The following is a 109,144-nucleotide window of genomic DNA, read 5'->3' as shown; positions in this document are numbered from 1 at the left end:
TTGACAGTCAGAAACCTAGACAGGAAGCGGCGTGCGGCCGTTAAGGCGCTCCGAAACACCCACGGATACAGCAGGGGAGCCGAAATCTCCGTCGAATTCGTTCGGGGGTGTGGGCGGAACGTGTCGCCGCCTACCCGGCCGGCTACCTCGCCGGCTACCTCGCCGGCTACCCGGTCGCGAGATCGGGTGAATCGTCGCCGTGCAGCCCTGAAACCGACGTTTCACCCGCTTTCGCGGTCTGCGGCGCCGCTAGGTTGAGGGTGTGCATTCAGAGAGCGAAGCGGTGGGCGTGGTGCAGAGGCTCATCGGCATCGATTCCGTCAACTCCGACCTGGTGCCGGAGGCTGCAGGCGAACGGATGATCGCAGCTTGGTGCGCAGACTGGCTCACCGCGCGGGGGTTCGAGGTGCACCGCCTCGAGGAGCATCCCGGGCGGCCTACGATCGTCGGCATCCGGCACGGCACCGGGGGAGGGCGCTCCCTGATGCTCAACGGGCACCTCGACACCGTCGGCGTCGGCGGTTACGCCGGGGATCCGTTCGCGGGCGAGCTCCGGGACGGTCGCGTCATCGGCCGGGGAGCCTTCGATATGAAGGGCGGCGTCGCGGCGATCCTGGTCGCGGCGGCGCGGGCGACGGGAGTCGGGGGAACCGGGGCCCATGCGGCCGGGCCGGCCGGGGCATCCGTTCTCGCCGGAGACGTCATCGTCACCCTCGTGGCGGACGAGGAGTTCGGCAGCCTCGGCACCATGGAGGTGCTGCGCAGCTTCCGCGCCGACGCGGCGATCGTCGCCGAGCCGAGCGAGCTGTGCCTCACGCTCGCCCATCGCGGTTTCGCCTGGTTCGAGGTGGAGCTCACCGGGCTCGCCGCCCACGGATCCCAGCCGGAGCGCGGCATCGACGCCATCGTGCACGCCGGGCTGGTGCTGCGCGCCCTCGATGAGCTCCGGGCCGACATCGAGGCGGCGCCGGCGCATCCGCTGCTCGGCCACGGGACCGTGCGCGTGTCGACCATCGCCGGGGGTTCGGATGCCGCCACCGTCGCCGCCGCCTGCACGCTCACGATCGAGCGGCGCATGTTGCCCGGCCAGAGCCCCGACCGGGTCGAGGCCGAGCTCCGGGCGCTGCTGGAGCGGCTCGCCGACGTCGTCGCCGGGTTCCGCTTCCGGCTGACGCGGCTCGTGGCGCGTGCGGCGTTCGAGGCCGATCCGGAGTGGCCGATCGTGCGTCTGGTGACCGAACGGGCGACGGAGGTGCTCGGACGCCGGCCGGATGTCCGCGGCGAGCCGTTCTGGACCGACGCCGGGCTGCTGCACGAGGCCGGCATCCCCTGCCTCGTCGTGGGCGTGGACGGTGGCGGAGCGCACGCCGACGCGGAGTGGGCGGACGCGGCATCCGTCGACGCGCTCACCGAGATTCTGACCCGCACGATCGCCGATTTCTGCGGGTAGTCCGCGCGCCCGGCGATCCCGCCCGAACCCTGCCTCGGCCCCATCGCCGTCCCTGCCCCGCTGCACCCCGCCGGCCGGGGGAGTCCATGTGGGCCTCATGGTTGTGCTGATTGTTGAACAATATGTAGGCTGGCTCGACATCAGTGACCGCCGGTGCTGACCTTCCGAGAAGTGAGCGCCCCATGGTTTTCAACGTCGTCCGCGCCAGGATTCGAGCGAAAACCGCAGGCGTGAAGAAGAAGCTGCGCGGCCCGCGCCGGGCGCAGCGTAGCGCGCTCCTCGGCGCCATGTTCCTGATGGCGACCAGCGCCGTCGGACCCGGCTTCATCGTGCAGACCACAAGCTTCACGGTGCAGCTCGGCGCAGCCTTCGCCTTCGCCATCCTGGTCTCGATCCTGGTCGACATCGCGGTGCAGCTGAACGTCTGGCGGGTAATCGGCGTCAGCGGTAAGCGAGCGCAGGTACTGGCCAACACCGTGCTGCCCGGCGCCGGCTGGTTCCTGGCCGCGCTGATCTGCCTCGGCGGGCTCGTGTTCAACATCGGCAACATCGCCGGTTCCGGCCTGGGTGTCAACGTGCTCTTCGGCCTGGACGCCAAGCTCGGCGGCATCCTCTCGGCGGCCGTCGCGATCGCGATCTTCCTCAGCAAACGGGCCGGGCTCGCGCTGGACAAGGTCGTCGTCGTACTCGGGGCCGTGATGATCGTGCTGATCGCCTACGTGGCGATCGTGTCGAATCCGCCCCTCGGCCTCGCGGTCAAGAACGCGGTGCTGCCCGACGACATCGACGTCCTCATCATCACCACCCTGATCGGCGGCACGATCGGCGGCTACATCACCTACGCCGGCGCGCACCGGATGATTGACGCCGGCGTGACCGGACGGGCCCAGATCACCGAGATCACCCGCAGTTCGGTGCTGGGCGTCATCATCACCGGCGTGATCCGGGTGCTCCTGTTCCTCGCCATCCTCGGCGTGGTCGCCGGGGGCGTGGACCTGACCAGCGACAATCAACCCGCGGAGGCCTTCCAGGCCGCGGCCGGCGAGATCGGGTTCAAACTTTTCGGCATCGTGCTCTGGGCCGCGGCCATCACCTCGGTGATCGGGGCGGCGTACACCTCGATCTCGTTCGTGACCACTTCACAGACCTCGCCCCGCACCCGCAGCATCGCCACCGTCGTCTTCATCGCCGTGTCAACGTTGGTCTACACGCTGCTCGGCCAGGCCCCGGCCACGCTTCTGATCATGGCCGGCGCGGTCAACGGGCTGATCCTCCCGTTCGGCTTCGCTGTCATCCTCTGGGTGGCCTGGCGCCGCCGCGACCTGCTCGGCGGCTACGTCTACCCGAAGTGGCTGCTGGGCATCGGCGTGCTGGCCTGGCTGCTGACGCTGTTCCTCGGCTATCAGTCCCTCGGCGGACTCGCGACGCTTTGGGGCTGACGGATGTGCCCNTCGGCTATCAGTCCCTCGGCGGACTCGCGACGCTTTGGGGCTGACGGATGTGCCCGACCCCCACCCTGCACGGCCCGCCGCGCGCCGCCGCTCCGACGGCCCCCGAAGACCCCCGAAGGCCTCCCGAAGGCCCCTTGAGACTCCCGAAGACCCCTTGAGACTCCCGACGGCCCCCGAAGGCCTCCATTTCTCGCTGCTGTCCGCCGACCCGGTGCCCGCTTTCTCCGTCGCCGACATCCACCCCGCTGCCTGCTTGATCGCCCGCCTCTGTGGCTAACTCAGGAGTTTTGTTTGCGTGGTCACCGGCTGGTGCTGGCCGCCGCACTGGTCCGCGGCTGCGGTGCGCGGCCCGGCGGGATCTCCTGAGTTAGCCACAAACCAGCGCAGCGCGGAGGAACAGCGGAGGAACAGCGCGGACGCGCAGCACAGCCGCATGCAGGCAGCTGAGGGGAGCGGGGCCGGGCAGCCGTGCCGGATACCGCCGGCTAGCGGACGGACTCGGCCACGATCGACAGCAGCTGGGCCTCGGCGCGCTGCAGGTAGCCGGTGAGCAGGGCCGCGGCATCCGTCGACCGGTCGGCCGCCAGCAGCTCGACGATGCGGGCGTTGTCGTCGACATAGGGCGCGTGGAAGGTGGCCACCTCGCCCATCGAATGGAAGACCAGGCGCATCTCGGCGAGCACCTGCGCCATCAGCAAATCGAGGCGGTCGCTGCCGGCCAGGGCCACGACGCCGGCGTGGAACTCCTGGTTGGCACCGGCCATGCCCGGGACCGATCCGGCCTCGCGGGCCTTCCGCGCGCTCGCCACGGCCTGGCGCAGTCCATCCAGCCTCGCCGGGGTGAGCTCCGCGGCCGGTGTGAAGGCCAGGGCACCCGGCTCGAGGTAGCGCCGCACCCGGTAGATCTCCCGAATGTCGTCTGCGGTAGGCCGGGCGACGAAGACGCCCTTGTTCGGGATGCGGGTGACCACCCGTTCGGCGCTGAGCGTCGCGAAGGCCTCGCGGAGGGTGTTGCGCGAGACGCCGAGCGCGTCGCAAAGCGGCTCCTCGGGGAGCTTCGTGCCGGGCGGCAGGTGGCCGGCCGCGATCCGCTCGCGAAGCACCCCCGACACCCACTGGCCGGTCTCGGCGTGACGCGCCGACGCGGTGCGGTGACGCAGGTCGGCGAGGGTCTCGGCGAGGGTCATGGTGCCCACGATACCGCCCGGTCGGAGCGGCGGCCCGAGGACGGGCGGGGTGTTCCGGCGGTTCCGGCGGGCAGCCGGAACCGGGCGACGGATACGCTCAGTCCCCGATCGAGGCGACCGCGCTGTCCACCGCCACCGTGTCGCCGGGATGAACCAGCTGCTCCCGCAGGATTCCGCTGCGGTGCGCCACCACGATCGACTCCATCTTCATGGCCTCGAGTACGAGCACCGGGTCGCCTGCGGCCACGAGCGCACCGGATGGGGCCATCCACTTCACGACCGAGCCGCCCATGCTGGCCCGGAGGGTGGCCGGGTCTGCGGCGGGGGCCGAGTGGCCCCCGGTGGGAAGGCCGTCGGCAGCGGTGACAGCGGCCGCACGGGCCGCGCCGCCCAGCCCGCGAAGGAGACTGTCGAGGAGGGTGGCAGGCAGGCCGAGCGCCATCCGTCGCCCGTCGACCTCGATGCTGATGGTGTGGCGGGCGGCCTCCGGCGGCACGGGATTGAACTGGGGGTCGCTGGGCAGTTCTTCGGAGAAGTCGGCCTGGATCCAGCCGGTGTGCACGTCGAGGTGGTCGGGCGCGGTGAATGCCGTCGAAGTGACCACGGCACGGTGGAACGGCAGCACGGTGGGCAGGCCGGTGATCTCGAACTCGGCAAGGGCTCGGCGGGCGCGGCGCAGGGCCTGCTGCCGGTCGGCGCCGGTGACGATCAGCTTGGCGAGCAGGGAGTCGAACCGGTCCGGTACGATGCCGCCTGCCCTGACCCCGGAATCGACCCGGATGCCCGGCCCGGTCGGCACGGTAAAGGTCGCCACGGTCCCGGGGCACGGCAGGAACCCGCGCCCCACGTCTTCGGCGTTGATTCGGAACTCGAACGAGTGCCCCCGCGGTTCGGGGTCGGTGAAGATGGGAACGGGCCCGCCGGCTGCGATCTGCAGCTGCGCCAGTACCAGGTCGATGCCGCTGGTCTCCTCGGTGATCGGATGCTCGACCTGCAGCCGGGTGTTCACCTCGAGGAACGAGATGGTGCCGTCCTGCGCGAGCAGGTACTCCACGGTGCCCGCGCCGGTGTAGCCGGCGGCCCGGCAGATGGCCTTGGCCGAGGAATAGATCTGGTTTTTCTGCGCAGGGGTGAGGAACGGCGCGGGCGCCTCTTCGACGAGCTTCTGGTTGCGGCGCTGCAGCGAGCAGTCGCGGGTGCCCACGACGATCACGTTGCCGTGGGTGTCGGCGAGGATCTGCGCCTCCACGTGGCGGGGTTTGTGCAGGAACCTCTCGACGAAGCACTCGCCGCGGCCGAAGGCGGCCGTCGACTCGCGCACGGCCGAATCAAAGGACTCCTCGATCGCATCCATGTCCCAGACGACCTTGAGGCCGCGGCCGCCGCCGCCGAACGCCGCCTTAATGGCCACCGGCAGGCCGTGCTCCATGGCGAAGGCGCGCACCTCGGCGGCGGTCTCCACGGTGCCCTCGGACCCGGCGACCAGGGGAGCTCCCACCCGGATGGCGATCTCACGGGCGGAGACTTTGTTGCCCAGCACCCGGATCGCGGCGGGCGTCGGACCGATCCAGAGGAGTCCCGCGTCAATCACGGCCTGAGCAAAATCGGCGTTCTCCGAGAGGAAGCCGTAGCCCGGGTGCACGGCGTCGGCGCCGGAATTCTGGGCGATGCGCAGCAGCTTGGGCACGTTGAGGTAGCTGTCGGTCGGGCTGTCGCCGCCAAGTGCCCAGGCCTCCGTGGCGGCCGAGACGTGCAGGCCGTCGGCGTCGACGTCCGCGTAGACGGCCACGGAGTCAAGGCCGGCGTCGTCGCAGGCGCGAGCGATGCGCACGGCGATCTCGCCGCGGTTGGCGATCAGAACTTTCTGCATGGTTCAGCTCTCATTCGGGGCGTGTGTTCGGGGGGTGTTTGGGGCACGCGCGGGGGCTGCGCCGCTCCGCGCGTGGCGTGCCGGCAGCGCAGCGGCGCAGCAACTGCGTAGCGCGTGAGGGCGGGTATCAGGGGGAGGCGGGGACGGGCTCGGCTGGAAGGGGCTCGGCAGGCACGGGCGTGAAACGGATGCGCGCACCCGTCGGCAACTGTGCCGCGAGGTCGAGGTCCTCGGTGAGCACGACGCCGATCACGGGGTAGCCGCCGGTGACCGGGTGGTCCGCGAGGAACAAAACCGGCAAGCCCGACGGCGGCACCTGGATGGCCCCGCGGGCCGTACCCTCGCTGGCCAGCTCGCCCGGCCGCGACCGGGCGAGCGGCTCACCGGCCAGCCGCAGGCCGATCCGGTTCGACTGATGGGTGACGGTCCACTCCGCGTCGCCGAACCGGTCGACGGATGCCGGCTCGAACCAGTCCGCGCGGGGTCCCGGCACGAAGCGCAGCACGGTGACCTCGGCCGGGGCCGGCGGCGGGGTTTCGGGGTGGTGCACGGCGCTGCCGGGGGCGGGCGGCAGCATCCGGAGCACGGTGCCCGAGGTCAGCGGGGCCGGACCGATGCCGCTGAGGGTGTCGGTGGACCGGCTGCCGAGCACCGGGTCCACGTCGATGCCGCCGCGAAAGGCCAGGTAGCTGCGCACGCCCGAGCGGGGGGCTCCGAGCGACAGGGTCTGCCCGGCGAAAAGGGAGACGGCAAAATCCATCGGCAGCTCGCGGTGGCGGCCGGCGGCATCCGTCACCGTGAGCGGCAGAACGGCACCGGTGACGGCGAGCACCTGGTCTGCCAGCGCGGTCAGGGACAGGCCGCCGAGGGCGTTCTCGAGCACGGCGGCCGTGGCCGGATTTCCAACGACCCGGTTGGCGCGCCGCAGGGCGCCACGGTCGAGTGCGCCGGACGCGGTCACGCCTTGGTCGGCGTAACCGGGGCGGCCGAGGTCCTGCACGGTCGTCTGCGCGCCGGGGGAGAGCACGCGGATGCCGGTGGCGGGGGTGGGGGCCGCGGTTGCCGCGACATCGGGAGTGGCCGCCGCTGCCGGAGTCCCAACCGCGACTGCGGTCTCCGGTACGAGGACCCCCGCGGCGGCGACCTGCTCGCGCACCGCGCGGAACCGCACACGGTCACCCGGGCGGATCAGGGCCGGCTGCGAACGCTTCAGGTCCCAGAGCCGGGCGTCCGTGCGGCCGAGCAGCTGCCAGCCGCCGGGGGAGGTGCGGGGGTAGACGGCGGAGTAGTCGCCGGCCACGGCCACGGAGCCGGTAGGCACCGAGCTGCGCGGCGAGCTGCGCCGGGGCACGGTCAGCACGGCGCTCGCGCCGGTGAGGTAGAGGAAGCCGGGGGCGAAGCCGCCGAACGCGGCGGTCCAGTCCTGGCCGGTGTGCGCGGCGATGACGCCCTCGATGCTGAGGCCGGTGTGCGCGGCGACGTCGGCGAGGTCTTCCCCGTCGTAGACGGTGTCGATCTGCAAGAGCGCGGCGTTTGCGGGGGCGGCCGGCAGCACCTGCAGCTGCCGCAGGGCGTCGGCGAATCCCCGTGCGGCGGAGGCGGAGACGCCGGTGATCAGCACGGTTTCCGCGGCGGCGAGCACGTCGAGCTGCCCGGCCAACGGATGCCGCTGCAGGTGTGCCTGCAGGTCGAGCACGTCGGCCAGGCTGTGCAGTCCGACCAGCACGGCGCGGTCGCCGACGGCTCGGATGATGCGAACGGGACCGGACACGGGGCTAGACGAAGCTTCGAATGCGGATTCCGGCATCCTGCAGCGCGGAGCGCACCGCACCGGCCACCGCGACCGCGCCGGGGGTGTCGCCGTGCAGGCAGATGCTCTCGGCCGTCACCGTGAGGAGGCTGCCGTCGACCGTGCGCACCTGGCGGTCACCGGCCAGGCGGAGCGCCTGCTCGGTGACAGCGTCGGGGTGCAGCAGCACGGCGCCGGGCCGGGACCGCGAGACCAAAGAGCCGTCGGAGTTGTAGGCGCGGTCGGCGAAGGCCTCCACGACCGTGCGGAGCCCCGCCGCGTCGGCGAGGCGCTGGATCTCGGAATCGGGCAGCACCATCACGGGCAGGCTCGGGTCGATGGCGCGGATCGCGTCGACGACGGCCTGCGCCTGCACCTCGTCGTGCGCGATGGTGTTGTAGAGGGCGCCGTGCGGTTTGACGTAGCTGACCCGGGTTCCGGCGACCGCGGCCAGGGCCTGCAGCGCGCCGATCTGATAGATCACCTCGTCGGTGAGGTGACCGGGCTCCATGTCGATGAACCGGCGACCGAAGCCGGCCAGGTCCCGGTAGCCCGGGTGCGCGCCGACCGTCACGCCGGCTGTGGCGGCGGCGGTGCAGGTGGCGCGGATCGTACTCGGATCCCCGGCGTGGAAGGCGCAGGCCACGTTCACGCTGGAGACGGAGGAGATGATCGCTGCGTCGTCGCCGAAGGACCAGTTGCCGAAGGATTCCCCGACATCACTGTTTAGATCGATGCTGTCTGAATCGATGCTGGACATCCGGGTCTCCGTCCGTGGAAGTTTGGTTAAGGATGCACCACTTCCGCAGATTGTTCAACAATGTATTGGCGGGTGGAAGCCCGATTCGGCGCCGGAGTCAGTTCGCGGGGCTGTCGATCGAGGGCTCGGAGGGCGGCACGGAACCCTCGAGGGTCTCCTCGAGCCGGGCGTCGTCGTTCTGGGGCAGGGTGATCGCGAAGAACGGGATCGTCCAGTGGCAGAGCGGGCCGACGAGCACGGCGAAGAGCACCGTGCCGATGCCCACGTTGCCGCCGAGCGCCCAGCCGATGCTGAGCACGGTCACCTCGATGCCCGTGCGCACGATCCAAATGCGCCAGCCGGTGCGCTGGTGCAGGCCCGTCATCAGCCCGTCGCGCGGGCCGGGGCCGAAATGCGCGCCGATATAGAGGCCGGTAGCGATCGCCAGCACCAGAAGCCCGGCCGCGAACAGCAGGATGCGCACCCACAAATCCTGCCCCGTCGGGATCAGCCAGAGGCCGACATCCGCCGCCGGCCCGACGAGCAGGGCGTTCAGCACGGTGCCCACGCCCGGCTTCTGGCGCAGCGGGATCCAGAGCAGCAGCACGACGCCGCTGATCAGGATGGTGACCAACCCAAAACCGAGGCCGGTGCGGCCGGATATGCCCTGGGTGAGGACGTCCCACGGGGCCACGCCGATCTCGCCGCGCACAATCAGCGCGATCCCCAAGCCGTAGAGGAAGAGGCCGATGAGGAGCTGGACGAGGCGACGGGTCATGGAAGTCCATCCAATTGCACTATCGGCCCGTTATCAAGTTGCCAGGCCGACCCGGCCCGGCGTCGCGGATGCCGCCTTCCGCGCCGCCGGCGACCTGTCGGGCCGGCCGCTCGTGCGCAGACCGTGCCTAGTCGTCGAGAACGAAGGTGACTTCGATCACGACGTCGTACGAGGTAATCTCACCGTCTGTCACCTCCACCTTCTGTTCCTTGACCCAGGCGCCGGAGACCCCGCGCAGGGTCTTGCTCGCCCGGGCGATGCCGACGGCGACGGCATCCTCGAAGGATCTGTCGGACCGGATGCTGAGTGTTGTTACGCGTGCCACAGACATAATTGCTCCTTGTCGTTCGGGTTGATGGTGCGTCTTGCGGCCGAGGGTACGCCCCTCCGCCTGCCTCGGCCCGACGGATGCCCCGGGCAGGGAAGTCTGCACACCCTGCAATGAGATACTGAACGGGTGCATTTTCTCGCTGTCTTGAGCATGAAGAACCGGGCGCTGATCGCGCTGATCACCATCGTCGTCGCCGTTTTCGGCAGCCTCGCCCTGACCAGCCTCAAGCAGGAGCTGATCCCTTCCCTGCAGCTGCCGCAACTGGTGGTCTCGACGAGCTACCCGGGCGCCTCGCCCGAGGTCGTCAACGACGACGTGTCGACGCCGATCGAGACGGCGATCCAGGGCATCCCCGGGCTCGAATCCACCTCGACGACCAGCAGCACCAACGCGTCGCTGGTCAGCGCCACGTTCACCTACGGCACCGACCTGGTCAAGGCCGAATCGCGCATCAGCCAGGCCATCAACCGCATCAAGTCGACCATGCCTGAGAACCTCGACCCGCAGGTGCTCTCCGGCAGCATCGACGACTTCCCGGTGCTCTCCCTCGCCGTGTCCGGCGGCGACCGCGACACCCTCGCCGACGACCTCAAGCGCAGCGTACTGGGCGACATCCGTGATGTGCAGGGCGTGCGCGAGGCAGCCCTGGTCGGCGACGTTGGCCGCCGCGTGGCCATCACGCCGGATGCCGCGAAGCTGGCCGAACGCGGCCTGACCAGCCAGGGCATCCGCAGTGCGCTGGAACAGAACGGGTCGCTGATCCCGGCCGGTTCGCTGACCGAAGACGACACCACCCTCTCGGTGCAGACCGGCTCGAAGCTCGGCGAGGCCGAGGACATCGCGGCGCTTCCGATCCTCGCCCCGGTGCCCGGCGCGGGTCTGACCACCATCGGCGACGTCGCCAACGTCGCCCTCGGCGAGAACCCGGTCGCGAGCATCTCCCGTGTCGACGGGCAGCCGGCCCTGACCATCGCGGTCACCAAGGTGCCCGCAGCGAACACGGTCGACGTGTCCGAGGCCGTGCGCGCGATCCTGCCCCAGCTGGAGGCGGCGGTCCCCGGCGCGACCTTCACGGTCGTCTTCGACCAGGCTCCGTTCATCCAGGAATCGATCGACGCGCTCACCGAAGAGGGCCTGCTCGGACTGATCTTCGCCGTTCTCGTGATCCTCGTGTTCCTGCTCTCGGTGCGGGCGACCCTGGTCACGGCGATCTCGATCCCGACCTCGGTGCTGATCACCTTCATCGGCCTGCAGGGCGTGGGCTATTCGCTGAACATCCTCACCCTCGGCGCCCTCACCATCGCGATCGGGCGCGTCGTGGACGACTCCATCGTGGTGATCGAGAACATCACCCGCAACCTGGTCGAGGGCGCCGACCGCGCCGCGACCATCGTGCGCGCGGTGCGCGAGGTGGCCGGGGCGATCACGGCATCCACCATCACCACCGTCACCGTGTTCCTGCCGATCGCGTTCGTCGGCGGCTCGACCGGGGAACTGTTCCGGCCGTTCGCGCTAACCGTCTCGATCGCCCTGCTCGCGTCGCTGCTGGTGTCTCTGACCATCGTGCCCGTGCTCGCATACTGGTTCCTGCGGCCGGCCAGGGCGGTCGCGCCCGCCCCGGTGGTTGAGCTCGTCGAAACCCCCCTGGCCCTTACTGCGGAGGTCTCGACAGGCTCGCCCACCGTCAGCGTCGAGCCCACCACCTCGCGCCGCACCCGCCACAACGGCAGCGCGGACGCCCCACCCGAGGAGCGCCCGAGCCGCCTTCAGACCGGCTACCTCCCGGTCATCCGCTGGACCCTGAACCACGCCGTCGCGACACTCCTGGTCGCGGTGCTCGTTCTGGGCGGCACGGTGGCCCTGGTTCCCTATATGAAGATCAACTTCCTCGGCTCGACCGGGCAGACCACCTTCCAAGTCACCCAGACACTGCCGGTGGGCACCAGCCTCGCAGCTCAGGACGACGCCTCCACGGCCGCCGAGAAGTCCCTTCGCGGCACCGACGGCGTCGAAATCGTGCAGGTCTCCATCGGTGGCGGCAACGCCCTGGCCGCATTCGGCGGCGGCGTGTCGTCAAACACCGTGACCTACTCGATCACCACCGACGGGGAGGCCAACCCCGACGAGGTTCAGGATGTCGTGCGAGACCAGCTCACGGCCCTGAACGGAAGCGGAGAATTCTCGATCTCGTCCGGCGGAGGGTTCGGCGGGACATCCGATATCGCCGTGGATGTGACCGCGGCCACGAACGCCGACCTGCAGAGGGCCACCGACGCGGTGCTCGCCTCCGTGGAGGACCTCGACGCGATCAAGGAGAGCTCAAGCAATCTGGCGACCTCACGCCCCTACATCGCGGTGACCGTCGACCGGGATGCCGCGGGTGCCGTGGGCCTGAGCGAGCTCGCCCTGGGCGCACTGGTGTCGCAGGCCATGCAGCCGAGCGTGATCGGATCCATCGTGATCGACGAGACGACCCTGTCGGTCTACCTGCAGTCCGAGGCTCCGCCGACGACGACGGCCGAGCTCGCGGCCCTGAGTATCCCGACCCTGGCCGGACCGGTTGCCCTGGACACCCTGGCCACGGTCGAGCAGGTCGAGGGTCCGTCCACCCTCACCACGACGAAGGGGCTGCGCACGGCGACCGTGTCCGCCACCCCCAGCATCGACGACCTGGGTGCGGCCAACGCGCAGATGACGGCAGCCCTGGCCGACACCGCTTTGCCGGAGGGCGCGACGGCGACCCTCGGCGGGGTCACCGCCGACCAGACCGAGGCGTTCGCGCAGCTCGGGCTCGCGCTGCTGATCGCCATCCTGATCGTCTACATCGTGATGGTGGCGACCTTCCGGTCGCTGCTGCAGCCACTGCTGCTGCTGGTGTCGGTGCCGTTCGCGGCGACCGGCGCGATCGCCCTGCAGGTGATCACCGGCATCCCGCTGGGTGTGCCCTCGCTGATCGGCGTGCTGATGCTGATCGGCATCGTCGTGACCAACGCCATCGTGCTGATCGACCTGGTCAACCAGTACCGGCGTCGCGGGCAGTCGGTGCGGGAGGCGCTGGTCAACGGTGCGTCCCGTCGTCTGCGCCCGATCCTGATGACCGCGCTCGCCACGATATTCGCGCTGCTGCCGATGGCGGTCGGCCTCACCGGAACGGGTGGTTTCATCTCGCAGCCGCTGGCCCTCGTTGTCATCGGCGGGCTGGTCTCCTCGACCGTGCTGACCCTGGTGGTGCTGCCCGTGCTGTACTTCCTGGTCGAGGGCGGCCGGGAGCGCCGGGCCGAGCTGCGCGAGCTGCGCGAGCTGCGCGCATCCGCCGGCGCCATCTCCGACGTGTCCCGTGCCTGACTTCTGCACAGTGTGAGCCGCGCGGCGAACGGCCGTATGTTTCCGCGCATCCGCCGGGCCGAGCGGCGCGCATTCGCCGGGGTTATGCACGCAACGCTGCGGCTAACTCAGGAAAACCTGTGTCGGCTGCAGCCCCTGCCCCCGGAATCAGGCAACGGATGCCGCGGCCTGCCCCGGATCTCCTGAGTTGGCCACCGTGCGGCCGAAGCCGGCCCGGCTCTAGAAGCTGACCGGGGCCGGGGCCAGCGGGCCGGTGCGCACGAGCACGGTGCTGTCGTCGTCACAGCCCTCGATCGGGTTCGGCGTGGCCACCCGGCTCGCGGTGTCCCAGCCGGGCAGCGTCACGTCGAGGGCGCCGACCGGCACGAGGGGACAGCCGTACGCGCCGGCTTGGCCGAGGTGCAGCAGGCTGTACGCGGATGTCCCGGGCGCCAACGCGAGGACCGCCACCGGGTACCAGCGTCCCGGCTCGGTGTCGGAAGCGGACCCGACCGGCACATTCGGGGCCGCGCCGACCAGAGTCGTCACCGGGTAGCCCTCGACCGTGCACGCCGCCGGGCCGGTGTTCGTGAGGCGCAGGTCCCAGTAGAAGTTGCCCATGCCGCTGTCCTGAGGCCTCGACTGCAGCGACAGCGCCAGTTGGTTCGGACCGCAGGTGCCGGCGGAGGCCGAATCGGCGGGAGCGGGTGTCGAGGACTGCGTGGCTGGGGAGGTCGGGGTCGAAGCTGCCGTCGGGGTCGAACCGGGCGGCGAGACATCGCCGGTCGGGGGTGAACCCGGCCCCGCGCATCCGGCCAGCACCAACGCCGCCGCGCACCCCAGTCCGACTGCCATTGACCGCCCTCGACCCCGCATCACCGTCATAGCCCCAGTTTCACACTGCCTGGGCGTTGTCGCCCAGGGACACGGGCGCGGGCCAAAGATGTGTAACATCCCCCGCGAAGCTGACCTAGACTCATTTCCAAAGGGGGGTCTGATGACCACGCAATTTCCGAAGTTCCTGGAGGCACGCTACCGGGTTAAGGACCTGATCGGCCGCGGCGGAATGGCCTCGGTCTACCGGGCCACCGACGAGCGTCTGGGTCGGGACGTGGCGATCAAGATCTTCGAACTTCGCGCCACCGACGTGCCCAATATTCAGCGCCAGCAAGCCGAGATCAACGTGCTGGCAAGCCTGAACCACCACAGCATTGTCACCCTGTTCGACGTCGGTGTGGACCGGACCGAGGCGGACCACCCGCAGATCTTCCTTGTGATGGAGCTCGTGGACGGCGTCAACCTGCGTCAGCGACTCGACCGGGATCCGATGTCGACGCGGCACATCGCCCAGATCGGTTACGACCTGGCGGAGGGGCTCGACTACATCCACGGGCGCGGCGTCATCCACCGTGATATCAAACCGGCGAACATCCTCCTCGCGGAATACAGCTCGGATTCCCGAGCGCGCGCGCGGCTGACCGATTTCGGCATCGCCCTGTTCCCGGACAGCGCGCGGGTGACCACCCAGGGGATGACGACGGGCACGGCCGCCTATCTCAGTCCGGAGCAGGCCCGGGGAGAGAACCTCGGCCCGGCGAGCGACATCTATGCGTTGGGGCTCGTGCTCCTGGAATGCTTCACCGGTGAGACGGCGTTCCCCGGGGAGCCGATCCCGTCGGCCCTGGCCAGACTCCAGCGCGACCCTGCCATCCCGCAGGAACTCGCCCCGGAGTGGCGGCACCTTCTGTCGACCATGCTGGCCCGCAAGCCGGAGCAGCGCCCGCCGACCGCGGAGGTGGTGCTCGCTCTGCACCAGGCTGTTATCGCGGAAACCGGCCGCCATCGTAGTGCCGTGGATCACCTCGTCAGCGACGAACCCGCACGGCTGCACGAGGTCGCGCGCCTCGACATTCTCGACACTCCCGCCGACGGCGCCTTCGACCGGATTGCCGCGCTCGCCGCCCGGTTGTGCGATGTGCCGATCGCGATCGTCAGTATCGTCGACACCGACCGTATCTGGTTCAAATCGCATCACGGCCTCGACCTCGAGGAGATCCCCCGCGATCCGGGCCTCTGTGCCTCGGCCATCATGTCCGAGGGACCCTGGGTGGTAGAGGATGCCCGCACCGACCCGCGCGCGCTCGCAAACCCACTCGTGGCCGAGGAATTCGGCCTGCAGTTTTATGCCGGAGTACCCCTGACGACCCGGAACGGTTACAACCTCGGCACCCTGTGCGTTATCGACTTCCGACCGCGCGCCATCACCGCGCCCGAGCTCCGCACCCTCACCGACCTTGCCGCTCTGGTGATGAGCGAACTCGAACTGCGGCTGGAAAGCCGGCGCGCCGCTCTTTCCTGAAGGAAAGCGGCCCCATGAGCGGTCAGGCGGTGTGGCCAGGCGCAGTGGTCACGCGGAGTCCTCGCTCAGCCGGCACCGACCTCGATGACGCTGACGCGCAGCCCGTCGAGAGCGGCGACCCGCAACTGGTAGTCCCCGGCCGAGACGGTGTCGCCCACCTGGGGCATGCGTCCGAGCCGGTAGGTCACGAAGCCGGCCGCGGTCTCATAGGGGCCGTCCTCGAGTTCGACTCCTGTGGCATCCGTGAAGTCTTCGATATTCAGGCCGCCATCCGCCAGCCGGGCCTGGCCGTTCTCGTCGGAGTGTCCCTCGGGCACAGGCAGGTCGTATTCGTCGTGGATCTCACCCACGAGCTCCTCAACGAGATCCTCGAGAGTCACGATACCGTCGGTGCCGCCGTATTCGTCGACGACGATCGCGATGTGCACGCCGGCACGGCGCAGCTGGGTCATGGCCGGCAGGATGCGATTGGTGCCGGGAAGGAAGACGATGGCCCGCACCACCTCGGCTACGGTCGTCGCGCCGGGGTGGGCGTCGGGGTCCAGGAGATCGCGCACGTGTACGAAGCCCAGCACCTCGTCGATTGAGCGGCCGATCACCGGGTAGCGCGAGTGCGGCAGCGACCGGATCTCCTCCAGGGCGGCGGGAATCGTCTGCGTGCCGACCAGGAAGTCGACGTCTCCGCGATGGCGCATCACCTCCTTGACCAGCCGGTTGGTGGCGTCGAGCACTTCACTCAGGATGTGCCGTTCCTCGACCTCGAGGCCCTCGTGTGCGTCGACGAGGTCGCGCAACTCCTCATCAGACACGAGCTCGCTCCGGGCGTGCGGGTCTCCGCCCAGGAGCCGCACAACGGCGTTCGTCGAGACGGACAGCAGCCAGATCACGGGGCGCATCAGGGTCGCGAAGACCTGGAGCGGTGGCGCGAGCGCGAGCGCGAAGCTGCTGGCCTTCTGCAGCGCGAATCGCTTCGGCACGAGTTCCCCCAACACCAGGGAGAGGTAGGCGACGAGGAGCGTCAGACCGACCAGGGCAAGCGTGTCCGCGGCGCCTTTCGACAGCCCGAGTACCACCAGCAGTGGGGCGAGGTCGGGCGCCAGCGTGGAGGCACCGTAGGCGGCGGACAGGAACCCGGCGACGGTGACGCCGATCTGCACGGCCGCCAGAAACCGGTTCGGGTCCCGGGCCAGGTGGGCGACCGTTTTGCCACGGGTGCTTTCGCGTTCCAGCGCGCGCAGCTGGCTCTCGCGCAGGGACACCAACGCCAACTCGGTCGCTGCGAACACGCCGCCTATGAGCACGAACAGCAGCACGAGCGCCAGGTTGAGCCAGGTATAAACGTCCATGCCGGTCATTCTAAAGCCGTTCGAGGACTCCACCCGGGCCGCGCCGCTGCGTCGGCTCCTCCTGCGTGTGGCTAACTCAGGAGATCCGGCGAGTCGGCTGCTGATCGCGTGGCGGTGCCGCGGAATTGCAGGGGGCGTGGTGACGAAGCCAGCCATTCTCCTGAGTTGGCCACGGGCGGGTGGGCTCCTGGCCGGCCGGCGAGGTGCCTGGACGTCGGCTGGCTGGCTGTCCGGCGACGGAGTGTCCTGGCCCGGGAGGTGGTCTTCGATGCCTCGCGTGCATAACTCCTGCGATTTCTCGGGACCGGCGCCGGACATCCTTGGAATTCCGGGGGTACCCGATGAGTGATTGAGCAATGTGCAGGAGTCATGCGCGACGGGGTGGGTTGGAGGATGACGGCGAGGGAGAGGGGACAGTGAGGGCGCGAGGCGGGAATCCCTCGGTCAGGCCGGGAGCGGTGATGGGCCGCGGCGGCCGGCCCGCACACCCTGCCGCCAGACCGCCCAGGTCAGCGGCACGCCTGGGCGGTAGGCGAGATGAGCGACGGATGGCGCGTCAAGCACCTGCAGGTCGGCCCGCCCGCCCACGCGCAGGGCTCCGACCGCGTCCGTTCCCGTGTCGCGGCCGAGAGCCCGGGCTCCGCCGCGGGTCGCCGCCCACACCGCCTCCTCGATCGTCAGACCCATTTGCAGCACCGCGGTGGCCACGCAGAACGCCATCGACGTCGTGTAGGAGCTGCCCGGATTGCAGTTGGTGGCCAGGGCGATGCTCGCGCCGGCGTCGAGCAGCCGCCGGGCCGGCGGGAACGGCTGCCGCGTGGAGAGGTCGCAGGCGGGCAGGAGGGTGGCCACGGTGGCTGAGGCGGCGAGGGCGTCGAGGTCCGCCGGCTCGAGGTGGTTGCAGTGGTCGACGCTCGCCGCGCCGAGCTCCACCGCGAGGCGCACCCCGCCGCTGAATCCCAGCTGGTTGCCGTGCAGGCGCAGGCCGAGGCCGGCGGCGCGGCCGGCCAGCAGCACCTCCCGGCTCTCCGCCACATCGAACGCCCCGACCTCGCAGAACACGTCGACGAACTGTGCGTGCGGAGCCACCAGGGCGAGCATCGGCCCGGTGACCAGGTCCAGGTAGTCGCGCCGGTCGATGCCCGGCGGCACGATATGCGCGCCGAGGAATGTGACGACATCGGCGACGGATGCCGCCACCCGAGCCGACCGCGCCTCGCTCGCCAGGTCGAGGCCGTAGCCGGTCTTGCTCTCGAGGAACGTGGTGCCCTGCGCCTCCGCCTCTCGCCGCAGCCGGGCCGCCGTGGCCGTGAGCTGCGCCTCGGTTGCGGCGCGAGTGGCAGCCACGGTGGTCAGGATTCCCCCCGCCGCGTAGGGCTGCCCGCCCATCCGGGCCTCGAATTCCGCGGCCCGGTCGCCCGCGAACACCAGGTGGGTGTGGCTGTCGACCCAGCCGGGCAGAGCGGCCCGGCCGCCGGCATCCGTGCGGACATCGGCCGCCGGTGCCGCGGACGCCGGTCCGATCCACGCGATGCGGCCGCCCTCGATCACGAGGGCGGCGTCGGCGAGGCGCGGGGCGCCGTCCGCCTGCGTGGTCAGTTCCCGGATACCGGTGATCAGCTCGGTCGGTTTGGGGGTCATGGTCGTTCTCCTGACGCGAGCGCGGCGGTGCCGTCGAGCGCGGCGAGGGCGTCGCGCAGCAGGATCTCGGGTCGCAGCTCGGGTCGCAGCTCGGGTTGCAACGTGCTCGACGGGCGCCCGCCAGGCCCGCCCGCGCCACCCACCAGCACCCCGGAGTCGGCGACGACGCGTCCGCCCACGATCACCCGGCGCACGTCGGCGGCCGTCGCGGTCAGCGGCAGCTGCTCCGGCAACGATCCGGCTGTGCGGATGCTGTCGCTCGCCACCTCCACGAGGTCGCACAGGTCACCGGGGATGAGGCGCTGCCGGCCGAGTCCGAGCGCGGCATAGCCGTGGTCCGAAGCGGCCACGAGCAGTTCGGCGGGCGTGAACCGGCCGCGCCGGCCCGATGCCAGGCGCTCGCCGGCCTCCAGGCCGCGCATCTCGAGCAGCGGGTCGATGACGGCGTTCTGGTCCGAGCCGAGGGCTATCCGCGCGCCGGCCCGCTGCAACGCCAGGGCCGGCCCGATCCCGTCGCCGAGGTCGGCTTCCGTGGTCGGGCAGATCACAACCGAGGCCCCGGATGTCCCGATCAGCGCCAAATCCTCGTCGGTGAGGTGCGTGGCGTGCACGACGCTCAGCCGCGGAGCGAGCGCCCCGATCCAGGCCAGCACCTCGGTTGGGGTCCGGCCGTAGGCGGCCCGGCAGTCCGCGTTCTCCTGAGGCTGCTCCGACAGGTGGATGTGCAGTGGAACGGCATCGGGCAGCCCGGCGAGCGCCTCCCGGATCGCGGTCGGGGACACCGCCCGCACCGAATGGATCGCGGCGCCCAGGGTGACGCGGGCATCCGTGCCGGCCTGGATGTCGGCCTGGCTGTCAGCAGGGGAGCCGTCGCCGTCATCGGCCGTGGCAGCACGGCCGAGCGCCGCGCGCAGCGAGTGCCACCGGGCCAGCCAGGCGGCCGCCGATCCGTCGCCGAAGGCGCGCTGCGCGGGGGTGAGGGGCATCCCGATCCCGCCGTCGAGGTAGAGCGTGTCGAGCAGCACCAGACGGATGCCCACCTCCCGTGCCGCGGCCGCCAACGCCAGTTCCATGGCGTGTTCGGCGGGGTATCGGGAGCCGCCCGGCCGGTGATGCAGATAGTGGAACTCGCCGACTGCCGTGAAACCGGAGGCCAGCATCTCGGCGAACACCGCCCGTGCCAGCAGGAAGTACCGCTTCGGGTCGAGGCCGGCGGCCACCTGGTACATGGCCTCCCGCCACTGCCAGAAGTCGCCGCCGGCGTCGTGGGTGCGGCCCCGCAATGCCCGGTGGAAGGCGTGCGAGTGCGCGTTGGCCAGCCCCGGCAGCACGGTGCCGAGCCGCACGTCACCGGGCCGCGGCTCGGAGCGCGGTGTGACAGCCTGAAGGCGCCCGTCCGTGCCCACCTCCAGCCGCACGCCGGGCAGGGCAGCCCCGTCGACCAGCGCCAGCTCGCACCAGTAGGTGGCCACCGGTGTCCCCGACTGTCCAGCCCCAGCCTCGACCCCGCGCGCGCTCACAGCAGGCTCCGCAGCAGGGTCTCCAGGGCGTCGATCCCGGCGACGCAGTCGCCCACCTCGGCGAATTCCTCGGGGGAGTGCGAGACGCCGGTGGGATTTCGCACGAAGAGCATGGCGCTCGGCACGCTCGCTGCGAGCACGCCTGCATCGTGCCCGGCGCCCGTCGGCAGGGCCGGAACAAGGGCGTCACCGCCGAGCACCGACCGGAATCGTCCCACGAGCTCGGGGTCGAACGTCACCGTTCCGGTCCAGGACTCCTCGGTGACGGCCACGGAGCATCCGTTCATCAGGGCGGCCTCGCCGACGGCCGCCTCGATTGCGGCGACCAGGTCGCGGGTCTCGGCGTCGGTGGGCGCGCGGGCGTCGAGCCAGGCGTGCACGGATGACGCGATCACGTTGGTCCCGCCCGGCACCACCTCCAAACGGCCGACCGTGGCGCGCGCGCCGGGGTGGAACCCGGCGGCATCCTGCACGGCGACGATCGCGCGGGCAGCGGCCACGAGCGGGTCGCGGCGGTCTTCCATCGGGGTGGCGCCGGCGTGGTTGCCCTGGCCGGTCACGGTGAGGCGCCAGCGCCCGTGCGCGAGGATCGACGACGCCACCGCCACGGGCCGGCCGAGGTCGACCAGGCCGCGGCCCTGCTCCACGTGCAGCTCGATGAAGAGGCCGATTCGGGCCAGGGCGTCCCGGTCGGCGCCGAGGTGCGCAGGGTCGAGCCCGGCGCGGCGGGCAGCCTGGGCCAGGGTGATCCCGTCGGCGTCGATGAGTGCGCGGGCCCGGTCGGCGTCGATGCCGCCGGTCAGCAGCCGGGAGCCCAGGCAGGCGATCCCGAATCGGGAGCCCTCCTCCTCGGCGCAGACGAGCACAGCGCAGGGGCGGGACGGCGTGAACCCGGATGCCCGCAGCCGCGCCACGGCCTCGAGCGCACTGACCACGCCGAGGGGGCCGTCATAGGCGCCGCCGCCGGGAACGGAATCCAGGTGGCTGCCCGTGACCACGGCATCCGGCCCCGGCTCTCCCCACCAGGCCCAGAGGTTGCCGTTACGGTCGGTCTCGACGCTGAGCCCGAGGCGCTCGGCGCGCAGGGCGAACCAGGTCCGCAGCTCGAGGTCGGCACCCTGCCAGAGGTGCCGGGAGTAGCCGCCGCGGCGGGAGTCCCGCCCGGTGTCGGCGATCTCGGCGAGTCCGGCGAGCATTCCGTGGGCGAGCTCGCTCATGCGCACACCCCACTCACTCCGACTCCCACATCGGCACGCGCAGGCCGCGCTCCCGGGCCACCTCCTCGGCCCGCTGATACCCGGCGTCGACGTGCCGCATCACGCCGGTGCCGGGGTCGTTGGTGAGCACCCGGGCGATCTTCTCGGCGGCCAGGGGGGTGCCGTCGGCCACGATCACCTGGCCGGCGTGGATGCTGCGGCCGATCCCGACGCCGCCGCCGTGGTGGATCGACACCCAGGTGGCGCCCGACGCCGTGTTCAGCAGCGCGTTCAGCAGCGGCCAGTCGGCGATCGCATCCGACCCGTCCAGCATGGCCTCGGTCTCCCGGTAGGGCGAGGCGACCGAGCCGGAGTCGAGGTGGTCGCGGCCGATCACGATCGGCGCGCTCAGCTCGCCCGACGCCACCATCTCGTTGAACTTCAGGCCGGCCCGGTGCCGTTCCTGGTAGCCGAGCCAGCAGATCCGGGCGGGCAGGCCCTCGAAGTGCACGGTGTTCTGCGCCTTCGTGATCCAGCGGCGCAGGTGCTCGTCCTCGGGGAACAGCTCCACGATGGCCTGGTCGGTCGCCGCGATGTCGGCCGGGTCGCCCGAGAGCGCCACCCAGCGGAACGGGCCTTTGCCCTCGGCGAACAGCGGGCGGATATATGCGGGCACGAACCCGGGAAAATCGAACGCCCGCGCGCAGCCGCCGAGCTCCGCCTCCGCCCGGATCGAGTTGCCGTAGTCGAAGACCTCGGCACCGGCATCCTGGAAGCCCACCATCGCGGTGACCTGTTTGGCCATGGATGCCCGGGCGCGCTCGGTGAACTCCTCGGGCTTCGCGGCCGCGTAGTCATGCCACTCCTCCGCAGTGACACCCTCCGGCAGGTAGGCCAGCGGGTCGTGCGCGCTGGTCTGGTCGGTGACGATGTCGATCGGCACCCGCCGCTCCAGCAGCTCGGCGAACACGGTCGCCGCGTTGCCGACCACGCCCACGGAGAGGGCGCGCTTCTCGTTCTTCGCCGCGAGTACCCGGGCGATGGCGTCGTCGAGGGTGGGTGCCAGTTCGTCGAGATAGCCATGCTCGACCCGGCGCAGTAGCCGGGACTCGTCCACGTCGACGATCAGCACGGCGCCGCCGTTCATGGTCACGGCCAGCGGTTGCGCGCCGCCCATGCCGCCGGCCCCACCGGTGAGGGTGAGCGTGCCGGCCAGGGTGCCGCCACTGTGTTTGTGAGGCCCGCCCTCACGGGCGGCGATCTTCGCGGCCACGGCGGCGAAGGTCTCATATGTGCCCTGCAGGATGCCCTGGGTGCCGATGTAGATCCACGAACCCGCCGTCATCTGGCCGTACATCGTCAGGCCGAGGGCCTCGAGGCGGCGGAACTCCGGCCAGGTCGCCCAATCGCCGACCAGGTTGGAGTTGGCGATCAGCACCCGCGGCGCCCACTCGTGCGTGCGGAACACGCCGACCGGCTTGCCGGACTGCACCAGCAGCGTCTCGTCCTTTTCCAGCGTGGTGAGCGTGCGAACGATGGCGTCATAGGCCTCCCAGTTGCGGGCGGCCTTGCCCGTGCCGCCGTAGACCACCAGGTTCTCCGGGTGCTCGGCCACCTCGGGGTCGAGATTGTTCATCAGCATCCGCAGCGGGCCCTCGGTCTGCCAGCTCTTCGCGGTCAACTTGGTGCCGCGGGCGGCGCGCACGGGGCGGGATTCGGACATCACTGTCTCCTAGGGGGTTCGGGGGTTCGGGCGATTCGGGGTCGATCAGTCCGTAGGGAGGTTGGGGACGGCACGGCTGAGACCGGCGGACACGTGCCCGGCAGCCTGGGCCAGCAGCGGGCCGTAGCGACGGATGTCCGCGGTCTCCACCCGGTAGCTCGGGATGACCAGGCTCAGGGCGGCGATTGTTCTGGCCTCCGAACGGATCGGCGCGGCCAGGGCCGTGACATCCGTTTCGACGCCGCGTTCGACGACCACGTAGCCGGTCTCCGGGGTATGCCCGGTGAGCACTTGCCCGGCCGCGGAGCGTTCGAGCGGCACGGTGCGGCCGACCCAGCTCGTGTGCCGCACCGAGTGGGTGCCCTCGACGATGGCGATGTAGAGCCCGGTGGCGTTGTGGCCCACGACGCTGAGGTAGACGGACTCGCCGGTCTCGGCGACGAGCCGCTCCATGGCCGGGCGGGAGAGGGTGACCAGCGACTCGCTGCTGAGCGACTGCGCGCCGAGCTGGATGATGCGGCTGCCCGGCAGGTAGGCGCCGTCGTCGGTCTTGTGCACGAAGCCGCGGGTCTCGAGCGTGCGCAGCAGGCGCAGGGCGGTGCTCGGTGCGAGGGCGACGGCGCGTGAGCTCTCCGAGAGCGTGAGCCCGTCGGCGTCGCAGATCACGGCGAGCAGGTCGAGGGCTCGTTCCACGGTTCGGGTGGACGACTCGGCCATGGGTGCTCTCCCGGTTCTCGTGCGGATGCTGATGTCATCCAGTAAAACTCAAGTGCCACTCTATGGCAAGAGGCGGATGGGGGACCCGTTCCCATTCACCGGGTCCAGGGCATGACCGCGAACACCGCCCACGTCCTCGCCGACTCCTCCACCTCTCGCGAACTTGTCTACGCCGCGGCGGGGAGTCGACGAGGGATGCTGCTCAGCCGGTGGGGTCAGTGACCTCCGCCGAGGTTGCCGGCGAGGCGGGCGTGGATATTGGTGCTGGCATCGTTCATACCGACGATCACGGCGCGTTTGCCGAGACGTTCATATTTGTTCGTGATGGAGTCGAGGGCTGCGACGGTGGAGGCGTCCCAGATGTGGGAGGCGGCCATGTCGATGACGATGCGGTCCGGGTCTTCTGCGTACTCGAACTGGGTGGTGAGGTCGTTGCTTGACGCGAAAAAGAGCGCGCCGGTCACGGTGTAGTACGCAGTCGGGACAGACTCATCATTGGACAAGCTGCGTTCAACGTCTACGAGGTGCGCCACCCGGCGGGCGAAGGCGACCATTGCCACGAGAACCCCGACGACTACGCCGATGGCGAGGTTGTGGGTAATTACGACCACGGCGACTGTGGCGACCATGACCGTAGTTTCGCTTTTTGGCATCCTCTGAAGTGTGGACAGACGGATGCTGTGCCAGTCGAAGGTCAGCACCGAGACGATGATCATCACGGCCACCAGGGCGGCCATGGGGATGATGGCGACGACATCGCCGAGAGCGACGACCAGGATCAGCAGGAATACGCCGGCAAGGAACGTGGAGATGCGGGTTCGGGCGCCGGAGGCCTTCACATTGATCATGGTCTGGCCGATCATGGCGCACCCGCCCATGCCGCCGAAGAAGCCGGAGAGCATGTTGGAGACGCCTTGACCCCAGGTTTCGCGGGTCTTGTGGGAGTGGGTGTCGGTGACCTCGTCGACGAGTTTGGCCGTCATTAGGGACTCGAGGATGCCGACCATGGCCATGGCCAGCGCGTAGGGGGCGATGATCGTGAGCGTCTCTGCGTTGAGGGGAACGTTTGGGATGAAGAGTTCGGGGAGGCTCTTGGGCAGTTCGCCCTGGTCGCCGACGGTGGGCACGTTGATTGCGATGGTGACGGTTGCGATGGTCAGCACCACGATGGCGACCAACGGGGCGGGGATAATCTTGGTGAACCGGGGCATGACGACCATGATGATGATCCCGATCGCCACCAGCGGGTACACCATGAACGGCACCCCGAGCAAATGCGGCAACTGTGCGATGAAGATGAGGATGGCCAAGGAGTTCACGAATCCGACCATGACGCTGCGCGGGATGAAACGCATGAGCTTGGCCACGCCCAGCACGCCCAGGATCACCTGCAGGAGCCCGGCCAGGATGACCGTGGCGATGAAATAATCCATGCCGTACTCGCGTGCTACCGGGGCGATCACTAGGGCGATGGCTCCCGTTGCGGCGGTGATCATCGCGGGGCGGCCGCCGAGGAACGCAATGGATACGGCCATCACGAAGGACGAAAACAGTCCAACCCGTGGGTCGACGCCAGCGATGATGGAGAACGAGATCGCTTCCGGGATCAGCGCCATCGCGACGACGAGGCCGGCGAGAGCTTCTCGGGTGAGGAGCCGCGGAGTTCGAAGTGCTGTCATCACCGATGGCTCGGCTTTGTAACGGTCGGGCGTGGGGGATTTTTGAGCGAGTGCCATGGGGCCTCCAGGGACGGGGCTCGCGGTGGCGGGCCAGAATAGGGCGAAGGGGAAGGGGAAGGGGAAGGGGAAGGGGTGCGCCCGGTGCGCACAATCATCCGCCGATACGGCGAGGATGGATGGTGGGCTGTCACACAATGTCAGCCGACGATCACAACTCTACCCTAACGTTAGGGTTATGTTCGAGTCCACGCATGAGAGGTCCCGCCATGTCACCGACTGAGCCAACGGCAACTATGCATATCGGCGAACTGGCCGAACGCACCGGACTGTCATTGCGAACCATCCGCCACTACGACGAAATTGGTTTGCTCAGGGCCTCAGGCCGGACTGATGGCGGCTTCCGTCTCTACACGGACGAAGATCTGGCCCGGTTGATCCTGATCCGGCGCATGAAGCCGCTGGGCTTCTCGCTTGAAGAAATGATGTCGCTCCTCAAGACCATCGACACACTGGATGGCGCCATCGAGGGCGCCGACATTGCCGCCGTGAGGTCAGACTTGGAGTCCTTCATTGCACAGGCCGAGGAGCGGCGCCAGGGGCTGCGGGATCAGCTCGCAATGGCCGACGAATTCCTTGCTCTCCTGCGCCAGCAGTGAGCTAGTGCCCTGCGGTGGACTCAGGTGGCTGAAGGTTTAGAACAGCTCACTTCCGCGAATTCATGGGACTCTGAGTAGTGTGACCCGCTGTCGCCCTGACGACCGCCGCTCGACCGAAAACGGCATCGCTGACGGTGACGACAGCTTTTTCGAAGAATGTCCTTGCCGTCGAATCCGCTGCAACATTTGAAGCCCGCGGACTCGGCAAGGCCGTGTTGTCCGTGAGCCTAAGCGTCTCTGACGACGAGCGGCTCAATGAAGTGCCGGGCGAGTGAGCCCCGCCGATCGAGATCGATGCCCCTCTGGCGCTGGAGCCGGGCACACTCACGATCCCGTTCGACACGGCGGACCTGGCCAGGCATTGTTCTGTCCGGGCGCGAGGTGGAAGCTGACACGTTGTCTTCATGGGTACGGGAACAGTTAGCCGCATTGGTCTGAACTCAGGTGGGACACCATGAGCGCCAGCCGCGTGCGCAGCGTCATCTACGGCGAAGCGTTGAAAGCTTTCCTCTATCGGCGCGAGGTCTCAGTCAAGCAACTCTCCGAACTCGTGCGGACGGCTCTGGCTGTCTGAAGAATTCAGCTGCGCGAGTCCGAGCGTTCGATCAGTCGACGTTGCCTGAACGAGCAGCCACACCCACGCCGAAACCCACGGCCTTGACCCAGCCAGTGTGCTGCGGGACTCGTGGAACGAACGAGAACGCGGCACCGCCGACGACGTCGGCCCCGTCTTCTCCCGCCGAATGGAACGACGTATCGAAACGGCCCCCGCCAACCTGGCGCCAGCAGTGGCCGGGCGTCCGCCGCAGTCGACGTGTTCCGCGACCGGTACGATATGGACCCGGCACAGACCGAGGCCATTCCCGCGGCGTACCGTGAGCGCGCGGTTGGTGCCGAACTCGCGGCGCGCGTAGCTACCCTGCAGAAGAAGCAGGCTCAGAGCACCCCGCCGAACGCTCGCGAAACCGGCCGGCATAGGCCGGACACCGCACTCGACGTGATGCGCGCCGCGAACCGGATTACGGCAGGTAAGCAGCGTAAAGCGCAACGCGCCGCCGGCCTCACCGTAATGCCGCTGCAGGCCACGCGCGGAGACCAGACGACACATTCCGATGACCAGCGTACCCGCGATGACGGCCGCGAACGGTAGAAAATCCGACGCCTCAATGCCGTCGAGCAAGGAAGTCCCGAGCCTCATTTGATCGATTTTCGAAACGACGCGAATTTGAAACTGCTGATCCTTGAGCACCCGGGCGATCGGGCAATCGCGCGACTTTCAGACCGCCCCGCGGTCCGTTCGGAGACATCCCGACCGAGAGCACCCGCCGACAGGAGTGGGTGCGCCTTGCCGCCGAAGTCGACGTGTTCCGTGACCGGTACAAGGTTGAACCGACCCAAACCCAGGCCATCCCTGATGGCGTACCATGAGCGCAGCGTTGGCGCGGAGCTCGCGGTACGAGTGGCGGACCTGCAAGAGAAGCAGGCTCAGAGCGCGCCGCCGAGCAAGTGCGGGGCCGGCCAGCAGATGCCGGCTACCGCGCTCGACGAGGTGCGCGATGCGCGCTGCCGGCCTGACCGTAAAGGCCCGCCCGGCTACCCGCGGCGACGAGTCGAAATCGACCGACGACCCTCGTACCCGTGCCGCCGGCCTCGAACGGTAAGACCGGCGAAACCTCCGCCAAGCTGAGGCGGGAGTCCCGTGTTCGCCCCGGAGCTACAGTCCTTGCGCCAGCCGGTAGTATGCCTGGTTCCATCGCACCTCACGGCCGAAGTCACGCAGTGTTGTGGACTGGTCGATCAGGAGGAGTTCGGTGTGAGCCATCTCGGCGTAGTCCTGGAAGACCTCGATGCCGACGGCAGTCGACATGACCGTGTGGTGGGCGGCGCCGGCGGTGAGCCAGGCGGCGGCGGAGGTGGCGAAGTCGGGCGCGGGGCGCCAGACGGCGCGGCCGACCGGGAGCTTCGGGAGTGCCTCGGTGGGCTCGACGACCTCGACCACGTTGGCGATGAGTCGGAACCGCTCGCGCATGTCACTCATCGCGACCACGACGGCGGGGCCGGGGGCGGCGTTGAAGACCAGGCGCACGGGGTCTTCGCGGTCGCCGATTCCGAGCGGGTGGATTTCGAGTGTGGGCTTCTCGGTTGAGAGCGCCGGGTTTACTTCGAGCATGTGGGCACCGAGGATCAGTTCGTCCCCGGGGGTGAGGTCATAGGTGTAGTCCTCCATCAGGCTCGCACCGCCGGGCAGGCCGGCGCCCATCACGTTGGCCACGCGCACGAGGATGGCCGTCTTCCAGTCGCCCTCCCCGGCGAAGCCGTAGCCCTGTTCCATCAGCCGCTGCACGGCGAGGCCCGGCAGCTGGCGGAGCGCGCCGAGGTCTTCGAAGCTAGTGGTAAAGGCGCTGAAGCCGCCGGCCTCGAGGAAGGACTTGAGTCCGATCTCGATCGCGGCACCGTATCGGAGCGACTCGTGGCGTTCGCCGCCCACGCGCAATTCGGGGGCCACGTCGTAGAGGTCTTCGTACTCCGCGACCAGAGCGGTGATCTCGGCATCCGTCGCCGCGTGCACGGCCTCGGCGAGTTCGTTGACCGGCCAGGTGTTCACCTGCACCCCGAAGCGCAGTTCGGCCTCGGTCTTGTCGCCCTCGGTGACGGCGACGTAGCGCATGTTGTCGCCGAAGCGGGCGAGCTTCATGCTGCGGGACGCGGCCCAACCGGCGGCCGCGCGGGTCCAGGTGCCGATCTGGTTTGTCACGGCCGGGTTGGAGACGTGGCCGACGACAGTCTTGCGGGACACGCCGAGACGGGTCTGGATGTAGCCGAACTCACGGTCGCCGTGCGCGGCCTGGTTGAGGTTCATGAAGTCGAAGTCGATCTCGCTCCAGGGCAGTTCGACGTTGGCTTGGGTGTGCAGGTGCAGCAGCGGCTTGGTCAGGGCGTCGAGCCCGGAGATCCACATCTTCGCGGGTGAGAAGGTGTGCATCCACGCGATCAGGCCGATCACCCGGTCATCCGAGTTCGCGTCGAGCGCCGCGCGGCGAATCGAGTCCGAGTCGGTGAGCACGGGCTTCCAGACGATTTTCACCGGGATGTCGCTGCTTGCGCCGAGCGCGTCGGCGATGGTCCTGGACTGCTCGGCGACCTGACGCAGGGTCTCCTGGCCGTAGAGGTTCTGGCTTCCGGTGAGGAACCAGACTTCGTAGTGATCGAGGGTGGTGGTGAGTGTTGGCATTAGCGCAGTGCTCCTTGCGGTGCTTGTCCGTAGACGTTCTGATAGCGGTTGAAGAGGGAGTCGATCGCGGCTTGCGGGATCGGGATGAGGTCTCCGCCCTGGCGGGCGAGGTGCACGGTGCGGGCGACGTCCTCGACCATCACGGCGGCCTTGACGGCGTCGCGGGCGTCCTTGCCGATCGTGAACGGGCCGTGGTTCTGCATCAGCACCGCGCGGGACCGGTGGCCGGTGAGGGCGTCGACGATGCCGCGGCCGATGGTGTCGTCACCGATGATAGCGAACCGGCCGACGGGCACGGGGCCGCCGAATTCGTCGGCCATCGCCGTGATCACGCACGGGATCTCTTCCCCGCGGGCGGCCCATGCGGTGGCGTAAGTGGAGTGCGTGTGCACGACTCCGCCCACCTCCGGCATGTTGCGATAGACGTAGGCGTGCGCGGCGGTGTCGCTCGATGGCGACCGGTCGGAACCGGGGGAGCCGGGAATGACGGCGCCCGCGAGGTCACACAGGATCATGTTCTCGGGCGTGAGGTCGGCGTAGTCGACGCCGCTGGGCTTGATCACGAAGAGGTCGGCGCCGGGCACCCGGCCGGAGACGTTGCCGCCGGTCCAGACCACGAGCCCGTAGCGGGTGAGCTCGCCGTGTAGGCGGGCGACGTCCTCACGGACACGAATGACAGCGGCGTCGACGGTGGGGCCGAAGCGGCTCATGCCGGCACCGCCGCCGAGTCGAGCGATGCGGCCGCATCGCGCTTCAGCGCCTTCAGTCGGTGCATGACGTCGTTCGCGCCCCGACCGAAGTAGTCGTGCAGGAGCGTGTACTCGGCGAACAGTTGGTCGTAGGCCGACGCAGACTCATCGTTGGGTGTGTACACGTTCTTGTTGAGCTTGCCCATGGCCTGGCCGGCCGCGCGCACATCGGGGTACGCGCCGGCGGCGACCGCCGCGTGGATGGCCGAGCCGAGCGCGGGCCCCTGCTCGCTGTCGATCGTTGAGATCGGCATCCGCAGAATATTGCTGTAGGTCTGCATCAGGAAGGCATTCTTGAGTAGCCCGCCGGCCACGATGAACTCGGTCACCGGCACGCCGCTCGCGTTGAAGGTCTCGACGATCGTGCGCGCGCCGAATGCGGTGGCCTCGAGCAGGGCCCGGTATATCTCCTCGGGCCGGGTGGTGAGGGTCGTGCCCAGCACGAGGCCGGAGAGTTCATGGTCGACGAGCACTGAGCGGTTGCCGCTGTGCCAGTCGAGGGCGATCAGCCCGTGCCCGCCGACGGGCTGGTCCTTGATCAGCTCGGTGAGGTGCTGGTGCACGCTCAGGCCCGCCGCCTCCGCCGCGGCGAAGTAGCGGGCGGGGACCTGGTTGTTGACGTACCAGGCGAAGATGTCGCCCACGCCGGACTGCCCGGCCTCGTAGCCGTAGAGTCCGGAGACGATGCCGCCGTCGACGACCCCGCACATGCCGGGAACCTCCGCGAGCCGGTCCGAGTTCATCACGTGGCAGGTCGAGGTGCCCATGATGGCCACCATCTGGCCCGGCAGCACGGCCTGGGCGGCCGGGCCGGTGACGTGAGCGTCGACGTTGCCGACCGCCACGGCGATGCCCTCCGGCAGTCCGGTCCAGGCGGCGGCCTCCGCGGAAAGAGTGCCGGCGGATGCGCCCAACTGCCCGATCTCATGAGCCACCTTGTCGACGGCGAACCGCGCGAAGCCGGGATTGAGAGCGGCAAGGAAATCCTCGCCGGGGTAAGCGCCGTCCTGCAGGATGCCCTTGTAGCCGGCGGTGCAGGCGTTGCGCACATAGTGGCCGGTCAACTGCCAGACGATCCAGTCTGCCGCCTCGACCCAATGGTCCATCCGGGCGTAAAGTTCCGGGTCTTCCTCCAGCAGCTGGAGGCCCTTCGCGAACTCCCATTCGCTGGAAATCAGGCCACCATAGCGTGGCAGCCAACTCTCGCCGCGCTCGGCCGCGAGCTGGTTGATCCGGTCGGCCTGGGGCTGTGCCGCGTGGTGTCTCCATAGCTTGACGTAGGCGTGCGGGTGCCCGGCGTACTCCGGCAGCTCGTTCAGCGGGGTGCCGTCGGCGACGACGGGAACCATGGTGCAGGCGGTGAAGTCGGTGCCGATGCCGATGACGCGGGCCGGGTCGATGCCCGCGTTGGCGATGGCGGCCGGCACGGCGCTCTTCAGCACGGCGACGTAGTCCTGCGGAACCTGCAACGCCCACTCCGGCGGCAGCGTCGCGCCCGTGGCAGCAAGGGTGGTGTCCATGACTGCGTGGGGATAGTCGAGCACGGCCGAGCCGAGTTCGGCGCCGTCAGAGACTCGCACGACGACCGCCCGGCCGGAAAGGGTGCCGTAGTCAACACCTATGACGTAGGACTCGGGGCTGGCTGGTGTCTGCGCATCTGGTTGTGCTGCGGTCTCACTCATGAATCGACTCCCTTGCCGGAACGCGGATACAGAACGTCAACTTCGTCTGAGATTCACCGTCGATAACTGTTGGCGTTAGTGAATGTTAGCGCACTATCAAGTGCTGTCAATCGATGATGGGCGCCCTGTCTGGTTGACAAGTCTGCCATTGACGGGGCTGATATCCGCTCCCTTCAGGCCTTTATGACACCAGGCATGGTGCGCTAACATGTCTGAATCGGGGATTTTCTTTTCGGGAGGGGGTGCGCATGGGCAGGGAACCTCGACCGGGCGGCCGCAGCGTGCGCATGATCGACGTGGCGAAACTCGCCGGAGTGTCGCAACAGACTGTGTCTCGCGTCGTCAATGAACACAACAATGTCAGTCCGGACGTGCGCGAACGGGTCGAACGGGCCATCACGCAGTTGCGCTACAACCGCAATTCCGCCGCACGCGCCCTCGCCACGAACCGGTCCATGAACCTGGGCGTGGTCTCCTACTCCCTCCCGGTGCACGGTTCAGCCCTGGTCCTCTTCGGGATTGCCGAGGAGGCGCGGCGCAACGGCTACGCCACGAGCCTGGTGAGCATTCCCCAGGTCGATTCGGCCGACATTCGTGCCGCGCTGGACACGCTCGTCGCGGACGCGGTGGATGGGATCATCGTGCTCGCCCCCATGACGGCAGCCGTCGAGGTGCTGCGGGCACTGGACCCCGACGTTGCGATCGTGCGGTTCGAACAGGGCTCACCGGCAAGCTCGACGGCCGTGTCGATGGACGATGTGCTCGGCGCGCGACTGGCAACCCGGCACCTGATCGGGCTGGGTCACGAAACCGTTTGGCACGTGGGAGGCCCACCCGGCTGGATGGCCTCGGAGGCGCGGCGTGCTGGGTGGCTGTCCGAACTCGCTGCGCACCACCGCACGGTCAATCCCGAGTTTCGTACCGACGACTGGACGGCCGATTCCGGCTACCGGGCAGGCTTGGAGATCGCCGATGATTCCTCTATCACCGCGGTTCTGGTGGCCAACGACTCGATGGCCCTCGGCGTGATCAAAGCGCTTTACGAGCGGGGCGTCCAGGTACCCGGCGATGTGAGCGTTGTCGGCTTCGACGACATGAGCGAGGCCCGCTACTTCCAGCCGAGCCTCACGACCGTCCGCCTCGACTTCAACGAGGTCGGCCGGCTGGCGGTTGAGCGGGTGCTTCGCCTGATGGGCGGCGAGCCCGCGGAGCTGATCCCCGTCATTCAACCCGAGCTGATGGTTCGGGGGAGCACTGCGACCCCGCACCCCTGACCTGACCGTGCGGGCGGTAGATGCAACGTTGTAAAATGTGGTCGGATGTCGACGCATTCGTCAATCGCACACTTAAGGAGTCCTCATGGCGGCAACGCTGCACGACGTTGCGAGGATCGCCGGGGTCTCTATCAAGACGGTCTCCAATGTCATCAACGACTACCCACACATCCGGCCGTCGACCAAGCAGCGCGTCGTTGAGGCGATTGCGGAACTCGACTATCAGCCCAACCTGTCGGCCCGCAGTCTGCGCTCCGGGCGCACGGGTGTGATCGGGCTCGCCGTGCCGGAGCTGTCGCTCAGCTACTTCGCGGAACTCGCGGACGCCGTGATCCGCTCCGCCGAGCGCCACCACATGACCGTGCTGATCGAACAGACCGGTGGCGACCGCCGACGGGAGATCGAGCTGCTCTCCAGCCCGCGCCGACAGATGACCGACGGCCTGCTCTTCAGCGCCCTCGGCATGGACAGCGACGACTCCGAGTACCTGCGGGTGGGCTATCCGCTCGTGCTGCTGGGTGAGCGCATCTTCGGTGGCCCGACGGATCACGTCACGATGCGCAACGTGGACGCCGCGAGGGCCGCGACCGAACACCTGATCAGTCAGGGGCGCCGGCGCATCGCCATTATTGGCGCGCACGAGGGGGAAATCATCGGATCGGCCGGTCTGCGTCTTCGGGGCTACCGCGAGGCACTTGAGGCTGCCGGCATCCCGTTCGACCCTGCCCTGGTCGGATATACGACGCTGTGGCACCGATCGAACGGCGCGTCCGCGATGCGCGACCTCCTCGCGTCGGGGGTGCGATTCGATGCCGTCTTCGGGCTCAACGACACCCTGACCCTCGGCGCCATGCGGGTGATGCAGGAGGCAGGTCTGCGCATCCCGGAGGATGTCTCGACGATTGGCTTCGACGACCTCGACGAGGCCCAGTACAGCCTGCCGACCCTCTCCACCGTCGATCCCGGCCGGGAGGAGATTGCCGAGACCGCCGTGCGAATCCTGCTCGAACGCATCGCGGAGACGAACCCGGCCGCCCCGCCCCGGGAGGTGCTGGCCGATTTCCGCGTGGTTGAACGTGAGTCCACGGTGTCCCTCACCGCTTGACCGCCTGTACTCGGAGAAATCTCGGCAATTCGCTTGACAGCAAGCCTCTGGACTCGCAATGATAAATTTACAACGTTTACCTACAACGTTGTAAATTTGCCAGCAACGGCCCGCGCCCCCCGCTGGTGTCTCGGATTGACCGCACCAACTCCTGCACCACTCAGCCGCCTCGCGCGCTGATCACAGTACGAACAACGGTGTTCCACCACCGTGAGAGGAAACCAAAAAACATGAAGGTCAAGTTCATGGCCGCGATCGGCGTCATCGCCGTCGCCGCCGCCGCACTCACCGGATGCTCCGCCGATGGCGCCGCATCGAAGTCGAAGCCGGAAGCCTCCTGCACGAACAAGATCGTGAATAAGGAAGCACCCCAGGTCACGGTCTGGGCCTGGTACCCCGCGTTCGAAGAGGTCGTAGACGTGTTCAACACCAGCCACGACGACGTGCAGGTCTGCTGGACGAACGCCGGCCAGGGCAACGATGAATACACCAAGTTCTCCACCTCGATCGAGTCGAAGTCCGGCGCCCCGGACGTCATCATGCTTGAGTCCGAGGTGCTCTCGAGTTTTACCATCCGCGATGCCCTCGTCGACCTCACGGAATACGGCGCCAACGACGTGAAGGACAAGTACACCGAGGGCTCCTGGAAGGACGCGTCGAGCGGCGACGCCGTCTATGCCATCCCGGTCGACGGCGGCCCGATGGGAATGCTCTACCGACAGGATCTTTTCGACCAGTACGGTATTCCCGTTCCCACCACCTGGGCCGAGTTCGCGACCGCGGCGCAGGCCCTCAAGACCGCCGGCTCCGATGGCGTGCTCGTCAACTTCCCCACCAACGGCCGGGCCTTCAACCAGGCTCTCTTCGCCCAGGCCGGATCTGTGCCGTTCACCTACGACTCGACTAGCCCGATCGACATTGGCATCGCCGTTGACGACCAGGGATCGAAGGACGTGCTGAACTACTGGAACGACCTCGTACAGAAGGGTCTTGTCACAACCGACGACGCCTTCACCGCCGACTACAACACCAGCCTGGTCGACGGCACCTACGCCGTCTACCTCGCCGCGGCGTGGGGACCCGGCTATCTGCAGGGGCTCTCCGACGCCGACACGGGGGCCGTCTGGCGCGTCGCCCCGCTGCCGCAGTGGGACACGGCCAACCCTGTGCAGGTCAACTGGGGTGGTTCGACCTTCGCCGTGACCAGCCAGGCCACGGACAAGGAGCTCGCCGCCCAGGTAGCCATCGAGATCTTCGGCACAGACGAGGCGTGGAAGATCGGCGTCGAAAAGGGCGCACTGTTCCCCTCCTACACGCCGATGCTCGACTCCGAATACTTCGTCAACCTTGAGTACCCGTTCTTCGGTGGACAGCAGATCAACAAGGAGGTCTTCCTGACTGCAGCTGCCGGCTACGGCGGCGCGACGTTCAGCCCGTTCCAGAATTACGCCTACGACCAGCTCACCGAGGAGCTTTACTCCATGGTGCAGGGCGAACAGGACGGTTCGCAGGCGCTCGACGACCTGCAGGCCACCCTCGTGAAGTACGCGGCCGAGCAGGGGTTCACGGTCGCCAAGTAAGGCGGCTCACACCGCACCCGCTGTCGGCCGGTCGCACTGGCTGGCCGACAGCATCCCTCAGCCCATCTGGGCTTCGCTTGGAAAAAGGATGAATTCATGGCACTCACGCCTGCGGCCACCAAGGCGGCCCCGCCGCTGCCGGTTCGGAAGCCGCGAAGAAACAGCATCGATCTGATGGACCGCAAGCGCCAACGCTGGGGCTGGCTGTTCGTAGCCCCGTTCGGTATCGTCTTCCTCACCTTCCTGGTGGCACCGCTCGCTTACGCGTTCTGGATGAGCCTGCACACGAGCACCCTAGCCACCGGCACGACCTTCACCTGGTTCGCGAACTACGTGAAAGCCTTCACCGACCCGATCTTCCTCGGCGGACTCGGACGGGTCGGCCAGTTCGCGCTGATTATGATCCCCGCCCAGATGATCGTCGCCCTCGTGGCTGCGCTCGTGCTCGACAACCTCTCCACCGCCCTGTCGAAGTTTTCCCGACTGATGATCTTCGTGCCCTACGCCATCCCCGTCGTGATCGGGGCGTTGATGTGGGGCTTCCTCTACAGCCCCCGTTTCGGACCGGCCACCGATATCTTCGGCCTCGTCGGCCTCGCCGCGCCCGACTTCCTGTCCCAGGGCAGCATCTTCGCGAGCCTCGTCAACATCGTCACCTGGCAGTGGGCCGGCTACTACATGATCATCATCTACGCAGCCCTCCGCGGTATCGACCCGGCGATCTACGAAGCCGCCCGGCTGGACGGCGCGAATGGCCGGCAGATCGCCCTCCGAGTCAAGGTGCCGATGATCTCCTCCTCGATGGTGATGGTGCTGATCTTCTCCCTGATCGGCACCCTCCAGTTCTTCACCGAACCGCAGGTGCTGCGCGCCGTCGCCCAGGGTGCCATTCCTGTCTCCTACACACCGAACATGTACGCGTACTCGCTTGCCTTCTCCTACAGCCAGTTCAACTACGCCGCGGCGATCTCGTTCGCGCTCGGCATCGTGGTCTTCATCGGTTCCTATCTCTTCCTCTTCCTCACCCGCAAGCAGAGCGGACTCAAATAATGGCGATTCTCACGCCCCGGAGGGATGCCGCCGTGCAGCCCAGCCAGGTCGACTCAGGCTCCCTCATACGCCGCCGTAACACCACGCGCGACGGTGGCAGACGGATTGGGTCGCACGTCCTGTTGCTCATCCTCGTGATCTACTTCATCACCCCGTTGTGGTGGCTCGCCGTGGCCGCGACCAAGGACACCGCTGGGCTCTTCAGTGGTACTGGTGGGCCGCTCTGGTTCGATCAGAACTTCAACCTGTGGAACAACATCGCGGGGCTGTTCGAACACCAGGGCGGCATCTACTGGCGCTGGTTGGGCAACTCATTCTTCTACGCGTTCACCGGCGGAATCGGCGCCACCATCCTCGCGGTGCTCGCCGGCTACGGCTTCGCGAAGTACCGGTTCCGCGGGCGCAACGCCTTCTTCTCGCTGCTGCTGGGCGCCGTGATGGTGCCCATGACGGCGCTTGTGATCCCGACCTTCGTGCTGCTGAGCAACTTCGGCCTGGTCAACACGATCTGGGCCGTCATCCTGCCCTCGCTGCTGAGTCCTTTCGGCGTCTACCTGATGAGGGTTTACACGCAGGATGCCATTCCGGATGAACTGCTCGACGCCGCCCGCGTTGACGGAGCCGGCGAACTGCGCACCTTCTTCCAGGTGGCGCTGCCGCTGCTGCGGCCCGCCATCGTCACGGTACTGCTGCTCTCGGTGGTCGGTACCTGGAATAACTTCTTCCTGCCGCTGGCCGTGCTCAGCGATCCAAACCTGTTGCCTGTGACTGTCGGACTCAACAACTGGCAGGCGCTGTCCAACGCCGGAGCCGGCGGCGAACAGGTCTGGAACCTGATCGTCACGGGGGCCTTCGTCTCGGTGCTCCCGCTCATCATCGCGTTCCTCTCCCTACAGAAGTACTGGCAGGGTGGCCTCTCGCTCGGCGCACTCAAGTAGGCGGCGGCCCGGGCCCCGGACATCCGTCATTCGCACTCTCCCACGTCTTGACCAGCACGAAGAAAGAAACACCATGTCTACCGCCAGCCTCACCCTCGACCCGCACTTCACGGTCGGAGCCATCAACCGCCGCCTGTTCGGATCGTTCGTCGAACACCTCGGCCGGTGCGTCTACGACGGCATCTATGAACCCGGGCACGCCTCGGCCGACGCGGAAGGATTCCGCGAAGACGTGATCGACCTCGTCAAGGAACTCGGCGTGTCGGCGATCCGCTACCCGGGCGGCAACTTCGTTTCCGGCTTCCGCTGGGAGGACAGCGTGGGCCCGCGGGCTGCGCGGCCGACCCGGCTCGACCTGGCCTGGCATTCCACCGAGACCAACCAGATCGGCCTGCATGAGTTCTCGTCGTGGCTGGAGAAGGTCGGCAGCGAGCTCATGCTCGCCGTCAACCTCGGTACCCGGGGTGTGGCGGAAGCGCTTGACCTGCTCGAATACGCCAACCTCGGCAACGGCACGGACCTCGCCGAACGTCGGATCGCCAACGGGAAGCGGGATGCTTTCGGCGTGAAGATGTGGTGCCTCGGTAACGAGATGGACGGCCCGTGGCAGCTCGGCCACCGCTCGGCCGACGACTACGGCAAGATCGCCTCCCGCGCCGCGAAGGGGATGCGCCAGCTCGACCCATCGGTCGAACTGGTGGTCTGCGGCTCCTCAAGCGCGCAGATGCCGACCTTCGGCGAGTGGGAACGCGTTGTGCTCGGCCACACCTATGACGACGTCGATTACATCTCTTGCCACGCCTACTACGAGGAGAAGAACGGCGACCTCGACTCCTTCCTGGCCTCCGGCGTCAACATGGACCGTTTCATCGAATCGGTCGTCGCGACCGCCGACCACGTGAAGGCCGTTCGGGGGAGCGACAAGACCATCAACATCTCCTTCGACGAGTGGAACGTCTGGTATATCGACCGGTTCGAGGGCGTCGACAAGATCACCGGAATCGACAATTGGCCGGTCGCGCCGCGCCTGCTAGAGGACTCCTACACGGTGGCGGATGCCGTGGTGTTCGGCAGCCTGCTGATCTCACTGCTCAAGCATGCCGACCGCGTGACGAGCGCGTCGCTCGCGCAGCTCGTCAACGTGATCGCTCCGATCATGACCGAGCCGAACGGGCCGGCCTGGCGGCAGACGACCTTCTTCCCGTTCGCGGTCACCTCGCGGCTCGCCACAGGGGTCGCCCTCGAGGTCAAGCTCGAGGCAGAGCACTACGACACCGAGGTATACGGCACCGTGCCGCTCGTCGACGCGGTCGCGACCCACGACGCGGCGACCGGGGGGACATCCGTGTTCCTGGTGAACCGTTCGCAGATGGAGGACGCGACGATCACGATCGATGTCGCCGCGCTCGGGCCCGTGGGCATCGTCGAGGTGCAGACCCTAAGCGACACGGATGTCTACGCCGCGAACACGCTCGAGGCCCGCGACCGCGTCGGCCTGGCCACCAACGCGTCGGCGCTGTGCGCGAACGGAGTGGTCACGCTCACTCTTCCGCCGGTCTCCTGGACGGCCCTCGAACTGCGGGCGGAGTGACCGAGTCGTCATGAGCGAAGAGGGTGTGATGGCTGCGGCGCCTTCAGGGGCCCAGTACGAAATCACCGGCCACGGCTACCGTGCCGTCGTGACGGGGACCGGAGCCACCCTGCGAGTGCTGCAGTATGACTCACGGGACCTGATCGTCAGCTTTGCGGAGGATCAGCCGATGGTGAACTTCCGCGGGGTGCTCGCCGCGCCCTGGCCCAACCGGATCGCCGACGGGCGGTACCACCTCGACGGGGTGACCCAACAGCTGCCGATCAACGAGCCCTCGCGCGAGTGCGCCCTGCACGGGCTCGTCTACGACCGTGCCTGGCGACTAGTGCACCACAGTGACAGCGAGGTGGTGCTGGGCCTCCGGCTACCCGTCGGCGACGGCTACCCGTTCCAGCTCGACCTCCTAGCCCGCTACTGGCTCTCACCGGTTGGGCTCACGACGTCAATCGAGGCCACGAACGCCGGCACCGGCACGGCTCCATACGGAGTCTGCCCGCACCCCTACCTGCGCGCAGGCGACTCGCCGCTGCACACCTGGCAGCTCAGCCTGCCAGCCGAGCGATACTTGCGGGTCACACCCGACCGGTTGTTGCCCGACGGCCTCGCCGACGTCGTCGACGGCCCGTTCGACTTCCGCCAGCCGTGCCCGATCGGCTCTGTGCAGATCGACCACGCCTTCACCGGGCTCGTGCGCGACTCCGACGGCGTTGCCACCGTCGAGCTGCGCGATACCGACGGCAGCGGCGTGGCCATGAGTTGGGGAACGGACTGCCCCTGGCTACAGATCCACACCGCGGACTTGCCGACGCCGGGGATGAACCGGCTCGGCCTGGCCGTCGAGCCGATGACCTGCGCGCCGGACGCCTTCAATTCCGGGACCGACCTCATCTGGCTGTCGCCGGGCGCGTCCCACCGGGCGAGCTGGGTCATCGCCGCCCTGGCGTAGCGGCGGTTGGCAGGGAGGATACCCAAGGACCGACGCTGAACACTGCTGCGGCACTGCGCGCCACCTTAACCGGTTTCACGTCCGGAGCACAATCTTGACGACAATCCCCGAGTCCAAGGAGTTATGACATGACAACTACCCCCGCACAGCAACTGTGCGACGCCGGCGTTTCCATCTGACTGGACGATCTCTCCCGCGGCCGCCTCCGGACCGGCAGCCTCCGGAAGCTGATTGAGCAGAAAACCGTTACCGGTGTCACCACCAACCCCAGCATCTTCCATGCCGCCATCACATCGGGTACGGAATATGACGCGGCTATCTCGCAGAAGGCAGCAACTGGCACCAGCGTCGAGGACACCGTCTTCGAGCTCAGCACGGAAGCCGTTGCCAACGCCTGCGACGTCTTCCCCACCATTTATGATTCGACGCATGGGGTCGACGGCCGGGTGTCCATAGAGGCCGAACCCGACCTCGCGAGCTGCAAATACGCGAGCCGGGGAGTCCGAACGAAAAAGCCCCGGCATGTATCGCCAAGGACAGACGAGCATGAGTACCGGGGCTAATCGTTGGAGTGGGAGGACTCCGAGCCATAACGGCACCCGCGTGTCGCCCGTTGATCATTCCGCCGCGCCTAGTGACGGTAAGTTCGTGGCTTGGTCGCGGGTTTCGCACCGGTCAGCTCCGGCGGACCCACTGTTGTTGTGATGGGTCCCAGGCCCCGTCCTCGATTTCGGCGCTCAGGGCTGGCAGCAGCATCGCGTCGACCAGGGAGAGCGCATCTTCATGGTCGAGGAAGTCGCTCTGGCCCTGACCCCGTCGAGTGGACACCTCACAAGAGAGAATGTTCACTTTGGCAAGATCACGTCGGGACTTCACCCCTGAGTACAAAGACGAGGCCGTGAAGCTGGTTTTAACCACCGGCAGGGCTGTCCCAACTGTCGCCCGCGAGCTCGGAGTCAACGAGGCCACTCTGGGCCGCTGGGTGAGCGCGTTCAAGGCTCGGAACGAGACTGGGCAGACCGAGGTGACGGGGTTTGAACGAGCCGAGTTGCTGCGGCTACGCAAGGAAAACGCGGACCTGAAGATGGACAGGGCGTTCTTGAAAAAAGCGTCCATCTTCTTCGCCCAGGAAGCATCGGATACGAGCGTCTTGCGTTCGAACTGATGCTGGCGGAGAAGACCAACTTCACCATCACCCGCATGGTCCGCCTCCTCGAGATCTCCCGCTGGGGCTACTACGCCTGGATCGGCGGAGCGCCGTCGCCGGCGTCGATTCGCCGGGTGCACATCGAGCAGAAAGTCTCCTGCTTCCACGGCGATTCCGACGAGGTCTACGGCGCCCCCGGGATCCTGGCCGATCTACGTGCGGACGGGGAGATCATCTCCCGCAAAACCGTCGCCGCGACCATGCGCCGCCTGGGATTGGCGGGCATCTGTCCGAAGAAGTGGAAGACGACCACCATCATCGACGCTCACAGCCGCCGCGTCATCGGGTGGGCCATCGCGGACCACATGCACACCGACCTCATCCAGGATGCCTCACGGTGGCCATGGTTCCGTGCGGGGACCGCCCGGCGACGGTGATCGTCCACTCGGACCGTGGCACCCAGGGCGTCGGAACAGATCACTCTCTTCGCGGCCAAGAATGGCATCACCCGGTCGATGGGATACACCGGGATCTGCTGCGACAACGCCATGGCCGAGAGCTTCTTCGCGACCCTGAAAACCGAGTTCTACTACCGCCGGGTTTGGCCCACCCGAGCCCGCGCGATCCGCGGCGACGCGGACTGGATCGAGGACCGCTACCGCCGGCACTCCTCGATCGGGCACGTCACGCCAGTGGACTTCGAAATGCAATACTCGTCACAGGCCGCAGAGATCCAACTCGCCGCTCAACCCGTGTCCACTCTCCGGGGTCAAGGCCATGTGTGGCTCGACCCTACTTCGTGAAAGTTGAGATCACACGCAAAGCCTGAACGACCCTTGTTGCCGCGCATCATCACCGCAATGATGGATTTATGGCAGATAAGCAGAACGATGTCGATGAGATCTGGGATGACTGGAAAGACGCGGTCACGATGACCGCCAGTGAGATCAAATCGTGGCTCGACACGGACGAATCCAAGGAGGTCGGACAAAAAATCGATGGCAGCGGAGAGTCCATCGGGCACAAGTCCGGTCGCAGGATCGTGACAATTCTTGGAACGAAGAAAGCCGATCTGACTGCGTCCGATGTCGAACACATGCATAAGGTGGTCAGCTACGTGAAGCGGCACAGGGCACAGGGACCGGATTCTGATATCGAGCACTCACGATGGCGATACTCGCTGATGAACTGGGGAAATGATCCACTGAAGAAGGTATGACGTAATAGAAAGGTGCGGAGTTCACCAAGCGCGCCGCTGCAGGAGCGCCTGTTTCATCATGGGGCGGGTTCGGGAGGTGCGACGATTTCGGTGAATCCGGCTCGGTGGAACATGAAAACGGGGTTCCGACAAATCTCACAAGCAGCGTTTTGGCGCACCTGTATATAGGCGTGTTCAGCGCCGACGCAGCGTGGTTCGTCCTGTGCGTCGTGGCGTTTGGGACTGCCCCGCCGACGCAACGATCGCTGAAAAGGGTCTCGCACGAGCACCACCGCACCGATCCCCCGGAAGCTGGTCAACGTCCCCGCCTGGATCTCCTCCTCCCCGCGGGGCACTACGCTGCACCTGCCCGAGCACTGGCACTGTGAGAAACCCTGGACGGCCCTGTTCGACCAGAACTTCCGCCCACGACAACCCGCCTAATCGGACCAACCAACCAACCAGCCAGCATCGGCATCAACTGGAGTGCCAGGGATCACCCCGGGCCGCGAGACCCAGACCTCACCCGCACTTGAATCTCCCCAAGCCCGCCAAACCGAAATCAGGACTCGCTCAGGGGCACACCGGTGGATTGAGGCTAGGAGTCAGCGGCCCCCACGCCCGATAGACCTCAGAGCCGCGTTCACGCCGAGGGCTGTCCGGGCGCGGGCGCGGGGTGCAGGTGCTGCGTGTTCACGGGCTTCAAGTTCGACCACGTCTGCCTTCTATCGCATTTGCGCGGCGCAGATCCAACTTGTCACGCTTGCGGAGCTCCTGATCACAACGGCGCACGACGTAGAAAACCAAGCTGACGACCATCAAAACAACAACGATCACGGCGACGATCCACAACACATCGGCGGTATCCATTCGTGTTCCGCCCTTGGTAACGCAGGCGTTGGCGGTCTAGATGGCTTTCCTGAAAATGCGCTTCGCATGCTAGCCCCCCGGGTGCACTCCCGCAGGTGTGTACATACGAGTTGATGCATATGATCATTGCGGAAACGAAAGGAATGAAAACTTGAGCGGCACTGACAAATTCAAGAATGACGGAGAAAAAGTCATCGGTATGGCTAAAGAAGCGGCGGGTGATGCCACGGACAACGGCAAACTCCAAGCCGAAGGCAGGGCCGATCAAACAAAAGCCGACCTGAAGCAGGCCGGCGAAGACATCAAAGACGCCTTTCGAGGTTGATCATCATCGCGTCCGAACGGCAGCGCCAGGACCGAGAGACTCCTCGGAGGATCGCGCGGCGCGCCGTCATGCTTATCGTTCGCCGCTACCGACAAAACTCGGAGATTAGAGGATCAGCATGAATGGCAATGGCAGCACCCAGAATGAACCGATTGAGGCCCAGCACTCTCAATCGGATGACTACAAGGTCGCGGGGATTCTCGCACAGGAGGAGGCAGACCTCGCTGGCCACAGCGAGCCCCAAGTTCTCGACGCGTTGCGTGAACGATTCGCAAATACTGGTTACACCCTGAGCGAGGCAGCTCTCCAGGACCATGCACGTCGTATTGCCGGACTGCACCCGAATGATTTCTCAAGCAAGTGACCGTGACTAAGTAGCGGCACGCGGCGGCAAATTTTTTTGGATGCCAATAGGAGCCAGCGAAACCAGGCGGCGATGCAAATGTCTCGTTAACTCAGGACGCGGCCAGTATTTGACTTGAGCGACACTCCGAAGTGCGCTTCGACGCTGCCCGTATTCCCCGGGTGAGCCCACCTTCGTTTCTCTGCCCCGTCGCAGCTATGGCCTGGAGAATCTTGGCCCGGCGTCATCTTGAACTTGAAATGGTACCCACCGGACCTGCCTCTCGCTCGCGCCACTGCGAGCCCGGTAACGGTGTGCTCCGAAATGAGTGGTCGCTCTGATTCGGCCAGGCCGCGAAGATCCCGAATACGATCTTTCCGGGGTGACGTCCGTCTGATCTGACCGGTGTGTACCCGGCGCCTACGACTCGGTCAATGGCAGTGACGGGGACGAAATTATCGAACTTACATGCGACGTTGTCCTCATCACTGATGTGCTGATGAGCCATCCGGGGACCGGGACTCATCCGAGCAGAGTGGTATCCGTTTCTCGGGCCAGGCACTCGGTCTGAGCGTGAAACTCGGCGTGGTGTTCCGCTGTCCTAATAATGATGGACCAAGGCGACCCGTCCAGTCCCGACAACTTCGTCGCATTTTGCCAGACGTACAGCCACAGGCCGAGCATGGCCTCGTCGACCGCGGCCGGGGTCTTTAGATGGTGGTTGCAGATCGCAAACGTCGTGACGCTCAAGTGGTCGTAGATCAGGCCGAACGCGGCCTGATTACCGGAAGCCATGCTGAGCATCAGCGTCTGCTGATCAGATGCCTCAGACTTCGGCGTCACTGCACTGGTCCGCTTCGATAGCTCGCGTCCGTTGACATTGTGCTGCACATAGGATCTCCACTGCTGAAATGCCGAGGCTCGTGACACGTGGTGAAACTTGATTATGACCAAGTGATCTACGTGCGATACAGGTTGAGGTCATCGCGACACTAGCACTCGCTGCCGGTCTGGGGCTGTCTCCTGAACGGTTGAGTCGTGATTCGAGAAGATATCAGTGCCGGACACCGACGCCTCACCGGAATTTACAACGCCGGTGGAAGCGAACACGGACTTTCCACATTTCTGCTGACTACCGCAGAAGTCGCAGGCCATATTGGCCAACTCCTCTCGGCCGACGACGACTGGCCGATCAGTGGCCTCACCCAGCCTCACCCAAGAGGAAGTGGTCCTCCTCCTCGGCGAAATCAGCGGTTGGGGAGCCTACGATGCACGGCTATTGGTCATGCCACCGGACGCCTCGGTTCCGAACACCGTAAGGGGTTCGGCTACCGTATCTCTGCCAGCGCGGGGCTGCGAAGGGGGTTCAACCGACTTACGGTCCAGATGACGGCGGCGAAAATGACGGTGGCAACAGCGATAGCAAGGGCATAGAGCGCGACGATGCCGTATCCCTGTGCCGGGTTCAAGAAGGGGTAAGGCACCCATCCGTCGGTTGCCCCGCGGAGGAGCACGACCATGATCCACACGATGGGGTAGATGAGGGCAATCCATAGTTCGTTCCATCGGAGTGGGCTGCGGTCGTTGAAGATCAGCCAATCGAGGGCTGCGTAGAGGGGCAGGACGACGTGCAGCACGGTGTTGGCCCAGGCCAGAGAGACGCCTCCTTCGAGCCCGGCGAGCAGCAAGTTGTAAACGAATCCGGTGATAACTATGTAGGTTGTGGCACACCCGCGCGCTAATACCAAACGTAGGGATTGGTGTCTCCCGGAGAAGGAAACGAAGGCGGAGACTGCCAGCACAATGACCACAATGATGTTGCTCTGCATCGTGAAAAACCCAAAAAAGTTGAAGGGGTTGATCGTGGCGTGGGTGGCTGTGTCGAAGAATGTCGACACGATCGCCGCTATGCCGAGGAGCACGATGGTCAGGCGAAGTGAAGGAGCAAGGAGTTTCATATTTCGTCTCTGATCGGTGGTGCGGGTGCTGTGCACCTCTGTGTCAAGAATCCTAAGGGCTGCGACTTACACGGCAGATGCCAGTGCTGGGGAACTGATGCCCCTGAATTTGATTTCACGGCCCGGGGTGCATGCGCGAAGGATCGATGGGGCCATTAGCTCCCAGGCCTTTCGGTCGCTGGCGCACGAGCCACGACCGCGGTTCCCTGCGGGACCTGGACGGGTCGGCCAGGCATTCGCCCGGCTCGCGCGGCGTGACTATGTCAGTCGCGAAGCAGCGCATCGCAGCGAACGCATCCGAGAGCGCGCTGCTCCTTTTCCTGCCCAAGGGCGCAGTGGTGTTGACCATGACGCGGACAGCGTTTGAGAACTCCGGCCGTGCAGGCGAGTTCGGGCAGCACTGCTACGCGCCCGACTTCTATAGCTTCGAAAACACCCTCGTCGACAAATGATCGGGCACCTGGCCCGGAATCTCAGGGGTGCAACAACCTAAGTATCGAGACTGTCGCTGCGGTGCGTCCCGCTAGAATTCCACGCCTTAGGCGGCATCAACGCGGGCACGATCCTGGCGGTTGTGCCCTTGCGGCGGTAGAGGTGTCCTTGCTCAGGGTCGCCGTCCATGACGCTGGCGTCGGCTTGAATGATGGCGTGCCAGAGGGCCTTGAACCGGGCGACTTCTCCCGGGTGGAGCCACCAATGGGCGCACCACGGTATGGGTTTAGTTCCGACGACCTCGACAGTGGCGAGGTGGCTGGTGAGCCAGTCGAGGAACATTTGGCGGACGTCGACCATGGCCTCGTCAATGCTCGGTCGAGTCGCAGTCGTCGTGCTCCGCCATGTGCTGCCAAGTTGATCATGTAGTGGTTTGGGTCGGCGTTTATCTGCACGGCACGCGCGGCCGCGTCGGGCGTAAACGACCCCAGTTTGGCGCGCTCACGAGGCACTCAGCCGAACTGCACGCCGCGCTGCACCAGGAACGGCTGCGGGTCGACGGCGGTGCCGTCCGTTCGCACCTCGAAGTGCAGGTGGCAGCCGGTGGAGGCCCCGGTGCTGCCGACGCTCGCGATGACCTGCCCGGCGATGACCGTCTCGCCGACGCTCACGAGGGTCTGGCCTTCGGCAAGATGCGCGTAGCCGGTGGCGATACCGTTGCTGTGGTTGATCAGGATCCAGTTGCCGTAGGTGCCCAGAGGTGCTGCCGTGGCCACGACCCCCGCGCTCGCCGCATAGACGGCCGCCCCGCACGCCGTGCCGATGTCGGTGCCGCCGTGGAAGTCGTTCACCTCAGGCAGCGGTTTATCGTGCCGGGGACCGAAGGCATCCGTCAGGGAGCCGACCGCCGGCGCGGCCCAGCCCGCACTGCTCGGCTGGCCTCGGAGCCGGCCGCCGAAGTCGTCGGTGCCGGCCGCGGGAACCAGGTTGGGCAGCGGTGTCAGAACCAGGGCGACCGGCGTGCTCGCCGCGAGATCGGCCACCTTAGCGGAGGCCGCATCGAGCTCCTGCTGGGCGCCCTCCATAGCGAGGCGGGTGTCGGCGAGCGGGATGGCCTCGATCGCTGCCCGAAGTGCGGCGTCCTGGTCCTGCAGCGCATTCTCACGTTTCGTGTCGGCGTCGACCTGGGCCTGCACCTCTTCGAGGCTGTTCGTGAGCCGGTCCAGGCTTTCGAGCGTGGCGAGCCGGGTGAGCAAATCATTACCGTCGCTGCTGCCCGCGAGCAGCACGTCCACGGCCTCGGGCCCCGATCGCTGCAGGGTGGCGCGAACGAGCGTCGCCAGCGCCCGCCGGGATGCCTCGGCCCTGGCGGCGGCGTCGGCGCCGTGGTCGCGCACCAGATCGGCCTGAACGACAGTGGCGTCATAGTCGGCCTTTGCCCCGGCGTAGGCCAGTTTCGCTGCGTCGTAGGCGGCCTGAGTGGCGGCGGCGGCCGTTCGGGCGTCTGCTGCTGCTGCCCGGGCGGCGGATGCCTGGGCCTCGGCCGTGCGGGCGGCCGCGGCCGCTTGCTGGGCTGAGAAGGCGGCGGCCTGCGCTACTTCTACTGCTGCTGCAGCTCGATCGGCTGAGGCGGATCCGGCATCCGCGGTCAGCTCTGCCGGTGCCGGTACCTGTGCAGTCGGCTCGGCGGACGGTTCAGGCTTCGTGGGTGCGGACGGCTCTTCGCCGGACGCTGGGGGAGTGGTGGGTGTTGGTGTCGGGGTCGGCTCACCCGTCGGCTCCGTGGTGGGGGCTGGAGCCGGTGCCGGTTCGAGCGTGGGGGTAGGGGTGATTGTTGGTTTGGGCTTGGGCTCGGGCTCGGGCTCGGGCTCGGGCTCGGGGACGGGTGTCGGGGTGAGCGTCGGCACCGAGGAAGAAGTCGGCGCATTGATGGGGCAGGGCGCGGCGACCGAGTCGACCGGATCCGCGGCCGGCGGGGCATTCGTCGAGAGGAGCGTGGGACATGTCTCAGGGACAGCGGGCACCGCGGCAGCCGGATCCTCCGTTGCAGCAATAGGGGCGTCGTCGGCGAGGGACCGTGTGGGTGTCCCGAAAATCGCGAGGGCGACGATGACGGCGGCGGCGAGCGGCGTCGCCAGGTACCGCGGCGGGACCGGGGGCAGGGAAAGGCGGAGACGAAATCGGGGGGAGAGGTTCATGAGTCTCCGCAGTTCACTGTTTCAGGGCATCGATTCAGGGTATCGACGGGCAATCCCGGGGCGGTTGCAACGGGTTAGCGGGTCACATCATGACATGGGCCCGAGGGGCCGACAAGCGATTGACGCAGCCCGGATGCCGTGCTGCCCTGCGACGCCTGCGGGGCCTCAGGCCAGCGGCCCGACCACGCCCGCCGCGGCATCCCGCACCGCGCCCGACGCCACGAGGCCCACGATCGCCTCGATCTCGGGGGAGAGAAACCGGTCGTGGCCGGGGCCGTCGGCCACCGTGCGTACGAGGGCCCGCACCGCGCCGGTGGCCGCGCCGGGAGTGAGCGGCGCGCGCAGGTCGAGCGACCGCGACGCCGTCATCACCTCGATCGCGAGCACCCGGCCGAGGCCGTCGATCGAGTGCCGCAGCTTGCGGGCGGCCGCCCAGCCCATCGACACATGGTCCTCCTGCATGGCCGACGACGGGATCGAGTCGACGGATGCCGGCACCGCCAGCCGCTTCAAAACCGACACGATCCCGGCGGCGGTGTACTGGGCGATCATCAGCCCCGAGTCGACGCCGACCTCGTGCGCCAGGAACGGCGGCAGTCCCTTGTTGCGGTTCGCGTCGAGGTGGCGGTCGGTGCGCCGCTCACTCATGCTCGCGACGTCCGCGGCGGCGATCGCGAGGAAGTCGAGCACGTAGCCCACCGGGGCGCCGTGGAAGTTGCCGTTGGACTGCACCCGGCCGTCAAGGGTGACCACGGGATTGTCAACCGCGCTGGCCAACTCGCGGCCGGCGATCAGGGCGGCGTGGTCCATCGTGTCCCGGGCGGCGCCGTGCACCTGCGGGGCGCAGCGGATGGAGTAGGCGTCCTGCACGGTGGGGTCGTCGGGACCGGAGTGGCTGGCGAGCAGCGGGGAACCGGCCAGCAGCGCGCGCAGATTGGCCGCGCTCGTGGCCTGGCCGAGCTGGGGGCGGAGGGCCTGCAGGTCGGCGGCGAAGGCGGCATCCGTGCCGAGGAGGGCCTCGACACTCATGGCCGCAGCGATGTCGGCGGTCGTGAGCAGGCGGGACAGGTCGGCGAGGGCGAGCACGAGCATCCCGAGCATGCCGTCGGTGCCGTTGATCAGGGCGAGCCCCTCCTTCTCGGCCAGCACGACCGGGGTGATGCCGGCCGCGGCCAGGGCCAGACCGCCGTCCATCAGGGTGCCGGACGCATCCCGCACCAGCCCCTCGCCCATCACCGCGAGCGCGCAGTGCGCGAGCGGTGCGAGGTCGCCCGAGCAGCCGAGCGAGCCGTATTCGTGTACGACGGGGGTGATCCCGGCGTTGAGCAGGGCCGCGTAGGTCTCGGCGACCACGGGCCGCACGCCGGTGCGCCCGGTCATCAGAGTCGACAGGCGTAGCAGCATCAGCGCGCGCACGACCTCGCGCTCGACTTCGGGACCGCTGCCCGCGGCGTGCGAGCGCACCAGGCTCGCCTGCAGCTGGGCGCGGCGGTCGCTCTCGATGAACGTCGTCGCAAGAGCCCCGAAGCCGGTAGAAATCCCGTAGTGCGGGTGCACGTCCTGCGCGAGTCCCTCGATGATGCGGCGGGTCGAGGCGACGCCCTCACGCGCCGCCGCGGGCAGCAGGACGGGCGCATCGTGGCGGGCCACCGCGGTGACGTCGGCGAACGAGATCGGGCCGGTACCCACGGTGACGGATGCGCTAGCGAGGTTCATACTCCGATTCGACACCAGCCGGACCGCCTGCACGACGGGATTAGAGTGGATGCTGTCCGGGATACCGGACATTCAGCGGTGCCGTTCACGCACACCGTTCACGGGAGGCAGGCGCATGACCCCGTCGAAGGTTCCGGCGGCGCAAAGCACGCTGCGCATCCTCTCCCATCTGGCCACGCAGCGTGGCCCGGTGCCGGCGTCCCAGATCGCCACGGCCCTCGGCCTGCCCCGCTCGAGCGTTTACGACCTGCTCGCGGTGCTCGCCGATCAGGGCTTCGTGGTGCACCTGCCCGAGGAACAGCGATACGGCCTCGGCCTGGCCGCCTTCGAGCTGAGCTCGGGCTTCTCCCGGCAGCAGCCCCTCTCACACCTTGGCCGTCCGCTCGTCGCTGCGCTGGTCGACCGGCTCGGTGAGAGCGCCCACCTCGTCGTGCTGCACGGGCGCGACGTGATCTACCTCGTCGAGGAGCGCGCCCCCCGTCGCCCGTCGCTGGTGACGGATGTCGGCGTGCGCCTCCCGAGCCACCTCACCGCGAGCGGGCGTGCGCTCCTCGCCGCGCTGCCGGCAGCCCAGCTGCGGGCGCTGTACCCCAACGCCGCCGCCTTCGCCACGCGCCACGGCCGGGGACCACGCACCACGGCGGAGCTGCGCACCCTGCTTGAACAGGTGCGCCGAGACGGGTATGCCCTGGAGGACGGGGAGATCACGGAGGGGATGGCATCCGTCGCCGTCGCCGTGCGCGACCACGCGGGCTGGCCCGCCGCGGGCATCGCCGTCACCTTCCCACGCGAGCGCATCGCCGAGGTGGACTGGCCGGCGCTCGCCGCGCAGCTCGGCGGCACCGCCGCGCAGCTCTCCCGGCGCATCCGCGGCACGTAGTCCTGCGGCACATGTGTTGCCTGCCCTCGGCTCCCCGCCTCCGCGCTGCCTGCCGTGGCTCGCGGCCTCCACAACGCTCGCGGCGCACCCTGTGGAGGCGGGCGCACGTTAGAACATGTGCCCGCTTCCCTACCCTGCGCCGCGAGGACGCGCCGCATCGCCGGCCCGCCGCCGCCAGACGGCCTCGCGGCTACTCACCGAGCGTCGTGTGCAGGAAGGCAGCCACCTTCTCGCGCATGGTTGCGTCGAGGATGCCGATCGAGTGCAGCGTTCCCGGCACCGTCACGAGCTCGTGGGCGACGCCCGAGCGTTCGAGTGCCGCCGCATACCCGGTGGCCTGCGACAGCGGAATGTACTCGTCGGTCGACGAGCCGAGGAATACGGGCGGATCGCTGCGGTCAAGGGTGCTCGCCGGCGACGCGGCTGTGGCATTGGCGCAGTCGCGCAGGGTTTCGCAGCCGACGTAGTCGCGCACAATGTTCTGCAGCCCCGCGGGGGCCCGGCCCGTGACGAGCGCCTTGTGGCTGAGGTCGAGCGGCGCGGAGAGTTCGGCGACCGCGGCGACCCGGGCCCCCGTGGTCAGCGACCCGGAACCGCGGGTGCCGAGCAGTGCGGCGAGGTTGCCGCCGGCCGAGCCGCCGAACACGCCGATCCGGTCCGGGTCGATGCCGTGGGTCTGCGCATTGACGGGGTCGCGGACCCACTCCACGGCCAGGGCGACGTCGTCGAGCGCGGCGGGGAACACGGCATCCGGTACCATCCGGTAGTTCACCGAGTAGGCGACGAATCCCTCGGAGGCGAGCCAGGCGCAGACTGCGCGCCAGTCGCTGTTGCCCTTGTCGCCTCGAGCCCAACTGCCGCCGTGGATGGAGATGACGGCCGGACGCAGCGCGGCCGCCGCGTCCTCCGAGGACAGCACGACCGGCGGCGCCGCCTCGAGGGTCGTTTCCGCAGCGGGGGTGATCGCCGGCGAGCACACGTCGAGAGTGAGCACGGCACCGTCCGCCTGGGTGCCGTACTCAACATTTTCGTCGACCGTGATGCCACCTGGCCGCTCGAATGTTCGGATGCCGACGATCTGGGTCGTGACGAGCTCGCTGCGCTGGTCGCCGGGTTCGTCGGGCGTCACGGAATACAGCTGGGGGCGGAAGCCGCCGAGGAGGGCCGTCGCAGCCACGGCGATGCTCACCGCGCCGGCAATCGTCAGAAAACGGATGCGATGCGAGCCGAATCGGGGATGGCGTGGGCCGGTGTTCACGTGTGCTCCGAGCTGCGGGGTAGTGCAACGAGACTAATTCGTTTCTCGCGCCGCACCGAATCCCGTCCGGGAACGGGGCGGGGCGTCCTCGCCTGGATTAGCGCGTCGGCGTCGGGTCCGGGGCGGCGTTTGCCTCGTCGGCCTGGTCGCCCTCGTCGGCCTCCGGCAGGATATGCGGCCGAAGGGCGGTGAGAATGCGGGTGACGTCCATCGCGACCGTCGCCGCGACCCCCAGCGACATCACCGGGGCAGAGTTTCGCCGCTCGTCCAGCTCGGTCATCAGGTCCGTCAGAGCGGCACCCGCCTCGGCGAATGCCGCCTGCTCGTCATCATCCGTGTCCCAGTCCCGCAGCACGGCGGCCGCGGCGTGTAAGGTCCGGCCGAGCGCCGGCCGCAACTCGGGGTGCAACTCGAGCTGGACCGGCTGCCCCCAGACCGCCGCGGCCAGCACCTCCGTCAAGTCGCGCACGTGGAAGGTCACGTCCTCAAGGGCCGACAGCTCGTCGTAGTCCGAGCGAAGATCCCGCTGATGCACGCGGGCGCGCGGGTTGCCCTTGCGACTGTCATCGGCGTGACTGACCGCCACGCGCACCGCGCGGCCGACCGCCACGAGTTCCTGACTGCGGAAGGCCCAACCGTCCCGTTCAGGCGGCCAGCTGTCGGCCAGGGCGTCGGCCACCTCCGAGAGCTGATCGGCCAGCGTGCGGCGAAAGCGGATCAGCTGCTGGCCGACGGCTTCGAAGGCCAACGGCGGAAAGAAGAGGAGGTTCACGGCGAGGCCGATCGCGATTCCCAGCGTCATCTGCACCAGATACCCGATGGAATAACCGTCGGCATTCGGCCCGCCGACGATCAGCACGAACAGCGCCGTCACCGGAATGTACTCCCGGCTGGCGCCGAACCAGCCGGTGGCCGAGATCGCGGCGCCGACGCCGACCGCGAGCGAGATTGTGAGAACGTTCGGCTCGCTCAAAACGATGACCGCCCCCGCGAGCAGGATTCCGACGGTGAGGCCGCCCAGGGTCTGCAGGGCGTTCCGCACCGAACTCATCAGCGTCGGGTACATGCTCACTAGCGCGCCCAGCGGGGCGTAGTAGGGGTAGTCATCCGCCACACCAGGCAGCAACGGCGCGATCGACCAGGCGATGGCGACGGCGATGGCGGCCTTGACCGCCTGCACGATTCTCGGGCTGGTCGCGGCCACTCCCAGCCAGGACACCGTCCTCCGTGCGCGATGCACACTCACCTGCGCCAAAGTGCCGGCGGCTGCCCGATCCCGGGTCATGGCCGGGTTCCCGGGATCGTCTTGGCAAAGCAGACGCTGAAGGCTTCGCCCACGTACTGACCGAATAGGGGAACCTCCCGGTAGCCGACGCTCCGATAGAAGGAGAGCGCGGCATAGCTCTCCGGTCCGGTCTCCAGCACGATTTCTCGGATGCCGCGGGCCGCGGCATCCGTCTCGATCCCCGCCAGCAGGCGGGCGGCCACGCCGCGGCCCCGGGCGTCGGGGTGCACGAACATGCGCTTCAGCTCCGCCGCGCTGGTCGTGCCGGCCCCACCAACCAGCGCGGCGATCCCCACGGCGCGGGCCGTCGCATCCCGCACGACGTACACGGCGACACCCGGCTGCTCGAGCTCGTCGACGTCGAGCAGAAAGTTGCTCTCCGGTGGGTACAGCGAGTGGGCGTAATCGCCGCTCAGTCGCAGCAACGCGGCGATCTCCGGCTGCCGCGGGGACTCAATGTTGATGGTCGTCAGCATGTGAACAGAGTAAGCGGTGAAGGTGATCCGTGACATTGCGGCATCGATCAGGTAACGTAGACAGGTCGGCTCTTGACACCGTGCGTTTTTTTGTGTGCGCGGATGGGTTTGTAAGTCAGGATGGGCCGGTTTCCCAGTAATCCGCTGGTGAAAAATCACTGTATGTGAACGGCCCCGGCCATAGACTGCCCGGGTTCTCAGGTTGCGTCGCGTGTGCGGCGTTGTTCTGCCATGTACCCAATACAACCCAGGAACATTTTTCATGCCTAAGAACTTCGATCCCAAGTACTCCGCCAAGGGTGGACCGTCCAAGGGCGGCAGCAAGAGCCCCGGACACCGCGGCCACAACGCCGCCGAGGGTGCGCCCAAGAAAGCCCGGTGGAACGCCGGCGAGCGGGCCGACCGTGCCGCCGGCCGCCCCGCAGGCAATGACCGTCCGGCCTCCGGCAACGGCCGCCCCGCCGGCAACGACCGCCCGACCTACGGCCAGCGCTCCGAGCGCCCCGCCTACGGCGACCGCCCGAACCGCAGCGACCGTCCCTCTTCTGGTGGTGCCCCGCGCGGAGACCGTCCCTCGTACAACAGCGACCGTCCCCGCAGCGACCGTCCCGCGTACAACACTGACCGACCCTCCTACGGCGACCGTGCCCCGCGCACGGATCGTCCGGCGTACAACAACGACCGTCCGCGCACGGACCGTCCGTCCTACGGCAACGACCGACCCTCCTACGGCGACCGTGCCCCGCGCACGGATCGTCCGGCGTACAACAACGACCGTCCGCGCACGGACCGTCCGTCCTACGGCAACGACCGACCCTCCTACGGCGACCGAGCCCCGCGCACGGATCGTCCGGCGTACAACAACAACGACCGTTCGTCCTACGGCGACCGTCCGGCCCGCACCGAGCGTGGCGGCTACGACCGTTCCGAGCGTTCGAACTCCGACCGTCCGGCGCGTCCGGCCCGCTCGGCGTCCGATGGCGGCCACTCCAGCAACTTCTACCCCGACCGCGACACCAAGGCGCACTTCGCCGCTGGTGACGACGTCGTGCTTGAGCGCCTCGAAGCCATCGCGACGACGGCTGCCGAAGTCGTCGGCGTGACCTTCGGCGACTTGGGCCTCGGTGAGAACATCGTGCGCGAGCTCGCCACCCTCGGTGCCGCAGCGCCGTTCCCGATCCAGGCCGCGACCATCCCGGACGTACTCGCCGGGCGCGACGTGCTCGGCCGTGGCAAGACCGGTTCCGGCAAGACCATCGCCTTCGGCGCTCCCCTCGTGGAGAAGCTGCTGGAGAACAACGGCGCCAAGGACCGCAAGATGGCCCGCAAGCCCCGCGCGCTCATTCTGGCCCCGACCCGTGAGCTGGCCCTGCAGATCGACCGCACCATCCAGCCCATAGCCCGCAGCGTCGGCCTCTTCACCACCCAGATCTACGGCGGCGTTCCGCAGTACCGCCAGGTCAGCGCCCTCCAGCGCGGCGTGGACATCATCATCGGCACCGCCGGTCGCATCGAAGACCTCATCGAGCAGGGTCGCCTCGACCTCAGCGAGGTCGTCGTCACCGTCCTTGACGAGGCCGACTACATGTGCGACCTGGGCTTTCTCGAGCCGGTTCAGCGCATCCTGCGTCAGACCAAGAAGGGCGGCCAGAAGCTGCTCTTCTCGGCCACCCTCGACAAGGGCGTCGCCTCGCTGGTCAAGGAATTCCTGGTCAACCCGGCCGTGCACGAGGTTGCCGGCGAAGATCAGGCCTCCTCCACCATCGACCACCGTGTGCTCGTCATCGAGCACCGCGACAAGAGCGCCATCATCGGCCAGCTCGTCGACCGCCAGGGCAAGACGCTGATCTTCTCGCGCACCCGTGCCTACGCCGAACAGCTCGCCGAGCAGCTCGAAGACGCCGGCGTGAAGGCCACGAGCCTGCACGGCGACCTGAACCAGGCTCGCCGCACCCGCAACCTGCAGATGCTGACCAGCGGTCGCGTCAACGTGCTGGTGGCAACGGATGTCGCGGCTCGCGGCATCCACGTGGACGACATCGACCTGGTCATCCAGGCCGACGCTCCCGACGAGTACAAGACCTACCTGCACCGCTCCGGTCGTACCGGGCGCGCCGGCAAGTCCGGTACCGTCGTCACGCTCATCCCGAAGCAGCGTCGCCGCCGCATGGATGAGCTGCTGGGCCGCGCCGAGATCGAGGCCTCCTTCACGAACGCGGCCCCCGGCGACACGTCGGTGCGCGACCTCGCCGGAATGTAGTCGGCAGCAACTCCAGCACCTCCTGAAATAACGCGAGAAGGGGCATCCGCCGTCACGGTGGATGCCCCTTCTCGCGTTGCGGGTCGGGCAGGTCTCAGCGGCGAGCTGCGCGATGCCCGGCTGCCCGCACGATGGCTTTTCGGACCTCCTCGATCCAGAGCACCGACGACCCGACCAGCACGCACAGACCCCATTGGCCCGACGTGAGGGAGGTCGTGTCGAAGAGTCCTTGGAGCACGTCCATCTGCACCACGAGGACCTGCAGGATGATCACGGCGGTGAGTGCCAGCCAGATGCTGCGGTTGGTGAACGTCTGGAGTGAGAAGACGGAGTGGGTGTCCGAGCGCACGTTGAGCAGGTTGAACACCTGGTAGAAGACGAAGGTCGTGAACGCGAGGGTGGTGGCGAAGGCCGCGTTGCCCGCACTGTCCGGGAACAGGGCGGACGCCTGGGTCAACACGGTCAGGGTTCCCGCGGCCATGACGAGGCCGAGCCCGAGAATACGCAGCATCCTGTCCCGAGTGAGCAGAGGTTCGTTGGACGGGCGCGGAGGCCAGCTCATCGTTCCGGGTTCGGCCGGATCCAAGCCGAGCGCCAGTGCGGGTGGGCCGTCCATGATGATGTTGACCCAGAGGATCTGAAGCGCCGTGAACGGCGCGCCCGCGGCCCACCCGGTGACGCCCGCGATCAGGAAGATGAGCACGAATCCCCACGCCGTGGTCAGCTGGAACCTGACGAACTTCAGGATGTTGGCGTAGATGCCGCGTCCCTCCTGCACCGCGGCGACGATCGTGGAGAAGTTGTCGTCGGTGAGGATCATGTTTGCGGCGCCTTTGGAGACATCCGTGCCGGTGATACCCATGGCGATGCCGATGTCGGCCTGCTTCAGGGCCGGCGCGTCGTTGACGCCGTCACCGGTCATTGCAACGACATTGCCGCCGGCCTGCAACGCCCTGACCACCCGGATCTTGTGGGCCGGGGTGACCCGGGCGAGTACCCCGTAGTCAGCGGCCCGCGCGGCGAGCGCGTGATCGTCGAGGTCGTCCAGCGTAGGACCGGCAGCAGCCTCTCCGGGCAGGCCCAGGTTGCGGGCGATGGCCGAGGCCGTCACGAGATGGTCGCCCGTGATCATGTGCACGCGGATGCCGGCGCCGAGCGCCACCGCGATGGCCTTGGCCGCCTCAACCCTGGGTGGATCGACGATTCCGACGATGGCGTAGAGGGTCAGACCGGTGACCAGGGAGCGACCCGAGTCGTCGCCCGGAACGGTGCCGGCGTCGAGGGTGCGTCCGGCGACCATGATCGTGCGCAGGCCCTCACCGGCCAGTTCCTGGATGGTGTCGTGGATTCGTTGCTGCATGGTGGCATCGAGAGGGCGGATGCCGTCGTCGGTGAGCACCGAGTCGGTCAGGGGCAGCAGTGCGCCCGGTGCGCCCTTGGCGAAGCAGCGGTGTCCGGGCGGTCGCGGCAGTCCGGTCGTCGGCTCTGCCGGCCGGTGGAATGTGGCCATGAATTTGTAGTCGGAGTCGAAGGGCACTTCGGCTACCCGGGGGTGGGTCCGCCTCGCAGCTGCGACGTCGATGCCGCCCTTCTCGGCGAGAACGGCCAGGGCTCCTTCGGTGGGGTCGCCGACCAGCACGCCGTCGTTCAGTACGGCGTCATTGCACAGGGCCATGGTTAGGAACGCCTCGGTGAGGTCAGGCAGGGGCCGGTCATCACCGGTGAGGATCCGGCCGTCGGTGGAGTAGCCCTCGCCGGTGATGCGGAAATCGCGGCCATGGGTGTGCAGTCGGCGGGCCGTCATCTCGTTCATGGTCAGCGTGCCGGTCTTATCGGTGGCGATATGGCTGACGCTGCCGAGGGTTTCCACCGCCGAGAGCTGCTTGATGATGGCGCCTCGGGCGGCCAGCCGGGAGGCGCCCATCGCCAGGGTGAACGCGACGACCGCGGTGAGACCCTCAGGAATGGTCGCCACGGCCAGCGAGACGGCGGTGATCAGCAGCTCGGTCCAGGAGTCCCCGCGCAGGAGGCCCAGCACGAAGACGATCGCCACCACGACCAGCGCCGCCACGGTGAGCAGCTGGGCCAGCTGGTCGATCCTCCGCTGCAACGGTGTTTTGTCGTTCTTCACCTCGTTCAACAGCACCGCGATGCCGCCGACGGCCGTGCCCATGCCGGTGTCGGTGACCACCATGGTGGCGCGGCCGCGAGTGACCAGGGTGTTCATGAAAAGCATGTTGGTGCGGTCTGTGAGCGGCAGTTCCGCATCGTCCAGAGCGGGAATCGTCTTCCCGACCGGCTCGGATTCCCCGGTCAGGGTCGCCTCGGCCACCTGCAAGCCGGCATTCTCGATGATGCGACCGTCCGCCGGAACGGAGTCCCCGGCATCGAGGAGCACGATGTCGCCCGGCACAAGATCGGAGAATTGCACCTCGAGTTCGGTTCCGTCCCGCCGAGCGACGGCCTTGCCTTCCGACAGCTGCTGCAGCGCCTGGAGGCTGCTCTCGGCCCTCCGCTCCTGCACATAATTCAGAACGGTGTTGAGGATGATCACGACCAGGATTACGATCGGTGTCTCGAGTTCTTGCGAGACGACGGCGCTGACGACCGCGGCCACCAGGAGCACGATCGTCATCTTCTCGCCGAGAAGGCGCACGATCTTGCGCCAGGTCGGCACGCGTTTCGGCTTACGCAGCAAGTTCGGTCCGTATCGCCGACGGCGGTCGTCGACCTCGGATGCGGCGAGCCCGGCGCGGGCGTCGACGTCCTGGGCCGCCGTGGTTTCAGCGGCCGAGAGGGTGTGCCAGGCGGCGTGCTCGGTGGCCGCCGCTGCGGGAGAGGTGGTGGGCATCCGTCTGGGTCAGCGATTCGGTCGTTTGCGCGTCACCAGCACCGGGCAGACCGAGAGCCGGGTGCACTGGTCGCTGACCGAGCCCAACAACAGTCCGGCCAGGTTGCCGCGCCCGCGGGAACCGACCACGAGCATCCGCGCCTCACGCGACACCTCGATCAGGCTGCGGGCAGGCCCCGCATGCACGGCCCGGTAGTCGACGGTCACGTTCGGGAAGGCATGCACCAGCGCAGCGGTGTCCTCGATCAGTGCGGCCCGAACCGCCTCCGAGTATTCGGCGAACGTCGACACGTAGCCGAACTCCCAGTTCGCGGGCCTGGGGGCGGTGTCGATTGACCAGGCGCGCACGATCACGACCGGGGCGTGCAACTGATCGGCGAGCCCGAGCGCCGTGCTGAGCGCGTGGTCTGCGAAGGCCGAGCCGTCGTGGCCGACGACGATGCTGCCGGCTGGCGACGGCGCCGGCGTGGACGCCTCGGCGGTTTCCGGTGTGCCTGCAGGGGTGGTGCCTTCGGTGCTCACGGCGGACTCTCCAAACTGGGGGATGAATGAGGAAGAACGATCAGAACACTCCCAGATTAGCGAACTGCCGTTCAGGTGTCCAACTTGGGGGGTGGGACCGGCACGAGCACGGCGAGCAGCTCGTCGAGTTCGTGTCCTTCGGACACCGGATGCCGGAACGGTCGCCCGGGGGCGATCTGGTAGCTGTTGCGCCGCCCGACCCGGGTTCTCGTGATGTAACCGCTCGCCACGAGATCGGCGATGATCTTCTGGGCCCCGCGCTCGGTGACGCCCACCCGGGAGGCCACTTCGCGCATCCGGCACTGCGGATCCCGCGCGATCGTGACGAGAACGTGTGCGTGGTTGGTCAGGAACGTCCAGCGGGCGTCGCTCCCGGGGGTGGGCCGGGGCTCCTGGTCAGGGTCCGATGCGTTCATGTAAGTGAGATTAGTCCACCGGTGTCGCGCCGTCTTGCGCCCGGGGCACGAACGGCGGCCGGTCGGGCGCGTCGACGATCAGGTTCGTGATGCGCGCGGTGCACAACCGACGGCCCTGGTCGTCGCTGATCACGATCTCGTGGCAGGCGATCGTGCGCCCGAGCCGGATGGCCGTCGCCACCCCGGTCACGATTCCCGACCGCGCCGCGAGGTGGTGGGTCGCGTTGATGTCGAGGCCCACCGCGCTTCGCCCCGGGCCCGCATGGATCACGGCAGCCCACGAGCCGAGAGCCTCGGCGAAGGCGACGGATGCCCCGCCGTGCAGCAGCCCGAAGGACTGCCGGTTGCCCTCCACCGGCATCGTCGCGACGACCCGCTCCGCGGACTGCTCGAGGATGGTCACGCCCATCTTCTCGTCAAGTTCGCCGAGCGTGATCTTCCAGTTCTCGTTCACGTGTCTCCTCTATTCGGTGGTCGAGCTCGCCGAGACCCGCGAGCCCGGCGCCACCCGCAGCCCGTCGAGCGCCACCGCGAGCACATCGTTGGCGAGTTGACCGGCATCTTCCGGCCCCTCCGGCCGGTACCACTCCACGATCGAGTTCACCATGCCGAACAGCAGCCGGGTCACGATCCGAGGGTCGATGTCGCCGCGCAGGGACCCCTCATCGCGGGCCTCCACCACGAGGGCGGATACGGCCCGGTCGAATAAGCGCCGGCGGGCGAGCGCGGCGCGCTCGACATCCGTGTTTCCGCGCACCCGTAGCAGCAGCGTCACGTAGGGCAGCCGGGAGGTGAGCACCTCCACGGCTCCGCGCAGCACCGCGGCGAGCCGGTCGATGGCCGGGCCGCACTGGGCGCTCTGCTTGAGCAGCACCCCTTCGAGTCCGTCGAGGGCCTCGCCGAGAGCCTGTTCCAGCAGCTCCTCCTTCGAGGTGAAGTGGTGGTAGATCGCCGATTTCGACAGGCCGAGGCGGGTCGCGAGCACGCCCATCGAGGTGGCGTCGTAACCGAACTCGTTGAAGGCGGCGACCGCCACCTCGAGAATGGCGGGCTGGTCGTATCCGGGGCGGCCACGCTTGGCCAGGGCTGGTTCAGACATAATCGAGAAGTCTGTCACGAGCCGGGTTTCCGGAGGAACGACCGGCCCGTGACTGCGCGGGTTGTGCGGCAGACTCAGCGCAGGTCGTAGACACGCTTGTGCTTGCCGGTGCTGCGCTCGAGCGTGCCGGGTTCGACGATCAACACGTTGACGCTGGACCCGATCAGGTCCTTGATCTTATGGATCAGCAGCGCTGAGGCGATGTCGGAGGCGACATCGCTGGCGTGCTCGTGCCGTTCGATCCGAACGGTCAGTTCGTCCATCCGGTTCGGCCGGGTCAGCTCGATCACGAAGTGCGGGGAGAGGCTCGGGATGCTGAGCACGATCTCCTCGATCTGGGTCGGGAACAGGTTGACGCCGCGCAGGATGATCATGTCGTCGTTGCGACCCGTGATCTTCTCCATCCGGCGCATGCCGGGGCGCGCCGATCCGGGCAGCAGGCGGGTCAGGTCGCGGGTTCGGTAACGGATGACCGGGAAAGCTTCCTTGGTCAGCGACGTGAACACGAGCTCACCCTGGGTGCCGTCAGGCAGCACGAGTCCGCTGTCGCCGTCGATGACCTCGGGCAGGAAGTTGTCCTCCCAGAGGTGCGGTCCGTCTTTCGTCTCGATGCACTCGTTGCCCACGCCCGGGCCCATCACCTCGCTGAGCCCGTAGATGTCGAGCGCGTCGAAGTCGAGGCGGTCTTCCAGCTCGAGCCGCATCTGATTGGTCCACGGCTCTGCGCCGAGCACGCCCGCCTTCAGGCTGGACGAGCGAGGGTCCATGCCGGCCGCGACCATCGCATCCGTGATCGTCAGCAGGTAGCTGGGCGTGGCCATGATGACGTCCGGTTCGAAGTCCTGGATCATCTTGACCTGCTTGTTGGTCTGGCCGCCGGACATCGGGATGGCGGTGGCGCCCAGCGCTTCGATGCCCGCGTGCGCGCCGAGGCCGCCGGTGAAGAGGCCGTAACCGTACGCGTTGTGCACGCGCATGCCGGGCCGCACGCCGGAGGCGCGAAGGCTGCGCGCCACCAGGCCCGCCCACATCCTGAGGTCCTTCTTCGTGTAGCCGACGACGGTCGGCAGCCCGGTGGTCCCGGAGGAGGTGTGGATGCGCGCGACCTGGTCCAACGGCACCGCGAACATGCCGAACGGGTAGGAGACGCGCAGGTCGTCCTTGGTCGTGAAGGGCAGCAGGGCCACATCGTCCAGGGTGCGGATGTCGTCCGGGTGCACTCCGGCCTCGTTGAACTTGCGGGTATAGAGAGGAACGTTCTGGTAGGCGAGCCGTACGGTCTTCTGCAGCCGGGTCAGCTGTAACGCCTGCAGTTCGTCACGGGACATCCGCTCCTCGGGATCGAGTTCATCCTGGGCCGGGGCGTGCAAGCGGGTCTTGGTCATCGTTGACATGAGGCCTCCTGGTGGAATGCGGATTTAAAGTAGAGGAGCGACGGAACCAGGCACGGGAAAGTTGGTGGTGCGGCTGCGCCCGCGAAACTCCGCCACCGGTACGTTGTGCTCGTTGGCAACGCGCACGTCATAAAGTCCGGAGCGACCGCTCTTGGTGCGCAACACGGCGGTCGCGGTGAGGGTCTGCCCGGCGGCGGTGGGCTTCAGAAAGGTGATGTCGGCGCCCGACGCGAGCGTGACGTGGTGGTCGTCGTTGCAGGCGATCGCGAACGCCGTGTCGGCCAGAGCGAAGACGATCCCGCCGTGCGTCACGTCGAAGCCGTTCATCATGTCGTCCCGCAGGAGCATGGAGACGACCGCGCGGCCGGGCTCTGAGGCGTGCACGACCATGCCGAGTGCGGCCGATGCCCGGTCGTTCTCCATCATGGCCCCGTTGGAGGGCGGTAAAACTTCCGTCATGTGGTTCTCCTCATTGAGTTCCGCGGGCCGCAACGCATGGTTGTGGGGGTCGTAGGGAAACCATATACTAACTGAACGATCGGTTGGTAAAAGTTCGCCAAACCCAGGAGTCAACGATGACAATCCCGCCAGTTCCCTACGCTATCGCCCCGGACAGCGCCGCCACGGTGTCTGCCGAGGAGCAGCAGTTCAACGACCTGATTGCCGCCGATTCGCGAATCGAGCCGCGTGATTGGATGCCGGACGGCTACCGCAAGACCCTCATCCGCCAGATTTCCCAGCACGCGCACTCCGAGATCATCGGGATGCAGCCGGAGGGCAATTGGATCACCCGGGCGCCCAGCCTGAAGCGCAAGGCGATCCTACTGGCCAAGGTGCAGGACGAGGCCGGCCACGGTCTCTACCTCTACTCCGCCGCGCAGACTCTCGGCATCAGCCGCGACCTGATGACGGACCAGCTCATCGCGGGCAAGGCGCGCTACTCCTCCATCTTCAACTACCCGAGTCCCACCTGGGCCGACATGGGCGCCATCGGCTGGCTCGTCGACGGCGCCGCGATCTGCAACCAGGTGCCGCTCTGCCGCGCGTCCTACGGTCCGTACGGGCGCGCCATGGTGCGCATCTGTAAGGAGGAGTCTTTCCACCAGCGGCAGGGCTTCGAGATCCTGCTCGAGCTGATGAAAGGCACGCCCGCCCAGCGCGAGATGGCCCAGGAATCGGTCAACCGCTGGTACTGGCCGGCCCTGCAGATGTTCGGGCCGCCCGATGACGACTCGCCCAACTCTGCGCAGTCGATGGCCTGGAACATCAAGCGGTTCTCCAACGACGACCTGCGCCAGCGCTTCGTCGGAATGCTCGTGCCGCAGGCCGAGGTGCTCGGTGTGACGCTGCCGGACCCGGACCTGCGCTGGAACGAAGAAAAGGGTGCGTACGACATGGGCGAAATTGACTGGACCGAATTCCACGAGGTGCTCGCGGGCCGCGGACCGGCGAACGCCAGGCGCCTCCAGCGCCGCCGCGACGCGCACGACGAGGGTCAGTGGGTGCGTGAGGCTGCTGCCGCGTACGCCGCCAAGCAGGGCGTGAAGGCGGTCGCATAATGAGCGCTCCCGGTGCATCCGAGAAGGAGATCTGGCCCCTTTGGGAGGTTTTTGTGCGCTCCAGCCGCGGAATCAGCCACACCCACGTGGGTTCCCTGCACGCCCCCGACGCCACCCTCGCGGTGCGCAACGCGCGTGACCTCTACACCCGCCGCAATGAGGGCGTCTCGATCTGGGTCGTGCCTGCCGACGCGATCACCACGAGCGATCCGGATGCGAAGGGTGCCTTCTTCGAATCGCCCGCCGGCAAGAACTACCGCCACGCGAGCTACTACACGAAGAGCGAAGGGGTGAAGCACCTGTGAGCGACACCATCGAGCAGGACGGCCACGGCCACGTCGACGTCGACACGGTCCAGCTCTCCGCGGAACTGGTCGAAGCGGCATCCGTCGCCTCGCACGACGTGGCGGAATACGCGCTTTGGCTCGGCGACGACTCGCTCGTGCTGGCCCAGAACCTGGGCTGGTGGATCTCCCGCGCCCCGGAGCTGGAAGAGGACATCGCTCTCGGCAACATCGCCCTCGACCTGATCGGGCACGCCCGTTCCCTGTTGCACTACGCCGGGGCCGAATCCGGCCGAACCGAGGACGACCTGGCGTACTGGCGTGACGAACCCCAGTGGCGCTCGGCGCACCTGTTCGAGCAGCCCAACGGTGACTTCGCGCACACGATCGCCCGTCAGTTCATCGCGGCGCACTACCTGTTCGAGCTCTACAGCGCGCTGATGCAGTCGACGGATGCGACGCTCGCCGCGATAGCGGCCAAGGCCGTCAAGGAGGTCGACTACCACCGCGACCATTCCATCCAGTGGGTGCTGCGCCTCGCTCAGGGCACCGAGGAATCCCGCCGGCGCATGATCACCGGTCTCTCCGACCTATGGCCGTTCGTGGAGGAGCTCTTCGTCGACGAGCCGCTGATCGACCGGCTCGAGGGCGTCGCCGTGCGGCCGTCCTCTCTCCAGGCCTCAGTCCTGAGCGCCATGTTCCCCGTGCTCGCCGAAGCCGAGCTCGAGGTTCCCCGCGGCTTCATCTCCTCCGGGGGCGGGCGCCGCGGCGACCACTCCGAGAACCTCGGGCCGCTGCTCGCCGAGATGCAGGTGCTGGCGCGGGCGCACCCCGGCGCGAAATGGTGACCGTGGCCTCCCTTGCCCGTCCGCGTCCGGGCGACGCGGCGTCGCAGAAGGCCTGGGACATCGCCGCCGAGGTCTGCGACCCGGAGGTCCCCGTGCTCACGATTGAAGATCTGGGAGTGCTTCGGTCGGTCGCCGTTTCGGCCGACGGAACCCACGTCATCCTAACGCCGACCTACAGCGGATGCCCCGCGATGGAGGCCATGCGCGACGACGTCCGGGCGGCCCTCACCAATGCCCACTACCAGAACGTCACCGTCGAACTCGTGCTCGCCCCGGCCTGGACCACCGACTGGATGAGCGAGGAGGGCAAGGCGAAGCTGGTCAGTTATGGCATCGCTGCCCCGACCGGCCACTCCGGCGTGCGCCCGACCGGCGCCGTCCGGCTCCAACTCGTGGTCAAGTGCCCGCGCTGCTCCTCACTGAATACGCGGGAACTCGCCCGCTTCGGTTCGACGTCGTGCAAAGCACTCTACGAGTGCCGGGACTGCCTCGAACCGTTCGACTACTTCAAGGTGTTGTAACCATGGCCGCACTCAATCTGCGCAGTACCGATTCAGCCGTTCTCGACCCTGCCACCGAGCCTAAAAAGCGCCGCGCCCGGTTCCACACCCTCGCCGTCGGCGAGGTGCGTCAGCTCACCCAGGACAGCGTCGAGGTGACCTTCCTGGTTCCCGAGGCGCTGCAGGGGGAGTTCGACTACGACCCCGGGCAGCACCTGGCGTTGCGCGCCACGATCGGCGGCCGGGAGCTGCGCCGCAGCTACTCGATCTGTCGTCCGCACGCGCTCGGCTCGGTCAGCGTCGCGATCAAGCGCGACCTCGGCGGGGTCTTCTCCAGTTGGGCGAACACCGAACTCCGGGCCGGGGACCGCCTTGACGTGATGAGCCCGCAGGGCACGTTCACCACCGCGCTGGACACTCTGGACGACAAGCACATCGTCGGCATCGCCGCCGGCAGCGGCATCACGCCGCTGATGTCGCTCGCACACACCGTGCTCGAACGCTCGGAGACCTCCCGCTTCACGCTCGTCTACACAAACCGCACCGCGCTCGACGTGATGTTCCTCGACGAGCTCGCCGACCTGAAAGACCGGTACCCGGCCCGGCTGGCACTGCACCACGTGCTCTCGCGCCAGTCTCGTTCCTCCGCCCTGCTCTCCGGCCGGATCGACGAGGAGAAGCTGCGCCTGATGCTGGCCAGCATCATCCGTCCCAACGCCGTCGACGAGTGGTTCCTCTGCGGGCCGTTCGAACTGGTGCAGTTGTGCCGCGACACGCTGGAGAGCGTGGACGTCGAGCCGGGCCACATCCGGTTCGAACTGTTCACGACGGGGGAGCCGACGCACGCGGTCGGCGACACCGGGCGGCCGGTGGTCGTCGGAATCGGTGACAAGACCTTCGAGATCGAGTTCACGCTCGACGGCGAGAGCGCCACGGTGACCACGCCCGTCAACGCGAAGGAGAGCATCCTGAACGCCGCCCTGCGTGTGCGGCCGGATGTTCCGTTTGCCTGCGCTGGGGGAGTGTGTGGCACCTGCCGCGCCAAGCTCGTCAGCGGTGACGTCACGATGACCGAGAACTACGCCCTCGAACCGGACGAACTGGCCCGCGGCTATGTGCTCACCTGCCAGTCGCACCCAACGACCGACCGGGTCGTCGTCGACTACGACGTGTAGCGCCACTCGCCCATCAGGTATGGCGCGCAAGCGCAGAAAGCGGTTCCCGTGATCGAGCTGTCCATCCGGGACGACGTGGCCTACGTCGTCCTGAACGCCCCCGACAAGCTGAACGCGCTCGACGAGGCCGGCCTGGCCGAGCTCGCGGCCGCATACGAGACCGCGGAGGCGGCCGGCGTGCGCGCCCTCGCGCTGCGCGGCGAGGGCCGCGCATTCTGCGCGGGCCGTGACATCTCGGGCGTCGACCCGCGCGACGACGATGTGATGGGTTTCCTGGGGGGACTCGTCACGCCGTTGTTGCAGCGGATGAGCGCCTTCCCGGCGCCCACCTTCGCCGCCGCGACTGGGGCCTGCCTCGGGGTTGGCCTCGGCCTGCTGATCGCCACGGATGTCGTCTACGTCGCCGACACCGCGAAGATCGGGTCCCCGTTCGCGAACCTCGGTGCCACGCTCGACTCCGGCGGCCATGCCCTGTTCGTCGACCGGCTCGGCGCGCACCGCACTCTCGACCTGATCTATTCCGGCCGGCTCATGTCGGGCGCGGAGGCCGTGGCCGCCGGCCTGTTCAGCCAGGCATTCCCGGCCGACGAAGTGACGGATGCCACGTTGACGGCCGCCCAACGGGCCGCACAAGGGGCGACTCAGGCGTTCCTCGCCAGCAAGGAGCTCGTGCGCGCCCTCCGGGACGACCGGCTCGGCCTCTGGCAGAGCGTCGCCGCCGAGAACCGGGCGCAGGCGGCCCTCTGCGACACCGCTGACTACCGCGAGGGCTTCGCCGCCTTCCAGCAGAAGCGCAAGCCCGCGTTCACCGGCCGCGACTGACCCGTCGCGTCCCTGGCCTGGCCCGTCCCTGCCGCCCGCGTCGAACCAATTCGACGGAGATTCTGGGAAAAAGGCGGTTCCCGAAGGTTCTGGGGCCGTTTCGGGCAAAATCTCCGTCGAATTCGTTAGGGCCGGTCGCCGCAGTCGCCCGCAGCGACCACATCCGCAGCATTTGCCGACCAGGTCCGCGGCGCGGGTTCTACGCCGCTGCGCGGCTGGCACGCCACGCGCTTAGCGGCGCAACACCTGCGTGCCGCTCCTGGAGCGGGCAACGGATGCCGCTACGCGGCTGCGCCACCCAGGTAGGCGTTGTGCACCTCGGGGAGTTCCACGAGTTCGGCCGGGGTTCCCGTGAGTGCCACCCGTCCGCGGTGCATGACCACTGCCCGGTGCGCGATCTTGAACGAGGCGCGCACATTCTGTTCCACGAGGAGAACCGCGAGCTGCTTCTCGACGCAGAGCCGGGAGAGCACGTCCATGATCTCCGCGACCACCTTCGGCGCGAGGCCGATGGACGGCTCGTCCAGCATGATCGCCGTCGGGTTCGCCATCAGGCCGCGCCCGATGGCCACCATCTGCTGCTCGCCACCCGAGAGGGTTCCGGCGGCCTGACCCATCCGGGTGCGCAGCCGGGGGAACAGCTTGAGGATCGAGTCGACGTCGCCGTGGCCCTTCTTCGTCCAGGCACCCAGCATGAGGTTGTCACGCACCGAGAGGGTCGGGAAGCACAGCCGGTTCTCGGGCACATGGGTCAGGCCGAATCCGGCCATCTTCTCCGTGGGCTTCCCGGTGATCGTGCGACCCTCGAGGGTCACGCTGCCCCCGGTGGGCCGGATGAGGCCGCTGACGGCTCGCAGCAGGGTCGTCTTACCGGCCCCGTTCGAGCCCACCACAGCCACGATCTCCCCACGCGCCACCTCGAAGCTGACCTCGTGCAGCACCGCGAGCTTGCCATAGCCGGCGTCCAGTCCGGAAACGATCAGCGTCATGCGTGCTCCTCCAATTCGTTCAGTTCCGCTTCGGCCTCGTCGAGGTCCGTGCCCAGGTAGGCAACGACCACGGCGGGGTCATTGCGCACGGACTCCGGGTCGCCGTAGGCGATGAGCACACCGTCGTCGAGCACCGCGACATGGTCGGCGAGGGACATGACCTGCGCCACATCGTGTTCGACGAGCACGATCGTGAGCCCGGCGGTCCGCAGCCGCCGCAGCAGCTCGGCCATCACCTCGCGCTCAGCGCCGGATAGGCCGGCCATCGGCTCGTCGAGGAGGAGCAGGGCCGGCTCGGCGGCCAGAGCCCGGCAGACCTCCATGATTCGCTGCTTGCCGAACGACAGATCCGAGGCTGAGTCGTCCGCGGCATCCGAGAGTTTCATCGACTGCAGGATCTCGTAGGACGCGGCGCGGTGGGTGCTCTGCTCACCCGACTGCAGCCCCAGCATTCCGCGGAGGACGCCCGCGCTTCCCTTGCGGTACCTGCCCATGTACACGTTGCCGACGACATCCGTCGAGGTGAAGACCTGCAGGTTCTGGAACGTGCGGGTCAGCCCGTGCGCGGCGGCGACGTGCGGTTTGCGGCCGGAGATCACCTGGTCGAGGAACGTGACGGTGCCCTCGCTTGGGGTCAGTGCTCCGGAGATCATGTTGAAGCAGGTCGTCTTGCCAGCACCGTTGGGGCCGATCAGACCCAGGATGCTGCCGGCCGGCACGGTGAGGTTTACATCGTTGACGGCGACGACGCCGCCATATCGTTTGCTCAGTCCCTCGAGGACGAGGATCGGCTCACCGGCCGCGACCGGGGTGCTGACCGCCGGGAGCTGCGGGATCGTCGTGTCGTCCTCCGGGACGTGCGCATGCGCGTCGCCGGGTGGGCGCTTCCCGGCGAACGGCAACTTCTGCCACAGCGTGGTCGCCGCCTGGTGGAGGCCGCCGGGCAGGAGCAGGATCACCAGGATCAGGACGATACCGTAACCGAGCAACTGCACCTCTCCGGTGGCGCCGGGGAAGATGGCCGGGATGACGTCGCGCATGCCCTCGCCGAGGAATTGCACGAGGAAGGCGCCCGCGACGGCGCCCCAGACCGATCCCAGGCCCCCGATGACGACCATCAGCAGGATCGAGACCGACAGGTGGAATTCGGCGGTGGCGGGGCTCACGATCGCGACCTGGTAGGCGTAGAACACTCCGCCGAGGCCCGCGAAGCCGGCGGAGAGCACGAAGACTTTCAGCCGCAGCGCATAGGTGTTGACGCCAAGGCTCTCGGCGGCGAGTTCGGAGTCGTTGACGGCCGAGAGGGCGCGACCGGCGCGGCTGTGGGTGAGGTTGAGGGCCAGGATGAGCCCGATCACCACGAACGGCGTCACGAACCAGAGGAAGAAGCCGCTGTTGTCGATCGGGATCCCGAGCACCGTGGGTCGCGAGATGCCGTAGATGCCCGTGGTTCGTCCGGTGACATCCCATTCGCGCACGCCGATCATCACGATGAAGCCGAGCCCCAGCGTCGCCAGCGCGAGGTAGTGGCCGCGCAGGCGCATCAGCGGAAGGCCCACGAGCAGGGCGACCAGCATCGCGGCGAGAACACCGACGGTGGCCGCGACCGGGCCGGGCAGATCGAGCTTGGTCAGCAGGATTGCGTGGGTGTACGCGCCGATCGCGAAAAACGCGGCCTGCCCGAGGCTGACCTGCCCGGCCAGACCCATCAGCAGGTTGAGCCCGATGGCCGGCAGGGCGAAGATCATGGCGAACACGACGATGTTCATGACCGAGGAACTGGCCGTGAAAGGGACCACGATCATCAGCGCGACGAGCACGCCGCAGCCGATCAGCGTGCTCTTGTTGTTCGCCCAGAAACGCGTGCGGAGGGAGCGCGTCCCGGCGAGGGTAGGTGTGGTTGCATGTGTCATTTCGCTACACCCTGACCGCTGTGGGCTTGAGAACGAGGCCCTGGGGGCGAACGACGAGCACAAGGATGAGGATGAGGAAGGCGGCGCCGTCCCTCAGGCCGGACGAGACGTACCCGGCCACGTAGGCCTCGATCACGCCGAGCAGGAGAGCCCCGACGATCGCGGCACGAAAGGAGACGAAGCCGCCGAGGACGGCGGCGACGAAGCCCTTGAGGCCGAGCAGTACGCCGCCCGACCAGAGTGAGAGGTAGATCGGGGAAGCCACCACGCCGGCGACACCCCCGACGAAACCCGCAATCGCGAAGGCCAGCACTGACGCGGTGACCGGTGAGATCCCCACGATGCGCGCCGCAACGGGCTGCTCCGCACACGCCCGCAGGGCCTTGCCCCAGCGTGACTTCTCGTAGAAGAGCACAATTCCACCGCCGACCACGACGAGGGCGCCGATCATCCAGAATTCTTGAGAACGGATGCTCACCCCGCCGATCAGGATGTTGGTCCCCGGGAACAGGGGCACCCCCTTGGCCTCGGGCCCCCAGGCCAGCAGCATGATCGCCTGCAGCAGAGTCGAGACGCCGAGGGTCAGGATGATGGACGTGAGCGGGGTCAGCTTCTTCACCCGTGCGATGATCAGCCGTTCCATCGCAATGGCCACCAGGGTCACCGAGAGGATGGCGACCAGGATCGCGAGAAGGAGCGGCATCCCGGCCGCGGCGAGCCAGGCACTCCCCAGTCCGGCCAGCATCGCGAACTCGCCCTGGGCGATGTTGATGACGTGGCGAACCGTGTAGACGGCGATCAGGCCGACGGCGAGCAGGGCGTACACAGAGCCCTGTGAAAGCCCTGCCACCGTCAACTGCAGGAAATCAGTGAGCACGATCAGTCCTTGAGGAGGTTCCAGCGACCATCCTCGGCCTCAGCCAGGATGAGGGCGGTGGCGTCGAGGCCGGAGTGGTTCTTCGCGGTCATCTGGAAGACTCCGGAGATCCCAGTCCACTGGGCGCTCTCGAGTTCGCCGCGCAGGGCATCCGCGTCGGTGCCGGCGGCCTCGATCGCGTTGACGGCGATGTGCCAGGCGTCGAACGCGTGGCCCGCGAAACCGGACGGCTGCTCGCCGTAGGCCGCGTTGTAGTCCGCCTGGAACTGCTCGATGACCTCGCGCTGGGTGTTGTCGGCCGCCAGCTGGTCGGCGACGAGCAGGCGGCCCATCGGGGCGATGACGCCGTTGGCGGCGTCACCGGCGGCGTCGAAGAATGCCTGGTTCGAGATGCCGTGCGAGTGGTAGACCGGCTTGTTCACGCTGAGCTGCACATAGGCCTTCTGGGCCAGGCCGGCCGAGGGGTTGATGCCCCAGATGATGACGGCGTCAGAGTCCGAGCCGCGCACGTTAGTCATCTGCGGGGTGAAGTCGGTCGCGCTCGGCTCGAAGGCCTCCGTCATGACCAGGGTGATGCCGCGCTCGGCGCCGAGGTCTGTGATGTACTCCGCGACCCCTTCGCCGAAACCGCTCGCGTCGCGCACGAGGGCCAGCTTGGTGTATCCCTTCGCCTCGGCGTCGTCGAGGATGCGCTCGAGCACGACCACGTCGTTCTGCGCGGTCTTGAAGACCCACTTCGAGCCCTCGACGATGGCCACGTTGGCCGCGACGGAGATCATCGGGATCTTCGCGGCTTCCGCGATGGGGCGCATGGCCAGGCTGGGCCCGGTGCGTGAGGCACCGATGATGATGTCGACCTTGTCGCTCTCGATCAGCTTGCTCGTGGCCTTGGCCGCGCCGTCCTCGGTCGACTGATTGTCGATGATGGTGAGCTCGACGTCGCGGCCGTCGATGCCGCCGTCGTCGTTGAGCTGCTTGGCCAGCATTGTGAGCGTGTTCTGCTCCGGCACGCCGAGGCTGGCGCCGACGCCGGTGACGTCGAGAACCGCGCCGATCTTGATCGGGCCGGCCTCCGCTGCAGGGTCGTCCTTGGCCGTTCCCCCCAGGTTCGAGGTGCTGCATCCGGCCAGCACAAGGGCTGTGATAACGGCAATCGGCGCGATGAAACGCAGACGAGACTTCTTCATTGGAATCTCCTTCAGAGGAACAGATAATTAGTGACCGACCAGTCGTTCACTAATTCAGGTGTGGGCCTGACAGTACCGTGGCATCGCCGCGCGCGGCAAGGGTCCCGAGGCAGTCGTTCGTAACGAGTGGGTGACGGTGTCGGCGGTGAAAGGATGCCAGTCGGCGCCCGGTCCGTCAGGCCAGCGCGAGCATCCCAGCCGCGCCGAGGGCGAGCGCGAGGCCCAACCACTGCACCGGCGCGATCCGTTCCCGGAGCACCACGGCGGCGAGCAGGATCGTGCCGGCCGGGTACATTGCCGTGAGTACGCTCATCACGCTGAGGTCCCCGGCGCGCATGCCGAGCAGCAGCAACACATTGGCCACGACGTCGATCACGCCGCAGGCCACGGCCAGCCGCAGCCCGATGGTGAGCGTCGAGCGGGGCTGCGGCGCGGCATCCGTCACCGGTCTGAACGAGCCCGTCATCGGCGCGGTCGTCACCAGTGAACGTCGCCGCCGCAACGCGAGCAGGGCGAGCAGCCCGACCACGGAGAACATGATCGCCGCATTAACCGCGCGGTTCATCACCAGCGGCACGAGCCCGCTGTCCGCCGGGGTCAGGTCGATCATCACCATGAAGGCGCCGATCATCGTGCCGGAGCCGAGGGCCATCAGCACGCCGAGCAGGCTCGGCCGCACGGCGCCGCGCTCGGGCACGAAACCCACGAGCACCACCGCCACGAGCGCCAGGCCGAGCGCCCAGTAGCCGATCGGGGCGAGGCGGTCGCCGCCTGCCAGCCCCACCGTCATCGGCACGACCGCCGACACCACGGCCGTGAGCGGCGAGAGGATGCTCATCGGCCCGATCGCGAGGCAGGTGTAGAGCAGCGAGATCGCGATTGCGCCGCTGACTCCGGACAATCCGCCCCACAGCACGGCCGACGGCGACCAGACCCCCACCACAAACGGTAGGGCGAGCAGCAGGGCCACGAGCCCGGATGCCGCGGCGACGGCCGTCACGAGCAGGGAACTCATGCGCTTGGCGGCGAGCCCGCCAAGGAAGTCGGCACTCCCGAAGATGAGTGCGCCGGTGAGGCCGAAGACCGCGGTAAGCATAGAAAACGAGCTTAGCGAGTGGCCGGTATCCTAAGACCCCCAACTGTGTGAGGCGGGAAGACAGATCGCTGTGAAACGAGGGAACAGGGCGCGGCAGTGGGCAGCGCTCGCGCTGGGCGCCGCCGTGGTGGCCGCGCCGCCGTGGTGGTCCGCCGCCCCGGCGTCGGCCCACGACTCCGTGGGCGGGTCCTCCCCGGCAGCGGGGGCCGTCGTGACTGAACAGCCTTCGCTGTTCACCGTGACGACGAACGACGCCCTGCTTGACCTCGGCGGCGGGGGAGCGGGCAGCGGGATGCTCATCAGCGGGCCCGCGCGTGTGGCCACGCCTCTCTACTACGGTGACGGCTGTATCAGCCTGCTCGGCCCGACCGTCGAGACCAAGGCCCAGCTGGGCCAGCCGGGCGAGTACACGGTGACCTGGCAGGTGGTCTCGACCGACGGGCATCCGGTGTCCGGCGACTTCACCTTCACCTGGCAACCGGCCGCCGACCAGGCATTGGCTGAAGGGTCCCCGGCCAAGCCGGTCTGCGCCGAGACCGCGGACGCCGCCGCGGATGCTGCTTTCCCGGATTCCACCGACACAAGCACCGTCGCCCTCGCCGAAGCCCCCCTCGTCGCCGTCTGGATCGCCGCCGCCCTCGGTGCCGTCCTCCTCGCTGTGGCTGGAACCCTCCTCGCCATCCGCCGACGCGCGCCTCGCCCACCGAATCAGCCCGAGCAGCCTGACCAGCCCGCGTAGCCGACCCGCACCATCGGAGGGCGCAGGTAGAGTTGCCGGGTGAGTTGGAACGCCGAAATACCGTGGAATCCTGACGAGTTCGAACCACCCGACGAATTCGACGCCCCGCCACCGCCCGACGGCTATGCCGGCGGAGCCAGGGAGTGGGAACCGGCCCCGGGCCTGGCGGGCCCGGCAGGCCGCGCTCGTGCCGGCGCATCCGCCCTTCGCGTACCCGCAACCCCGCCCCGCCGCGCCACCGCGAAGTTCGCGACGGCCGGCGAGGCCCTGCGCACGGTCTTCGGCTACGACTCCTTCCGCGGCGAGCAGGCCGCCATCATCGACCAGGTCATCAACGGCAACGACGCCGTCGTGCTGATGCCCACCGGTGGCGGTAAGAGCCTGTGCTATCAGATCCCCTCGCTCGTGCGGGAGGGCACCGGCATCGTCATCTCGCCGCTGATCGCCCTCATGCAAGACCAGGTCGACGCGCTCACCGCCGTGGGCGTGCGCGCCGCGTTCCTCAACTCCAGCCAGGACTCCGCCGCTCGGGGCACGGTCGAGCGTGACTACCTCGCCGGCAACCTCGATCTGCTCTACGTCGCCCCCGAGCGACTCTCCTCCGAGGCCACCAAGCGTTTCCTCGACCGCGGTACCATCGCCCTCTTCGCCATCGACGAGGCCCACTGCGTGTCGCAGTGGGGGCACGACTTCCGGCCCGACTACCTGGCCCTGTCCGACCTGGCCGACCGCTGGCCCGATGTTCCCCGCATCGCTCTCACCGCCACGGCCACCGACGCCACCCATAAAGAGATCACCACCCGGCTACAGATGGGCGATGCCCGGCACTTCGTCGCCAGCTTCGACCGGCCCAACATCCAATACCGCATCGTCGGCAAGGCCGAGCCGCGCAAGCAGCTCCTGGCCTTCATCAAGGCCGAGCACCCCACGGATGCCGGCATCGTCTATGCCCTCAGTCGCAAGACCGTCGAGGCGACCGCCGAATTTCTGCGCCAGAACGGGCTCAACGCGCTGCCCTACCACGCGGGCCTCGACCAGGGGTTGCGCGCCCGCACCCAGTCCCGGTTCCTCCGTGAGGAGGGCGTCATCATCGTCGCCACGATCGCGTTCGGCATGGGCATTGACAAACCGGATGTGCGTTTCGTCGCCCACATCGACCTGCCCAAGTCCGTCGAGGGCTACTACCAGGAGACCGGCCGCGCGGGCCGCGACGGCTTGCCCTCCACCGGCTGGCTCACCTATGGCCTGCAAGACGTCGTGCAGCAGCGCCGCATGATCGACGAGTCGCCCGGCGACCTCGGCCACCGGCGCAAGCTCTCCGCCCACCTCGACGCCATGCTCGCGCTCTGCGAGACCGTCACCTGCCGCCGGGTCAACCTGCTGCGCTACTTCGGCCAGTCCAGCGAGCCGTGCGGCAACTGCGACACCTGCCTCGAACCCCCCGTCGGCTGGGACGGCACCGTCCCCGCCCAGAAACTGCTCTCCACCGTGGTGCGCCTGCTGCGCGAGCGCAATCAGCGCTTCGGCGCCGGGCAGCTCATCGACATCCTGCGCGGCAAGGTGACCCCGCGCACCACTCAGCACAGCCACGACCAGCTGGCCACCTGGGGCATCGGTGCCGACCTCAGCGACCAGCAGTGGCGCGGCGTCGTGCGGCAGCTCCTCGCCCAGGGTTTCCTGGCCACCTCCGGCGAATACGGCACCCTGGTGCTGACGGATGCCGCCGCGGAGGTCCTCGCTGGCCGCCGCACAGTGGAGCTCCGCACCGAGCCCGAACGGGCCGCCCGCCCCGCGGCCGGGGCCCGCAAGAGCGCCGCGAAGGCGGCCGCGGCCGATCTCAGCCCCGAGCAGGAGACCCTGTTCGCGGCGCTGCGGGTCTGGCGCTCCGCCCAGTCCAAAGAGCAGGGCGTGCCGGCCTACATCATCTTCGGCGACGCAACCCTGCTGGCGATCGCCGCGACGAAGCCGGCCACCCTGGCCGACCTCGACGGCATCTCCGGCGTCGGTGCCAAGAAGCTCGACGCCTACGGCGCCGCCCTCCTCGAGGTCGTGTCCGCCGGAACCTGACGCCTCCCGTCCCGGACCCAACCCGCGGCATCCCGCAGGACCGGGTAGAACTGAGTCATGGACTGGACCGAGTACTTCAACGCTCAGGCCGCTCGCCCGCCGCGTGCGGTGCTGCTCCGTGCCCTCGACCTCTGCGCCGACGCGCCACCCGCCCCACCCGGCACTGCGATCGACTTGGGCTGCGGTGCGGGCACCGAGACCCGGCACCTGCTCGCCGCCGGCTGGACCGTACACGCGTTCGACGCCGACCCGGGCTCCGAGGCCAGGGTCCGGACGGGCCTTCGCGCTGCGGAGCAGTCCCGCCTGGTCTTTCACCGGTCCCGCTTCGAGGATCTCCCCGAGTTGCCCGCCGCAGACCTCGTCTATGCGGGGTTTTCCCTGCCCTTCTGCGACCCCGCGGTGTTCCCCGACCTGTGGGCGGGCATCCGCGCGGCGCTGAAGCCCGGCGCCTGGTTCGCCGGAGAATTCTTCGGCCCCCACGATGAATGGGCCGGCCGCGCAGACATGAACTTTCATGATCGCGGCCAGGTCGAGGCGCTCCTGGCCGGTCTGCACGTCGTCGGCCTCGTCGAAGACGACCGCCCCGGTCAGTCCGCATTCGGCCCTCGCCACTGGCACCTCTTCCACGTCACCGCCCGCACCCCGACGACCTGTGCCCCAACGAATTCGACGGAGATTTTGAGCTAAAGCCACGTTTTGGGCTTGTTTTAGGGCTTCTAGGGCAAAATCTCCGTCGAATTCGTTAGGAGCGGCTGGGCCGTCGCTCCGGCAGAGGTGGTGCCCCGTTTGTGGGTAACGGTGCCGTCAGACCCTTTACCGCTGTGGAAACCTACAAGACGAAGGCCGGGCGGAGCATCCTTCGTTGTAGGCCCGTCACGCACTATTTCCCCGCTTCGCGAGAGCCGCCTAACGTGTAAGAAAATTTCGAGTTCGCGCGAAGACGAAGGACCAACGATGGTTGACACTGCTCAGCGCTCCAACAGCACTACCCCCGCCAAGACGGAGAAGATCCCCGCCAAGACGGACAAGAAGACGGACGCGACCCTGGCCACGACCGTCGCCGTCACGCCCCCCGTGGCGCCCGGCGTCGACACCGGCCCGGTCATGATCGCCGGCCAGACCGGTGCCCCCACGGTCAACATCGAGTCGCTGCACCGGCAGCTGCTCGGCACCTGGGCCGACGTGCGCCTGCGGGCGCGCGAGCTCACGGCCAAGCCCGAACTGCAGCGCATCGAGGGTCAATCCATGGCCGAGCACCGCGAACGCGTGCTGGGCCAGCTCCTGATCCTGGCCGAGAACGGGCACGTGCACCGCGCGTTCCCGACGCACCTGGGCGGCGCCGACGACCACGGCGGAAACATCGCCGGGTTCGAGGAACTCGTCACCGCCGACCCCAGCCTGCAGATCAAGGCGGGCGTGCAGTGGGGTCTGTTCGGCGCGGCCGTGCTGCACCTCGGCACCAAGAAGCACCACGACGCCTACCTGCCGGGCATCATGACCATGCAGGTCCCGGGCGTCTTCGCGATGACCGAGACCGGACACGGCTCGGATGTCGCGGCCATCGGCACGACTTCGACCTACGACCCTGCCACGCAGGAATTCGTTATCGACACCCCGTTCCGCGCGGCGTGGAAGGACTACCTCGGAAACGCCGCGAAAGACGGCATCGCCGCCGTTCTCTTCGCCCAGCTGATCACGGCAGGCGTCAACCATGGAGTGCACGCATTCTGGGTGCCGATCCGCGACGAGTCCGGGGATTTCCTCCCCGGCATCGGTGGCGAGGACGACGGCCTCAAGGGCGGCCTCAACGGCATCGACAACGGGCGGCTCCACTTCGACGGGGTGCGCATTCCCCGCGAAAACCTGCTCAACCGCTACGGCGACGTCGCCGAGGACGGGACCTACACCAGCCCGATCTCCAGCCCCGGCCGCCGCTTTTTCACCATGCTCGGCACCCTCGTGCAGGGCCGCGTCTCGCTCGACGGCGCCGCCACCCAGGCTTCGGCGATGGCCCTCACGATCGCCATCACCTACGGCAGCCAGCGCCGCCAGTTCAACGCCGGTAGCGACACCGACGAGGAGGTCATCCTCGACTACCAGCGCCACCAGCGCCGTCTGCTGCCGCGCCTGGCCACGACCTACGCGCACACGTTCGCCCACGACGAGTTCCTGGTCAAGTTCGATCAGGTCTTCAGCGGCCAGGCCGACACGGATGCCGACCGGCAAGACCTCGAAACCCTCGCCGCCGCCCTCAAGCCGCTCTCGACCTGGCACGCTCTCGACACCCTGCAGGAGGCCCGCGAAGCCTGCGGCGGCGCCGGATTCCTCGCCGAGAACCGGCTGGTCGGCCTGCGCGCCGACCTGGACGTCTTCGCCACCTTCGAGGGCGACAACAACGTGCTCCTGCAGCTCGTCGCGAAGCGTCTGCTCACCGACTACAGCCGCAAGTTCGCCTCAGCCGGCCCGGGCGTGCTCGCCCGCTACGTCGTGCAGCAAGCTGCCGGCCGCGCCTACCACGGTACCGGGCTCCGCACCCTGGGCCAGGCGGTCTCCGACTTCGGCTCCACCGCTCGCTCCGTGGGCCACCTCCGCGACACCACGGTGCAGCGGGAGCTGCTCACCGACCGGGTCGAAACCATGATCGCCGAGATCGCGGGCAAGCTCCGCTCGGCCGGCAAGCTGGCACCGAAGGATGCCGCGGCCCTCTTCAACGCCAACCAGGACCAGCTGATCGAGGCGGCCCGTTCGCACGGCGAGCTGCTGCAGTGGGAGGCGTTCACCCGGGCGGTCGAGACCGCCGAAGACGCCGGCACGAAGCAGGTTCTGACCTGGCTGCGCGACCTGTTCGGCCTCGGCCTGGTGGAGAAGCACCTGGCCTGGTACCTGATCCACGGGCGCCTGTCGGCCAAGCGGGCACAGTCGGTCACGGCCTACATCGACCGCATCATCGCCCGGCTCCGCCCCCACTCCGTCGACCTGGTCGACGCCTTCGGTTACAGCCAGGACCACCTCCGGTCGGCAATCGCCAGCGGTGCCGAGCAGGAGCGCCAGAACGAGGCCAGGGACTACTACCAAACCCAGCGTGCCAACGGCACCGCTCCCCGCGCCGAGAAGACTCCCGCCAAGAGGTAGCCCCGATCCGGTGGAGAGTGCCCGTTCCGCCGGCCGCTCTCTACCGGAACGGGCACCCTCGTGTCGTACCCAGGTACGAGGCCGGCGGGCGCACAAGCGTCCGCTGGGCCGATGCGTGCAGCATCCGTCCCCCGTAGCGTCGATGACGGGCCGATTTCACACGGTGAGACCGGCCCCACCGATGTACAACGAGGAGACGGATGATTCAGGCACAGTCCCTGACCAAACGGCACGGCGGCAAGACCGCGGTCGACGCGATCGACTTCACCGTGCAGCCCGGCAAGGTGACCGGCCTGCTGGGTCCGAACGGCGCCGGCAAGAGCACCATCATGCGCATGATCGTCGGACTGGACCGGCCGACCGCCGGATCGGTCAAGGTCAACGGCAAGCATTACAGCGAGCACCGGGCGCCGCTGTGCGAGGTGGGCGTGCTGCTCGACGCGAGGGCCGTGCACACCGGCCGCTCGGCCCGCAACCACCTGCTGGCCCTGGCGGCCACCCACGGCATCCCGGCCGCCCGGGTCGACGAGGTGATCGAGCTCACCGGGATTGGAGCCGTCGCCCGCACGCGCGTCGGCGGCTTCTCCCTCGGCATGGGCCAGCGCCTCGGCATCGCAGCGGCGCTGCTCGGCGACCCTGCGGTGCTGATTCTCGACGAGCCCGTCAACGGGCTCGACCCCGAGGGCGTGCAGTGGGTGCGCCAGCTGATGCGGTACCTCGCCGCGGAGGGCCGAACCGTGCTGCTGTCCTCGCACATGATGAGCGAAATGGCTCTCACGGCCGACCACCTGATCATGCTGGGCCGGGGAAAGGTGATCGTGAATGCCCCGGTCTCCGAGATTATCGGCATGGCCGGCACGCACCGGGTGCGCGTGCGCACCCCTCAGTCCGCCCAGCTTGCGGCCCTGCTCGCCCAGCCCGACGTCACCGTCACCACCGGAGAGCCGGACCTGCTCGAGGTAGCCGGTATTTCGGCCGGTGACATCGGCGAACAGGCCGCCGCCGCGGGCATCGTGCTGCACGAGCTGACCGGCGTGAGCGCGTCACTGGAAGAGGCTTACCTGGCCCTGACCCAAGACGAGGTGGAGTACCGCGCCAGCGGCTCCGCGCAACTGCAGGAGGCATGACGATGACCGAGACAACCGCGACCAAGACGCCCGCGCCCGCTGCTTCCTCCTCCCCGGCCGCGGACGGCACCGTGCCCGGCGCCGCATCCGCTGTGCACGGCCTGAGCGCGGCGGGCCTGCTGCGGTCGGAGTGGATCAAGCTGCGCAGCGTGCGCTCGACGGCCTGGTCGTACGCCCTGCTCGTACTGGTTTCGCTCGCCCTCGCGGCGGTCATGTCCTCGACGCTCGACCTGCAGGGTGCGGACGCCTCGATGATCCCCGCGGCCGACCAGGCGACTTTCATCGCCCAGACCGCGACATTCGGGGTGTTCTTCGGCCAACTCATCGTGGCCGTCCTCGGCGCGCTGACCATCAGCGGCGAATACTCCACCGGTATGATTCGGTCCACGTTGACAGCGGTGCCGCGCCGGCTGCCCGCCCTTGCGGCGAAGGCCGCCGTGCTGTTCGTCACGACCTTCGTGGTTGGGCTGGCCGCCAACCTCGGTTCCTATCTGGTGGCGTCGCTGGTGCTTTCCCGGCAGGGCTTGGGCGTCAGCTTCGCGGATCCAGCCGTGTTCCTGCCGGTACTCGGCGGTGCGCTCTACCTGGCCCTGATCGCGGTCTTCGCCCTCGGCATCGGCACCATCGTGCGCAGCGGGGCCGGCGGCATCGCGGTCGTGCTCGGCATCGTGCTGTTGCTCCCGATGGTGTTCCAGGTGATCGCTGCCCCGTGGGCCGCCGCGGTGCTGCCGTATCTGGTGTCGAACGCGGGCATCAACATGTTCGGGTTGATGTCGTTCAGCCCGGTGCCGATCGAATGGTGGGTCAACCTGCTGGTGGTGCTCGGCTGGCTCGCGGTCAGCTTGGTCGGTGCCGCTGTGGTGTTGAAGCGGAGGGACGCGTAAAGTCCTCTGAATGACCGAATCACTCCTCGCCCTCGGCCGGCCGCTTGTGCCGACCGAGGGCGAACTTCGTCTGCCGACACCGCCGGGGGTGGCCGGGCGGTTCTGGTCGCGGCATCCGTGGCTCAGCGATGCGCTGGTCGCGAGCGCCTATTTCGTGCCGATGGCCGTCGTTTTCCTGATCGACCTGACACGGCAGGCCGGGCCCGGCCTGCCGCCGCAGGCCCTCATCGCCGCCGCGGTGGTAATGGTCATCACGGCCGCACTGCTGGTCCGGCGGCATGCCCCGCTTCTCGTGCTCGGGGTGACCTGCGCAGGACTGGTCGTCGCGTTCCCCGGCCAGGGCGACACCCTGCCCGTGCTGATCGCGCTCTACACTGCCGCGGTCTACCGTGGCGTGCGAAGCGCCTGGTTCGGCCTCGCCGTGGCGATCGGCATCGGCGCCCTAGGTGCTTTTCCGGGCGCGAGCAGCTACGCATCCTGGCTTGCGGTCGCCTCCCAATCCGCGGTCCTCATGCTCGCGGCCACCCTGATCGGTGTCACGGTCGGCGATCGCAAGCGTTATGTGGCCGCGCTGGTCGAACTGGCCGCACAGCTGGCCCGAGAGCGCGACCAGCAGGCCCAGCTCGCCCGCATCACCGAACGCGGGCGCATCGCCCGGGAAATGCACGACATCATCGCGCACAGCCTCTCGGTCATGGTCGCGCTCGCCGACGGCGCCGACGCGCTGCTCGTCAAAGACCCGGAACGTTCGCGCGCTGCGCTGCGCGAGGTGGCCCGGACCGGCCGCGGCTCGATGTCCGAGATGCGCCGGCTGCTCGGCGTGCTGAGTGAGGGTCCTCAGGAGCAGGGCGACCCCGAGGGGACGGATATCCCCCTCCGGCCCCAACCCGGCGCCGACCAGCTCGTCGACCTGGTCGAATCGTTCCACGCCGCCGGACTGCCCGCCCGGCTGGAACTCACCGGGCGCATTCCCGGGAGCCAGGGTCTGCAGTTGACGGTCTACCGGATCGTGCAGGAATCGCTGACCAACGCGCTGCGGTATTCGGCGCATCCGACCGCGGTGACCGTGCGACTGATCCGGGTACCGGGGCGGCTCGAGGTGGTCATCGCCGACGACGGCCGGAACGCGTCGGCCACATTGCCGTCGTCGGCTGCCGGGCGGGGCATCATCGGGCTGCGCGAGCGCGTCGCGCTCTACGACGGCACCCTCGTGGCCGGGTGCCGTCCCGGCGGCGGCTGGCAGGTGCGCGCGACGATGACGGTCGACGAGACGGGGGAACGGGCATGACGCCGATCCGGATTTTGCTCGTCGACGACCAGGCGCTGCTGCGCACGGGCTTCCGGATGGTGCTCGAGGCCGAGGACGATTTCACCGTGGTGGCCGAGGCCGGCGACGGCGCCGAGGCGATCGCACTCGCCACCGACCTGCATCCCGACGTCATCCTGATGGATGTGCGGATGCCCGGAATCGACGGCATCGACGCCACACGGCGGATCACCGCCGCGTGCCCCGACAGCCGGATCATCATTCTCACCACTTTCGACCTCGACGAGTACGCGTTCGGTGGCCTCCGCGCGGGCGCGCGCGGGTTCCTGCTGAAAGACGCCCAGCCCGCTGAACTCACCGCGGCAATCCGGGCCGTGGCCTCGGGCGACGCCTCCGTTTCGGCGCGGGTGACCCGGCGCATGCTGGACCTGTTCGGAGCGAAGCTTCCGGGGGCAGATCGGGAGGCCGACGGTACCGAAGCGGATGCCGACGCCGGCCGACTCGGCCTGCTCACCGAGCGGGAGCGAGAGGTCTTCTTCGCGGTCGCGGAGGGTCTGTCGAACCCGGAGCTCGCCGAACGTTTCTTCCTGTCCGAGTCCACCGTCAAGAGCCACGTCGGACGCATCCTGGCCAAGCTTGAGCTGCGTGACCGAGTGCAGGTCGTCATTCTGGCCCACCGGCTCGAATAGGCTCGGGGGTATGCGCACCTTCTACCCCGAGATCGAACCCTACGAAACCGGACTCCTCGAGGTCGGTGACGGGCAGACCATCTACTGGGAGGCATCCGGCAACCCCGACGGCAAGCCGGCCGTCTACCTGCACGGAGGGCCGGGCGGCGGATCGAGCCCGAAGCAACGCCGCGTCTTCGACCCGAAGAAGTACCGCATCATCCTTTTCGACCAGCGTGGCTGCGGTCAGAGCACGCCGCACGCGAGCGCGGCGGACGCCGACCTCACCACCAACACCACCTGGCACCTCGTGTCCGACCTCGAGAAACTGCGCGAGCACCTCGGGATCGAGCGTTGGCTGGTCTGCGGCGGGTCCTGGGGCAGCACCCTCAGCCTCGCGTACGCCGAGACACACCCGGACCGGGTCACCGAACTCGTGTTGCGGGGCATTTTCACGCTGCGCCCGATGGAACTCGACTGGTTCTACGAGGGCGGCGCGTCGGCGATCTACCCGGACCTCTGGGAGAGCTTCATCGCCCCGGTTCCGGTGGAGGAGCGCGGCCACCTGATCAAGGCCTATAAGCGCCTGCTGCACGACCCCGACCAGTACGTGCGCGAGCGGGCCGGCGTGGCCTGGTCCACCTGGGAGTCCTCGACCATCACGCTGCTGCAGCAACCCGACACGATCGCGCGTTTCACCGAGCCGGCGTTCGCGGTGGCCTTCGCCCGGATCGAGAACCATTACTTCACCAACTCGGGCTGGTTCGAGCCGAACCAGCTGATCCGCGACGCGGACCGGCTGAAAGACATTCCCGGCGTCATCGTGCAGGGCCGCTATGACATGTGCACCCCCGCGTTCACCGCCTGGGAGCTGCACCAGAACTGGCCGGAGGCCGATTTCAGGCTGATCCCGGATGCCGGTCACTCCTTCGACGAGCCGGGCAACCTGGACGCGATCATCGAGGCGACGGACCGCTTCGCGGCCTGAGGCCGGCCGGGAGAATCCCGGCGACAGCAGGCCCAGACCGGTCGGACGGCGGTCCTGAATATGTGCTCGCTCCCGTCGAAATAATCCCTGCCGGTGGTCTGTCCAGGCCCTTGACACTCTCGTCTTATTTGGTAATCGCACTACCCTTCGATAGCATTCGAATATTGCTCAGGTGGCCCCTCTTCGGGGGTCACATTCCTCGCGCTCTCGATCGCGCACAATCTTGAGATGTTGTATGTCTGCTCTTTATGCTGCCCAAAAATCCCCGATCAAATTCCTGAACCGGCACCCCAATGGCAAGCCACGTCTCGCCAAGCTATGGCAACTCACGGCCGTCCTTGCGGCGACAGTGCTGGCCCTATCGGCTTTCGTTCCGTTGCCCGCGTCGGCGGTGACCTCTCCCCAGGCTGTCGCCGCTGCCCCGATCGCAGTGAAAGCGGGGGAGGCCACCTGGACCACTATCCGCGAACCCAGCACACCCCAGAACGCCACGCCGTACGTCAGCGCCACGTCGCTGGCTGACAAGACCTTCCTCAAATTCGACACGGCACAGTACACGGGCATGAGCGTCGTGTCGGCGACATTGGACTTGAAAGTCGCCAGCACCACCTCTACCGCACCTGGCGTGCAGGTCTATCCGGTCTCCTCGGACTGGAGCGCGTCGTCTCTGACTGAGTCGAACCGCCCGGCCCACATCGACACGGAACTGAGTGGGGCATCGGTTCGGGCTCTGACCGGACAGACAATTTCTGTGCCGCTCTCGGGTCTGAACGGTACAGCGTTGTCCGGGTCGACTGCGTTCGAGGTGCGCTTCGCCCAGAAGTTTGTGAGCACCTCGTTCGTAGGCAAAGGGGAGGCGCGCCCCACGCTGAAGCTCGTCCTCGCGGCAACCGGCTCGGCGACCGGCGCGGCGACCGGCTCGGCGACTGGCTCGGCCACCGGCTCGGCGACCGGCTCGGCCACCGGCTCGGCGACCGGATCCGACAACCTGTCATTCGCGGTTCCCGGGTCGAACACCACCGGCAAAAAGGTCTTTGCACACTACTTTCCGCCGTACCCCATCTCCATCGAGAACAAGGCACCCGCATCGGATTACTATGCGATCAACTACCTCACCTCGCAGGGCGAGGGAGGCATCCACGCCAACTACGGCGGATTGCTGCGCGACCGCCCTGAGGCTCGCGCTCCGCGTTCGGGGGATTGGAAACTCACTGATATGAAAGAGGAAGTCACCGACGCGGCAGATGCCGGTATCGATGGCTTCACCGTCGACATCATGAGTCTGTCCGGCCTCAACTGGGAGCGAACACTCGATTTGGTGCAGGGCGCGGAGCAGTCCGGCAGAAACTTCACCATTGTCCCGAACCTGGATATGACGGCCAGCGCCGGAAAGGCCAGCATCGCGACCATCGCGGCGAAACTTGCCGAATTATACAAGTCCCCGGCCACCTATCGTCTGAGTACAGGCGAATTCGTTCTCTCCTCCTTCGCCGCCGAGCGTCAGAACGCGGTCTGGTGGGGGCAGTTGAAGTCGACGTTGGCTTCGCAGTATGGAATCAAGACGGCGTTCATCGCCGTATTCCTTAATGCCAGTGACGAGAACCTGAAGAGTTTTGCACCGATCAGTTATGCGTTGAGCAACTGGGGAACCCGGACGCCGGTGACCATCGAGAACGGTCCCGACTACGCGGCGAAGGCACGAGCACTCGGCGTGAAGTGGATGTCTCCCGTTGCCGTCCAGGACGTCCGGCCCCGAAGCTACCTCTATGACGAAGCCGGCAATACGGAAACCCTGAAGGCGTCCTGGAAACGGGCGCTGTCGAACGGTTCTGAATTGGTGCAACTGGTCACGTGGAACGACTACTCCGAGGGGACGTCGTTTGCTCCTTCGGCAGCGCACGGCGAGGCCTTCCTGGATATCAACGCGTACTACCTGAGCCAGTTCAAGAAGGGCTCGGCGCCGGCTATCGTCAACGACTCGATCTACTTGACGCACCGGATTCAGCCCTATGCAGCGACGCCGACCACGCCGCAGCAGCTCATGTCGCCCACGTTGAGCGGAACAGCCATGAAGCCTCGGGATACCGTCGGAGTGCTCACATTCCTCACGGCACCGGCGACGGTCACGGTCTCAATCGGAGGAAAAAAGACATCGTTCGAGGCGCCGGCAGGAGAATCAAGCAGGACGTTCCCGCTGGCGCTGGGCACGGTCGGTGCGAGTGCAGACCGGAACGGGGCGCAGATCGCCGCGGTCACCTCTCCGTACACAGTCGTTGCGCGCCCTATCGTGCAAGATCTGCAGTATTACGCCGCAAGCAGCAGGACCCAGTAACCAGGATCACCGGAACATAGCCGGGTGCTGCCGAACTGCCTGCGGGTCGGCAGCACCCTTTTGTGTCGAGTAGATCGTGTGACATCGCTACCGTTTGCGGAGTGCGACTTCTTCCTCGTGGCTGCGGACGGGTTGTTCCTGACGTGACGGCTCCTGCTCCGCCGCCGTGTGCGGCATGTAATACCTGCCTCGATTTCGACCGAGAAGCCGAGCGGGTGCCAGGTTCAGGATCGCGCCGAGCACCGGAGTCCCTGCCGTTTTGAGGCTCTCGACGGCTTTCCGGAGTTCCCGCGTTTCGACCTTTCCCGACCCGACGACGAGAACTGCCCCGCCGAAATACCTTCCGAGGATAGCTGCGTCAGTCACGGGCAGGAGAGGCGGGCAGTCGATGACGACGACGTTGAACCGGTCGCGCAGCGAGGCGAAAACCTGTTGGGCGTGTGTGGAGGAAAGCAGTTCGCTCGGGTTCGGGGGAACCTGCCCTGACAACAGGATCTGGAGGCCGTCCGGACCCCAGGGTTGGAGGACATCATCCACGTCGGCGTCGTGGGCCAGAATAGTCGAAAGACCGACCGATCCCTCGAGGTCGAAATAGTCGGCCAGGGACGGTCTCCGCAGGTCCGCTTCGACCAGACACACCAGGCTGCCGGAGGCCGCGAGTGTGATGGCGAGATTCGCCGCCGTGACGGATTTTCCTTCGCCGGGAATGGACGAGGTGACGACGAACACCTTGTGGCGCTCATTCGCCTGGAGGAAATGCAGGTTCGTTCTGACCTGCTTGAATTCCTCGGCCCGAATGGGGCTGAAGCCTCGTTGCGGGACCAGCGGGTTGTTGACACTCCCGCGGTCGTACACAATCGTCCCGAGAAGTGTCAGACCGAACTGCCTGAGCTGTTCCGCGGTTCTCACTTTTGCGCTCGTCAGCTCCCGCAGGAGAATGAAGCCGAGCCCGGCAACGAAGCCGCCCAGCAATCCGGATGCCAGTGCGATCGACGGGCTGGGGGCGGAAGGCGCGGTGGGTGTCGTCGCACTCTGCACGGACTCGAGGCGTAGTGGTGTAGTGCCGTCGCTCCTTTTCGGGACCAGACGGATCACCGTATTGACCAGACTCGTCGCCACCGCGTCGGCAGTGGCGGCGGCGCGGTCCGGCGAGGTATCCGTGACAGCGATCGAAATGAGAGACGTGTTCAGTGGCACCGAGGCAGATACCCGATCACCAAGTTCACCGACAGTGGTTTTCAATCCAAGCGCGGTTATCACAGGGTCCAAGACGATCTGGCGGGTCGCCATGATGCTGTAATTGCGGGCCTGCTGTTGTGAATAATTGCTGCCCTGCGCGAGGTCACTGGTGCTATCGCTACCGATTGCCGAAACGAATAACTCTGCTTCCGCGGAGTACTCAGGCTCGGTGGTCAGCACGTAGACCGAAGCGGCGATGACGCCAAGAATGGTGAATGTGACGAGCGCAACCCATCGAGATCGCAAGAGGTTCCAGAATCCACGTTGATCCACGCGTTCGCCCTTCACCGTGTCGAGCGGCACCGGATTGACCAGCCAATACTGAGACTCTATCAAGAACCTCATTATCACAGCGACCCACGTAGGGGGGGCATATGCGTGCCACTATGAGCACATGATAGCCCGACGTCTCATGCGGCCTCGGTGGTGGAAATTTCTCGTCGTCGCCGTGCTTTTCGTGGGTGCCATCGGGCTTGCACTCCTCGCGCTGCAACCGGTCGGCACGGAAGACGCAGGAGCGCCGAAAGACCCATACCCCACCATCACCGCCGTTCCACGTGCTCCTACGGCCGTGTTCCTCGGTGGGGCATCAACCTCGGGAGCCGGAGTCAGCGGCCAGGCCACCCGTTGGTCGACTGGGCTCGCTGCAGACAAGGGCTGGCAAGAGGTCAATCTCGCGACAAAAGAAGGTGACATCGCGTTTGGAGTCACACCCGGAACCTGTGGGCCCTCGCCGTGTCCGAGCTACCAGGACTTGGTGGCCAAGACCGTCGGCCTGAATCCCTCCGTCGTCGTGGTGGCGGCGGAGCGGGCCGGCACGAATGTGGATCTGCCTGAAGCAGTGGCAACCATCAATGCCGCACTTGCCGCCCTGCGCGTCGGAGTGCCCGATGCTACTCTGGTCGTAGTCGGCCCGGCGGCGCTCAACGGTATGGACGATAGTCGGGCAGCCGAATTGGACAGTGAGGTTCGCGCCGCCGCGGCGCGCGTCGGCGCCACGTACGTTAGTCTGCTCGAACCGAATGTTCTCGATCCATCGATGGTCGCAAGTGACGGTGTCAGTGTGAACGAAGCAGGTCATGCCGCAATTGCAGTTCGTGTGAAAACTGCGCTTTCGTGACGGAACCTGGACCCGGCGCAACCGTCGGGACGTCGGGGTCGGCAACGACTTTTCGCACCGTCCTCGGGGTCACCGTTCTCGGTGCAATCCTTGCCGCTGTCGTGCCGCTGGCTCTCCTGGTACAGGTGCCAGACGTCGGCAGAGGACAGGCGTGGATTCTGACTCTGATCCTCGTCGTGTGGGCGGGTCTGCGACTCGCCCTCATCATCGTTGTCGGCCGTCCGATGCTGTTCGACTTCTTCTTCTGGATGTTCGTCTACGTCTTCATGGGGATTGCTCCAACCGTCCAGATCCGAAGTGGTCTCATCTCGCGGACGACGCAAGGTATCGACGAGTCGCTCGAGCTCCCCACGGCCGCCTTGGTCTGTCTCGGCGTCGCCTGCTATGAAATCGGGCGATTGGGTGCCTACGGGCATGAGCGCAGCAAGCTGACGACCGGGATTCGAGAACGGGGGAGTGCCCCCGTTCGGGTGGTGACCCAGGTGCGAACCTGGCCGACCCTGGTGCTCGTCGGCGCGGGCATCGTACTCAGCTTGTATTTCATCTCCAGGGTCGGTGCGGGATCGCTTTTCGGTAGCAGGGATCAAGCCTTTGCCGCGCGTTCAGCGGCGTGGACGGATCCCGCGGTGCGCTCGATCATGTACGCCGGTGCTATCTATCCGTTGTTGGTGGGCATCGGTGCGCTCGTGCAGCTGAGGCGGAGGACGACGGGGCCGCTGTCGATGGCCTATCGCGGCCTGATCGTTGTCGGGATTGCACTCCTTCTCACCGTCGTGAATCCGGTCAGCAGTGCACGCTACAGCCTGGGCACTGTCCTCTTCGCCCTCGCCGTTTTCGCGGGAGCCCTGCTCACCGTCGCGCGTGTTCGAGCGACCCTGACTGCAGCACTCGTCGGATTGATTTTTCTGTTCCCTCTGGCGGATGCCTTCCGGCGCCCGGAAGTCAACTTGGTGCGCAACGGTTTCTTCGGGGAGTACGAGGGGAACCCTGACTATGACGCATTCTGGCAAGTCGCCAACGCATTTTCGTACGGTCTTGACGGGCTGATTGAGCCGGGGCGCCAGGCGCTCGGCAGTGTTCTCTTCTGGGTGCCCCGAGGCGTCTGGCCGGACAAGCCTGTGGACACGGGAATTCTGCTCGCCCAATATCGCGGCTACAGTTTTCAGAACCTCTCTGCCCCGCTCTGGGCGGAATTCCTGGTCAATGGAGGTATCAGCGTCCTTATCGTGGGTTTTCTCCTGCTGGGCTACTCCCTGCGTGTCATGGACAGTCGACTTCTCCCCGCGTTCAATGCCGCGGGCTATTGGGCCATTGTCGGCGCGATCTTTCCGGTCTATATGACAATTCTCTTGCGCGGTTCACTGCTCCAGGCGACGGGAGTGGTGGCGGTCGCGTTGGCGTGTCTGCTTTTCGTCCGACAGTCGGGCAGGCCCCCCAGAAGTGACTCGCTCAGCGGTACGAAGTGGCCAGAGCTTCAGCGATCGCCTGCATCCCGAACCGGTTCCGGCTAGCCAGCGCGCCGGCGCGGCCCATGCTGTGAGTCAGAACGTCGTCGCGTAGAACCGTTGCAACGGCGCCGACGAGAGCCTCGAGAGTGTCATCCACCACAATTCCGCATCCGATCTCAGTGACCGCCGGAGCGAGTCCGCAGCTATCCGTGATGACCACCGGCACGCCGAGTGACATGGCTTCGAGAACTGACATCGGATACGGTTCATCGATGGAAGGCAGAACGTATACGGCGGCCCGCGACAACCGTTCGTTGGTTGCACCCGGGGCCAGGGGTCCCTCCCAGGACAGTATGCCTTTACTATCGGCCGCGTCGATGAGGCGCTGTACCGCTGGCCCCTCTCCCTCATCGGGACCGACCAGGGTGAACGACACCGTCGGGAATTCATCAGCGAGTGCGAGCGCCATTTTCACGAAGAGCTGCGGGCGTTTCCGGCGGGCGAGTCGGGCTAGATAGAGAACTTCCGTGCCCGCAGCGGGACCGTTCGCGCTCCCCGGCGCCGGTACGCCATTGGCGAGATGCTTTAGATTGAGCGCCGTGCCCGCAACGGCACTGAGATCATTCCGTTCCTGGTCGGTGAGGTAGAACACCACCTTCGCCCCCCTCAGAGCCGGTCGGGTGACGAACGCGTCCAGAGGAATCGCCAATGGACTGTCTGAAGGGTCGATCATTCCGTGAGTCTGCACCACGTACGGTATCCCGGCCTTGCGCAACCAGCGCGCCGCAGGGAGCGTGACGAGGTCACGGGCGGCATGAATGTGCACAACGTCGAACGAGCGCGCGGCCTGCTTGAGCCAGTGCTGCAGGGCGGGTGCGCACAGGCCGGCGAAACCGATACCTGGGATGATCGTTCGGGCGGGGAACAGACGGAGCGGCACCCCGTCGAATTCATGGGGGGCCGCTTCGCCGAATCCGCGGGCGCCGCCGGCTACCACTACGTCGTGGCCTGCTTCACGGAGGGCTTTGGCCTGGTTCAACGCGACGCGAACGGGACCTCCATACTCACCGTTGGGAGTGACGAGCGTCACGATGGAGAGCACACGCATTCAGGTCTGGTCCCGGTCCTGTGAGAGTGCTGGTCGTTCCGCGCGCGGAGCTCGCAGAAGTGCCCGGGCGGGCACGGTCCCGGAGACGAGAGCCGTCGCGCCGATAACGCTGTCATGGCCGATCCGGCTTCCTCGGAGAACTGTTGCCCTGGCCGCGATCCAGGCGCCGTCTTCCACGATAATCGGCGCATTGTCGAATTCGAATGTCTGCGAGGTGCGGTCATGGCTGCCCGTGCACAGCATGACACCCTGGGAAATGCACACGTCACTGCCAATGATCACCGGCTCGAGATTCAGAATCCAGACCTCTTCACCGATCCACGAGTTGTCACCGACGACCAGTTTCCATGGCCAGTGGATGCGCACGCGATGGCGGATCAAAACATTGTCACCGATCGTGGCGCCGAAAAGCCGAAGGAGCGCCACGCGGAGACGGGGCGGGCACCACCACCGGACAACAACGAGTCCGGAGAGGAGAAGCCAGGCGATCTGCCAGAGCGAATTCCGCCCCCGTTCGTAGCCTGCGCCGGAGAATCCGGCCAGGTTCCGGCGAGGGAGACCTGACGGTTGGGCCATCGGTGGTCTCGCGTCGCTGACTGACATGACGGTCAGTGTACGCAGACAACCGATCAGCGGCTAGATATCCCGTTGAACCATGTTGCTGCTAGCTTGTTCGCATGCAACCCCGTCGAACTGAGCGTGGGCAGGCGAGATGAGGGTCCGATGAAGGCAGGTGCGCCGAGGGGTAGACGGCTGAGGCGCGTTCGCGCCAGCATGAACACCATCGTCGGATACTCGATTTCGATGGTGCTCCTGGCTGTCGTCTCGCTTGCGGTCATCCCCTCAATGGTCATGGCAAGCGGCGCGGCAGCGTGGGGAATGATTGCGGCAGGCCAGTCCATCGGCGGCGTGGGTGCGGTTATCGTGGCTTACGGCTGGGGTCTCTCCGGGCCGGCCTCCGTGGCGAGGGCAGACGCGAACATGCGACTCACCGCATATGCGGAGTCGGTTATCTGCAAGCTGCTGATCATTGTGCCCGTCGGCCTTCTTGTTTTTTCGGTGGCCTGGGGTGTCGGTCGCGACTACGCCATCTTCGCCGGAGTCGGTGCCCTGTCCACGGCGACCGTGGGACTGACCGCGAACTGGTGGTTCGTCGGTCTCATGCAACCGTACCGACTCTTGGTTTTCGAAACCGTCCCGCGGGTTCTCGGGACCGGCATCGGCATTTTCTACATGACTCACGGGTCGAGTGCTCTCGTGGGTGTGCTCTGGCAGCTGATCGGTATGGTGACGGCATTCATGGCCTCCACCATATGGATCCTGCAACCGTGGAGACTCCGTCGACTCCGGTCGCTTCCGCGCAGGCGGATAGGGATGGTGCTTTCTTCGCAGCGGCTGGGTGTCACCTCGACCGTGCTTTCCTCGCTGTATACCTCGACCCCGATTGTCATTGTGTCGTTGATCGCCCCGGGCGCGCAGCCGGTTTACGCCGTTGTCGAGAAGGTGCAGCGCCAGGTGATCGTGGGACTCGGCCCATTCGTCACGATCCTCCAGGGCTGGGTGCCCAAAGCTCGAAGGCAGGACCTCGTCCGCCGAGTCAGGACGGGGCTGGTCGCCGCCGTGGTGTTCGCGGTTGCGCTCGCCGGTCTCATGCTGGCCGTAGCCCCGGAACTGGTGCGTTGGCTCGGCGGCGGCCAGATCAAACCGTCCTTTGTCACCTTGATACTGATGGCGCTGATCACCGGAGTGAGCCTGATCGAGGCGGTCGTCAGCAAGGCCTGCCTGGCGGCATTGCGCAGACTCGATGTGGTGACCGGGGCGACGGCCATCGGAACTCTGGTCGGTCTACCCTGCGTCGCGATCGGAGCCGTGTCCTGGGGGGCAGAGGGGGCGCTCTGTGGTATCTTCGCTGGGCTTTCGCTCAGGCTTCTGCTTGAACTCATGGGCATGCGCCGCGCAATCGCCCAGCGCAGCGAGGATGCGCTCGACGTGACAATGGTTCCGGAAATCGGGGTGAGCGGCTCTTGAGTCAGATCAAAGACGCGATGAGGGCGCTGGCTTGGGCGCTGCCGGCGAGCACGGCTAAGAACCGGCTCCTTCGCTCGATCGGCCACGACATTCATCCGACCGCAATGGCGCGATCCTGTCTCGTCCTTCGGGTCACACAGGTCTCGATGGGAGCGAACAGCCGGATAGGCCGATGGAACCTGCTCAAGAACATGCGCCGGGTGTCAATCGGTGATCACGCAACCATCGGCCGCTTGAACGTTTTTTCATCCCACCCCGTGTACAAGCGGCTCTACCCGGACGGCGCGGCACTGGAAATGGGGCCTCATTCAAAAATTACGAGCCGGCATCAGTTCGATTGCTCCGGCTCCATAGTGATCGGCGAGTACTCCAGTGTCGCCGGGCACGAAACCAAGATTGTGACGCACAGCATCGACGTTCGACGAAATGCTCAGGCGGCATATCCGGTGCGAATTGGAGCCCGGAGTTTCGTCGGAGCGCGCTGTCTGCTCTTCGGCGGCGCTATCTTGCCGGATCGGTCGGTCCTGGCGGGAGGATCGGTGCTCGCCCGTGCGAGATCGGGCGGGTTGCCCGGACTATGGGCGGGTGTTCCGGCCGCGCTCCGCGGGCCGATCGACGGTGAGTGGTTCGAGCGTTCGACCACGGGAACCAGTCGGGTCTTCATCCCGGCTACGGGAGAAACGGTGGAAGACGCGCTTTAGCCGCGGGCAGACAGTGCCCGGAACCATTTGCCGAGCAGTAACGCCATGATCAGCGCGTTGGCGGCCAAGAGAAGGCTGTAGACCACCACGAAAGCACCGGGCCAGCCAGTGAGGATGAAGCTGAGCGAGAGGATCCCGTAGTCGGCCGGCAGCAGAGCAATGGCCCTGGCTCTCGAGGGGCGACGAGCCCCGCCCTCGCCGATGGCCGAGGTCGTGGAGGTTGCGTTGGCTGAACGGCGCAGGAGCAGCTCAGTCAGCAGGCCACCCACGAAGGTGACAACGGACACGACCTGGAATGCGAGGGGCACGAGATACCAGATCGGCTCCGTGGACCAGAAGCGGTACGCCGTGATGAGGATCGCTGCGTGGACCGCGACGATCTTGCCGGCGTCCACGACGTGGTCGAGCCACTCGCCAGCGGGGGAACCGCGGCCGGTCAGGCGCGCGACCTGACCGTCTGCCGAATCCAGCGCAAAGCCGAGAACGAGGAGGACCGCAACGCCGACGGCTCGGATCGGGCTTGGTTCTCCGCTGACCAGGAGAACAAGACCCGCCCCGGTCGCAAGGGCCGACAGCCCGGTCACCTGATTGGGCGTCATCCTGAGCCCAAAACACACCGAGGCCAGCACGCGCCCCAGCGGTCGATTGACGTATCGCGTGTACAGCGACACCCCGGTCTGTGCCTTCTGCGCACTCGCAAGCTGTGCGTGAGCTTCACGAAACTGTGTCATCACGGGCCATCCTCGGATTGATTGAGCGTGGGCAGCGTGCCCCGTCCTCGGCACATGTTAGCCCCTCGTCGGACGTCACTCCTCCGGGGCATTGCGGGTGTGGCGCACAGGGCGTACGTTTCCGCCGATCCCACTTTTCGCTAAACGTGAGCAATGCTTTCTTACCCAAAGCGCTCCAAGGCCGCGTGAGGCTGGATTCCATAGTTCATTCGCGGTCATCAGAGCTTTTGGGCGATGAGGCTGTTCACCCGAGGGATAGGTAGCTATGCGTAAGCTTGCCGCAATTTTCACGACCGTGGCTGTCGTGGCCGGACTCGTCATAGCGAGTCCCGTGCCACAACCGGCGTCGGCGCTCTCCGCCGGCGTCGCCTTCAGTGCGGACAACCTGTCGACCTGGCAGACGAACGGCGTTGTCTACGGAGTCGGCACGGTGCACGGAAAAGTCGTGGCGGGCGGAACATTTTCTGAGATCAGGCCGCCCAGCGGCGGTGCGGGAGTGCCGAGGAACCAGGGAACGCTTGCGATTTTCAACGCGGAGACAGGAGCCCCTGACAGCTGTCAGTTCGCCATGACCCTTAATGGGGCCACGCCGACCGTGCGGTCGGTGGTTGCCTCACCTGACGGCAACACCATCTACATCGGGGGCAATTTCTCCTCCGTCGGCGGGGTGAACGCCGCGCGGGTAGCCGCGATCGACCCGGTCGCCTGCACCGTCAAGCCGTTCCGGGTGGCGGGGGTATCTTCCCTCGTCCGCGGCATGGCTGCCACCTCGTCCACCCTGTACCTGGCTGGGGAGTTCCAGACCGTCGGCGGCCAGGCGCGCAAGCGCTTTGCAGCGGTGGACGCGACGTCGGGCGCGCTTCTGCCCTGGGCCCCGGCGGCTGACACTGTCGGGCGGGCCGTGGCCGTCTCTCCCGACCGCAGCAGGGTAGCCATCGGTGGGGACTTTTTCACGGTCAATGACCAGGATTCCCACTCCATCGCGGTCGTCGATGCGACCACCGGCGCAAACGTGCGTAATTACCCTCTCGGCTTCATCCCGCGTACCTCGGTGACCAAGACCCTGTGGTCGGACGGCACGGCGTTCTACGGGGGCAACGAAGGAACGGGGGGCGGAGTCTTCGACGGTCGCTTCGCCGTCAATTGGAGCACACTCGACCAGACTTGGCGGGACAACTGCCTGGGCGCAACGCAGGCGGTGCTCGAATACCAGGGCACCCTGTATTCCGCGAGTCACGCGCACGACTGCTCATCGAACAACGCCTTTCCTGACGGGAGACGGATGTTTTTGATGGCACAGAACACCTCGGACGCGGCTTTGCTGGGCTGGTTCCCGACTTCCAATGACGGTACGGGCGAAGGAATCGGCCCGCGTGCTCTCACCATTGCCACCGGCGCCACAACGGGAAAGAAGTACCTCTGGTACGGCGGTGAGTTCACTGTCATCAACGGCGTAGTCCAACAGGGACTCACACGCTTCGGTCCGGATGACGTCGGTGCGCCGCCCACCCCGGTCGTTGCAGCCGAGGCGCTCACTTCGGGCGCCAATCAGATTCGCTTCCGCACCGTGGTCGACCCTGACGACAGTGCCTTGACGTACAACGTCTACCGGAACGGCGGAGCGACCCCAATCTGGACCGGCTCTGCCAGTTCCCTGTGGTGGACCCGTCCCCAGGTGACCGTCGTTGACACGAATGTCGCCGCGGGCACGAATTACACCTACCGGGTGACGGCGAATGACGGGGTCAACACCAGTCCGCTGTCGGCGTCAGTAGCAGCCCGCGCCGTCACCAAGGGGGTTGACTATCCCACTCAGGTGATCCAGGACGGAGCCAGGCTGTATTGGCGTCTGGATGAGGTTTCCGGTCCCTGGGCACAGGACAAGTCCGGTGCGACGGTCACCGGCCTGAACGGCCTATACAAGAACGGCGTCACCTACCGGGCGCCTGGCGCGATCGTCGGTGACACCAACACCTCCGCTACGTTCAATGGGACTGATGGCTACATCTGGAGCGACCAGCAGAAACCGGCACCCACCACTTACTCGATCGAAACCTGGATCAAGACGACATCCACCCAAGGGGGGAAGATCATCGGATTCGGGGATGGTCGGCCGAGCACCGGGACTGGCAACACGAACCTGAGCGGGAATTACGATAAACACATCTACATGGATAACCAGGGTCGCCTGACCTTCGGTGTCTACATCGGTCGCACCGAAACGATCAAGACGGCCTCGTCGTACAATGATGATAAGTGGCACCACATCGTGGCAACCCAGAGCGGGTCCGGGATGAAGTTGTTCGTGGACGGCGTCCGGGTGGGCCAGAACGCCACCAGCACCAGCCAGCAATACAGCGGTAACTGGCATGTCGGTGGCGACAACCTGAATGGCTGGCCCAGCCAGCCGTCTAGCGCTTTCTTCGGCGGCCAGATAGACGACACCGCGGTCTATGCATCCGCCCTGAGCGCCGCGCAGATCGCCCAGCACTACACTCTCGCTGGGGGAACCCTCGCCGTTCCGCCGACCCCGACAGACGCGTATGGAGCCAGGATCTACACGGACGAGCCTGATGTGTACTGGCGCCTCGACGAAACCTCTGGAAGCGCGGCGAAAGACTCATCGTCCGACGCCCAGAGCGAAGGAGATTACGGCGCTGCAGTCCAGCTGCAGCAGCCGAAGGCGATCAAGGTCGGGACTGCCGTGCAGACCAGCGGAACTCAGGACGGCGGCATTGCGACCAAGACCGCACGCTCATCGGTTGCCCAGTTCTCCACGGAAGCTTGGTTCAAGACGGACACGACATCCGGCGGGAAGATCGTCGGCTTTGAGAACGTCGCAACCGGGCAGGGTTCGAATTACGACAAGCAGATCTACATGACCAATTCCGGGAGCATCATCTTCGGCGTGTACGTCGGGGGCTTCCAACTCATCGAATCGCCGGCGGGATTCAACAACAACGCCTGGCATCACGTAGTGGGCACGCAGGGACCCGATGGGATGAAGCTCTACCTGGATGGCACAGAGGTCGGCTCGAACCCTACCAACTTCAACCAGGCGTTTGACGGCTACTGGCGTGCCGGTGGTGGCAACCTCAACAGCTGGCCCTCGCAGCCCGACAGTCCCTATTTTGCGGGCACGCTCGACGAGGTGGCGGTCTATCCGTCGGCCTTGAGCGCAGCGGCCGTCGCGGCTCACTACGAGCTGGGCTCCAACACCGCTCCCGATGCCATGGCGCCGAGCGCTCCCTCCGGCCTGACGTCAACCGTCTCAAACGGCGCCGTCGCGCTGGCATGGACTCCGTCAACGGACAATGTCGGTGTCACCGGCTATTCGGTGCACCGCGGGTCTGCATCCGGCTTCGTCGCTGACGCCACCAACAAGATCGCCGACGTGACAGATGCGTCATATACGGATCCGGGGCTCGCTGACGGAACGTACCATTACGTCGTGGTCGCCTACGACGCCAGAGGCAACGCAAGTCCGGCTTCCGCGTCGGTATCCGCGTCGGTGGCGACCGCCGACACTGACGTGCCGAGTGTTCCGACTGGTCTGACGGCGTCGGTGTCGGGGAGTTCGGTTTCGGTGGCCTGGACGGCGTCGACGGACAATGTCGCGGTGACGGGTTATTCGGTGTACCGGGGGTCTTCGGCTGAGTTCGTCGCTGATGCGTCGAGCAAAATCGCAGATGTTTCGGGTGCGTCGTATTCGGATCCCGGTCTGGCGTCGGGTGTTTACTTCTACAAGGTGATGGCGCGTGATGCTGCCGGCAATGTGAGTGCAGCCTCTGGTGCCGCGGAGGCGACGGTTCAGGCCGCCCCTGTGGGACCGGTGGTCCTTACGACCGGTGCCAGCGAAGACTCGACGACGTACCAGGTGCTTCCCACGACCAACTTCGGGTCCAATAGCCAGTTGTCGTCCCGGGGGGCGGGCACGTCGCTGATCGAGTCGTACCTAAAGTTTGCAGTCCCGGCTGCGCCGGTGGGCACTGTGCTCAGCGGGGCGACCCTGCGGATTCGAACCTCGACCGACTCGACCGCCGCCTCGGTGGATGCCCAGACATTTAAGCTGCTGAGTGGGAATTGGACGGAGGGCACGGTGAACTGGAACAACCGACCCACCGGTCTGGGACCGGATCTGGGGAGCCTCGCCGGCGCATCGGCAACGAACACGGCTTACTTGGTCACGCTCGATGCGGCGCAGCTGAGAACTCTCGCTGGTTCAACGGTGTCCGTCGCGCTGATCAGTGCCGGCCCGGACAACCTCCGGCTGTGGTCGACCAACAGCACCAACGTCACCTATCGCCCGCTGCTCACCCTGACCTACACAGCGAGCTGAATGTCCAGCGGTACCGACGTGCAGAGCACGGCTGACATCAGCCGCGCTCCGTTCCTGCCGCCAATAAACCGAAGACAGTTCCTCCTGGCCGGCGCCTCAACACTGCTGCTGTCGGCTTGCCAAGCCACGCCCGCTCCCCCGGTCTCCGTACTCCCGACTGCTGCGGCACGATATGCAATCGGAGATCTCCTCGGAACGACACCGTTCTACATAGCTCACCGTGGCTCCGGAGACAACTGGGTCGAGCACAGCTTCGATTCGTACAGCCGCGTGATCGACAGCGGGGCCAAAGCGATCGAAGTCTCGGTCAGCGCCACCTCAGACGGCGTGTTGGTGTGCCATCACGATCTGACGACCAAGCGGATGACGGGTGTCGACCTCCCGATCGCGGAAGTCACCTGGGAGGAACTGTCGCAACTTCGCAGCGACGCGAGAGCCTGGCTCGGCCCTGCGGCAGAACGGGAGCCGCTGCCGTTGCTCGCCGACGTACTGGATGCCTTCGCCACAACGCACGTGATCTTTCTCGAAGACAAGCAAGGCACGAATACGGAAGCCCTGCTCAAGGTCATGGACAGCTACTCGCACTCCACGGAGCATTTCGTCTGGAAACAATGGGCAGGTGCAACGCAATACACACTGGTCGACGGGCACGGTTACATAACCTGGGGATACTTCACTCCGGAACTTTTCGAGCGTGCAAATGAACTTGCGCCTCGTTTCGATTTGCTCGGGGTGTCACACAGGGCGACGGATGCGCAGGTGGCCGTGTTGGTGGGCTTCGGCAAACCGGTTATCGCGTGGGAGGTGCACTATCGCTCGATGCGTGACCGGATGAGCGACCTCGGCGTGGCCGGGATGATGTGCTCTAATCTGCCCTACGTGACCGGGACGACCGCTGGGAGTCAGGGTGACGCCTTCGGAACCGGGCTGCGGGCCGCCGGCGACCTGCCCTGGACCATTGACGAGGGCACTCTGGTGCAGCCCCTGATCGACGCGGGCGCCGCATCCGTGGCACTGGACCACCGGGACGTGCAGAGCTACTTGATGGGCTCAATGTGCCCGGTGGGTCTCGGATCATACCGGATCACGTGCGAGCTCCGTTGGCCGGAATCGCTTCCAAGGGAGGAGCAGCACGCCGGGCTCGCCTTCGGTGCCGCCGACGACCGCCCTTATCGAGTCAGGGTGGCCAGCGATGTGTCCGGGTACCACATGATTCTCCGGGCGAACGGCTCCCTTGAATTATTCAGCCGGGTCGCGGGGACGACCGAGGGCACGCGATTGAGAGCGGTGCTGACCGCCCCACCACGGGCTTCGGAGTGGGTGCGTCTCCAGATCGAAGTCCTCGCAAACAGTATTCGGATCCTGCGACTTGACGGTGACGGCTGGTCGATGGACATCGATGATGCGAGCTACCGGGGAGGCTATTTCTGGCTATGCAAGAACTACCAGGATGGACCGCCGGTCGAATTCAGGTCAATCCTCGTCAGTTGATGTCCATTCGTTCCGGGCTGTCCATTTCCGCTTCACTTCGGTTCGATTGCATCCGTCGCCCCGGTCAGAATCGGCCTCGCCAACCGATTTCTCTCGACACCGCCGTCAACGGCTCCCTTCTCCAGAATTCGCCGAATCCGGCCGATTGCAGCGTCTGAGGACAGGAAGTCGGCCGAGAACTTCCGCCCGGCCGCCCCGTACGCGGCCGAAGACTCCGCATCGCCACCGAGCATCTCGGCCGCGTCCACAAGGTCGCCGGGGACCGCGGCGTTGATTCTGATTCCGCCGCCGGCCAACGCCAGCTCATCGGCGGTGACACTGGATTCATCAGTTGCCGCGATGACGGGTAACCCCGTGTTGAAGTACGTCGTGAGTTTGCTCGGTACGCACATTTCCGTCAAGCCAGGCCGCTCATTGACGAGCAGGATGTCTGCGGCTGAGAGGGTCGCCTGGAACGCTTCTTCGGGTAGGGGATCGATGAATTCGAGACGGCGGTTTCCGCCCATGGCTTCGAGTTGATGCCGCTTGTTTCCGTCGCCGAGGAGAACGAATCTCACTCTCGATCCCCGCTTCTCTGCGATCTCTGAAGCGTGGACAACGTTCTCGAGAGCCTGTTTGGCACCCATGTTCCCCGCGTGGAGAACGACGATATCATCCGATTTCCAGCCTCGAGTGGTGCGCACATCTTCCCGACGGTGGCCGTTCGGGTAGTCGGTGTGACACCAATTGCGAATGACCTCTACGGAGTCGGCGTCGATGGCCAGCTCCTCAACCAGATAGCGCTTGAACCGCTCGTGGATCACGACGACTGTGTTCGCACTGCGGAGGATGGACCGCTCGATCCCGCGGAGCAACCAGGTGGCCAGGCGGCCCCCTGTTCCACTCTCGGACACTCCGAGGCTATAAATGTCCTGCACCCAAATACAGGTGTTGGTATGGACCAGGCGCGCGCGCAGCATTGCCGCGCCCACGGAGAATAAGGCAGGTGTAACCAGCACGGCGACGTCAGGCTTGTCCCACTTGCTGAACACTGCCCGAATCCCGAAGCTGAGTTCCATACCCAGGCGGTTCCACAGACGCGGTTTCGACGGCACACCGTGAGGGGCCCTGGTGACATTGACACCTCTGATTCTTTCGTGCGCATGCTCGCGCCCGTGTACGCGGTTGTGGCCGTCGTAGCCGTCGTAGATCCGCCATTGCGGGTAATGCGGATTGCCGGTGATCACAGTGACCGGGTGACCGGTCGCGGCCAGTGCTTCCGAGAGCCCCGCGGTGTAGACGGCGATGCCGGTCGGCTCGGGGGAATAGTTGAGTCCAATGATGGTGACCCTCATCTGCCCGCTCACCGCCCGCGAAAATCTGCTTGATGGGAAACAAACCAGGCGTAAGCGTCTTCGAGGCCGTCCTCGAGATCGATCGTCGGCTTCCAGCCCAGCGCCTGGATGCGGGTAACGTCCATCAACTTGCGAGGAGCACCATCGGGCTTGCTGTTGTCGAAGGTCAGACGGCCGGTGAAGCGGGTGACTTTGGCGACCGCCGATGCCAGGTCGTTGATGCTGCAGTCAGAGCCGGTCCCGACGTTGACGTGCGACAGCATCGGCGTAGTGCTGGCCTGGTACACCTCCCGGTCCAGTTCCATGATGTGCACGCTGGCCGCCGCCATATCGTCTACATGAAGGAATTCCCGTCGCGGGCTGCCGCTGCCCCAGATGACGACCTTATCCTCCCCGCCTTCTCGTGCGTCGTGGAAACGCCTGAGTAAACCGGGGATGACATGGCTGAAGGATGCGTGATAGTTGTCTCCGGGACCATAGAGATTCGTGGGCATCACGCTTCGGTAGTCCCGCCCGTACTGGCGATTGAAGCTCTCGCACAGTTTGATTCCGGCGATCTTGGCGATGGCGTACGGTTCGTTGGTGGCTTCGAGCGTGCCGGTCAGGAGCGCGTCTTCGGCCATCGGTTGGTGGGCAAACTTGGGATAGATGCAGGACGAGCCGAGGAATAGGAGCCTCGGAACGCCGAAGTCGTGCGCGGACTTGATGATGTTGGCCTCGATCAGGAGGTTGTCGTAGATGAAATCCGCCGGCGAGGAGTCGTTGGCTTCAATCCCGCCGACTTTCGCGGCAGCGAGATAGGCCTGATCGATGTGATTGCCCTCGAAGAAGGCCCGAACGGCTCGCTGGTCGACGAGGTCGAGTTCCGAATGACTGGCGGTCACGATGTTGACGTAACCCAACGACGTGAGTCTGCGCACGATCGCCGAGCCCACCATCCCGTTGTGTCCCGCGACGTAGACAGCAGCGCCGGTGTTGCGGTTCACCAGCTTTCCAGGGACACGAGGGAGGGAAAACCGTGACTTTTCAGGAGGGCGGTTTTCTGCGCGATCATCAGGTCGGAGGCGACCATCTCCGCGCACATCTCCCGCACGCTGATCTCCGGCAGCCAGCCCAGCTTCAGGCGCGCGCGTGTCGAGTCGCCGAGCAGAGTGTCGACTTCGGCTGGCCTGAAGTACCGGGGATCGACTCGCACGATGACGTCTCCCGGGCGAACGGCAGGGGAGAGTTCTCCGACGACGCTGTCGACGATGCCGATCTCATTCAGGCCCTCACCCTCGAATCTCAAGGTGATGCCGAGCTCGCTCGCCGACCATTCGACGAATTCGCGCACAGAATATTGGACTCCCGTGGCGATCACGAAGTCTTCCGGTGCGTCCTGCTGGAGCATCATCCATTGGAGCCGAACGTAGTCGCGTGCATGGCCCCAGTCGCGGAGAGAGTTTAGGTTTCCGAGGAACAGGCCGGACTCGAGACCCTGGGCGATGTTAGCGAGGGCCCGAGTGATTTTCCTAGTCACGAACGTCTCACCGCGACGCGGGGATTCGTGATTGAAAAGAATCCCGTTGCAGGCGTACATCCCGTAAGACTCTCGGTAATTCACGGTCATCCAGTAGGCGTACAGCTTGGCGACCGCATACGGAGAACGGGGATGGAAGGGCGTGATCTCACTCTGGGGTGTCTCCCTGACCAGTCCGTACAGTTCAGATGTCGAGGCCTGGTAGAACCTCACCCGGTCCGTCATTCCCAGCAATCGCACCGCCTCAAGCAGGCGCAGGGTGCCTAGGGCATCGATGTCAGCGGTGTATTCGGGCATTTCGAAGCTCACGGCCACATGGGATTGTGCACCCAGGTTGTAGATCTCGTCCGGCTGCACCTCCTGAATGATGCGGGTGAGGTTCGATGAGTCGGAGAGATCCCCGAAATGGAGGAAGAAGCGCGCGTTGCGCTCGTGCGGATCCTGATAAATGTGATCGATTCGCTGTGTGTTGAGCTGCGATGAGCGGCGTTTGAGTCCGTGCACCTCGTAGCCCATCGACAGGAGGAACTCGGCCAGGTAGGAGCCGTCCTGGCCGGTTACACCGGTGATGAGTGCCCGTTTCGGAATCATGGTTGTCCTATCGCTCGCTGTTGCTGAAGTCATGAACCGGTTGGTTGTCGGGCGCGTTGGTGGACATGGCCGTCAGCGCAAGGCGAAGGGCCGTGCTCGAGGTCGAGATGGTGTACGGGAAAAAGATGACTTCTACGCCCACCTCGGCGAATTGGCGCTCAAGACGGCGACCTTTCTCGGTGCCCTTCCAGTCGTCGCCTTTGAAATAGACGTCAAAGCGAAGAGAGCGCCAGGTATCCATCTTGTTGTCGGCGATTTCAGCTACCGCTTCATTGACAAAGGCGATGTGGCGAACGATCTCAAGCCTCTCGGCCAACGGCACGACGGGTAGTGAACCCTTGGTCACCAGGAGCATCTCGTCAGACATCACGCCGGCGATCAAATAGTCGCATTGGCTCTTCGCGTTTCTAAGGATGTTGAGGTGACCGATGTGGAAGAGGTCGAAAGCCCCGCCAGCGTAGCCGACTGTCCTTGTCACGGTGATTCCTCCGTTGATCGGTTTTTCGCATTCTTCATCAGTACGCACCCACCGGGCGCATGACGGTTTTGAAGGTGCGCCAGATGATGATCAGGTCACCGGCCAGCGACCAGTTCTCGACGTAGTAGAGGTCGAGCCGCACGCTGTCCTCCCAGCTCAGATTCGACCGGCCGTTGATCTGCCACATCCCCGTCAGACCCGGCTTGATATATAGACGCCGGTGCACGTGGATCTCGTAGGCTTCGACCTCCACCGGAAGCGGCGGTCGCGGGCCCACGAGGCTCATGTTCCCGACCAGGATGTTCCAGAGCTGGGGAAGCTCGTCGAGCGAGTACTTGCGGAGCACACGTCCCACCCGGGTGATGCGCGGATCATTGCGAATCTTGAAGAGCGCTCCGGATGCCTCGTTCTGATCGAGCAGGCCTGCCAGGTCGTCCTCGGCCGTCTGCACCATGGAGCGGAATTTGACCATTTGAAAGGTGCGCTCATTGCGCCCGCACCGCTCCTGGTGGAAGAGGACGGGACCCGGGGAGTCGAGCTTCACCGCAATCGCGATGGCCACCAGGAGCGGCCAGAAGACAAGGAGTGCGATCCCGGACACGCCGATGTCCAGGAAGCGTTTGAGGACGTGCTTTGTCCCCTCGAATTGTGGGATCTCAACGTGGATCAGGGGCAAGCCTTCGACCGGCCGGAAATGGATGCGCGGACCGGCGACATCCGTGAGTTGGTTGGACAGCACCAGGTCTGCGGATGTCCCCTCCAACTGCCAGCCGAGGGTGCGGATGTACTCGCTCCCCCAGCTGGGCTGGCCGGCGACGATCACGGTATCGACGGCAAGATCGGCGGCCGCGATGGCGACGTGTGCCGGGTCGGAAACCACCGGAATCGTTCGGCTTTCGGTTTTCACCGGGGACTTCGAGTCGCTCGCGAGTGCCACCCCCACCACGTAGTAGGTGGCGCCGGCATTCTCAATCTGGCCGACCACGTATTCGACGTCGGCTCGATTTCCGACCACGATGACTCGCGCGAGGTAGTGGCCGAAAAGCCTCTGGCGCAGCAACCACCGGCGCCAGAGCCAGCGTTCCAGCACAAGGCCGCACATGCCGAGGGGGAGTGCGAGCACGAAGAAGCCGCGTGCGACGTCGACCTGGAATGCCAGGAAACCGATTGCGAGGAGGCCAAACGTGATCGCGCTCGCGTTGATCACCTGTTTGTACTCGGTGGCCCCGATCCCGATGACGCGGGAGTCCCGAGTGTGGAAGACCCCCAGGGTCGCGATCCAGCTGAGCATGATGAGCAGGGCGACCAACCAGTAGTCGGCCCGATATCCGCCGACGGATGCTTGGGCACCCTCACCGCCGAACCTGACGATCAGGGCCGTCGCGACCGCGGTCGTGACGATGCCCACGTCGCTCATCAAGAGTTTCATCCGAAACTGTTTGGCCCAGACCAGGCCGGACGACTTCGCGTCGACGCTGACTGGGTTCTTCAGCGCCGGTGCCGGCACCAGGGCGAGCTTCGGCTGGGCGGTGGGAAGGCGCCCCGCGAAGGGCAGGCGCGGTTGAGGGTCCGTCACCGTCTGCTCACCCCGCCAGCAAGGGGCGGTGGAGCGCTCGGCGCTCGGCCTGGGTGGGGCCGGTGAATATTGGTCGACGAATAGGTCGACACGTCGCGGACGTCTTCACGTGAATCCTCTGCATTTCGGGTGTACAGAGCGGGATGGGATTCGCCCGGGAAAGCCTGTCTAGGGAACGAGACAACCCGACCAAACAAACAAGTGATAAATCTTCAACTGCTTGCGAGCTGACCATACCCCCGAACGCCCAAGTCGGCTCGGACCCCGAATGGGGGACGGGCGGAGCTCACTCATCTCGGTGGGTGGGCACATCGTGCGCAGGGCACCTAATGTTCCATTAGCGAGCTCGACAACCCGGACGCCATCATCGCGGCAGCGGACCACTTCGACGGGTAGCTTTTTCTCATGACATTCAACGACAACGCGAACATCGGCGGCGGCCGGGTCAGCAAAAGGGGCCGCACCGCGGGAATCGCAGTGGGCGGCGGCGTGGGTGCGATCGCCCTCTTTCTGCTCTCACAGCTCCTGGGTGTCGACCTGAGTGGCCTGGCCGGCGGCGGCACGCAGCCCGTCGACAGCGGCAGCGTGTCGAATCTGCCCGAGTGCACGACCGGCGCCCAGGCGAACGAAGACGTCGAGTGCCGGATCAAGGGCGCGGCGGCGTCCCTCGACGTATTCTGGGCTGAGGAACTGCCCGCCCGCGGAGCCGAATACCAGCGGCCGCCGGTTGCGCTGTTCACCGACAGCGTCGGAACCGGGTGCGGCGGGGCCACCAGCGCCACCGGGCCGTTCTACTGCCCGCCGGATGCGACCATCTACATCGACACCGCGTTCTTCGGCGACCTGCGCACCCGCTTTGGCTCGTCGGGCGGCCCGCTCGCCGAAATGTACGTCGTGGCGCACGAATGGGGCCACCACATCCAGAATCTCGATGGAACACTCGCGGCCTCCCAGGATGGACAGACCGGGGCCGGCTCCAACGCGGTGCGCGTCGAACTTCAGGCCGATTGTTTCGCCGGCGCCTGGGCCGGGGCCGCCTCCGACACCCGCGACACTGGCGGAGTGCCCTTCCTGAAGCCCATCACCCCGGCACAGATTCAAGATGCGCTCAGTGCGGCATCCGCAATCGGCGACGACCGCATCCAGGAGTCCATGCAGGGCCAGGTCAACCCGGAGGCCTGGACCCACGGCTCCAGCGAACAGCGCCAGCGGTGGTTCCAGACCGGCTTCGACGACGGCGCCGGTAGCTGCGACACGTTCGCGCCGGCCGACGCGGTGCTGTAGAGCGGGCGGGTCAGTTGCGCGTGAGTATGCCGTCGTGTTCGGTGTAATCTTCGCCGGTGACCGGACACACAAAGCGGTTGTCTCCCTCGGCCCGCAGGGGCAGGCCGCTGCGTCCGACCCAGCCGGTGCGCCGAGCCGGCACGCCGACCACCAGGGCGTAGTCGGGGACATTCTCGGTGACGACCGCACCGGCTGCCACCATGGCCCACCGTCCGATCGTGAGCGGGGCGATGCAGACCGCGTGGGCGCCGATCGACGCGCCGGTACGCACGGTCACCCCCACGAGGTCGCGGTCGTCGGTGGCCCTGAGCGTTCCGTCGGGATTCACGGCCCGAGGATGCGTGTCATTGGTGAAGACCGCCGCGGCGCCCACGAAAACCCCGTCCTCCAATAGGGAAGGCTCGTAGATGACCGCGTAGTCCTGGATCGTACAGTGCCGCCCAACCACGACGCCGGGTCCGATATAGGCGCCGCGGGCGAGAACGCACTCGGGGCCGAGCCGCGCGTATTCGCGCACCTGCACGAGCGGGCGGATCGTGCAACCGGGGCCGATCACGGCGCTTGGATCGATCTCGGCCGACGCCGCGACTCCCATCACGTCCCCTCGGGTGGCAGGAAAAGGGTCGGGTGCTCCGCGGGGGGGCGGAGGAATCGACGACAAAGAAGCGTATTCACGGTGATTCCCTGCAGTTCGGGTTACAGGTCGGAGAAGTGCTGCCGCGGTGGCTGCCGCGTGCGCCGCTGCCGGGAATCCTCGCACGACATCTGCGAACAATCTGACGTTTTCTCAGCGAGTCACAGCACGGAATGTACNGGGGGGGGGGGGGCTTGGTTCGGGAGGTGAACGCGCTGCGAGCCGGAGTCTTCCCCGGGCGGCCTACGGATACCGGGCTGCGAGGCAAAAAAAAAAGAAGGCCACCCCAGTAGAAGCCTGGGAATGACCTTCAGTGGCCCCGACCGGCGTCGATCCGGTGACCTTTCGATTTTCAGTCGAACGCTCTACCAACTGAGCTACAGGGCCAGAAGTGGCTTCGAGAAGCCGCTTCAAGGAAAAAAACCCTCTCTGTCGAAAGGGCTTGTTGCCTGTGCGACCCTGACCGGACTTGAACCGGCGACCTCCGCCGTGACAGGGCGGCGCGCTAACCAACTGCGCTACAGGGCCTCGTAAGAAG

94 protein-coding genes, 2 tRNA genes and 1 pseudogene are annotated in these 109,144 nt (G+C 66.8%); 45 read left to right on the top strand and 52 right to left on the bottom strand.

Annotation, left to right across the window (positions count from 1 at the left end):
- Window positions 1-262 precede the first annotated feature (262 nt).
- Both CXY79_RS14005 and CXY79_RS14000 read left to right on the top strand, forming a co-directional pair.
- Complete coding sequence (locus CXY79_RS14005; RefSeq protein WP_233191511.1) at window positions 263-1,450, top strand: M20/M25/M40 family metallo-hydrolase; 1,188 nt, start codon at window positions 263-265, stop codon at window positions 1,448-1,450.
- A gap of 182 nt (window positions 1,451-1,632) precedes the next feature.
- A complete protein-coding gene (locus CXY79_RS14000; protein WP_233191510.1) occupies window positions 1,633-2,889 on the top strand; it encodes an NRAMP family divalent metal transporter in 1,257 nt (418 codons plus the stop codon).
- Window positions 2,890-3,386: 497 nt separating this feature from the next.
- Here CXY79_RS14000 and CXY79_RS13995 read toward each other — a convergent pair whose 3' ends face one another.
- The 6 genes from CXY79_RS13995 to CXY79_RS13970 all read right to left on the bottom strand — a co-directional run bounded on the left by CXY79_RS13995 (window position 3,387) and on the right by CXY79_RS13970 (window position 9,595).
- A complete protein-coding gene (locus CXY79_RS13995; protein ID WP_104102688.1) occupies window positions 3,387-4,088 on the bottom strand; it encodes a GntR family transcriptional regulator in 702 nt (233 codons plus the stop codon).
- Window positions 4,089-4,185: 97 nt separating this feature from the next.
- Complete coding sequence (locus CXY79_RS13990; protein ID WP_104102685.1) at window positions 4,186-5,958, bottom strand: biotin carboxylase N-terminal domain-containing protein; 1,773 nt, start codon at window positions 5,956-5,958, stop codon at window positions 4,186-4,188.
- Between the two features lie 127 nt (window positions 5,959-6,085).
- Window positions 6,086-7,729, bottom strand: coding sequence for an urea amidolyase family protein (locus CXY79_RS13985; RefSeq protein WP_233191509.1), 1,644 nt, complete (start codon window positions 7,727-7,729; stop codon window positions 6,086-6,088).
- Between the two features lie 4 nt (window positions 7,730-7,733).
- Window positions 7,734-8,507, bottom strand: a complete 774-nt coding sequence (locus CXY79_RS13980; RefSeq protein ID WP_104102679.1) for a LamB/YcsF family protein — start codon at window positions 8,505-8,507, stop codon at window positions 7,734-7,736.
- Between the two features lie 97 nt (window positions 8,508-8,604).
- A complete protein-coding gene (locus CXY79_RS13975; protein ID WP_166784770.1) occupies window positions 8,605-9,264 on the bottom strand; it encodes a YitT family protein in 660 nt (219 codons plus the stop codon).
- Window positions 9,265-9,391: 127 nt separating this feature from the next.
- Window positions 9,392-9,595, bottom strand: a complete 204-nt coding sequence (locus tag CXY79_RS13970; RefSeq protein WP_104102676.1) for a dodecin family protein — start codon at window positions 9,593-9,595, stop codon at window positions 9,392-9,394.
- 126 nt (window positions 9,596-9,721) lie between these two features.
- Here CXY79_RS13970 and CXY79_RS13965 point away from each other — a divergent pair, with 126 nt between their 5' ends.
- Window positions 9,722-12,940 carry an efflux RND transporter permease subunit gene (locus CXY79_RS13965; RefSeq protein ID WP_104102673.1) on the top strand — a complete coding sequence of 1,073 codons (3,219 nt, stop codon included), beginning with the start codon at window positions 9,722-9,724 and terminating at the stop codon, window positions 12,938-12,940.
- A gap of 219 nt (window positions 12,941-13,159) precedes the next feature.
- Here CXY79_RS13965 and CXY79_RS16780 read toward each other — a convergent pair whose 3' ends face one another.
- Window positions 13,160-13,774: a DUF4232 domain-containing protein gene (locus CXY79_RS16780; RefSeq protein WP_158250305.1), complete on the bottom strand. Its 615-nt coding sequence runs from the start codon at window positions 13,772-13,774 to the stop codon at window positions 13,160-13,162.
- Window positions 13,775-13,916: 142 nt separating this feature from the next.
- Between CXY79_RS16780 and CXY79_RS13955 the strand changes: the two genes are divergently transcribed.
- Window positions 13,917-15,278 (top strand): protein kinase, encoded by a 1,362-nt coding sequence (locus tag CXY79_RS13955; RefSeq protein ID WP_104102667.1) that lies wholly within the window; start codon window positions 13,917-13,919, stop codon window positions 15,276-15,278.
- 65 nt (window positions 15,279-15,343) lie between these two features.
- Here CXY79_RS13955 and CXY79_RS13950 read toward each other — a convergent pair whose 3' ends face one another.
- From CXY79_RS13950 to CXY79_RS13920, 7 genes are all read right to left on the bottom strand, one after another.
- Window positions 15,344-16,624: a hemolysin family protein gene (locus CXY79_RS13950; protein ID WP_104102664.1), complete on the bottom strand. Its 1,281-nt coding sequence runs from the start codon at window positions 16,622-16,624 to the stop codon at window positions 15,344-15,346.
- Between the two features lie 444 nt (window positions 16,625-17,068).
- Entirely contained in the window at window positions 17,069-18,265 is a 1,197-nt protein-coding gene (hutI, locus tag CXY79_RS13945; protein ID WP_104102661.1) for an imidazolonepropionase, read from the bottom strand.
- The gene (locus tag CXY79_RS13940) at window positions 18,262-19,785 is read right to left on the bottom strand and encodes a formimidoylglutamate deiminase (protein WP_233191507.1); all 1,524 of its coding nucleotides are present in this window, start codon (window positions 19,783-19,785) and stop codon (window positions 18,262-18,264) included. The genes hutI and CXY79_RS13940 overlap by 4 nt, the downstream gene beginning before the upstream one ends.
- The gene (locus CXY79_RS13935; protein ID WP_198412296.1) at window positions 19,782-21,002 is read right to left on the bottom strand and encodes an allantoate amidohydrolase; all 1,221 of its coding nucleotides are present in this window, start codon (window positions 21,000-21,002) and stop codon (window positions 19,782-19,784) included. The genes CXY79_RS13940 and CXY79_RS13935 overlap by 4 nt, the downstream gene beginning before the upstream one ends.
- 13 nt (window positions 21,003-21,015) lie before the next feature.
- Entirely contained in the window at window positions 21,016-22,704 is a 1,689-nt protein-coding gene (hutU, locus tag CXY79_RS13930; protein WP_104102656.1) for a urocanate hydratase, read from the bottom strand.
- A 45-nt stretch (window positions 22,705-22,749) separates the two neighbouring features.
- Window positions 22,750-23,421 carry an IclR family transcriptional regulator gene (locus CXY79_RS13925; protein ID WP_104102653.1) on the bottom strand — a complete coding sequence of 224 codons (672 nt, stop codon included), beginning with the start codon at window positions 23,419-23,421 and terminating at the stop codon, window positions 22,750-22,752.
- A 215-nt stretch (window positions 23,422-23,636) separates the two neighbouring features.
- A complete protein-coding gene (locus CXY79_RS13920) occupies window positions 23,637-25,157 on the bottom strand; it encodes a SulP family inorganic anion transporter (protein WP_104102650.1) in 1,521 nt (506 codons plus the stop codon).
- A gap of 236 nt (window positions 25,158-25,393) precedes the next feature.
- Between CXY79_RS13920 and CXY79_RS13915 the strand changes: the two genes are divergently transcribed.
- Window positions 25,394-25,756, top strand: coding sequence for a MerR family transcriptional regulator (locus CXY79_RS13915; RefSeq protein ID WP_233191505.1), 363 nt, complete (start codon window positions 25,394-25,396; stop codon window positions 25,754-25,756).
- 526 nt (window positions 25,757-26,282) lie between these two features.
- Here CXY79_RS13915 and CXY79_RS15785 read toward each other — a convergent pair.
- The 4 genes from CXY79_RS15785 to araB all read right to left on the bottom strand — a co-directional run bounded on the left by CXY79_RS15785 (window position 26,283) and on the right by araB (window position 31,419).
- Window positions 26,283-27,005: a hypothetical protein gene (locus CXY79_RS15785; RefSeq protein ID WP_146068151.1), complete on the bottom strand. Its 723-nt coding sequence runs from the start codon at window positions 27,003-27,005 to the stop codon at window positions 26,283-26,285.
- Window positions 27,006-27,470: 465 nt separating this feature from the next.
- A complete protein-coding gene (gene araA, locus CXY79_RS13905) occupies window positions 27,471-28,988 on the bottom strand; it encodes an L-arabinose isomerase (RefSeq protein ID WP_104102641.1) in 1,518 nt (505 codons plus the stop codon).
- Entirely contained in the window at window positions 28,988-29,698 is a 711-nt protein-coding gene (locus tag CXY79_RS13900; protein WP_104102638.1) for an L-ribulose-5-phosphate 4-epimerase, read from the bottom strand. The genes araA and CXY79_RS13900 overlap by 1 nt, the downstream gene beginning before the upstream one ends.
- Complete coding sequence (araB, locus tag CXY79_RS13895) at window positions 29,695-31,419, bottom strand: ribulokinase (protein ID WP_104102635.1); 1,725 nt, start codon at window positions 31,417-31,419, stop codon at window positions 29,695-29,697. Before araB ends, CXY79_RS13900 begins: the two co-directional genes overlap by 4 nt.
- A gap of 248 nt (window positions 31,420-31,667) precedes the next feature.
- Between araB and CXY79_RS13890 the strand changes: the two genes are divergently transcribed.
- The 8 genes and pseudogenes from CXY79_RS13890 to CXY79_RS13855 all read left to right on the top strand — a co-directional run.
- Entirely contained in the window at window positions 31,668-32,693 is a 1,026-nt protein-coding gene (locus CXY79_RS13890) for a LacI family DNA-binding transcriptional regulator (RefSeq protein WP_233191504.1), read from the top strand.
- Window positions 32,694-32,778: 85 nt separating this feature from the next.
- Window positions 32,779-33,798: a LacI family DNA-binding transcriptional regulator gene (locus CXY79_RS13885; protein WP_104102633.1), complete on the top strand. Its 1,020-nt coding sequence runs from the start codon at window positions 32,779-32,781 to the stop codon at window positions 33,796-33,798.
- Between the two features lie 230 nt (window positions 33,799-34,028).
- On the top strand, window positions 34,029-35,378 hold the full coding sequence (locus CXY79_RS13880; RefSeq protein WP_104102630.1) for an ABC transporter substrate-binding protein: 1,350 nt from the start codon (window positions 34,029-34,031) through the stop codon (window positions 35,376-35,378).
- A 96-nt stretch (window positions 35,379-35,474) separates the two neighbouring features.
- Complete coding sequence (locus tag CXY79_RS13875; protein ID WP_233191503.1) at window positions 35,475-36,428, top strand: carbohydrate ABC transporter permease; 954 nt, start codon at window positions 35,475-35,477, stop codon at window positions 36,426-36,428.
- Window positions 36,428-37,366, top strand: a complete 939-nt coding sequence (locus tag CXY79_RS13870; protein WP_104102628.1) for a carbohydrate ABC transporter permease — start codon at window positions 36,428-36,430, stop codon at window positions 37,364-37,366. Before CXY79_RS13875 ends, CXY79_RS13870 begins: the two co-directional genes overlap by 1 nt.
- A 73-nt stretch (window positions 37,367-37,439) precedes the next feature.
- On the top strand, window positions 37,440-38,957 hold the full coding sequence (locus tag CXY79_RS13865) for an alpha-N-arabinofuranosidase (RefSeq protein WP_104102625.1): 1,518 nt from the start codon (window positions 37,440-37,442) through the stop codon (window positions 38,955-38,957).
- A 10-nt stretch (window positions 38,958-38,967) separates the two neighbouring features.
- Window positions 38,968-39,903, top strand: a complete 936-nt coding sequence (locus tag CXY79_RS13860) for an aldose 1-epimerase family protein (protein ID WP_233191502.1) — start codon at window positions 38,968-38,970, stop codon at window positions 39,901-39,903.
- A gap of 179 nt (window positions 39,904-40,082) precedes the next feature.
- Window positions 40,083-40,379, top strand: a pseudogene (locus tag CXY79_RS13855) (transaldolase family protein); the annotation flags it as partial.
- 199 nt (window positions 40,380-40,578) lie between these two features.
- Here CXY79_RS13855 and CXY79_RS16080 read toward each other — a convergent pair.
- Window positions 40,579-40,731: a hypothetical protein gene (locus tag CXY79_RS16080; protein ID WP_158250304.1), complete on the bottom strand. Its 153-nt coding sequence runs from the start codon at window positions 40,729-40,731 to the stop codon at window positions 40,579-40,581.
- 13 nt (window positions 40,732-40,744) lie between these two features.
- Between CXY79_RS16080 and CXY79_RS13850 the strand changes: the two genes are divergently transcribed.
- The 4 genes from CXY79_RS13850 (at window position 40,745) to CXY79_RS13835 (ending at window position 42,269) form a co-directional block, all read left to right on the top strand.
- Window positions 40,745-41,068, top strand: coding sequence for a transposase (locus CXY79_RS13850; protein WP_104102622.1), 324 nt, complete (start codon window positions 40,745-40,747; stop codon window positions 41,066-41,068).
- Window positions 41,068-41,487, top strand: coding sequence for an IS3 family transposase (locus tag CXY79_RS13845; protein WP_104102619.1), 420 nt, complete (start codon window positions 41,068-41,070; stop codon window positions 41,485-41,487). Before CXY79_RS13850 ends, CXY79_RS13845 begins: the two co-directional genes overlap by 1 nt.
- Before the next feature lie 15 nt (window positions 41,488-41,502).
- Window positions 41,503-41,853: an integrase core domain-containing protein gene (locus CXY79_RS13840; protein WP_134343419.1), complete on the top strand. Its 351-nt coding sequence runs from the start codon at window positions 41,503-41,505 to the stop codon at window positions 41,851-41,853.
- A gap of 68 nt (window positions 41,854-41,921) precedes the next feature.
- Window positions 41,922-42,269 carry a DUF3140 domain-containing protein gene (locus CXY79_RS13835; RefSeq protein ID WP_104102610.1) on the top strand — a complete coding sequence of 116 codons (348 nt, stop codon included), beginning with the start codon at window positions 41,922-41,924 and terminating at the stop codon, window positions 42,267-42,269.
- Between the two features lie 681 nt (window positions 42,270-42,950).
- On the opposite strand, the gene CXY79_RS16075 is transcribed toward CXY79_RS13835, so the two are convergent.
- Window positions 42,951-43,118 (bottom strand): hypothetical protein, encoded by a 168-nt coding sequence (locus CXY79_RS16075; protein ID WP_158250303.1) that lies wholly within the window; start codon window positions 43,116-43,118, stop codon window positions 42,951-42,953.
- Window positions 43,119-43,269: 151 nt separating this feature from the next.
- On the opposite strand from CXY79_RS16075, the gene CXY79_RS13830 reads away from it, so the two are divergent.
- Window positions 43,270-43,443 (top strand): CsbD family protein, encoded by a 174-nt coding sequence (locus tag CXY79_RS13830; RefSeq protein WP_104102607.1) that lies wholly within the window; start codon window positions 43,270-43,272, stop codon window positions 43,441-43,443.
- Between the two features lie 118 nt (window positions 43,444-43,561).
- Entirely contained in the window at window positions 43,562-43,807 is a 246-nt protein-coding gene (locus tag CXY79_RS15780) for a hypothetical protein (protein ID WP_134343420.1), read from the top strand.
- A 501-nt stretch (window positions 43,808-44,308) separates the two neighbouring features.
- Here the strand turns inward: CXY79_RS15780 and CXY79_RS13815 are convergent.
- Together CXY79_RS13815 and CXY79_RS13810 are read right to left on the bottom strand one after the other, a co-directional pair.
- Complete coding sequence (locus CXY79_RS13815) at window positions 44,309-44,581, bottom strand: hypothetical protein (protein ID WP_134419716.1); 273 nt, start codon at window positions 44,579-44,581, stop codon at window positions 44,309-44,311.
- A 533-nt stretch (window positions 44,582-45,114) separates the two neighbouring features.
- A complete protein-coding gene (locus CXY79_RS13810; RefSeq protein ID WP_104102598.1) occupies window positions 45,115-45,744 on the bottom strand; it encodes a Pr6Pr family membrane protein in 630 nt (209 codons plus the stop codon).
- Window positions 45,745-46,004: 260 nt separating this feature from the next.
- On the opposite strand from CXY79_RS13810, the gene CXY79_RS13805 reads away from it, so the two are divergent.
- Window positions 46,005-46,196 (top strand): hypothetical protein, encoded by a 192-nt coding sequence (locus tag CXY79_RS13805; protein WP_104102596.1) that lies wholly within the window; start codon window positions 46,005-46,007, stop codon window positions 46,194-46,196.
- Window positions 46,197-46,233: 37 nt separating this feature from the next.
- Here CXY79_RS13805 and CXY79_RS13800 read toward each other — a convergent pair whose 3' ends face one another.
- From CXY79_RS13800 to hutH, 3 genes are all read right to left on the bottom strand, one after another.
- Window positions 46,234-46,536 (bottom strand): DUF4913 domain-containing protein, encoded by a 303-nt coding sequence (locus tag CXY79_RS13800; protein WP_104102593.1) that lies wholly within the window; start codon window positions 46,534-46,536, stop codon window positions 46,234-46,236.
- A gap of 152 nt (window positions 46,537-46,688) precedes the next feature.
- Entirely contained in the window at window positions 46,689-48,374 is a 1,686-nt protein-coding gene (locus CXY79_RS13795) for a M23 family metallopeptidase (RefSeq protein WP_104102591.1), read from the bottom strand.
- A 165-nt stretch (window positions 48,375-48,539) separates the two neighbouring features.
- Window positions 48,540-50,090, bottom strand: a complete 1,551-nt coding sequence (gene hutH / locus CXY79_RS13790) for a histidine ammonia-lyase (RefSeq protein WP_104102589.1) — start codon at window positions 50,088-50,090, stop codon at window positions 48,540-48,542.
- 115 nt (window positions 50,091-50,205) lie between these two features.
- Between hutH and CXY79_RS13785 the strand changes: the two genes are divergently transcribed.
- The gene (locus CXY79_RS13785; protein ID WP_104102587.1) at window positions 50,206-50,970 is read left to right on the top strand and encodes an IclR family transcriptional regulator; all 765 of its coding nucleotides are present in this window, start codon (window positions 50,206-50,208) and stop codon (window positions 50,968-50,970) included.
- 190 nt (window positions 50,971-51,160) lie between these two features.
- On the opposite strand, the gene CXY79_RS13780 is transcribed toward CXY79_RS13785, so the two are convergent.
- The 3 genes from CXY79_RS13780 to CXY79_RS13770 form a co-directional block, all read right to left on the bottom strand.
- Complete coding sequence (locus tag CXY79_RS13780; protein WP_104102583.1) at window positions 51,161-52,228, bottom strand: alpha/beta hydrolase; 1,068 nt, start codon at window positions 52,226-52,228, stop codon at window positions 51,161-51,163.
- 97 nt (window positions 52,229-52,325) lie between these two features.
- Window positions 52,326-53,447, bottom strand: a complete 1,122-nt coding sequence (locus CXY79_RS13775; RefSeq protein WP_134343423.1) for an aromatic acid exporter family protein — start codon at window positions 53,445-53,447, stop codon at window positions 52,326-52,328.
- A gap of 62 nt (window positions 53,448-53,509) precedes the next feature.
- Entirely contained in the window at window positions 53,510-53,989 is a 480-nt protein-coding gene (locus CXY79_RS13770; RefSeq protein WP_104102733.1) for a GNAT family N-acetyltransferase, read from the bottom strand.
- A gap of 262 nt (window positions 53,990-54,251) precedes the next feature.
- On the opposite strand from CXY79_RS13770, the gene CXY79_RS13765 reads away from it, so the two are divergent.
- The gene (locus CXY79_RS13765) at window positions 54,252-56,249 is read left to right on the top strand and encodes a DEAD/DEAH box helicase (RefSeq protein WP_104102578.1); all 1,998 of its coding nucleotides are present in this window, start codon (window positions 54,252-54,254) and stop codon (window positions 56,247-56,249) included.
- Window positions 56,250-56,343: 94 nt separating this feature from the next.
- Here CXY79_RS13765 and CXY79_RS13760 read toward each other — a convergent pair whose 3' ends face one another.
- The 7 genes from CXY79_RS13760 to paaI all read right to left on the bottom strand — a co-directional run bounded on the left by CXY79_RS13760 (window position 56,344) and on the right by paaI (window position 62,990).
- Entirely contained in the window at window positions 56,344-59,100 is a 2,757-nt protein-coding gene (locus CXY79_RS13760) for an HAD-IC family P-type ATPase (protein ID WP_104102575.1), read from the bottom strand.
- Between the two features lie 9 nt (window positions 59,101-59,109).
- Entirely contained in the window at window positions 59,110-59,622 is a 513-nt protein-coding gene (locus tag CXY79_RS13755) for a universal stress protein (protein WP_233191501.1), read from the bottom strand.
- Window positions 59,623-59,693: 71 nt separating this feature from the next.
- Window positions 59,694-60,038 carry a winged helix-turn-helix domain-containing protein gene (locus CXY79_RS13750; RefSeq protein WP_104102573.1) on the bottom strand — a complete coding sequence of 115 codons (345 nt, stop codon included), beginning with the start codon at window positions 60,036-60,038 and terminating at the stop codon, window positions 59,694-59,696.
- A gap of 10 nt (window positions 60,039-60,048) precedes the next feature.
- The gene (locus CXY79_RS13745) at window positions 60,049-60,447 is read right to left on the bottom strand and encodes a hotdog fold thioesterase (RefSeq protein ID WP_104102727.1); all 399 of its coding nucleotides are present in this window, start codon (window positions 60,445-60,447) and stop codon (window positions 60,049-60,051) included.
- Between the two features lie 54 nt (window positions 60,448-60,501).
- The gene (locus CXY79_RS13740) at window positions 60,502-61,137 is read right to left on the bottom strand and encodes a TetR/AcrR family transcriptional regulator (protein WP_104102571.1); all 636 of its coding nucleotides are present in this window, start codon (window positions 61,135-61,137) and stop codon (window positions 60,502-60,504) included.
- A gap of 74 nt (window positions 61,138-61,211) precedes the next feature.
- Entirely contained in the window at window positions 61,212-62,522 is a 1,311-nt protein-coding gene (paaK, locus tag CXY79_RS13735; protein ID WP_104102725.1) for a phenylacetate--CoA ligase PaaK, read from the bottom strand.
- 33 nt (window positions 62,523-62,555) lie between these two features.
- Window positions 62,556-62,990 (bottom strand): hydroxyphenylacetyl-CoA thioesterase PaaI, encoded by a 435-nt coding sequence (paaI, locus tag CXY79_RS13730; protein WP_104102568.1) that lies wholly within the window; start codon window positions 62,988-62,990, stop codon window positions 62,556-62,558.
- Window positions 62,991-63,106: 116 nt separating this feature from the next.
- Between paaI and paaA the strand changes: the two genes are divergently transcribed.
- The 6 genes from paaA to CXY79_RS13700 are packed head-to-tail and all read left to right on the top strand — an operon-like array spanning window position 63,107 to window position 67,719.
- Entirely contained in the window at window positions 63,107-64,090 is a 984-nt protein-coding gene (gene paaA / locus CXY79_RS13725) for a 1,2-phenylacetyl-CoA epoxidase subunit PaaA (protein ID WP_104102566.1), read from the top strand.
- On the top strand, window positions 64,090-64,395 hold the full coding sequence (gene paaB / locus CXY79_RS13720) for a 1,2-phenylacetyl-CoA epoxidase subunit PaaB (RefSeq protein WP_104102564.1): 306 nt from the start codon (window positions 64,090-64,092) through the stop codon (window positions 64,393-64,395). Before paaA ends, paaB begins: the two co-directional genes overlap by 1 nt.
- On the top strand, window positions 64,392-65,222 hold the full coding sequence (paaC, locus tag CXY79_RS13715; RefSeq protein WP_104102561.1) for a 1,2-phenylacetyl-CoA epoxidase subunit PaaC: 831 nt from the start codon (window positions 64,392-64,394) through the stop codon (window positions 65,220-65,222). The genes paaB and paaC overlap by 4 nt, the downstream gene beginning before the upstream one ends.
- Before the next feature lie 2 nt (window positions 65,223-65,224).
- Window positions 65,225-65,743 carry a 1,2-phenylacetyl-CoA epoxidase subunit PaaD gene (paaD, locus tag CXY79_RS13710; protein ID WP_233191499.1) on the top strand — a complete coding sequence of 173 codons (519 nt, stop codon included), beginning with the start codon at window positions 65,225-65,227 and terminating at the stop codon, window positions 65,741-65,743.
- Window positions 65,744-65,745: 2 nt separating this feature from the next.
- Complete coding sequence (gene paaE, locus CXY79_RS13705) at window positions 65,746-66,897, top strand: 1,2-phenylacetyl-CoA epoxidase subunit PaaE (RefSeq protein WP_104102556.1); 1,152 nt, start codon at window positions 65,746-65,748, stop codon at window positions 66,895-66,897.
- 48 nt (window positions 66,898-66,945) lie between these two features.
- Window positions 66,946-67,719, top strand: a complete 774-nt coding sequence (locus CXY79_RS13700) for an enoyl-CoA hydratase/isomerase family protein (RefSeq protein ID WP_104102554.1) — start codon at window positions 66,946-66,948, stop codon at window positions 67,717-67,719.
- A 281-nt stretch (window positions 67,720-68,000) separates the two neighbouring features.
- Here the strand turns inward: CXY79_RS13700 and CXY79_RS13695 are convergent, their stop codons facing one another.
- From CXY79_RS13695 to CXY79_RS13675, 5 genes are all read right to left on the bottom strand, one after another.
- Entirely contained in the window at window positions 68,001-68,708 is a 708-nt protein-coding gene (locus CXY79_RS13695) for an ABC transporter ATP-binding protein (protein ID WP_104102551.1), read from the bottom strand.
- The gene (locus tag CXY79_RS13690; protein WP_104102549.1) at window positions 68,705-70,621 is read right to left on the bottom strand and encodes an ATP-binding cassette domain-containing protein; all 1,917 of its coding nucleotides are present in this window, start codon (window positions 70,619-70,621) and stop codon (window positions 68,705-68,707) included. The genes CXY79_RS13695 and CXY79_RS13690 overlap by 4 nt, the downstream gene beginning before the upstream one ends.
- 4 nt (window positions 70,622-70,625) lie before the next feature.
- A complete protein-coding gene (locus CXY79_RS13685) occupies window positions 70,626-71,498 on the bottom strand; it encodes a branched-chain amino acid ABC transporter permease (protein WP_158250302.1) in 873 nt (290 codons plus the stop codon).
- Window positions 71,499-71,500: 2 nt separating this feature from the next.
- Window positions 71,501-72,685, bottom strand: coding sequence for an ABC transporter substrate-binding protein (locus CXY79_RS13680; protein ID WP_104102544.1), 1,185 nt, complete (start codon window positions 72,683-72,685; stop codon window positions 71,501-71,503).
- A 175-nt stretch (window positions 72,686-72,860) separates the two neighbouring features.
- Complete coding sequence (locus CXY79_RS13675) at window positions 72,861-73,781, bottom strand: EamA family transporter (protein ID WP_104102542.1); 921 nt, start codon at window positions 73,779-73,781, stop codon at window positions 72,861-72,863.
- A 70-nt stretch (window positions 73,782-73,851) separates the two neighbouring features.
- Here CXY79_RS13675 and CXY79_RS13670 point away from each other — a divergent pair, with 70 nt between their 5' ends.
- The 10 genes from CXY79_RS13670 to CXY79_RS15775 all read left to right on the top strand — a co-directional run bounded on the left by CXY79_RS13670 (window position 73,852) and on the right by CXY79_RS15775 (window position 86,985).
- Entirely contained in the window at window positions 73,852-74,520 is a 669-nt protein-coding gene (locus CXY79_RS13670; RefSeq protein WP_158250301.1) for a copper resistance CopC family protein, read from the top strand.
- A gap of 39 nt (window positions 74,521-74,559) precedes the next feature.
- Window positions 74,560-76,587 carry a DNA helicase RecQ gene (recQ, locus tag CXY79_RS13665; RefSeq protein ID WP_233191498.1) on the top strand — a complete coding sequence of 676 codons (2,028 nt, stop codon included), beginning with the start codon at window positions 74,560-74,562 and terminating at the stop codon, window positions 76,585-76,587.
- 57 nt (window positions 76,588-76,644) lie between these two features.
- The gene (locus CXY79_RS13660) at window positions 76,645-77,274 is read left to right on the top strand and encodes a trans-aconitate 2-methyltransferase (protein WP_104102537.1); all 630 of its coding nucleotides are present in this window, start codon (window positions 76,645-76,647) and stop codon (window positions 77,272-77,274) included.
- Window positions 77,275-77,541: 267 nt separating this feature from the next.
- The gene (locus CXY79_RS13655) at window positions 77,542-79,719 is read left to right on the top strand and encodes an acyl-CoA dehydrogenase (RefSeq protein ID WP_104102535.1); all 2,178 of its coding nucleotides are present in this window, start codon (window positions 77,542-77,544) and stop codon (window positions 79,717-79,719) included.
- 200 nt (window positions 79,720-79,919) lie between these two features.
- Complete coding sequence (locus tag CXY79_RS13650) at window positions 79,920-80,846, top strand: ABC transporter ATP-binding protein (RefSeq protein WP_104102532.1); 927 nt, start codon at window positions 79,920-79,922, stop codon at window positions 80,844-80,846.
- A gap of 2 nt (window positions 80,847-80,848) precedes the next feature.
- Window positions 80,849-81,730 carry an ABC transporter permease gene (locus CXY79_RS13645; RefSeq protein WP_104102530.1) on the top strand — a complete coding sequence of 294 codons (882 nt, stop codon included), beginning with the start codon at window positions 80,849-80,851 and terminating at the stop codon, window positions 81,728-81,730.
- Window positions 81,731-81,740: 10 nt separating this feature from the next.
- Window positions 81,741-83,018, top strand: coding sequence for a sensor histidine kinase (locus CXY79_RS13640; protein ID WP_233191497.1), 1,278 nt, complete (start codon window positions 81,741-81,743; stop codon window positions 83,016-83,018).
- A complete protein-coding gene (locus CXY79_RS13635) occupies window positions 83,015-83,686 on the top strand; it encodes a response regulator transcription factor (RefSeq protein WP_104102527.1) in 672 nt (223 codons plus the stop codon). The genes CXY79_RS13640 and CXY79_RS13635 overlap by 4 nt, the downstream gene beginning before the upstream one ends.
- Before the next feature lie 10 nt (window positions 83,687-83,696).
- Window positions 83,697-84,653 (top strand): prolyl aminopeptidase, encoded by a 957-nt coding sequence (gene pip, locus CXY79_RS13630; RefSeq protein ID WP_104102525.1) that lies wholly within the window; start codon window positions 83,697-83,699, stop codon window positions 84,651-84,653.
- A gap of 235 nt (window positions 84,654-84,888) precedes the next feature.
- Complete coding sequence (locus CXY79_RS15775; protein WP_146068150.1) at window positions 84,889-86,985, top strand: endo-1,3-alpha-glucanase family glycosylhydrolase; 2,097 nt, start codon at window positions 84,889-84,891, stop codon at window positions 86,983-86,985.
- An 87-nt stretch (window positions 86,986-87,072) separates the two neighbouring features.
- Here the strand turns inward: CXY79_RS15775 and CXY79_RS13610 are convergent, their stop codons facing one another.
- Complete coding sequence (locus CXY79_RS13610; RefSeq protein WP_158250300.1) at window positions 87,073-88,527, bottom strand: polysaccharide biosynthesis tyrosine autokinase; 1,455 nt, start codon at window positions 88,525-88,527, stop codon at window positions 87,073-87,075.
- Window positions 88,528-88,981: 454 nt separating this feature from the next.
- Between CXY79_RS13610 and CXY79_RS13605 the strand changes: the two genes are divergently transcribed.
- Window positions 88,982-89,344, top strand: a complete 363-nt coding sequence (locus CXY79_RS13605) for a hypothetical protein (RefSeq protein ID WP_104102512.1) — start codon at window positions 88,982-88,984, stop codon at window positions 89,342-89,344.
- Window positions 89,341-90,855 (top strand): hypothetical protein, encoded by a 1,515-nt coding sequence (locus tag CXY79_RS13600; RefSeq protein WP_104102509.1) that lies wholly within the window; start codon window positions 89,341-89,343, stop codon window positions 90,853-90,855. Before CXY79_RS13605 ends, CXY79_RS13600 begins: the two co-directional genes overlap by 4 nt.
- Here the strand turns inward: CXY79_RS13600 and CXY79_RS13595 are convergent.
- Both CXY79_RS13595 and CXY79_RS13590 read right to left on the bottom strand, forming a co-directional pair.
- On the bottom strand, window positions 90,794-91,882 hold the full coding sequence (locus CXY79_RS13595) for a glycosyltransferase (protein WP_233191496.1): 1,089 nt from the start codon (window positions 91,880-91,882) through the stop codon (window positions 90,794-90,796). The two genes, CXY79_RS13600 and CXY79_RS13595, sit on opposite strands and share 62 nt — an antisense overlap.
- 18 nt (window positions 91,883-91,900) lie before the next feature.
- Window positions 91,901-92,503: a putative colanic acid biosynthesis acetyltransferase gene (locus CXY79_RS13590; RefSeq protein ID WP_233191495.1), complete on the bottom strand. Its 603-nt coding sequence runs from the start codon at window positions 92,501-92,503 to the stop codon at window positions 91,901-91,903.
- Between the two features lie 171 nt (window positions 92,504-92,674).
- Between CXY79_RS13590 and CXY79_RS13585 the strand changes: the two genes are divergently transcribed.
- Window positions 92,675-93,928, top strand: a complete 1,254-nt coding sequence (locus tag CXY79_RS13585) for a hypothetical protein (RefSeq protein WP_104102502.1) — start codon at window positions 92,675-92,677, stop codon at window positions 93,926-93,928.
- Entirely contained in the window at window positions 93,925-94,629 is a 705-nt protein-coding gene (locus CXY79_RS13580; RefSeq protein ID WP_104102499.1) for a DapH/DapD/GlmU-related protein, read from the top strand. Before CXY79_RS13585 ends, CXY79_RS13580 begins: the two co-directional genes overlap by 4 nt.
- Here the strand turns inward: CXY79_RS13580 and CXY79_RS13575 are convergent.
- Window positions 94,626-95,228 carry a CDP-alcohol phosphatidyltransferase family protein gene (locus CXY79_RS13575; protein WP_233191494.1) on the bottom strand — a complete coding sequence of 201 codons (603 nt, stop codon included), beginning with the start codon at window positions 95,226-95,228 and terminating at the stop codon, window positions 94,626-94,628. The genes CXY79_RS13580 and CXY79_RS13575 overlap by 4 nt on opposite strands.
- 397 nt (window positions 95,229-95,625) lie before the next feature.
- Here CXY79_RS13575 and CXY79_RS13570 point away from each other — a divergent pair, with 397 nt between their 5' ends.
- A complete protein-coding gene (locus CXY79_RS13570) occupies window positions 95,626-99,699 on the top strand; it encodes a LamG-like jellyroll fold domain-containing protein (protein WP_104102494.1) in 4,074 nt (1,357 codons plus the stop codon).
- A complete protein-coding gene (locus CXY79_RS13565; protein WP_104102492.1) occupies window positions 99,700-101,190 on the top strand; it encodes a glycerophosphodiester phosphodiesterase family protein in 1,491 nt (496 codons plus the stop codon).
- A 32-nt stretch (window positions 101,191-101,222) separates the two neighbouring features.
- Here CXY79_RS13565 and CXY79_RS13560 read toward each other — a convergent pair whose 3' ends face one another.
- Genes CXY79_RS13560 through CXY79_RS13540 form a run of 5 tightly spaced genes read right to left on the bottom strand, consistent with a single transcriptional unit; the run spans window position 101,223 to window position 106,688 of the window.
- Complete coding sequence (locus CXY79_RS13560) at window positions 101,223-102,524, bottom strand: glycosyltransferase (RefSeq protein ID WP_134343213.1); 1,302 nt, start codon at window positions 102,522-102,524, stop codon at window positions 101,223-101,225.
- Between the two features lie 8 nt (window positions 102,525-102,532).
- A complete protein-coding gene (locus CXY79_RS13555) occupies window positions 102,533-103,510 on the bottom strand; it encodes a GDP-L-fucose synthase (protein WP_104102488.1) in 978 nt (325 codons plus the stop codon).
- Window positions 103,507-104,631 carry a GDP-mannose 4,6-dehydratase gene (gene gmd / locus CXY79_RS13550; protein WP_241976914.1) on the bottom strand — a complete coding sequence of 375 codons (1,125 nt, stop codon included), beginning with the start codon at window positions 104,629-104,631 and terminating at the stop codon, window positions 103,507-103,509. Before gmd ends, CXY79_RS13555 begins: the two co-directional genes overlap by 4 nt.
- 10 nt (window positions 104,632-104,641) lie before the next feature.
- Window positions 104,642-105,112 carry an adenylyltransferase/cytidyltransferase family protein gene (locus CXY79_RS13545; RefSeq protein WP_104102482.1) on the bottom strand — a complete coding sequence of 157 codons (471 nt, stop codon included), beginning with the start codon at window positions 105,110-105,112 and terminating at the stop codon, window positions 104,642-104,644.
- A gap of 37 nt (window positions 105,113-105,149) precedes the next feature.
- Entirely contained in the window at window positions 105,150-106,688 is a 1,539-nt protein-coding gene (locus CXY79_RS13540) for a sugar transferase (protein ID WP_233191492.1), read from the bottom strand.
- A 405-nt stretch (window positions 106,689-107,093) separates the two neighbouring features.
- On the opposite strand from CXY79_RS13540, the gene CXY79_RS13535 reads away from it, so the two are divergent.
- Complete coding sequence (locus CXY79_RS13535; RefSeq protein WP_104102479.1) at window positions 107,094-107,972, top strand: neutral zinc metallopeptidase; 879 nt, start codon at window positions 107,094-107,096, stop codon at window positions 107,970-107,972.
- A gap of 10 nt (window positions 107,973-107,982) precedes the next feature.
- Here CXY79_RS13535 and CXY79_RS13530 read toward each other — a convergent pair whose 3' ends face one another.
- The 3 genes from CXY79_RS13530 to CXY79_RS13520 all read right to left on the bottom strand — a co-directional run bounded on the left by CXY79_RS13530 (window position 107,983) and on the right by CXY79_RS13520 (window position 109,134).
- Window positions 107,983-108,567 (bottom strand): acyltransferase, encoded by a 585-nt coding sequence (locus tag CXY79_RS13530; RefSeq protein WP_104102715.1) that lies wholly within the window; start codon window positions 108,565-108,567, stop codon window positions 107,983-107,985.
- A 353-nt stretch (window positions 108,568-108,920) separates the two neighbouring features.
- A tRNA-Phe gene (locus CXY79_RS13525) sits at window positions 108,921-108,993 on the bottom strand.
- 67 nt (window positions 108,994-109,060) lie between these two features.
- Window positions 109,061-109,134: transfer RNA gene (locus tag CXY79_RS13520), tRNA-Asp, on the bottom strand.
- Window positions 109,135-109,144 lie beyond the last annotated feature (10 nt).

This window comes from Cryobacterium sp. M96 (assembly GCF_002929845.1).
Classification (GTDB): Bacteria; Actinomycetota; Actinomycetes; order Actinomycetales; family Microbacteriaceae; genus Cryobacterium; species Cryobacterium sandaracinum.
This window is presented reverse-complemented; position numbering and strand designations above follow the sequence as displayed.

Excerpts from the sequence above, each read along its gene's own strand:
- CXY79_RS14000 (WP_233191510.1), top strand. The coding sequence starts at position 1,633 with ATGGTTTTCAACGTCGTCCGCGCCAGGATTCGAGCGAAAACCGCAGGC.
- CXY79_RS13995 (WP_104102688.1), bottom strand. The coding sequence starts at position 4,088 with ATGACCCTCGCCGAGACCCTCGCCGACCTGCGTCACCGCACCGCGTCG.
- CXY79_RS13990 (WP_104102685.1), bottom strand. The coding sequence starts at position 5,958 with ATGCAGAAAGTTCTGATCGCCAACCGCGGCGAGATCGCCGTGCGCATC.
- CXY79_RS13980 (WP_104102679.1), bottom strand. The coding sequence starts at position 8,507 with ATGTCCAGCATCGATTCAGACAGCATCGATCTAAACAGTGATGTCGGG.
- CXY79_RS13975 (WP_166784770.1), bottom strand. The coding sequence starts at position 9,264 with ATGACCCGTCGCCTCGTCCAGCTCCTCATCGGCCTCTTCCTCTACGGC.
- CXY79_RS13970 (WP_104102676.1), bottom strand. The coding sequence starts at position 9,595 with ATGTCTGTGGCACGCGTAACAACACTCAGCATCCGGTCCGACAGATCC.
- CXY79_RS16780 (WP_158250305.1), bottom strand. The coding sequence starts at position 13,774 with ATGGCAGTCGGACTGGGGTGCGCGGCGGCGTTGGTGCTGGCCGGATGC.
- CXY79_RS13955 (WP_104102667.1), top strand. The coding sequence starts at position 13,917 with ATGACCACGCAATTTCCGAAGTTCCTGGAGGCACGCTACCGGGTTAAG.
- CXY79_RS13950 (WP_104102664.1), bottom strand. The coding sequence starts at position 16,624 with ATGGACGTTTATACCTGGCTCAACCTGGCGCTCGTGCTGCTGTTCGTG.
- hutI (WP_104102661.1), bottom strand. The coding sequence starts at position 18,265 with ATGACCCCCAAACCGACCGAGCTGATCACCGGTATCCGGGAACTGACC.
- CXY79_RS13935 (WP_198412296.1), bottom strand. The coding sequence starts at position 21,002 with ATGAGCGAGCTCGCCCACGGAATGCTCGCCGGACTCGCCGAGATCGCC.
- hutU (WP_104102656.1), bottom strand. The coding sequence starts at position 22,704 with ATGTCCGAATCCCGCCCCGTGCGCGCCGCCCGCGGCACCAAGTTGACC.
- CXY79_RS13925 (WP_104102653.1), bottom strand. The coding sequence starts at position 23,421 with ATGGCCGAGTCGTCCACCCGAACCGTGGAACGAGCCCTCGACCTGCTC.
- CXY79_RS13920 (WP_104102650.1), bottom strand. The coding sequence starts at position 25,157 with ATGGCACTCGCTCAAAAATCCCCCACGCCCGACCGTTACAAAGCCGAG.
- CXY79_RS13915 (WP_233191505.1), top strand. The coding sequence starts at position 25,394 with ATGCATATCGGCGAACTGGCCGAACGCACCGGACTGTCATTGCGAACC.
- araA (WP_104102641.1), bottom strand. The coding sequence starts at position 28,988 with ATGCCAACACTCACCACCACCCTCGATCACTACGAAGTCTGGTTCCTC.
- CXY79_RS13900 (WP_104102638.1), bottom strand. The coding sequence starts at position 29,698 with ATGAGCCGCTTCGGCCCCACCGTCGACGCCGCTGTCATTCGTGTCCGT.
- araB (WP_104102635.1), bottom strand. The coding sequence starts at position 31,419 with ATGAGTGAGACCGCAGCACAACCAGATGCGCAGACACCAGCCAGCCCC.
- CXY79_RS13890 (WP_233191504.1), top strand. The coding sequence starts at position 31,668 with ATGGGCAGGGAACCTCGACCGGGCGGCCGCAGCGTGCGCATGATCGAC.
- CXY79_RS13885 (WP_104102633.1), top strand. The coding sequence starts at position 32,779 with ATGGCGGCAACGCTGCACGACGTTGCGAGGATCGCCGGGGTCTCTATC.
- CXY79_RS13880 (WP_104102630.1), top strand. The coding sequence starts at position 34,029 with ATGAAGGTCAAGTTCATGGCCGCGATCGGCGTCATCGCCGTCGCCGCC.
- CXY79_RS13875 (WP_233191503.1), top strand. The coding sequence starts at position 35,475 with ATGGCACTCACGCCTGCGGCCACCAAGGCGGCCCCGCCGCTGCCGGTT.
- CXY79_RS13870 (WP_104102628.1), top strand. The coding sequence starts at position 36,428 with ATGGCGATTCTCACGCCCCGGAGGGATGCCGCCGTGCAGCCCAGCCAG.
- CXY79_RS13865 (WP_104102625.1), top strand. The coding sequence starts at position 37,440 with ATGTCTACCGCCAGCCTCACCCTCGACCCGCACTTCACGGTCGGAGCC.
- CXY79_RS13860 (WP_233191502.1), top strand. The coding sequence starts at position 38,968 with ATGAGCGAAGAGGGTGTGATGGCTGCGGCGCCTTCAGGGGCCCAGTAC.
- CXY79_RS13850 (WP_104102622.1), top strand. The coding sequence starts at position 40,745 with ATGTTCACTTTGGCAAGATCACGTCGGGACTTCACCCCTGAGTACAAA.
- CXY79_RS13845 (WP_104102619.1), top strand. The coding sequence starts at position 41,068 with ATGCTGGCGGAGAAGACCAACTTCACCATCACCCGCATGGTCCGCCTC.
- CXY79_RS13835 (WP_104102610.1), top strand. The coding sequence starts at position 41,922 with ATGGCAGATAAGCAGAACGATGTCGATGAGATCTGGGATGACTGGAAA.
- CXY79_RS16075 (WP_158250303.1), bottom strand. The coding sequence starts at position 43,118 with ATGGATACCGCCGATGTGTTGTGGATCGTCGCCGTGATCGTTGTTGTT.
- CXY79_RS15780 (WP_134343420.1), top strand. The coding sequence starts at position 43,562 with ATGAATGGCAATGGCAGCACCCAGAATGAACCGATTGAGGCCCAGCAC.
- CXY79_RS13815 (WP_134419716.1), bottom strand. The coding sequence starts at position 44,581 with ATGGCTTCCGGTAATCAGGCCGCGTTCGGCCTGATCTACGACCACTTG.
- CXY79_RS13810 (WP_104102598.1), bottom strand. The coding sequence starts at position 45,744 with ATGAAACTCCTTGCTCCTTCACTTCGCCTGACCATCGTGCTCCTCGGC.
- CXY79_RS13805 (WP_104102596.1), top strand. The coding sequence starts at position 46,005 with ATGTCAGTCGCGAAGCAGCGCATCGCAGCGAACGCATCCGAGAGCGCG.
- CXY79_RS13800 (WP_104102593.1), bottom strand. The coding sequence starts at position 46,536 with ATGGTCGACGTCCGCCAAATGTTCCTCGACTGGCTCACCAGCCACCTC.
- CXY79_RS13795 (WP_104102591.1), bottom strand. The coding sequence starts at position 48,374 with ATGAACCTCTCCCCCCGATTTCGTCTCCGCCTTTCCCTGCCCCCGGTC.
- hutH (WP_104102589.1), bottom strand. The coding sequence starts at position 50,090 with ATGAACCTCGCTAGCGCATCCGTCACCGTGGGTACCGGCCCGATCTCG.
- CXY79_RS13785 (WP_104102587.1), top strand. The coding sequence starts at position 50,206 with ATGACCCCGTCGAAGGTTCCGGCGGCGCAAAGCACGCTGCGCATCCTC.
- CXY79_RS13770 (WP_104102733.1), bottom strand. The coding sequence starts at position 53,989 with ATGCTGACGACCATCAACATTGAGTCCCCGCGGCAGCCGGAGATCGCC.
- CXY79_RS13765 (WP_104102578.1), top strand. The coding sequence starts at position 54,252 with ATGCCTAAGAACTTCGATCCCAAGTACTCCGCCAAGGGTGGACCGTCC.
- CXY79_RS13760 (WP_104102575.1), bottom strand. The coding sequence starts at position 59,100 with ATGCCCACCACCTCTCCCGCAGCGGCGGCCACCGAGCACGCCGCCTGG.
- CXY79_RS13750 (WP_104102573.1), bottom strand. The coding sequence starts at position 60,038 with ATGAACGCATCGGACCCTGACCAGGAGCCCCGGCCCACCCCCGGGAGC.
- CXY79_RS13745 (WP_104102727.1), bottom strand. The coding sequence starts at position 60,447 with ATGGGCGTGACCATCCTCGAGCAGTCCGCGGAGCGGGTCGTCGCGACG.
- CXY79_RS13740 (WP_104102571.1), bottom strand. The coding sequence starts at position 61,137 with ATGTCTGAACCAGCCCTGGCCAAGCGTGGCCGCCCCGGATACGACCAG.
- paaK (WP_104102725.1), bottom strand. The coding sequence starts at position 62,522 with ATGACCAAGACCCGCTTGCACGCCCCGGCCCAGGATGAACTCGATCCC.
- paaI (WP_104102568.1), bottom strand. The coding sequence starts at position 62,990 with ATGACGGAAGTTTTACCGCCCTCCAACGGGGCCATGATGGAGAACGAC.
- paaA (WP_104102566.1), top strand. The coding sequence starts at position 63,107 with ATGACAATCCCGCCAGTTCCCTACGCTATCGCCCCGGACAGCGCCGCC.
- paaB (WP_104102564.1), top strand. The coding sequence starts at position 64,090 with ATGAGCGCTCCCGGTGCATCCGAGAAGGAGATCTGGCCCCTTTGGGAG.
- paaE (WP_104102556.1), top strand. The coding sequence starts at position 65,746 with ATGGCCGCACTCAATCTGCGCAGTACCGATTCAGCCGTTCTCGACCCT.
- CXY79_RS13695 (WP_104102551.1), bottom strand. The coding sequence starts at position 68,708 with ATGACGCTGATCGTTTCCGGACTGGACGCCGGCTATGGCAAGCTCGCG.
- CXY79_RS13690 (WP_104102549.1), bottom strand. The coding sequence starts at position 70,621 with ATGACACATGCAACCACACCTACCCTCGCCGGGACGCGCTCCCTCCGC.
- CXY79_RS13680 (WP_104102544.1), bottom strand. The coding sequence starts at position 72,685 with ATGAAGAAGTCTCGTCTGCGTTTCATCGCGCCGATTGCCGTTATCACA.
- CXY79_RS13675 (WP_104102542.1), bottom strand. The coding sequence starts at position 73,781 with ATGCTTACCGCGGTCTTCGGCCTCACCGGCGCACTCATCTTCGGGAGT.
- CXY79_RS13660 (WP_104102537.1), top strand. The coding sequence starts at position 76,645 with ATGGACTGGACCGAGTACTTCAACGCTCAGGCCGCTCGCCCGCCGCGT.
- CXY79_RS13655 (WP_104102535.1), top strand. The coding sequence starts at position 77,542 with ATGGTTGACACTGCTCAGCGCTCCAACAGCACTACCCCCGCCAAGACG.
- CXY79_RS13650 (WP_104102532.1), top strand. The coding sequence starts at position 79,920 with ATGATTCAGGCACAGTCCCTGACCAAACGGCACGGCGGCAAGACCGCG.
- CXY79_RS13645 (WP_104102530.1), top strand. The coding sequence starts at position 80,849 with ATGACCGAGACAACCGCGACCAAGACGCCCGCGCCCGCTGCTTCCTCC.
- CXY79_RS13640 (WP_233191497.1), top strand. The coding sequence starts at position 81,741 with ATGACCGAATCACTCCTCGCCCTCGGCCGGCCGCTTGTGCCGACCGAG.
- CXY79_RS13635 (WP_104102527.1), top strand. The coding sequence starts at position 83,015 with ATGACGCCGATCCGGATTTTGCTCGTCGACGACCAGGCGCTGCTGCGC.
- pip (WP_104102525.1), top strand. The coding sequence starts at position 83,697 with ATGCGCACCTTCTACCCCGAGATCGAACCCTACGAAACCGGACTCCTC.
- CXY79_RS15775 (WP_146068150.1), top strand. The coding sequence starts at position 84,889 with ATGTCTGCTCTTTATGCTGCCCAAAAATCCCCGATCAAATTCCTGAAC.
- CXY79_RS13590 (WP_233191495.1), bottom strand. The coding sequence starts at position 92,503 with ATGTCAGTCAGCGACGCGAGACCACCGATGGCCCAACCGTCAGGTCTC.
- CXY79_RS13585 (WP_104102502.1), top strand. The coding sequence starts at position 92,675 with ATGAACACCATCGTCGGATACTCGATTTCGATGGTGCTCCTGGCTGTC.
- CXY79_RS13575 (WP_233191494.1), bottom strand. The coding sequence starts at position 95,228 with ATGACGCCCAATCAGGTGACCGGGCTGTCGGCCCTTGCGACCGGGGCG.
- CXY79_RS13570 (WP_104102494.1), top strand. The coding sequence starts at position 95,626 with ATGCGTAAGCTTGCCGCAATTTTCACGACCGTGGCTGTCGTGGCCGGA.
- CXY79_RS13565 (WP_104102492.1), top strand. The coding sequence starts at position 99,700 with ATGTCCAGCGGTACCGACGTGCAGAGCACGGCTGACATCAGCCGCGCT.
- CXY79_RS13560 (WP_134343213.1), bottom strand. The coding sequence starts at position 102,524 with ATGAGGGTCACCATCATTGGACTCAACTATTCCCCCGAGCCGACCGGC.
- CXY79_RS13535 (WP_104102479.1), top strand. The coding sequence starts at position 107,094 with ATGACATTCAACGACAACGCGAACATCGGCGGCGGCCGGGTCAGCAAA.
- CXY79_RS13530 (WP_104102715.1), bottom strand. The coding sequence starts at position 108,567 with ATGGGAGTCGCGGCGTCGGCCGAGATCGATCCAAGCGCCGTGATCGGC.